Source organism: Methylobacterium ajmalii, from assembly GCF_036448855.1.
Lineage (GTDB): Bacteria > Pseudomonadota > Alphaproteobacteria > Rhizobiales > Beijerinckiaceae > Methylobacterium > Methylobacterium ajmalii.
Genome location: NZ_JAZFXT010000057.1, coordinates 1 through 110,545 on the forward strand (window position 1 = coordinate 1; position 110,545 = coordinate 110,545).

Annotated in this window: 102 protein-coding genes (1 of these 102 cut by a window edge); 45 read left to right on the plus strand and 57 right to left on the minus strand. The window is 72.2% G+C overall.

All coding sequences use genetic code 11. The features are described 5' to 3' along the window. Nucleotides 1-282 precede the first annotated feature (282 nt). The 9 genes from V3T34_RS22905 to V3T34_RS22945 all read right to left on the minus strand — a co-directional run bounded on the left by V3T34_RS22905 (nt 283) and on the right by V3T34_RS22945 (nt 10,272). Entirely contained in the window at nt 283-2,508 is a 2,226-nt protein-coding gene (locus V3T34_RS22905; RefSeq protein WP_091883559.1) for a xanthine dehydrogenase family protein molybdopterin-binding subunit, read from the minus strand. Between the two features lie 22 nt (nt 2,509-2,530). Next, nucleotides 2,531-3,499 (minus strand): FAD binding domain-containing protein, encoded by a 969-nt coding sequence (locus tag V3T34_RS22910; protein ID WP_305079209.1) that lies wholly within the window; start codon nt 3,497-3,499, stop codon nt 2,531-2,533. Between the two features lie 12 nt (nt 3,500-3,511). Next, a complete protein-coding gene (paoA, locus tag V3T34_RS22915; protein WP_060846740.1) occupies nt 3,512-4,183 on the minus strand; it encodes an aldehyde dehydrogenase iron-sulfur subunit PaoA in 672 nt (223 codons plus the stop codon). A 559-nt stretch (nt 4,184-4,742) separates the two neighbouring features. Further along, the gene (locus tag V3T34_RS22920) at nt 4,743-5,429 is read right to left on the minus strand and encodes an urease accessory protein UreF (RefSeq protein WP_305079210.1); all 687 of its coding nucleotides are present in this window, start codon (nt 5,427-5,429) and stop codon (nt 4,743-4,745) included. Next, nucleotides 5,422-5,928 (minus strand): urease accessory protein UreE, encoded by a 507-nt coding sequence (locus V3T34_RS22925; RefSeq protein WP_305079211.1) that lies wholly within the window; start codon nt 5,926-5,928, stop codon nt 5,422-5,424. Before V3T34_RS22925 ends, V3T34_RS22920 begins: the two co-directional genes overlap by 8 nt. Before the next feature lie 29 nt (nt 5,929-5,957). Continuing rightward, nucleotides 5,958-6,443, minus strand: a complete 486-nt coding sequence (locus V3T34_RS22930; RefSeq protein WP_305079212.1) for a DUF29 domain-containing protein — start codon at nt 6,441-6,443, stop codon at nt 5,958-5,960. Between the two features lie 30 nt (nt 6,444-6,473). Then, complete coding sequence (gene ureC / locus V3T34_RS22935; RefSeq protein WP_305079213.1) at nt 6,474-8,201, minus strand: urease subunit alpha; 1,728 nt, start codon at nt 8,199-8,201, stop codon at nt 6,474-6,476. Nucleotides 8,202-8,651: 450 nt separating this feature from the next. Next, nucleotides 8,652-9,272, minus strand: coding sequence for an urease subunit gamma (locus V3T34_RS22940; protein ID WP_305079214.1), 621 nt, complete (start codon nt 9,270-9,272; stop codon nt 8,652-8,654). A 115-nt stretch (nt 9,273-9,387) separates the two neighbouring features. Further along, on the minus strand, nt 9,388-10,272 hold the full coding sequence (locus V3T34_RS22945) for an urease accessory protein UreD (protein WP_305079215.1): 885 nt from the start codon (nt 10,270-10,272) through the stop codon (nt 9,388-9,390). A 196-nt stretch (nt 10,273-10,468) separates the two neighbouring features. Between V3T34_RS22945 and V3T34_RS22950 the strand changes: the two genes are divergently transcribed. Continuing rightward, complete coding sequence (locus V3T34_RS22950; RefSeq protein ID WP_305079216.1) at nt 10,469-11,797, plus strand: NAD(P)/FAD-dependent oxidoreductase; 1,329 nt, start codon at nt 10,469-10,471, stop codon at nt 11,795-11,797. Between the two features lie 92 nt (nt 11,798-11,889). Then, a complete protein-coding gene (locus V3T34_RS22955; protein ID WP_060846732.1) occupies nt 11,890-12,327 on the plus strand; it encodes a cupin domain-containing protein in 438 nt (145 codons plus the stop codon). A 32-nt stretch (nt 12,328-12,359) separates the two neighbouring features. Here the strand turns inward: V3T34_RS22955 and V3T34_RS22960 are convergent, their stop codons facing one another. The 5 genes from V3T34_RS22960 to ileS all read right to left on the minus strand — a co-directional run bounded on the left by V3T34_RS22960 (nt 12,360) and on the right by ileS (nt 19,841). Then, entirely contained in the window at nt 12,360-13,661 is a 1,302-nt protein-coding gene (locus tag V3T34_RS22960) for a M16 family metallopeptidase (protein ID WP_060846731.1), read from the minus strand. A gap of 81 nt (nt 13,662-13,742) precedes the next feature. Further along, entirely contained in the window at nt 13,743-15,122 is a 1,380-nt protein-coding gene (locus V3T34_RS22965; protein WP_244533503.1) for a M16 family metallopeptidase, read from the minus strand. 421 nt (nt 15,123-15,543) lie between these two features. Continuing rightward, nucleotides 15,544-16,212, minus strand: a complete 669-nt coding sequence (locus tag V3T34_RS22970; protein WP_060846729.1) for a hypothetical protein — start codon at nt 16,210-16,212, stop codon at nt 15,544-15,546. A 131-nt stretch (nt 16,213-16,343) separates the two neighbouring features. Continuing rightward, entirely contained in the window at nt 16,344-16,841 is a 498-nt protein-coding gene (lspA, locus tag V3T34_RS22975) for a signal peptidase II (RefSeq protein ID WP_305079217.1), read from the minus strand. Nucleotides 16,842-16,868: 27 nt separating this feature from the next. Next, the gene (ileS, locus tag V3T34_RS22980; protein WP_305079218.1) at nt 16,869-19,841 is read right to left on the minus strand and encodes an isoleucine--tRNA ligase; all 2,973 of its coding nucleotides are present in this window, start codon (nt 19,839-19,841) and stop codon (nt 16,869-16,871) included. A 238-nt stretch (nt 19,842-20,079) separates the two neighbouring features. Here ileS and V3T34_RS22985 point away from each other — a divergent pair, with 238 nt between their 5' ends. Continuing rightward, nucleotides 20,080-20,823 carry a GNAT family N-acetyltransferase gene (locus tag V3T34_RS22985; RefSeq protein WP_305079219.1) on the plus strand — a complete coding sequence of 248 codons (744 nt, stop codon included), beginning with the start codon at nt 20,080-20,082 and terminating at the stop codon, nt 20,821-20,823. Further along, nucleotides 20,810-21,292, plus strand: coding sequence for a GNAT family N-acetyltransferase (locus tag V3T34_RS22990; protein WP_305079220.1), 483 nt, complete (start codon nt 20,810-20,812; stop codon nt 21,290-21,292). The genes V3T34_RS22985 and V3T34_RS22990 overlap by 14 nt, the downstream gene beginning before the upstream one ends. Here V3T34_RS22990 and V3T34_RS22995 read toward each other — a convergent pair. Together V3T34_RS22995 and V3T34_RS23000 are read right to left on the minus strand one after the other, a co-directional pair. After that, nucleotides 21,267-21,875, minus strand: coding sequence for a cadmium resistance transporter (locus V3T34_RS22995; RefSeq protein WP_305079221.1), 609 nt, complete (start codon nt 21,873-21,875; stop codon nt 21,267-21,269). The genes V3T34_RS22990 and V3T34_RS22995 overlap by 26 nt on opposite strands. 38 nt (nt 21,876-21,913) lie before the next feature. Continuing rightward, nucleotides 21,914-22,909: a bifunctional riboflavin kinase/FAD synthetase gene (locus V3T34_RS23000; RefSeq protein WP_060846723.1), complete on the minus strand. Its 996-nt coding sequence runs from the start codon at nt 22,907-22,909 to the stop codon at nt 21,914-21,916. 245 nt (nt 22,910-23,154) lie between these two features. Between V3T34_RS23000 and V3T34_RS23005 the strand changes: the two genes are divergently transcribed. Continuing rightward, the gene (locus V3T34_RS23005) at nt 23,155-23,538 is read left to right on the plus strand and encodes a response regulator (RefSeq protein WP_048427618.1); all 384 of its coding nucleotides are present in this window, start codon (nt 23,155-23,157) and stop codon (nt 23,536-23,538) included. Nucleotides 23,539-23,737: 199 nt separating this feature from the next. After that, nucleotides 23,738-24,268 carry a protein phosphatase CheZ gene (locus tag V3T34_RS23010; RefSeq protein ID WP_060849314.1) on the plus strand — a complete coding sequence of 177 codons (531 nt, stop codon included), beginning with the start codon at nt 23,738-23,740 and terminating at the stop codon, nt 24,266-24,268. A gap of 60 nt (nt 24,269-24,328) precedes the next feature. Here V3T34_RS23010 and V3T34_RS23015 read toward each other — a convergent pair whose 3' ends face one another. The 3 genes from V3T34_RS23015 to V3T34_RS23025 form a co-directional block, all read right to left on the minus strand. Continuing rightward, nucleotides 24,329-25,234 carry a TIGR01459 family HAD-type hydrolase gene (locus tag V3T34_RS23015; RefSeq protein ID WP_305079222.1) on the minus strand — a complete coding sequence of 302 codons (906 nt, stop codon included), beginning with the start codon at nt 25,232-25,234 and terminating at the stop codon, nt 24,329-24,331. Nucleotides 25,235-25,353: 119 nt separating this feature from the next. Next, nucleotides 25,354-27,030: an adenine deaminase gene (gene ade / locus V3T34_RS23020; RefSeq protein ID WP_305079223.1), complete on the minus strand. Its 1,677-nt coding sequence runs from the start codon at nt 27,028-27,030 to the stop codon at nt 25,354-25,356. Between the two features lie 206 nt (nt 27,031-27,236). Next, nucleotides 27,237-28,934, minus strand: coding sequence for an EAL domain-containing protein (locus tag V3T34_RS23025; protein ID WP_305079224.1), 1,698 nt, complete (start codon nt 28,932-28,934; stop codon nt 27,237-27,239). Nucleotides 28,935-29,193: 259 nt separating this feature from the next. Between V3T34_RS23025 and V3T34_RS23030 the strand changes: the two genes are divergently transcribed. The 3 genes from V3T34_RS23030 to V3T34_RS23040 all read left to right on the plus strand — a co-directional run bounded on the left by V3T34_RS23030 (nt 29,194) and on the right by V3T34_RS23040 (nt 32,578). Beyond that, complete coding sequence (locus V3T34_RS23030; RefSeq protein WP_244533501.1) at nt 29,194-29,427, plus strand: heavy-metal-associated domain-containing protein; 234 nt, start codon at nt 29,194-29,196, stop codon at nt 29,425-29,427. 202 nt (nt 29,428-29,629) lie between these two features. Continuing rightward, the gene (locus V3T34_RS23035) at nt 29,630-31,519 is read left to right on the plus strand and encodes a sensor histidine kinase (protein WP_305079225.1); all 1,890 of its coding nucleotides are present in this window, start codon (nt 29,630-29,632) and stop codon (nt 31,517-31,519) included. A gap of 72 nt (nt 31,520-31,591) precedes the next feature. Then, a complete protein-coding gene (locus V3T34_RS23040; protein WP_305079226.1) occupies nt 31,592-32,578 on the plus strand; it encodes a peptidoglycan-binding domain-containing protein in 987 nt (328 codons plus the stop codon). Nucleotides 32,579-32,818: 240 nt separating this feature from the next. Here the strand turns inward: V3T34_RS23040 and V3T34_RS23045 are convergent, their stop codons facing one another. Together V3T34_RS23045 and V3T34_RS23050 are read right to left on the minus strand one after the other, a co-directional pair. After that, nucleotides 32,819-33,943, minus strand: coding sequence for a L,D-transpeptidase (locus tag V3T34_RS23045; protein ID WP_305079227.1), 1,125 nt, complete (start codon nt 33,941-33,943; stop codon nt 32,819-32,821). Nucleotides 33,944-34,035: 92 nt separating this feature from the next. Next, complete coding sequence (locus V3T34_RS23050) at nt 34,036-34,938, minus strand: extensin-like domain-containing protein (protein WP_305079228.1); 903 nt, start codon at nt 34,936-34,938, stop codon at nt 34,036-34,038. A 150-nt stretch (nt 34,939-35,088) separates the two neighbouring features. Here V3T34_RS23050 and V3T34_RS23055 point away from each other — a divergent pair, with 150 nt between their 5' ends. Then, entirely contained in the window at nt 35,089-37,146 is a 2,058-nt protein-coding gene (locus V3T34_RS23055) for a M3 family metallopeptidase (protein WP_305079229.1), read from the plus strand. Nucleotides 37,147-37,191: 45 nt separating this feature from the next. On the opposite strand, the gene V3T34_RS23060 is transcribed toward V3T34_RS23055, so the two are convergent. From V3T34_RS23060 to V3T34_RS23075, 4 genes are read right to left on the minus strand one after another with little or no spacing between them, the layout of a single operon-like run. Further along, entirely contained in the window at nt 37,192-38,112 is a 921-nt protein-coding gene (locus V3T34_RS23060) for a hypothetical protein (RefSeq protein ID WP_305079230.1), read from the minus strand. Nucleotides 38,113-38,146: 34 nt separating this feature from the next. Further along, on the minus strand, nt 38,147-38,881 hold the full coding sequence (locus tag V3T34_RS23065; protein ID WP_305079231.1) for an ABC transporter permease: 735 nt from the start codon (nt 38,879-38,881) through the stop codon (nt 38,147-38,149). A 20-nt stretch (nt 38,882-38,901) separates the two neighbouring features. Further along, nucleotides 38,902-40,029 (minus strand): ABC transporter permease subunit, encoded by a 1,128-nt coding sequence (locus tag V3T34_RS23070; protein WP_331369299.1) that lies wholly within the window; start codon nt 40,027-40,029, stop codon nt 38,902-38,904. Between the two features lie 56 nt (nt 40,030-40,085). Continuing rightward, the gene (locus V3T34_RS23075; RefSeq protein ID WP_407942757.1) at nt 40,086-41,030 is read right to left on the minus strand and encodes a glycine betaine ABC transporter substrate-binding protein; all 945 of its coding nucleotides are present in this window, start codon (nt 41,028-41,030) and stop codon (nt 40,086-40,088) included. Nucleotides 41,031-41,296: 266 nt separating this feature from the next. On the opposite strand from V3T34_RS23075, the gene V3T34_RS23080 reads away from it, so the two are divergent. Continuing rightward, nucleotides 41,297-41,608, plus strand: a complete 312-nt coding sequence (locus V3T34_RS23080) for a response regulator (protein WP_236012699.1) — start codon at nt 41,297-41,299, stop codon at nt 41,606-41,608. 219 nt (nt 41,609-41,827) lie between these two features. Here V3T34_RS23080 and V3T34_RS23085 read toward each other — a convergent pair whose 3' ends face one another. Continuing rightward, nucleotides 41,828-42,574, minus strand: a complete 747-nt coding sequence (locus V3T34_RS23085; RefSeq protein ID WP_060846712.1) for a glucose 1-dehydrogenase — start codon at nt 42,572-42,574, stop codon at nt 41,828-41,830. Nucleotides 42,575-42,680: 106 nt separating this feature from the next. On the opposite strand from V3T34_RS23085, the gene V3T34_RS23090 reads away from it, so the two are divergent. Further along, a complete protein-coding gene (locus tag V3T34_RS23090) occupies nt 42,681-43,046 on the plus strand; it encodes an ArsR/SmtB family transcription factor (protein ID WP_060846711.1) in 366 nt (121 codons plus the stop codon). Between the two features lie 121 nt (nt 43,047-43,167). On the opposite strand, the gene V3T34_RS23095 is transcribed toward V3T34_RS23090, so the two are convergent. From V3T34_RS23095 to rsmI, 3 genes are all read right to left on the minus strand, one after another. Then, entirely contained in the window at nt 43,168-43,386 is a 219-nt protein-coding gene (locus tag V3T34_RS23095) for a hypothetical protein (RefSeq protein ID WP_244533560.1), read from the minus strand. Nucleotides 43,387-43,471: 85 nt separating this feature from the next. After that, nucleotides 43,472-43,855: a YraN family protein gene (locus V3T34_RS23100; protein WP_082742761.1), complete on the minus strand. Its 384-nt coding sequence runs from the start codon at nt 43,853-43,855 to the stop codon at nt 43,472-43,474. Next, a complete protein-coding gene (rsmI, locus tag V3T34_RS23105) occupies nt 43,839-44,807 on the minus strand; it encodes a 16S rRNA (cytidine(1402)-2'-O)-methyltransferase (RefSeq protein ID WP_331369300.1) in 969 nt (322 codons plus the stop codon). Before rsmI ends, V3T34_RS23100 begins: the two co-directional genes overlap by 17 nt. Before the next feature lie 160 nt (nt 44,808-44,967). Here rsmI and V3T34_RS23110 point away from each other — a divergent pair, with 160 nt between their 5' ends. Further along, on the plus strand, nt 44,968-46,179 hold the full coding sequence (locus V3T34_RS23110) for a penicillin-binding protein activator (RefSeq protein ID WP_305077929.1): 1,212 nt from the start codon (nt 44,968-44,970) through the stop codon (nt 46,177-46,179). Between the two features lie 30 nt (nt 46,180-46,209). Here V3T34_RS23110 and hemW read toward each other — a convergent pair whose 3' ends face one another. The 3 genes from hemW to yciA all read right to left on the minus strand — a co-directional run bounded on the left by hemW (nt 46,210) and on the right by yciA (nt 48,195). Beyond that, entirely contained in the window at nt 46,210-47,373 is a 1,164-nt protein-coding gene (gene hemW / locus V3T34_RS23115) for a radical SAM family heme chaperone HemW (protein ID WP_305077928.1), read from the minus strand. A 64-nt stretch (nt 47,374-47,437) separates the two neighbouring features. Next, a complete protein-coding gene (locus tag V3T34_RS23120; protein ID WP_407942758.1) occupies nt 47,438-47,761 on the minus strand; it encodes a YkgJ family cysteine cluster protein in 324 nt (107 codons plus the stop codon). Next, nucleotides 47,752-48,195 carry an acyl-CoA thioester hydrolase YciA gene (gene yciA / locus V3T34_RS23125; protein WP_060846705.1) on the minus strand — a complete coding sequence of 148 codons (444 nt, stop codon included), beginning with the start codon at nt 48,193-48,195 and terminating at the stop codon, nt 47,752-47,754. The genes V3T34_RS23120 and yciA overlap by 10 nt, the downstream gene beginning before the upstream one ends. A gap of 148 nt (nt 48,196-48,343) precedes the next feature. Here yciA and V3T34_RS23130 point away from each other — a divergent pair, with 148 nt between their 5' ends. After that, nucleotides 48,344-48,712, plus strand: a complete 369-nt coding sequence (locus V3T34_RS23130; RefSeq protein ID WP_305077927.1) for a hypothetical protein — start codon at nt 48,344-48,346, stop codon at nt 48,710-48,712. Between the two features lie 81 nt (nt 48,713-48,793). Here V3T34_RS23130 and V3T34_RS23135 read toward each other — a convergent pair whose 3' ends face one another. From V3T34_RS23135 to uvrC, 4 genes are all read right to left on the minus strand, one after another. Next, nucleotides 48,794-49,840, minus strand: a complete 1,047-nt coding sequence (locus tag V3T34_RS23135) for a DUF3616 domain-containing protein (protein WP_305077926.1) — start codon at nt 49,838-49,840, stop codon at nt 48,794-48,796. Between the two features lie 122 nt (nt 49,841-49,962). After that, complete coding sequence (moaD, locus tag V3T34_RS23140; RefSeq protein ID WP_305077925.1) at nt 49,963-50,214, minus strand: molybdopterin converting factor subunit 1; 252 nt, start codon at nt 50,212-50,214, stop codon at nt 49,963-49,965. A 10-nt stretch (nt 50,215-50,224) separates the two neighbouring features. Further along, entirely contained in the window at nt 50,225-50,824 is a 600-nt protein-coding gene (gene pgsA, locus V3T34_RS23145; RefSeq protein ID WP_060846701.1) for a CDP-diacylglycerol--glycerol-3-phosphate 3-phosphatidyltransferase, read from the minus strand. Nucleotides 50,825-50,902: 78 nt separating this feature from the next. Then, nucleotides 50,903-52,951, minus strand: a complete 2,049-nt coding sequence (gene uvrC, locus V3T34_RS23150) for an excinuclease ABC subunit UvrC (protein ID WP_288582024.1) — start codon at nt 52,949-52,951, stop codon at nt 50,903-50,905. A 111-nt stretch (nt 52,952-53,062) separates the two neighbouring features. Here uvrC and V3T34_RS23155 point away from each other — a divergent pair, with 111 nt between their 5' ends. Then, nucleotides 53,063-54,193 carry a glycosyltransferase family 61 protein gene (locus V3T34_RS23155; protein WP_305077924.1) on the plus strand — a complete coding sequence of 377 codons (1,131 nt, stop codon included), beginning with the start codon at nt 53,063-53,065 and terminating at the stop codon, nt 54,191-54,193. A gap of 129 nt (nt 54,194-54,322) precedes the next feature. Here V3T34_RS23155 and V3T34_RS23160 read toward each other — a convergent pair whose 3' ends face one another. After that, entirely contained in the window at nt 54,323-55,042 is a 720-nt protein-coding gene (locus V3T34_RS23160; RefSeq protein ID WP_060846699.1) for a chemotaxis protein, read from the minus strand. 629 nt (nt 55,043-55,671) lie between these two features. On the opposite strand from V3T34_RS23160, the gene V3T34_RS23165 reads away from it, so the two are divergent. Continuing rightward, complete coding sequence (locus V3T34_RS23165; RefSeq protein WP_331369305.1) at nt 55,672-56,358, plus strand: L,D-transpeptidase; 687 nt, start codon at nt 55,672-55,674, stop codon at nt 56,356-56,358. A gap of 86 nt (nt 56,359-56,444) precedes the next feature. On the opposite strand, the gene V3T34_RS23170 is transcribed toward V3T34_RS23165, so the two are convergent. Next, nucleotides 56,445-57,200 (minus strand): DUF2076 domain-containing protein, encoded by a 756-nt coding sequence (locus V3T34_RS23170; RefSeq protein ID WP_305077923.1) that lies wholly within the window; start codon nt 57,198-57,200, stop codon nt 56,445-56,447. 293 nt (nt 57,201-57,493) lie between these two features. Between V3T34_RS23170 and V3T34_RS23175 the strand changes: the two genes are divergently transcribed. Continuing rightward, nucleotides 57,494-59,665 carry a malate synthase G gene (locus V3T34_RS23175; protein ID WP_305077934.1) on the plus strand — a complete coding sequence of 724 codons (2,172 nt, stop codon included), beginning with the start codon at nt 57,494-57,496 and terminating at the stop codon, nt 59,663-59,665. A 154-nt stretch (nt 59,666-59,819) separates the two neighbouring features. Here the strand turns inward: V3T34_RS23175 and V3T34_RS23180 are convergent, their stop codons facing one another. From V3T34_RS23180 to ssb, 4 genes are all read right to left on the minus strand, one after another. Beyond that, nucleotides 59,820-60,293 carry a hypothetical protein gene (locus tag V3T34_RS23180; protein WP_091883480.1) on the minus strand — a complete coding sequence of 158 codons (474 nt, stop codon included), beginning with the start codon at nt 60,291-60,293 and terminating at the stop codon, nt 59,820-59,822. Nucleotides 60,294-60,463: 170 nt separating this feature from the next. After that, nucleotides 60,464-60,913 (minus strand): TadE/TadG family type IV pilus assembly protein, encoded by a 450-nt coding sequence (locus V3T34_RS23185; protein WP_082742461.1) that lies wholly within the window; start codon nt 60,911-60,913, stop codon nt 60,464-60,466. 30 nt (nt 60,914-60,943) lie between these two features. Continuing rightward, nucleotides 60,944-62,194 carry a TadE/TadG family type IV pilus assembly protein gene (locus V3T34_RS23190; RefSeq protein ID WP_060846694.1) on the minus strand — a complete coding sequence of 417 codons (1,251 nt, stop codon included), beginning with the start codon at nt 62,192-62,194 and terminating at the stop codon, nt 60,944-60,946. A gap of 256 nt (nt 62,195-62,450) precedes the next feature. Then, complete coding sequence (gene ssb / locus V3T34_RS23195; RefSeq protein WP_305077922.1) at nt 62,451-63,026, minus strand: single-stranded DNA-binding protein; 576 nt, start codon at nt 63,024-63,026, stop codon at nt 62,451-62,453. 706 nt (nt 63,027-63,732) lie between these two features. Here ssb and V3T34_RS23200 point away from each other — a divergent pair. The 12 genes from V3T34_RS23200 to V3T34_RS23255 all read left to right on the plus strand — a co-directional run bounded on the left by V3T34_RS23200 (nt 63,733) and on the right by V3T34_RS23255 (nt 74,802). Further along, the gene (locus V3T34_RS23200) at nt 63,733-65,079 is read left to right on the plus strand and encodes a dicarboxylate/amino acid:cation symporter (RefSeq protein WP_060846692.1); all 1,347 of its coding nucleotides are present in this window, start codon (nt 63,733-63,735) and stop codon (nt 65,077-65,079) included. A 5-nt stretch (nt 65,080-65,084) separates the two neighbouring features. Then, nucleotides 65,085-66,008 (plus strand): ROK family protein, encoded by a 924-nt coding sequence (locus tag V3T34_RS23205; RefSeq protein WP_305077921.1) that lies wholly within the window; start codon nt 65,085-65,087, stop codon nt 66,006-66,008. 51 nt (nt 66,009-66,059) lie between these two features. Continuing rightward, nucleotides 66,060-66,548: an Lrp/AsnC family transcriptional regulator gene (locus V3T34_RS23210; RefSeq protein ID WP_060846690.1), complete on the plus strand. Its 489-nt coding sequence runs from the start codon at nt 66,060-66,062 to the stop codon at nt 66,546-66,548. 409 nt (nt 66,549-66,957) lie between these two features. Beyond that, nucleotides 66,958-67,866, plus strand: coding sequence for a thioredoxin (gene trxA, locus V3T34_RS23215; protein ID WP_305077920.1), 909 nt, complete (start codon nt 66,958-66,960; stop codon nt 67,864-67,866). Nucleotides 67,867-68,005: 139 nt separating this feature from the next. Further along, nucleotides 68,006-68,674 (plus strand): LON peptidase substrate-binding domain-containing protein, encoded by a 669-nt coding sequence (locus tag V3T34_RS23220; RefSeq protein WP_091752802.1) that lies wholly within the window; start codon nt 68,006-68,008, stop codon nt 68,672-68,674. A 71-nt stretch (nt 68,675-68,745) separates the two neighbouring features. Next, entirely contained in the window at nt 68,746-68,946 is a 201-nt protein-coding gene (locus V3T34_RS23225) for a Trm112 family protein (protein ID WP_060846687.1), read from the plus strand. Between the two features lie 139 nt (nt 68,947-69,085). Next, nucleotides 69,086-69,358: a hypothetical protein gene (locus V3T34_RS23230; RefSeq protein ID WP_060846686.1), complete on the plus strand. Its 273-nt coding sequence runs from the start codon at nt 69,086-69,088 to the stop codon at nt 69,356-69,358. Between the two features lie 77 nt (nt 69,359-69,435). Beyond that, complete coding sequence (locus tag V3T34_RS23235; protein WP_305077919.1) at nt 69,436-69,759, plus strand: GrpB family protein; 324 nt, start codon at nt 69,436-69,438, stop codon at nt 69,757-69,759. A 437-nt stretch (nt 69,760-70,196) separates the two neighbouring features. Further along, complete coding sequence (locus V3T34_RS23240; protein ID WP_060846685.1) at nt 70,197-71,474, plus strand: O-acetylhomoserine aminocarboxypropyltransferase; 1,278 nt, start codon at nt 70,197-70,199, stop codon at nt 71,472-71,474. Between the two features lie 167 nt (nt 71,475-71,641). Next, nucleotides 71,642-72,871, plus strand: coding sequence for a sensor histidine kinase (locus V3T34_RS23245; RefSeq protein WP_305077918.1), 1,230 nt, complete (start codon nt 71,642-71,644; stop codon nt 72,869-72,871). Between the two features lie 241 nt (nt 72,872-73,112). Further along, a complete protein-coding gene (locus V3T34_RS23250) occupies nt 73,113-73,472 on the plus strand; it encodes a response regulator (protein WP_280142894.1) in 360 nt (119 codons plus the stop codon). 25 nt (nt 73,473-73,497) lie between these two features. Continuing rightward, nucleotides 73,498-74,802: an O-acetylhomoserine aminocarboxypropyltransferase/cysteine synthase family protein gene (locus V3T34_RS23255; protein ID WP_060846683.1), complete on the plus strand. Its 1,305-nt coding sequence runs from the start codon at nt 73,498-73,500 to the stop codon at nt 74,800-74,802. Nucleotides 74,803-75,200: 398 nt separating this feature from the next. Here the strand turns inward: V3T34_RS23255 and V3T34_RS23260 are convergent, their stop codons facing one another. Together V3T34_RS23260 and V3T34_RS23265 are read right to left on the minus strand one after the other, a co-directional pair. Beyond that, entirely contained in the window at nt 75,201-76,103 is a 903-nt protein-coding gene (locus V3T34_RS23260) for a CYTH domain-containing protein (RefSeq protein WP_305077917.1), read from the minus strand. A gap of 151 nt (nt 76,104-76,254) precedes the next feature. Next, nucleotides 76,255-76,857 carry a TetR/AcrR family transcriptional regulator gene (locus V3T34_RS23265; protein WP_091883456.1) on the minus strand — a complete coding sequence of 201 codons (603 nt, stop codon included), beginning with the start codon at nt 76,855-76,857 and terminating at the stop codon, nt 76,255-76,257. Nucleotides 76,858-76,949: 92 nt separating this feature from the next. Here V3T34_RS23265 and V3T34_RS23270 point away from each other — a divergent pair, with 92 nt between their 5' ends. Continuing rightward, a complete protein-coding gene (locus tag V3T34_RS23270; RefSeq protein ID WP_305077916.1) occupies nt 76,950-78,251 on the plus strand; it encodes an MFS transporter in 1,302 nt (433 codons plus the stop codon). Between the two features lie 20 nt (nt 78,252-78,271). On the opposite strand, the gene V3T34_RS23275 is transcribed toward V3T34_RS23270, so the two are convergent. From V3T34_RS23275 to V3T34_RS23290, 4 genes are read right to left on the minus strand one after another with little or no spacing between them, the layout of a single operon-like run. Then, nucleotides 78,272-78,679, minus strand: coding sequence for a DUF2000 domain-containing protein (locus V3T34_RS23275; RefSeq protein ID WP_305077915.1), 408 nt, complete (start codon nt 78,677-78,679; stop codon nt 78,272-78,274). Nucleotides 78,680-78,714: 35 nt separating this feature from the next. Next, nucleotides 78,715-79,590 (minus strand): AraC family transcriptional regulator, encoded by an 876-nt coding sequence (locus V3T34_RS23280; RefSeq protein WP_305077914.1) that lies wholly within the window; start codon nt 79,588-79,590, stop codon nt 78,715-78,717. Then, complete coding sequence (locus V3T34_RS23285) at nt 79,587-80,240, minus strand: YoaK family protein (RefSeq protein ID WP_305077913.1); 654 nt, start codon at nt 80,238-80,240, stop codon at nt 79,587-79,589. Before V3T34_RS23285 ends, V3T34_RS23280 begins: the two co-directional genes overlap by 4 nt. Before the next feature lie 12 nt (nt 80,241-80,252). Beyond that, nucleotides 80,253-83,021 (minus strand): bifunctional acetate--CoA ligase family protein/GNAT family N-acetyltransferase, encoded by a 2,769-nt coding sequence (locus V3T34_RS23290; RefSeq protein WP_305077912.1) that lies wholly within the window; start codon nt 83,019-83,021, stop codon nt 80,253-80,255. 273 nt (nt 83,022-83,294) lie between these two features. Here V3T34_RS23290 and V3T34_RS23295 point away from each other — a divergent pair, with 273 nt between their 5' ends. Both V3T34_RS23295 and V3T34_RS23300 read left to right on the plus strand, forming a co-directional pair. Continuing rightward, nucleotides 83,295-83,621, plus strand: coding sequence for a hypothetical protein (locus V3T34_RS23295; protein ID WP_048429779.1), 327 nt, complete (start codon nt 83,295-83,297; stop codon nt 83,619-83,621). A 152-nt stretch (nt 83,622-83,773) separates the two neighbouring features. Then, entirely contained in the window at nt 83,774-84,682 is a 909-nt protein-coding gene (locus V3T34_RS23300; protein ID WP_091883439.1) for a peptidylprolyl isomerase, read from the plus strand. Nucleotides 84,683-85,097: 415 nt separating this feature from the next. Here V3T34_RS23300 and V3T34_RS23305 read toward each other — a convergent pair whose 3' ends face one another. Then, the gene (locus tag V3T34_RS23305; protein WP_305077911.1) at nt 85,098-87,017 is read right to left on the minus strand and encodes a bifunctional sugar phosphate isomerase/epimerase/4-hydroxyphenylpyruvate dioxygenase family protein; all 1,920 of its coding nucleotides are present in this window, start codon (nt 87,015-87,017) and stop codon (nt 85,098-85,100) included. Between the two features lie 187 nt (nt 87,018-87,204). On the opposite strand from V3T34_RS23305, the gene V3T34_RS23310 reads away from it, so the two are divergent. Together V3T34_RS23310 and V3T34_RS23315 are read left to right on the plus strand one after the other, a co-directional pair. Continuing rightward, nucleotides 87,205-88,068: a shikimate dehydrogenase gene (locus V3T34_RS23310; protein ID WP_305077910.1), complete on the plus strand. Its 864-nt coding sequence runs from the start codon at nt 87,205-87,207 to the stop codon at nt 88,066-88,068. Nucleotides 88,069-88,167: 99 nt separating this feature from the next. Continuing rightward, the gene (locus V3T34_RS23315; RefSeq protein ID WP_060846672.1) at nt 88,168-89,505 is read left to right on the plus strand and encodes an MFS transporter; all 1,338 of its coding nucleotides are present in this window, start codon (nt 88,168-88,170) and stop codon (nt 89,503-89,505) included. 79 nt (nt 89,506-89,584) lie between these two features. Here the strand turns inward: V3T34_RS23315 and V3T34_RS23320 are convergent, their stop codons facing one another. Continuing rightward, nucleotides 89,585-92,671 carry an autotransporter domain-containing protein gene (locus V3T34_RS23320; RefSeq protein ID WP_331369301.1) on the minus strand — a complete coding sequence of 1,029 codons (3,087 nt, stop codon included), beginning with the start codon at nt 92,669-92,671 and terminating at the stop codon, nt 89,585-89,587. Between the two features lie 326 nt (nt 92,672-92,997). Here V3T34_RS23320 and V3T34_RS23325 point away from each other — a divergent pair, with 326 nt between their 5' ends. The 3 genes from V3T34_RS23325 to V3T34_RS23335 all read left to right on the plus strand — a co-directional run bounded on the left by V3T34_RS23325 (nt 92,998) and on the right by V3T34_RS23335 (nt 94,605). After that, nucleotides 92,998-93,885: an MBL fold metallo-hydrolase gene (locus tag V3T34_RS23325; RefSeq protein WP_305077908.1), complete on the plus strand. Its 888-nt coding sequence runs from the start codon at nt 92,998-93,000 to the stop codon at nt 93,883-93,885. 141 nt (nt 93,886-94,026) lie between these two features. Continuing rightward, nucleotides 94,027-94,260, plus strand: a complete 234-nt coding sequence (locus V3T34_RS23330) for a hypothetical protein (protein ID WP_305077907.1) — start codon at nt 94,027-94,029, stop codon at nt 94,258-94,260. Between the two features lie 117 nt (nt 94,261-94,377). Beyond that, entirely contained in the window at nt 94,378-94,605 is a 228-nt protein-coding gene (locus V3T34_RS23335; protein ID WP_060846668.1) for a hypothetical protein, read from the plus strand. 1 nt (nt 94,606) lies between these two features. Here the strand turns inward: V3T34_RS23335 and V3T34_RS23340 are convergent, their stop codons facing one another. Both V3T34_RS23340 and V3T34_RS23345 read right to left on the minus strand, forming a co-directional pair. Next, nucleotides 94,607-95,362, minus strand: a complete 756-nt coding sequence (locus tag V3T34_RS23340; protein ID WP_060846667.1) for a glycerophosphodiester phosphodiesterase family protein — start codon at nt 95,360-95,362, stop codon at nt 94,607-94,609. 121 nt (nt 95,363-95,483) lie between these two features. Next, nucleotides 95,484-95,957, minus strand: a complete 474-nt coding sequence (locus V3T34_RS23345; protein WP_060846666.1) for a RidA family protein — start codon at nt 95,955-95,957, stop codon at nt 95,484-95,486. 301 nt (nt 95,958-96,258) lie between these two features. Between V3T34_RS23345 and V3T34_RS23350 the strand changes: the two genes are divergently transcribed. The 5 genes from V3T34_RS23350 to V3T34_RS23370 all read left to right on the plus strand — a co-directional run bounded on the left by V3T34_RS23350 (nt 96,259) and on the right by V3T34_RS23370 (nt 100,953). Beyond that, complete coding sequence (locus V3T34_RS23350; RefSeq protein WP_091883428.1) at nt 96,259-97,452, plus strand: aspartate aminotransferase family protein; 1,194 nt, start codon at nt 96,259-96,261, stop codon at nt 97,450-97,452. Continuing rightward, nucleotides 97,452-98,399, plus strand: a complete 948-nt coding sequence (argF, locus tag V3T34_RS23355) for an ornithine carbamoyltransferase (RefSeq protein ID WP_060846664.1) — start codon at nt 97,452-97,454, stop codon at nt 98,397-98,399. Before V3T34_RS23350 ends, argF begins: the two co-directional genes overlap by 1 nt. Before the next feature lie 224 nt (nt 98,400-98,623). Beyond that, nucleotides 98,624-99,625, plus strand: a complete 1,002-nt coding sequence (locus tag V3T34_RS23360; RefSeq protein WP_060846663.1) for an Hsp33 family molecular chaperone — start codon at nt 98,624-98,626, stop codon at nt 99,623-99,625. A gap of 94 nt (nt 99,626-99,719) precedes the next feature. Continuing rightward, nucleotides 99,720-100,268: a PRC-barrel domain-containing protein gene (locus V3T34_RS23365; RefSeq protein WP_060846662.1), complete on the plus strand. Its 549-nt coding sequence runs from the start codon at nt 99,720-99,722 to the stop codon at nt 100,266-100,268. 73 nt (nt 100,269-100,341) lie between these two features. Beyond that, nucleotides 100,342-100,953 carry a LysE family translocator gene (locus V3T34_RS23370; RefSeq protein ID WP_305077906.1) on the plus strand — a complete coding sequence of 204 codons (612 nt, stop codon included), beginning with the start codon at nt 100,342-100,344 and terminating at the stop codon, nt 100,951-100,953. A 274-nt stretch (nt 100,954-101,227) separates the two neighbouring features. Here V3T34_RS23370 and argE read toward each other — a convergent pair whose 3' ends face one another. Next, nucleotides 101,228-102,412, minus strand: a complete 1,185-nt coding sequence (argE, locus tag V3T34_RS23375) for an acetylornithine deacetylase (protein ID WP_060846660.1) — start codon at nt 102,410-102,412, stop codon at nt 101,228-101,230. Between the two features lie 110 nt (nt 102,413-102,522). Then, nucleotides 102,523-102,915 (minus strand): Co2+/Mg2+ efflux protein ApaG, encoded by a 393-nt coding sequence (gene apaG / locus V3T34_RS23380; RefSeq protein ID WP_048430246.1) that lies wholly within the window; start codon nt 102,913-102,915, stop codon nt 102,523-102,525. A gap of 131 nt (nt 102,916-103,046) precedes the next feature. Here apaG and V3T34_RS23385 point away from each other — a divergent pair, with 131 nt between their 5' ends. The 3 genes from V3T34_RS23385 (at nt 103,047) to V3T34_RS23395 (ending at nt 107,398) form a co-directional block, all read left to right on the plus strand. Then, complete coding sequence (locus V3T34_RS23385) at nt 103,047-103,541, plus strand: hypothetical protein (RefSeq protein WP_305077905.1); 495 nt, start codon at nt 103,047-103,049, stop codon at nt 103,539-103,541. 63 nt (nt 103,542-103,604) lie between these two features. Then, nucleotides 103,605-104,690, plus strand: a complete 1,086-nt coding sequence (locus V3T34_RS23390; RefSeq protein WP_060846657.1) for a 2'-deoxycytidine 5'-triphosphate deaminase — start codon at nt 103,605-103,607, stop codon at nt 104,688-104,690. 485 nt (nt 104,691-105,175) lie between these two features. Next, nucleotides 105,176-107,398 carry a methyl-accepting chemotaxis protein gene (locus V3T34_RS23395; RefSeq protein ID WP_305077904.1) on the plus strand — a complete coding sequence of 741 codons (2,223 nt, stop codon included), beginning with the start codon at nt 105,176-105,178 and terminating at the stop codon, nt 107,396-107,398. Nucleotides 107,399-107,413: 15 nt separating this feature from the next. Here the strand turns inward: V3T34_RS23395 and pgl are convergent, their stop codons facing one another. The 3 genes in view from pgl to gnd are tightly spaced (each overlapping or abutting the next) and all read right to left on the minus strand, a layout consistent with a single transcriptional unit that may run on beyond the window. Beyond that, nucleotides 107,414-108,133 (minus strand): 6-phosphogluconolactonase, encoded by a 720-nt coding sequence (gene pgl / locus V3T34_RS23400; RefSeq protein ID WP_305077903.1) that lies wholly within the window; start codon nt 108,131-108,133, stop codon nt 107,414-107,416. After that, a complete protein-coding gene (zwf, locus tag V3T34_RS23405) occupies nt 108,130-109,662 on the minus strand; it encodes a glucose-6-phosphate dehydrogenase (protein ID WP_305077902.1) in 1,533 nt (510 codons plus the stop codon). The genes pgl and zwf overlap by 4 nt, the downstream gene beginning before the upstream one ends. Further along, on the minus strand, nt 109,659-110,545 hold the 3' portion of the coding sequence (gnd, locus tag V3T34_RS23410; protein ID WP_305077901.1) for a phosphogluconate dehydrogenase (NAD(+)-dependent, decarboxylating). 88 nt of this gene lie beyond the right edge of the window; only the last 887 of its 975 coding nucleotides appear in the window; its start codon lies beyond the right edge, outside the window — the gene reads right to left on this strand; its stop codon occupies nt 109,659-109,661. Before gnd ends, zwf begins: the two co-directional genes overlap by 4 nt.

The following is a 110,545-nucleotide window of genomic DNA, read 5'->3' on the forward strand; positions in this document are numbered from 1 at the left end:
GCGAGGCGGGTGCGGCGGCAGAAGCGGGGCGATTGTAGCCCAGAGATCGTCGGGAAGAAGCGGGCGAGCCATACCGGCCCAACGCCCAAACGCCACGATCGTGCCGTTCTGTTAGGCGCTCTAAGCCCCCGATTCCCGCGTAGCCGGACGGAGCGGCGCCGCGCCGGTGATCGCCACGGCCGCCGTGCCGGGCCTGCCGGCGGTCCGACGATCGACGCGTTTGCCGGTGCGTCCGCCGGTATCGGGGGCGCGGCCCCTCCCGAGGCCCCGTCCCCGCCGCCGTCAGGCCCGCCGCTGTCCGGTCTCCTTCGCCGTGAACCCCTCGAGGATCTTGTCGAGCGTCAGCGGGTAGTCCCGGATCCGGATCCCGGTCGCGTTGTAGACCGCGTTCGCCACCGCCGCCCCGGCGCCGCAGATGCCGAGCTCGCCCAGCCCCTTGCTCTTCAGCGGGTTCGTCTTGTCGTCGAGCTCGGGGAGGAAGACCGCGTCGATCTCCGGCAGGTCGGCGTGGACCGGGACGTGGTATTCGGCGAGGTCGTGGTTGACGAAGGTGCCGAAGCGCGGATCGACCTCGACCGCCTCCATCAGGGCCGTGCCGACGCCGAACACCATGCCGCCGATCGCCTGCGAGCGGGCGGTCTTGGGGTTGAGGATGCGCCCGCCGGTAAACACGCCGAGCATCCGCCGCAGCCGGATCTCGCCGGTATCGGCATCGACGCCGACCTCGGCGAAATGCGCGCCGTAGGAGTATTGCGAGAATTTCTTCTCGTTCTCGCCTGGCTTGATCTCGCCCTCGGCCTCGAGCCCCGACCCGATCACGTCGCGCAGGGCCGCCGAGCGGTTGCCGGAGGTGATCCGCCCGCCCGTGAAGACCGCGTTCTGCGGGTTCAGGTCGGTCTTGGCGAGGAGCTGCCCGCGCAGCGCCTCGCAGGCCATGTACAGCGCCGAGCCCGACGAGGCGGCGCCGAACGAGCCCCCGGAGCCCGACGACATCGGGTCGGCGGTGTCGCCCAGCACCATCCGCACCTGCGCAACCTCCAGGCCCAGCATCTCGGCGGCGATCTGGCTCAGGATCGTGTAGGTGCCGGTGCCGATGTCGGTCATCGCCATCCGGGCGGTGAGCGTGCCGTCGGGATCGAGGCGCACCCGCGCCTTGGCGGGCTGGAGCGGGTTGAGCCGGGCCGCCGAGGCGACGCCGTGGCCGACCATCCACTGGCCGTCCCGCACCGAGCCGGGCTTCGGGTTGCGCTTGTCCCAGCCGAACAGGCGCGCGCCCTCGCGCAGGCACGGCACGAGCTGGCGGGTCGAGAACGGGACCTTCTTCTCCGGGTCCTCTGCCGGCTCGTTGCGGATGCGCAACTCGATCGGGTCGAGGTTCAGCGCCTCGGCGAGCTCGTCCATGGCGCCTTCGAGCGCCAGCATGCCGACCGCCTCGCCGGGCGCCCGCATCGAGGAGGCGGGCAGCAGGTTCAGCGAGGCGAGCCGGTGCGCCGTCAGGCGGTTGGGCGCGGCGTAGAGCGAGCGGGTGACATTGGCCGAGGTCTCGAAGAAGCTGTCGCCGGGCGTCGTGTCGGACCAGGATTCGTGCCCGATCGCCGTGAGCTTGCCGTCCCGGTCGGCGCCCAGGCGCACCCGCTGCACGGTGTCCGAGCGGCGCGTCGTCGATGTGAAGACCTGCTGGCGGGTGAGCGCGACCTTCACCGGCCGGCCGTTCAGGTTCTTCGAGGCGAGCGCCGCCAGGATCGCGTCGGCCTGCGGCTGGAGCTTGCCGCCGAACCCGCCGCCGACGAAGCGGCTGATCAGGCGCACGTTGTCCTTCGGTAGCTTGAAGACCGAGGCCAGCGCGTCCTGGCCGCGATTCGGCATCTGGTTGGCGGTGATCAGCGTGACCCGGTCGCCCTCCCAGGCCGCGATGGTCGCATGCGGCTCCATCATGGCGTGGCTCTGCACCGGCGTGGTGTAGCGCGCGTCGATCGTGACGGCCGCCGCCGCGAAGCCGGCCTCGAAGTCGCCGAGGCTCGAATCCGGCGGCGTGCGCGCCTTCTCGGGCTTCTTGGCCTCGGCCAGCGCGTCGGCCAGCACGTAGGCGCCCTTGTCCTGGTCGTAGGTGACCCGGATCGCGGCGGCGGCGGCGCGGGCCTCCTCGAAGCTCTCGGCCACCACCAGGGCGACCGGCTGGCCGGCGTGCCGGATCTCGGTACCGGTCAGGAGCGGGCCGACCTGCTCCTTCTTCTCGCCCTGGGGCGGCACGTTGCGGTGGGTGAGCACGTGCACGACGCCCGGCATCCGCTCGGCGGACGCCGTGTCGATGTCGCGGATGCGGCCCTTGGCGACCGTCGCCGTGACGACGAAGCCGTAGCCGGGATTCTTCATCTCCCGGCTCTCGTAGGCGTAGGTGGCGCGGCCCGTGACCTTGAGGGGACCGTCGACCCGGTCGATCGGCCGGCCCACCGGGCCGCCGGTCTGCGTGTCGAGGGGCGTGACGCCGATCGGCTGGCTCATGTCCATGGCTGTTCTCCGATGTCGGCGATCAGGCGCGCAGGGCGTCGGCGACGGTGGCCGCGAGGGTGCGCTTGGCGAGCGGGATCTTGAAGTCGTTGGCGCCGTAGCCGCGGGCGCCCTTGAGCGCCGCCTCGCCGGCAGCCGCGACGCCCTCGCGCACGAGCGCGGCTTCCGCCTCGGCCACCCGCCAGGGCTTGGGGGCGAGCCCGCCGAAGGCGAGGCGGGCCGAGCGGATCGTGTCGCCCTCCGCCTCGATCACCGCCGCCACCGACACGAGGGCGAAGGCGTAGGAGGCCCGGTCGCGCACCTTGCGGTAGACGTGCCGGCCCTTCACCGGCGTGGGCAGCGTCACGGCGGTGACGATCTCGCCGGGCGCGAGCGCGGTCTCGACCTGCGGCGTGTTGCCCGGCAGGCGGTGGAAGTCGGCGATCGGGATCTGCCGCTCGGCCCCGTCGGGCGCCACCGTCTCGACCGTGGCGTCGAGCGCCCGCATGGCGACCGCCATGTCGGAGGGGTGGGTGGCGATGCACTGGTCCGACGTGCCGACCACCGCCAGGATGCGGTTGAACCCCTGAATCGCCGAGCAGCCGGAGCCGGGCTGGCGTTTGTTGCAGGGCATCGCCGTGTCGTAGAAATACGGGCAGCGGGTGCGCTGGAGCAGGTTGCCGGCGGTGGTCGCCTTGTTGCGCAACTGGCCCGAGGCGCCGGCGAGCAACGCGCACGAGAGCACGCCGTAATCGCGCCGCACCCGCTCGTCGGCGGCGAGATCGGAGTTGCGCACCATCGCGCCGATGCGCAGGCCGCCGTCGGACGTCGCCTCGATCCGGTCGAGCGGCAGGCGGTTGACGTCGACGAGGTGGGTCGGCGTCTCGATCTGCAGCTTCATCAGGTCGAGGAGGTTGGTGCCCCCGGCGATGAAGCGGGCATTGGGCTGTCCGGCGACAGCCCTGGCGGCGTCGGCCACGGTGGCGGGCCGCTCGTAGGTGAAAGCTTTCATCGGTCGCTCCCCTCAGAGCCGGGTCGCAGGGCCGCCGGCATCCCGGATCGCCGCGACGATGTTGGGATAGGCGGCGCAGCGGCAGATGTTGCCGCTCATCCGCTCGCGGATCTCCGCGTCGGTGAGCGCGACCGTCTCGGTCAGGTCCTTGGTCACGGTGCTGGGCCAGCCGGCCTTGGCCTCGTCGAGCATGCCGGCGGCCGAGCAGATCTGGCCGGGCGTGCAGTAGCCGCACTGGAACCCGTCATGCTTCACGAACGCGGCCTGGAGCGGGTGCAGGTGGTCGCCGTCGGCCAGCCCCTCGATCGTCTTGATCTCGTCGCCCTCGTGCATCACCGCGAGCGTCAGGCAGGCATTGATCCGACGTCCGTTGACCAGCACCGTGCAGGCCCCGCACTGGCCGTGGTCGCAGCCCTTCTTCGAGCCGGTGAGGCCGATGCGCTCGCGCAGGGCATCGAGGAGCGTGGTGCGCGGGTCGATCTCGAGGGGCCGGGCCTGGCCGTTGACCCGGAGGGTCACCGGCATCCGGGGCGTCGCCGGCTCGGCGGCGAGGGCCGGCGGCGTCGCGGCGGGCGGGGTCGCCGCCTGGGCACGCCCGGCAAAGCCCAGCACGGCCGCCGCGGCGACGCCGCTCTCCAGAACGCTCCGGCGCGTGAGCCGCGGCGCAGAATCCGAGTTGTCCATGGTGCCTCCCGGCCTGGGGCGAGGTGACGGCGCACGGGCGCCGATGCCGCCTCGGCCGTTGGGCCGCGACGTGATTGCTCACCAAACGTTCCGGGGGCTGGACGGGTCCCGACCTGGCCTCGGGTGCGGCATCGCGTGCGGGAGGGGATCGATCACCGATCGCTCGCGATCGGCCCTTCCGCGCAGAGGCAGGGCTGTCCGGGAAAAGAATGGCGCAGGAAATCCCCTCTCCCCGCGGGCGGGGAGAGGCTTTCGCCCCCTTGCCGGGGGCGAAAGGAGCGCAGGCGCAGCCGGAGCGAGGGTGAGGGGGTGATGCCGGATTTGTCTTCTCCGGAAACACCCCCTCACCCTCGCCCGGTGGGCTCCCCGATGACCCGACAAGGGGTCATCGGGCCTCTCCCCGCCCGCGGGGAGAGGGGAAGTCCGCGCCTTCTCCGCTCACCTGGCAGTCATGCCGCAGGGTGGGGAATAATTGTCACAAACGATCGACAGACATTGAATGTCGACGAATGCATCTAATAAATTATTTGTTATATATTGTTCATGTAGTTTGACGGTGTTATGACCGAAAGATCCGCGTGTACTGCGTCTCGTGCCGGAACGAGCCGAGGTCGAGCCGCACCGTCGCGGTGCCGGCCTCGTCGAGGGGCAGATCCCCTACGGCGCGCGCCAAGGCCGCGGCCCGCGGCATCAAGGCGGCGACCACGCGCGTGCCGGCGGTCTGGCCGACGGGAGCGAGGCGCAGCGAGGCCGAGACGAGGTTCTGCAGGAAGGCCGCGAGATAGGCCGCCAGCACCGTGCCGCGATCGAGCCCGTGGGCGCCGGCAGCCGCGCCGACCGCGACCGGATAGGCCACCGGCCCATCGAGCCGGCCTGCGAGGTTGGCGAGGCCCGGCACGTCCCAGGCGGCCCGGGTGGCATCGAGGAACGAGCGGCCCTGCTGGCTGGTCTCGAGGTGCAACTCGCGCGAGGGGCTGAGCGCGAGGGCGAGGTCGTTCACCGCCACCAGCGCATCGGCGTCGCCTACTGCGGCGGCCCGGTGGGCGTGGGCGGCCAGGATCCCGTCGCTGCGGCCGGCGCCGTGGTCCAGCACGTCGGCGAGCCAGTCGCGCAAGGACGCCTCGTCGCGCACGTCGCCGGCCTCCACCGCCCATTCGAGGCCGTGCGAGTAGGCGTAGGCCCCCACCGGATAGCCCGGCGAGAGCCAGGCGAGCAGCACCAGGGCGTCCGGAACGCGCTCAGCCATGGGAATGGACGTGCGAATGGCCGTGGTGGTGGTGGTCGTGGTCGTGGTCGTGACCTTGGGCATGCCCACCCGCATAGGCCCCTCCTTCGGGCCGGAACGGCCGCTCGACCGGGGTCGCGGTGCCCCCCAAGCCCTCCACCATCGCGGCGAGCACGTGGTCGTGGGCGATCCAGAGCGCGTCGGTGCCGATCTCGGCCGGGATGTGCCGGTTGCCGATGTGCCAGATCAGCCGCTTGAGGGCGTGGTCGGTAGCGGCGCGGATCTCCAGCAGTCTTTCCGGCGCCGCCTCGACCCAGACCAGGCGTCCGTCATCGAGACGGAGCGCGTCGCCGTCGTCGAGGACGACCGGCTCGGGGAGGTCGAGCAGGAAGGCGAGGCCGCCGACGCCCCGCATCGCCATGCGGCGGCGGTGGCGGTCGCCGGAATCGAGCACGATGCGGTCGACGATCTCGCCGGAGCCTAGGGCGTCGCGGCGGATGACGCGGGTGGCGCGGATCATGGGGAGGGCCGGGTTCCGTTCAGTGAGGGTCAGACGACGTCCGGCTCGTCCGGACCCGGATAGAACCGCTCGTCGAGGATCTGCGACAGCGTGTAGGGGCAATCCGGCGGAAAGCTCCGCTCCGGCAGGCCGGTCTCGTCCGCCGCCCGCACCCGGGCGAGGCGATAGGCCTTGGCCACAACCTCCGCCGGCCAGGCCCGCAGGCTCGGGCTCATCGTCACCACGTCGTCCAGGCTCACGCGCTGCTCGACGATGGTGGCGCGCCAGCCATACTTCCGCTGCTGCGGCTGGAATTCCCATTTCAGCAGGTGATGCAGCAGGACGGTCAGGCGGGAGCGGATCTCGGATTTCTGCGACCCGCCCAAATCGGCAATCTCCTCGGCCAGAGCCTCGCGATCGAGCGCGGCCCAGCGGCCGGCCCGGATCAGCGCCGCCTGTCCTTGCGTCCAGAGAAAATAGTCGGTCTCGGGCGAGACGCCGGCCTCCGGCGCCTGCCGCTCGGCGAGCTTGGGCATGGCGGATCCCTCCTGCCCGGTCATTCTACCTCAGAACAGGAAGTAGCGCTGCGCCATCGGCAGCACCTCGGCGGGCTCGCAGACCAGCAATTCGCCGTCGGCGCGCACGTCGTAGGTCTCGGGGTCGACCTCGATCACCGGGGTGGCGTCGTTGTGGATCATGCTCTTCTTCGAGATCCCGCCGCGCACGTTCTCGACCGCGACGAGCTGCTTCGACACGCCGAGTTTTTCGCGAAGCCCCGCCTCGATCGCGGCCTTCGACACGAAGGTGAGCGCCGTCGAGGCCGGCACCCGGCCGAACGCGCCGAACATCGGGCGGTAATGCACCGGCTGCGGCGTCGGGATCGAGGCGTTGGGGTCGCCCATCGGGGCGGCCGCGATGGCCCCGCCCTTGACGATCAGGTCCGGCTTCACCCCGAAGAAGGCCGGCGACCACAGCACCAGGTCGGCGAGCTTGCCGACCTCGACCGAGCCGACGTGCCGCGAGATGCCGTGGGCGATGGCCGGGTTGATCGTGTACTTGGCGACGTAGCGCTTGGCCCGGGCGTTGTCGTTGCCGGACGCATCGCCCGGCAGCGCACCGCGCTGGCGCTTCATCTTGTCGGCGGTCTGCCAGGTGCGGATGATCACCTCACCGACCCGGCCCATCGCCTGGCTGTCCGACGACATCATCGAGAGCGCGCCGATGTCGTGCAGGATGTCCTCGGCGGCGATCGTCTCCTTGCGGATCCGGCTCTCGGCGAAGGCGAGGTCCTCGGGAATCGACGGGTCGAGGTGGTGGCACACCATCAGCATGTCGAGATGCTCGTCGATGGTGTTGCGGGTGAACGGCCGCGTCGGGTTGGTGGAGGAGGGCAGCACGTTCGCCAGCCCCGCCACCTTGATGATGTCCGGCGCGTGGCCGCCGCCCGCTCCTTCCGTGTGGAAGGCGTGGATGGTGCGGCCCTTGAGCGCCGCGATCGTGTCCTCGACGAAGCCCGATTCGTTGAGCGTGTCGGTGTGGATCATCACCTGGATGTCGTGGGCGTCGGCCACCGACAGGCAGCAATCGATCGCCGCGGGGGTGGTGCCCCAATCCTCGTGCAGCTTGAGCGCGCAGGCGCCGGCCCGGATCATTTCCTCCAGGCTGTCGGGCTTCGAGGCGTTGCCCTTGCCGGCAAAGGCCAGGTTCATCGGGAAGGCGTCCGCCGCCTCGATCATCCGGGCGATGTGCCAGGGGCCGGGCGTGCAGGTGGTGGCGAAGGTGCCGTGGGCCGGCCCCGTGCCGCCGCCGAGCATCGTGGTGATGCCGGAATTCAGCGCCTCGTCGATCTGCTGCGGGCAGATGAAGTGGATGTGGCTGTCGAACCCGCCGGCGGTGAGGATCTTGCCCTCGCCCGCGATCACCTCGGTGCCGGGCCCGACCACGATGGTGACGCCGTCCTGGATGTCCGGGTTGCCGGCCTTGCCCAAAGCCGCGATCCGCCCGCCCTTGAGCCCGACATCGCATTTCACGATGCCCCAATGGTCCAGCACCACCGCGTTGGTGATGACCGTGTCGACGGCGCCGCCGGCATTGCTCGCCTGGCTCTGCCCCATTCCGTCGCGGATCACCTTGCCGCCGCCGAACTTCACCTCCTCGCCGTAGCGGGTGTGGTCCTGCTCGACCTCGATGACGAGCGAGGTGTCGGCGAGGCGGATGCGGTCGCCCTTGGTCGGCCCGAACATCGCCGCGTAGGCGGCGCGGGGGAGGCTGGCGGGCTTGGGGGTGTTGGACATGGGCGGCGGGTCCGGTCAGGCGGGCGTCGAGGAGTCGGATTTCGTGCGCGCGTCCTCGGCCAGGAGATAATCCCCGATCGGGTCGGCGCTGGGTGCCGGCGGGCCAGTCCTGGCGCGGGCGCGGCGGGCGATGTCTCGAAGGGAGAAAAGCGTGTCGGGCCTCGTCGAATGCGCGTGTCCCTCGCCTCCCGAAATGGGGGAGCCTTGGTCACCCGGCGCACGATCGGGCATCTGATGGGCGTCGGATGGCAGGGTCACTGGTCCTCCATACCTCGATCTCTCACCCTCGACCTCATCCTGAGGCGTCAGCCCATCGAAGATGGACTGACCTCGAAGGAGGACTCCATAGATCGCTGTGACTTCTGGAGCCCTCCTTCGAGGTCAGTCGATTTGCAATCGACCGACATCTCAGGATGAGGTGGAAGGTTGGGAAAAGCAGGTTCGCGTCGCCTACAGCGCCCCCATCACGTCACCCCGGAACCCGTACACCGCCCGCCCACCCCTCATCGGGATCAGCACCACCTCCCGGGTCGAGCCCGGCTCGAAGCGCACGGCCGTGCCCGGGGCGATGTCGAGGCGCTGGCCCCGGGCCTTGTCGCGGTCGAAGCGGAGCGCCGGGTTGACCTCGAAGAAGTGGTAGTGCGAACCGACCTGGATCGGCCGGTCGCCGGTATTGGCGACCTCGATCACCGTGCGGGGCGCGCCTTCGTTGAACACGATCTCGCCGTCCGGAGTCGTGACCTCGCCCGGCACGTCGGTCGCGGGGGTGCCGCGGATCGGGTGGTGGACGGTGACGAGCTTGGTGCCGTCCGGGAAGGTCGCCTCGACCTGGATGTCGTGGATCATCTCGGGCACGCCCTCCATCACCTGATCGGCGGTGAGGACCTGGGCGCCGAGCCGCATCAGCTCGGCCACGGTGCGGCCGTCGCGGGCGCCCTCGACCACGAAGTCGGTGATCAGCGCCACCGCCTCCGGGTGGTTGAGCTTCACGCCCCGGGCCAGGCGGTTGCGGGCCACCATCGCCGCCATGGCGACGAGGAGCTTGTCCTTCTCGCGGGGGGTCAGCAGCACGGGGGCGTCTCTCCGGTCGGTGGGGCCCCATCCTTCGCCGAGGCGGGGGCGCGAGGCAAGATTTCCGGGTACGGGCGGCCCCGGCGACGAGGCCGGGCACGCAAGAATCGAGCCGTCAGGTCTGCCAGACCCGCGGCAGCGGCCGCCCGCGAAACCCTTCGAGGATCCGGGCGGCGGCGGCCCGCAAGGGGCCGATCTCGGGCCCGAGCAGCCGCAGCACCAGCATGCCGTTCCAGGCGCTCGCCCCGGCCTCGACGGACAGCGCCTCGCAACCGGCCGCCTGGATCAGGTCGCGGACCTGGTCGAGCCGGCTCTCGGCGTCGGGGGCGAGATGGAGGAGCGTCGCCGTCGCCCGGGCGCCGCCGGCCACCGCCCGCCGGGCGAGGGTGGCGGCGATGTCGCCGTCGAGCCGGAAGGTGTCGGCGTAGACGAGCCGCCCGGCCCGGCGGATGCGCCAGGAATCGGTCAGCGCGCCGTCCCGCACCACCTCGCCCTTGGCGGCGCGGCCGAAGACCAGGGCCTCGAACAGGGTGAGCCGCGCCGTCGCGTCGATCGCGGCGGAGAAGCTCCGGGCGAGCCGGGCACCGTCGAACAGGATCGTCTCCTGCGGCAGCCAGGCCAGGGCGGCCTCCGGTTCGAGCGCGAGGTCGACGTCGAGCCGGGTCACCGGCCCGTCCGAGCGGTAGATCTTCTCCGCCGCCGTGGTGGTCAGCACGAGGTCGGCCCCCGGGCCGAGCCGCGCCTCGACGGTGAAGCGGTCGCCGCAGGCGATGCCGCCGGCGCTGTTGAGGAGCACCGCCTCCATCGGGCCGATCCCGCCGGGCCCGCGCTCCGGCCGCGGCAGGCGCAGCCGCAAGGGGCCGGCTTCGCCGAGGTCGGTGGTCCGCGTGGCGCCGCCCGGCATCCGGGCGACGGCGAGCGCGACGTGGCCGATCGAGCGCTGGCGGCGAAGAGGATCGGAAACGGGGTCGGGACGGGGAGCGGTGGTGGATGGCGGCATCGGGAGCCCGGCGGGCCGGACGGCCCTCATCGAGCCACGCTTAGACAGCGCCGGCGGCCCCGCAGGCAAGCCCCGAACGCGCGATGATGCCGGCAGGCCGCCCGGTGCGCGGCAGAATCTGCCGTCGGCCCCGGGCTCTCCGGCGTCCGCGCGCCGGCACTCCTGCTAGGCTGCCCGGGTCATCGGGAGCCCACGGATGCCAGCACCTCTCCTCCGGATCGAGACGACGCCGGACCTGCCGGCCGCCGCCGACGTCGTGGTGATCGGCGGCGGGGTCGTGGGCACGTTCACGGCCTACTACCTCGCGCGCCGGGGTCTCAGCGTCGCCCTCGTCGAGAAGGGCCGCGTCGGGGCCGAGCAGTCGAGCCGCAACTGGGGCTGGTGCCGCCAGCAGAACCGCGACGTCCGCGAGCTGCCGATGGCGACGAAGAGCCTCGATTTGTGGGACCGGCTCGCGGGCGAGATCGGTGAGGATCCGGGCTTCCGGCGCTGCGGCCTCCTCTACCTCAGCAACGACGAGGCCGAGATCGCCCGCTGGGCCAAGTGGCGCGACTTCGCGGTGACCGAAGGCGTCACCACCCACATGCTGAGCGAGAGCGAGGCGAAGGCGCGGGCGAGCGCCACCGGGCGGAGCTGGAAGGGCGGGGTGTTCTCGCCCTCCGACGGCGTCGCCGACCCGTCCCGCGCCGTGCCGGTCGTCGCCCGCGGGGTGATGAAGGCGGGGGGCAGCGTGCACCAGGCCTGCGCCGCCCGCGGCCTCGAGCTCGCGGGCGGCCGCGTCAGCGCCGTCGTGACCGAGAAGGGCACCATCCGCACGAAGACCGTGGTGATGGCCGGCGGCGCCTGGGCGTCGTCGTTCGTGCGCCAGCTCGGCATCCGCTTCCCGCAATCGGCGGTGCGCTCCTCGATCCTGGCGGTCGGCCCCAGCGTCGCCGGCCTGCCGGACGCGCTCCACACCGCCGAGATCTCGGTGACCCGTCGCGGCGAGACCGGCGGCCACACGCTCGCGATCAGCGGGCGGGCCAGCGTCGATCCCACGCCCCAGCAGATCCTGTTCGCCCGCGAGTTCGTGCCGATGTTCGCCCGGCGCTGGCGCGCCCTGCGGCCGGGCGGCCTCGGCGGCTGGCGCAGCGGGCACGAGACCGCCGCGCGCTGGCGCCTCGACGAGGAGACGCCGATGGAGCGGATGCGGGTCCTCGATCCGAAGCCCGACGCGCGCCTCGTCGCCGAGACGCATCGGCGCGCCCTCGACCTGCTGCCGGCCCTGCGCGGCACGACGATCACCGCCTCCTGGGCCGGATACATCGATTCGACCCCCGACGGCGTGCCGGCGATCGGTGAGGTGACCGGCGTGCCGGGCCTCGTCCTGGCGGCGGGTTTCTCCGGCCACGGCTTCGGCATCGGCCCGGGCGCCGGCCACCTCATCGCCGACATCGTCACCGGTGCCGACCCGATCGTCGACCCGCGCCCCTACCACCCGGACCGGTTCGAGGCCTCGGCCTGGGGCAAGGTGGCGGAGTTCTGAGGAGCGGATCTCCGTTCGGGTCCGCGACGATCCCGCGCGCCGGCCCGGGCGAAACGCCGTAAGCTCGCCTCCGCTCGAACGGAGGACGCACCATGGAATCTTCGTCACCCGAAACGACCTGCCGGGTCGTGCGACCCGGCCCCGCCATCGTCGGCAAGCAGGCGCTGACCTATGCGCCCGCGGTCTCCGCCGAGACGGTCGGATCGACGGGACTGCACATGCAGCTCGTCACCCTGCCGCCGGGGGCCCGCGCCAGGGCCCACCTGCACGAGGCGCACGAGACGGCGCTCCACGTGCTCTCGGGCGTCGCCGGCACCTGGTACGGCGAGCGCCTGGAGCACCACCTGTGGAGCCGGGCGGGCGATTTCGTCTACATCCCGGCCGGGGTGCCGCACCTGCCCTACAACGCCAGCCGCACCGAGACCTGCACGGCGGTGATCGCCCGCACCGATCCGAACGAGCAGGAGAGCGTGGTGCTGCTGCCGGAGCTCGACGCGTTGCGCCCGCCGGAGGGGGACGTGATGGCGTAGGGCCGGCGCCGCGAGCGCCGGCCCCCTCGGCCTCACATCGCGGTGGGACGTCCCGCGGCGACCACCAGCAGCTTGCCGTCGCCGAGGGTCCGGGCGGCGGCGCGGCGGATGTCGGCCTGCGTCACCGCGCCGATCAGGCCGTTGCGACGGGCGATGTAGTCGATGCCGAGGCCCTCGAAGGCGATCTGGACCAGCTGGTGGGCGATCTTGGTCGAGGTGTCGAAGCCGAGCGCGTAGGAGCCGGTGAGGTAGTCCTTGGCCTTCTGCAACTCGTCGTCGTCGGGGCCGTCGCCGGTCAGGCGGGCGATCTCGTCGGAGATCACCGCCAGGCATTCGGCGACGCGCTCGTTCTTGGTCGCGGTGTAGCCCCAGGTCATCGAGGCGGCGCGGTGGCTCACCAGCGACGTGCCGACCGAGTAGGCGAGCCCGCGCTTCTCGCGCACCTCCTGAAACAGCCGAGACGTGAAGGCGCCGCCGCCCAGGATGTGGTTGAGCACGTAGGCCGGGATGAAGTCGGGGTCGCGCCACGGCACGCCGTCGGTGCCGAAGCGCAGGACCGATTGCGGCACGTCGAGGTCGACGACGATGCGGCGGCCGAGGCCGGTGATCGTGGTCGCCGGCACCGCCGTCAGGGCGCCGCCCTCCGGCAGGTCGCCGAAGGCGGCGTCGAGGGCGCGCAGCAGCGCCTCCTCGTCGATGGCACCCACCGCCGCGACCTTGACCCGGCCGCGGGCGAGGAGCCGGCGGTGCATCGCCACGAGGTCGTCGCGGGTGATCGCCGACACGCTCTCGATCGTGCCCGAGGAGGGCCGGCCGTAGGGGTGGCCGGGATAGGCCTCGGCGAAGAAGCGACGCGAGGCCATCACGCCGGGATCGTTCTGCTGGTAGCGCAGCCCGGCGAGCATCTGGGCCCGCACCCGCTCGATCGCCGGCGGGTCGAAGCGCGGCTGGGCCAGCGCCAGGGCGAGCAGCGCGATCGCCTCGTCGGCGTGCTTGACCAGCATCTTGAGCGAGCCGCCGATGGCGTCCGGCCCGGCATGGAAGCTCAGCTCGATGGCGCGGGCGGCGAGCCGCTCCTGGAAGGCGTCGGAATCGTGCGGGCCGGCACCCTCGTCGAGGAGGCGCGCCAGCATCTGGGCGGTGCCGGACTTGCCCTCGGGGTCCTGGGCGGCCCCGCCCTCGAAGGTGAAGGCGAGCGCGATCAGCGGGACGATCGGCGATTCGACGTGCCAGGCCTCGATGCCGCGGGCCGAGAGGACGGGACGCGCCTGGGTCGGCGACGAGGAGGACGCCGGGGCGGCGGTGCTGCGGGAGACGGCGTCGGCCGGGGTCATGAGGACCTCTTGTTGTCGTGACGTGCGAAGACGGATCCGCCCGGCGGCGCGCACGCCCCGGGCGGTGTCAGGATGCGGGATTCAGGCCGCCGCGGCCGAAGACGCCTTCGAGGCACCCTCGCCCTTGACCAGGTAGCCGGTGACCGAGCGGGCCGGCACCAGGTAGCGCTCGGCCACCGCGGCGAGGCGCGAGGCCTGGACCGCCTCGATCTCGGAGGGCCAGCGCCGCACCTCCTCGATGCTCTCGCCGATGGCGAGCGCCGAGCCGAAGATGCGGGCGAGCGAGGACTGGCTGTCGGAGGAATAGACGGTCTCGGCGACGAGCCGGGTCTTGGCCCGCTCGATCGCGGTGGCGGTCAGGGCCTCGGAGGGGGCGCGGGCGAGCGCCCGGTCGAGGGCCTCCTCCAGCTTCTCCAGGCTCACGCCCTCGGCCGGCACGGCGTAGACCGAGAAGCGGGTGTCGTCGATCGCCGAGCCCATGTACCAGGCGCCGGCATTCACCGCGACGCCCTGGTCGAGCACCAGGCTGCGGTAGAGGTAGGAGGTCGGCCCGCCGCCCAGAACCTCGGCGAACAGTTCGAGCGCGTGGCTCTCGCCGTCGCGGGCGGTCATGCAGGAGGGGGTGAGATAGAGCCGCTGCAGGGTCGGCTGCTCGACCTTCGGGTCGGCGACGCTCAGGCGGCGCGCGGCGCGAGGCTCCGGCTCCCGCGGCCGCACCCGCTGCGGCCGGGCCCCGCGCGGCGTCACCACGCCGTAGGTGTCGTCGGCCAGCCGCCGGACCTCGTCGGCGGTGACGTCGCCGGCGACCACCAGGATGGCGTTCTCCGGGGTGTAGAAGCGGCGGTAATAGTCGAGGGCGTGGGTGCGGTTCAGATCCTCGATCTCGTGCATCCAGCCGATGATCGGGATGCCGTAGGGGTGATGGACGAAGAGCGAGGCCGCCATCGCCTCGGAGAGCTGGGCCGACGGGTCGGTCTCGACCCGCATCCGGCGCTCCTCCAGCACCACGTCGCGCTCGGGCGCCACCACGGCGTCGTCGAGGATCAGGCCGGTCATCCGGTCCGCCTCGAAGCTCATCATGGTCTTCAGGTTCTCGCGGGCGACCCGCTGGAAGTAGGCCGTGTAGTCGAACGACGTGAAGGCGTTCTCCTGGCCCCCTAAACTCGACACCGCCTTCGAGAAGGCGCCGACCGGATGGGTCTCGGTGCCCTTGAACATCAGGTGCTCGAGGAAGTGGGCGATGCCGGACTGGCCGAGCGGATCATCCGCCGAGCCGTTGCGGTACCAGACCATGTGGGTGACGACGGGCGCGCGGTGGTCGGGGACCACCACCACGTCGAGGCCGTTGTCGAGCACGAAGGACGCCACCTCGGGACCGCCCGCCTCCGCTCGGCCGAAGGGCGCCGCGTCGGTGCGCAGGGTCGCGCTGACGGGGCTGGCGAGGCCGGGGGCGGGGCGCATCCTGACTGGGGACATCCTGATCTACCTTAGCCGGGCGACCGGAAGGGCCCCCCGTGTTGGATCGTGAACCGGCTCACTTAAGCGAGGCTTGCGGCTCTTCGCGAGTCGGAGGCCGGGAGAGGCGGAGCCGGGGCGAGCCGGTCCCCGGGGTCGCCGGCCGTTAGAGACCCTGTTCTAGAGCATTTTGTGGCAGGGGGGACCCGAAGACTGCGGAGAAATGCATCCCGTGCAGGTCGCACCCGACCTCGTCCAGTCGAAGCGTGGCCGGAGTTTTGGGTGAAGCTTTGGGTGCATTCCGCAGGATCGCCCCCGGAGGCGGAGAGACGTGCAACCCTGCGCCGGAGGCAGGGCTTTCACGCACGAAAAACCCCGGGCCGCTGCTGCGGCCCGGGGTGGGAGACCCGATCGGATCTCGGAAACGTTACTGGCGCGAGCGCAGATAGGCGCCGGGATCGGCTTCCTCGCGGTCCGACTTCATGCCGTTCGGCCCGCGCTCGGTCCGGGCGAGCTTGCCGTTCGGCGGCTTGCGGTAGCCGGTCGGCGGCTCGGTCAGGGTGTCGCGGGAGGGCTCGACGTCGGGCAGGTTGGCGTCGTCGTCCTTCTTGCCGGCGAAGAGCTGCATCGGGTTGAGCCAGAACGACTCCTTGACGTTGTCGCCGGGCTTGTAGGTCGGCTCGGTCTGCACGCCCGCCCCCTCGCGGCGGCCGGCCTGCATCTCGCGGATCGGCAGGGTCGCGTTGTTGTCGCTCATCCGGCCGCCGTAGCCGCGGGTGATCGGCTTGCGGTCCTCGGCGGCGCGGCGGTCGCGGGCGGCGGTCTCGGGATCGGTCGGCCATTGCGGGTTGGCCTCGCGCAGGGCGCGGCGGTCGACCGGCGGCGGCAGGGCGGCCTTGTCCATCTTCGGCGGCAGCACCAGGGGCGCGCGCTCGCGGTAGGTGATGGTCGGCCGCTCGGGCTCGATCAGGCCGATCGACGACAGGGCGTTCTTCATCGCGACGCCTTCCTGGGCGTGCGCGCCCGGGGAAGCCGTCAGGCCGGCGGCCAGGACCGCGGCCGTCGCCGCGGCGAGTATCGTGCGCTTGTCGAGCATGCGGGCCCCTTGCCTGTTCCGCCCCCTGAGTTGGTTCCCGAGGTGGTGGCGGTTTCGGGCGAAGGTATGGCGTGGCCGTGGGCGGGCGCAACGGCGATCCTCGTCGTTGCGCCCGCGACACACACGCGTTTTCAGGTCGGACCGCCCGTTGCCGCCGCGCGGCGGCGCTCCAGCACCAGCCCGTCGTAGAGGAGGCCGACCACCCCGAAGACGATGCCGGCATCCGCCACGTTGAACACGTACCAGGACCAGGCGCCGGCATGCAGGTGGACGAAGTCGAACACCGCCCCGTAGGCCGCCCGGTCGATGGCGTTGCCGATCGCTCCGCCGACGATCATGCCGAGCGCGCCTGCGAGCCATCGGCTGCCGGCCCGCGCCATCCAGACCGAGAGCGCGACCGAGGCCGCCAGCGACACGCCCACCAGGAGCCAGCGCCCGAGCGCCGAATCCTGCTGGAACATCCCGTAGGAGACGCCGCGGTTCCACACCACGATCAGCTGCGCGAAGGGGGCGAGCACCACCGGCTCGCGCACCGGCAGGTCGGCGACGAACAGGAGGCCGAGCTTCGTCGCCTGGTCGAGGACCAGGGTGACGAGCGCGACGAGCAGGCCGAAGGGGAGGGGACGCATGACTTTTCCTCGCCCTGTCCCTGCCCGCTACTCGGCGGCCTGGGCGTGGAGGGCGTCCCACTCGCGCAGGGCCTGCGCGTCGCGGGGCGTCACGTCCGGGTAGTCCGGGTCGCTGCCGACGCTGTCCAGCACCTTCCACGAGCGGGCGCATTTGCGCCCCTCGGCGAGGGCCGGCACCACCGCGACCCCCTTGACCTCGTCGAGCCGGAAGGCCTCGGCCGGGCCCTCGCCGGCCGCGACCTGGATGCCGGAGGTGATGCAGACCTCCGCGAAGTCGATGCCCTCCAAGCTCGCCAGCAGGTCGGCATCGGCGACGAAGACCGTCGGGGCCGCCTCCAGGCTCGCGCCGATGCGCTTGCCCGCCCGCTCGATCTCGAGCGCGCCCGTCACCACCCGGCGCACCCGGCGGATCTTGGCCCAGCGCTTCGCCAGCGCCTCGTCGCGCCAAGCGGCCGGCGTCTCCGGCAGGGTCTCGGTATGGACCGACGCCGTCTCGGAGGGGTAGCGCGCGAGCCAGGCCTCTTCCGCCGTGAAGGCCAGCACCGGAGCGAGCCAGACCGTGACGCGCTTGAAGACCTCGTCGACGACGGTGAGCGCGGCGCGCCGGGTCTGCGACGAGATCGGATCGCAGTAGAGCGCGTCCTTGCGCACGTCGAAGTAGAACGACGACAGGTCGCCGGTCATGAAGCCGTTGAGCAGCGCCACGACCCGCTTGGTGTCGAAGGTGCGGAAGGCGTCGCGGATCTCGGTATCGAGCTCGGCCAGCCGATGCAGGATGAACCGCTCCAGCTCGGGCATGTCTTGCGGGGCGACCCGGTCCTCGGGCCGGTGATGGGCGAGCGTGCCCAGCATCCAGCGCAGCGAGTTGCGCAGCTTGCGGTAGGTCTCCGAGAAGGTCTTGATGATCTCCGGGCCGATGCGCAGGTCGTCGGTATAGTCCGAGGCCGCCACCCACAGGCGCAGGATGTCGGCGCCCGAGCCCTTGATCACGTCCTGGGGCGCGACGACGTTGCCCTTCGACTTCGACATCTTCTCGCCCTTGGGGTCGAGGACGAAGCCGTGGGTCAGCACCACGTCGTAGGGCGCGCGGTCGCGGGTGCCGCAGGATTCGAGCAGCGACGAGTGGAACCAGCCGCGATGCTGGTCCGAGCCCTCGAGGTACATCACCGTGTCGCCGCCGCCGTCGCGGCGCCGCCGGATGCCGGACAAACCCGGAAACTCCTGCGGGTCGCCGAGCGTGAAGGCGTGGGTCGAGCCGGAATCGAACCACACGTCGAGGACGTCGGTCACCTTCTCGTAGGCGGCCGGGTCGTGCTCGGGGGCGAGGAAGCGGGCGCCGTCGGCATCGGTGAACCAGGCATCCGCTCCCTCCGCCGCGAAGGCGGCGTGGATGCGGGCGTTCACCGTCTCGTCGCGCAGGATCTCGCCGGTCTCGCGGTGGACGAAGACCGTGATCGGCACGCCCCAGGCGCGCTGGCGCGACACCACCCAGTCCGGGCGGTTGGCGATCATGCCGGTGATGCGGTTCTGGCCTTGCGGCGGCACCCATTGGGTGACGGCGATCTCGCGGAGCGCCACGTCGCGCAACGTCGCGTCGTTCAGGCTCGCCACCGGCTTGTCGAGGGCGATGAACCATTGCGGCGTGTTGCGGAAGATGACCGGCTTCTTCGAGCGCCAGGAATGCGGGTAGCTGTGCTTGAGCGTGCCGCGGCCGACGAGCGTGCCGGCGGCGGTGAGCGCGGCGATCACCGCCTTGTTGGCGTTGCCCTTCTGGCCCTTCTCGTCCAGCACGCGGGTGCCGGTGAGGCCCGGTGCCGACTCGGTCAGCACGCCGTCGGCATCGACCGTGTAGGGGATCGCGGTCTCGATGCCGCGCTCGCGGAGCTGACGGCCGTTCGCCATCCAGACCTCGAAATCCTCGCGGCCGTGGCTGGGTGCGGTGTGGACGAAGCCGGTGCCGGCGTCGTCGGTGACGTGCTCGCCGTCCAGCATCGGCACCGCGTAGGCGTAGCCGTCGTTCCAGGACGCCAGCGGATGCGCCAGCGTCACGCCGGCCAGCTCTTCCGCCGAGACGTCGCTCAGTCGCTCGAAGGACTCGACGCGCGCTGCCTTGAAGACGTCGCCCGCCAGTTTGTCAGCAACAACGTAACGAACACCAGGTTGAGACCAGTTCTCTTGAGGCGCAGCAACGACACGATACAATCCGTAGGAGACTTTTTTGGAATAGGCGACGGCCCGGTTGGCCGGGATCGTCCACGGGGTGGTGGTCCAGATGACGACGCGGGCGTCCTGCAAGTCCGGGGCCGTCTTCGAGGAGACGACCGGGAAGGCGGCCCAGATGGTGTCGCTGACGTGGTCCTCGTACTCGACCTCGGCCTCGGCGAGCGCGGTCTTCTCGACCACCGACCACATCACCGGCTTCGAGCCGCGATAGAGCTGGCCGGTGGTGGCGAAGGTCATCAGCTCGCGGGCGATCGCGGCCTCGGCCGGATAGGCCATGGTCAGGTAAGGATGGTCCCAGTCGCCGGTGACGCCGAGGCGCTTGAACTCCTCGCGCTGCACCGACAGCCAGTGCTCGGCGAAGGACCGGCACTCGCGCCGGAACTCGACCACCGGCACGTCGTCCTTGTTGCGGCCGGCGGCGCGGTACTGCTCCTCGATCTTCCACTCGATCGGCAGGCCGTGGCAGTCCCAGCCCGGGACGTAGTTGGCGTCGTGCCCGAGCGCGCCTTGCGTGCGGACGACGATGTCCTTCAGGATCTTGTTGAGCGCGGTGCCGATGTGGATGTGGCCGTTGGCGTAGGGCGGGCCGTCGTGCAGCACGAATTTCGGCCGCCCGGCCGCCGCCTCGCGGATGCGGGCGTAGAGGTTGGTCCTCGCCCAGCGCTCCAGGATCTCCGGCTCGCGCTGCGGCAGCCCGGCCCGCATCGGAAAATCGGTGACCGGCAGGAAGAGGGTCTCGGAATAGTCGCGCCCGGTGGCGGTTTTCGGCTCGGTCATGGTGGTCAAGGCTCGTCTGGGGCGCGGACGCGCAGCCCTTGAGAGGGAATCGCCCGTGAGGGAATCGCAAGCGGCGAAACGGCGGCAACCCGGCCTTCCGCGCGGCCGCGCGATGGCGGCCCTCAGGCGGAAGCCGGGCTCGTAATTCGCAGGATGGCGGCGCGGCGCGGGTGCGATTCGGTCATCCGGCGCTTCTAGCAGCGGCGGGCGGGCGGGGGAAGCGGGGTGATGGTGTGGAGTGGCGGCCACGCTCAACACCCGGCGGCGGCCATGCTATCGTTGCGTCACCGTCGCCATCTTGCCCGCGATCCTCCCGTCATGCCGATCCCCGCGCGCGATCACGACCGAGAGGCTTGTTCTTCGGCCCGTGCGGATCACCGATGCGGCGCGCGCCGTCGACATCCTCTCGGCGTGGGGTGTGTCGCGCAACTTGCGCCGGGCCGCGTTCCCGCCCGATCCGTGCGAGATCGAGCGATGGTTCGCCGATCATGCCCGCGAATGGCAGATGGGGGCGGCCTACCGTTTCGCGATCATGTGCAACGGCATGATGATCGGCGTTGTCGATATCGACGGGGTTGCGCGCGCCGAGGCCCAACTCGGGTACTGGCTCGATCGGGCCGCCTGGGGGCGCGGCTACGCATCGGAGGCCGGGGCTGCTCTGGTCCGGTTCGCCTTCTCGGTCGCTCGCCTGACGGTGCTGCGTGCTGGTCATGCGGGCGACAACCCGGCCTCGGGACGGGTGCTCACGAAGCTCGGCTTCATCCGATCAAGTGCTGCGCCTGTTTTCTCGCGGCCGCGCGGTGAGACGATCATGCAGTGGCGATACGTGCTGCGACACGGATCAGCCGACCCGGAAGCACCGGATCTCGACGGACAGGACCAAGGCCGGCCGGTCTCACTCGGCCGGTTGCTCATGTCCGCGCCCCTGACCGACGAGGACCTACCTCCGCGAGCCTACAAGGCGCGAGATGTCGAATTTTGAAAGAGAGGTCGCGGCTCCTATCGGTCCGGCGGTTGCCGTGCTCGCTGCACTCGACTCTGCTGCCGGACCGATCCTTGCGGAGGCCGAGCGGCAGGGAATCGCCTTCGTGCGGCGCCTGTTCGAGGAGTGGCATTCGGGGTCCAATCGCTTCGACCGTCCCGGCGAGATCATCCTGGGAGCCTGGCAGGGCGACCGCCTCCTCGGTCTCGGAGGTCTGAATCGCGATCCCTCTACGGCGGAGGAGGGAGTCGGCCGCTTGCGGCACCTCTACGTGCTCGGATCGCAGCGGCATCTCGGTGTCGGCACCCTGCTGGTGGGACACCTTCTGCGGAGGGCCGAGAGCCATTTCCGGACCGTGCGCCTGCGCGCGGCCTCGCCGGACGCGGCAGCGTTCTACCGGCGCCTCGGCTTCGCGGAGTGCGACGACCCGGCCGCGACGCACCTCATCCGCGTGCCGCCCATCGCGTGAACGACGACACCGTTCCGGCCTCGACCAGCACCATCACGCCGATCCCGATCAGCACGAACGGCGTCGCCACCCGGCCGATCCGGCGGATCGGGGTGCCGAGGGCCGGATGGTGGACGAGCCGGTGCGCGAGGGCGAGCCAGAGCCCGGTCATGAGCGCGAAGACCGCGACGAACAGGAGGAGCCGCGGGCCCGGGCTGGTGGCGAAGACCGGCGTGTAGATGCCGAGGTTGTCGCCGCCATTGGCGATCGTCACCCCGGCCACCGCCAGCGCGTGGCCGACCGGGGCTTTCCCGCCCGCCGCCTCGGCTTCCTCGTCCCTCGCGGGCAGGAGGCGGCGCAGCCCGAGCGCGATCGGGACGAGGCCCATGAGCCCGAGCCAGGCCGGCGCCACGACGAGGGAGAGGAGCGCGCCGGCGAGCGAGGCGAGGACCAGGGCGGCGATGCCGAGGAACTGGCCGGCCACGATCTGGCGCGGGCGGTAGCGCGGATCGGAGAAGAACCCGATCAGCACGAGCACGTCGTCGACGTTGGTCGAGGCGAAGAGCGCGACCGCGACGCCGGTATCCCTCAGAGCGTCGATCATCGGTCCGGGACCGGGCGGGCCAAGGCCTTACCCCCGCCTCACCCCAGCATTGAGGGCGTGCGATCGGCGGCGAGCAGGCGGCGCGCCCGCGCGGAATCGTCGTGCATCTGCACGACCAGGGCCTCGGCGCTGTCGAAGCGCTCTTCCCCGCGGATGAAGCCGACGAGCTCGACCGCGATCGCCTGGCCGTAGAGGTCGCCGGAGAAATCGAACAGGTAGGTCTCGAGGAGCGGCGCGCCGTCGTCGAAGGTCGGGCGGCGGCCGTAGCTCGCCACGCCGTCGCGTAGGCTGCCGTCGGCGAGCCGGACGCGCACCGCGTAGATGCCGTGGGCGAGCGCGCAGGCGTCGAGCGCCACGTTGGCGGTCGGGAAGCCGAGGGTGCGGCCGCGCTTGTCGCCGTGGCGCACCGCGCCCTCGACGAACCAGCGGTAGCCGAGGAGGTGGTTGGCGGTTCCGACGTCGCCGGCCTCCAGCGCCGCCCGGATCGCGCTCGAGGAGACCGGCGCCTCGCCGCCGCCCGCCGCCACCGCCGGCACGATCCGGCAGGCGAGCCCGTTCTCGGCGCAGAGCGCCTCCAGCATCGCCGGCGTACCCTCGCGGCCGCGGCCGAAATGGAAATCGTGCCCGATCACGACGCCCGACAGGCCGAGCTCGCCCTTCAGGGTCTCGGCCACGAAGGCCGACGCCCCGGTGCCGGCGAGCCTCGCGTCGAAACGGCGCACGAAGGCGCCGTCGATGCCCAGGCGCTGCAGCACCGCGAGCTTGCCCGCCTCGCCGGTCAGGCGGAACATCGCCGTGCCGGGGGAGAAGAACGCGCGCGGATGCGGCTCGAAGGTGACGACCGCGCTCGGCCGGCCGAGGGCGGCGGCCATCTCCCGCACCGCCGCGATCAGGGCGCGGTGGCCCTGGTGGATGCCGTCGAAGTTGCCGAGCGCCGCGACCGCGCCCCGCAGGCCCTCCGGCACCGGTTCGCCGTCGCGGTGGACGGGGAAGGACGGGGCGACGGGGCGCGGGGCAGTCTCGTCGCGCGGCATACGGGTCCTTGGCTTGCCGGGGGAAGGGTCTTCGGAAGGCGGCCGGACCCTGTCGAAATCCACCGATCGGGTCAAGACGCCGGGGCGCATGCCGGGGGCGGACCGGTCTGCCCGCGGGTTAACCGCTTCTCAAGGGCCCGGAACTACAAGCTGAGAACAGAGGAGCCGACCGGCGCCTCGACTCATCATCCAAGCGGGAACCGGCGCGCGGGGATGCGTCGCGCCCGCGAACGGAGCCGTAAGCCATGGCCCTTGACCTCGGCATGCCGATCCTCGTGGTGGACGATTACCAGACGATGGTCCGCATCATTCGCAACCTGCTCAAGCAGCTCGGCTTCGAGGATGTCGACGACGCCTCGGACGGCACCGGCGCGCTGGCGAAGCTGAAGCAGAAGAAGTACGGCCTCGTGATCTCCGACTGGAACATGGAGCCGATGACCGGTTACGAGCTGCTGCGCCACGTCCGGGCCGACGACGCCCTGCGCACCACGCCGTTCATCATGGTCACCGCCGAGTCGAAGACCGAGAACGTCATCGCCGCCAAGAAGGCCGGCGTGAACAACTACATCGTGAAGCCCTTCAACGCCCAGACGCTGAAGACCAAGATCGAGGCCGTCTGCGGCGCCTGACGCCGCCGACGCGACGAGGCGGTGCCTCTCGGGCGCGGGAGCGTGCGGCTGGGCCGAGAGGCCGGCCGCACCCGCGCCGGATCCCCGAGCCCGCAACGGGCCGGGAAGCAACCTAGCCGCGGGGATCGATCACGTGCTCAGGCAGATGACGGAAGGGCCGCGGTCCGCCCTCAACCGGCTGCTGGGAGGCAAGACGCCCATGGCCGGCACGACGGCGGCCCAGGCCGCGACCCCGGCGATCCCGGTCACGGAACTCCTGGAGATCGCCGACTACATCACCAAGCTGAAGGGCGGCATCGCGGCGCTGCGGGCCCAGGAACTGACCCGCGACCGCATCCCGATGGCGCATGACGAGCTCGGGAGCGTCGTCGCCGCCACCGCCAGCGCCACCAACCGGATCATGGAATCGGCCGAGTCGATTCTCGCGCTCGAGGCCAAGTCCCTCGACGATTACCGCCGGAAGGTCGAGGCCCATATCGGCGACATCTTCGAGGCCTGCACCTTCCAGGACATCACCGGCCAGCGCATCTCCAAGGTGGTGGAGGCCCTGGGCCAGCTCGAGAAGCGCCTGTCGCAGTTCTCGACCGTGGTGAACGTGCGCGACGGCGAGGCCGAGCTTGATCCCGAGGAGGCCCGCCGCAAGGCCCGGGCCGAGAAGCTGCTGCTCAACGGCCCGCAGCCGAAGGGCCCGGCGACGCCGCAGGACGCGATCGACGCCCTGTTCTCCTGACCGGATTTTGTCGAGTCTCCAACCGGGGTGCGCCGGCCGCACCCCGGTCTCGCCGCGTTCCTACCAGCGCAGCAGGTCGATCACGGCGTCCGGATGGACGGTCTGGGCCTCGAGCCAGTGGGCGATGTCGCCGATCGGCGCCCCCGCCGCGACGCCGAGCTCCTCCGCGTGGATGCCGCGCGCCACCAGCAGGGACGCGATCCCGAAGGCCCGCGCGCCGGCGACGTCGGTGCGGATCGCGTCGCCGATGGCGAGCAACCGGTCGCGGGGGAGGGGGGCGCCGCCGTCGAGCGCCTCCGCGGCGGCGAGCGCCGCCTCGTAGACCGGGACGTGCGGCTTGCCGGCGTAGACGACGGCGCCACCCAGTTCCTCGTAGAGCGCCGCGAGGGCGCCGGCGCAGGGGATCAGCCGCTCGCCGCGCTCGACCACGAGGTCGGGATTGGCGCAGATCATCGTCACGCCGCGGGCGGCCCAGGGGGCGAGCCGGTCGCGGTAATCCTCCGCCGTCTCGACCTCGTCGTCGAGGAGGCCCGTCACCACGACATGGGCGGCATCGTCCGGCCCCCCGCGGGCGAGATCGAGGCCGTCGAAGATCGGCAGGTCGCGATCGGGGCCGAGATGGTAGACCGGCGCCGCCGCCCGCTCGGCCAGCAGCCGGCAGGTGAGGTCGCCCGAGGTGACGATGGTGTCGTAGGCGCTGCGCGGCACGCCGAACCCGTCGAGCTGCGCCAGGACGCCCGCGCCCGGGCGCGGGGCGTTCGAGACCAGCACCACCCGGCGCGGCCGCTCGCCCGGCAGGGCGCGGAACCGCGTCAGCGCGTCCGAGGCGCCGCGATGGGCGTGCACGCCGTCGTGCAGCACGCCCCAGACGTCGCACAGGATCAGGTCGAAGCCGCCCGCGACGTCGGCGATCCCGTCAAGGATCGCGACCTCGCCCGGATGCGCCGCGCGAACCATCTCGGCCATGCCGTCCCTCCTGGCGCTGCATCGCAGCAGAACGCCTGCCGGACTTAAAGAGGGTCCGGCTCGAACGCAACGCCTGTTGAAATCGTTTACAGTCTTTCGGTGCGAAAATCCGGCCCGCGTCAGAGGAACGCCATCCGGTCGACGTCGACGAGACCGCGATCGGTGATCTTGAGGTGCGGGATCACCGGCAGCGGCAGGAAGGCGACCTGGAGGAACGGCTCCGGCAGGGTGCAGCCGAGGCCCCGGGCGGCCTCGCGCAGGGGCGGCAGGGCGTCGCGCACCGCCTCGAACGGCCGGTCGCTCATCAGCCCGGCGATCGGCAGCGCCAGCTCGGCCAGGATCCCGGTCTCGTCCGCCACCACGAACCCGCCCTGCAAGTCGATCAGCCGGTTGACCGCCCGGGCCATGGCCTCCGTGTCGGCGCCGACGACGCAGAGGTTGTGGCTGTCGTGACCGACCGAGGAGGCGATGGCGCCCCGCTTCAGCCCGAAGCCCCGCACCAGGCCGCGCCCGATGCTGCGGGTGCCGTGGCGCGCCACCACGGCCACCATCGCGATGTCCTGGGCAAGGTCCGGCACGGCCGCCGGGGTCAGGCGCAGGTGCTCGGTGATGATGCGCCCCGGCACCACGCCGATGACCGGGGTCTCGCCCGCGGGCGCCGGCACGGCGAGGTCGGCGGCGCCGACCGGCTCGGCCCGCACGCTGCGACGGCCCGGCGCGGGCGTCGCGGTCCGCGTCGCTGCCAGCGCCTCGTCCGCCGGGCGGCCCGCCGCGAAGACGGCCGAGACGGAACAAGTTTCCAGGTCGTCGAGCAGCACGATGTCGGCGCGCTTGCCCGGGGCGATCATGCCGCGGTCGGTGAGCCCGAAGGCGGTGGCGGCGGTGAGCGAGGCGGCCCGGTAGGCGGCGAGCGGCGGCACGCCGAGCCCGATCGCGGTGCGGATCAGGTGGTCGAGATGGCCTTCCTCCGCGATGTCGAGGGGGTTGCGGTCGTCGGTGCAGAAGGCGAGGAACGGCGCCGTCCGCTCGGTGAGGAGGGGGGCGAGCGCGTGCAGGTCCTTCGAGACCGAGCCCTCGCGGATCAGCACCGTCATGCCCTTGCGGATCTTCTCCAGCGCCTCCGCGGCGCTCGTCGCCTCGTGGTCGGTGCGGATGCCGGCGGCCGCGTAGGCGTTGAGGGCGAGGCCCGACAGGAGCGGGGCGTGGCCGTCGACGTGGCGCCCGGCGAAGGCCGCGAGCTTCGACAGGCAGGCCGGATCGGCCGCGACAACGCCCGGGAAGTTCATGAACTCGGCGAGCCCCAGGGCCCGGGGATGGTTGCGGTAGGCCGCGAGGTCGTCGGCCTCGATCCGGGCGCCGGCGCTCTCGAGGTCGGTCGCCGGCACGCAGGAGGAGAGCTGGACCCGGATGTCCATCACGGTCTCGCTCGCCGCCGCCAGCGCGTAGTCGAAGGCGGCGGTGCCGAGCACGTTGGCGAGCTCGTGCGGGTCCCAGATCGCCGTGGTGACGCCGTGGGGCAGGACGCAGCGGTCGAACTCGTGCGGGGTGATGAGGGAGGATTCGATGTGCAGGTGGGTGTCGATGAAGCCCGGGACGGCGATCCGCCCCCGCGCCTCGATCACCCGGGCGCCCTCGTAGGTGCCGTAGGTCCCCACCACCGTGTCGCCGCACACCGCGATGTCGGTCTCCACCAGGTCGCCGGTGACGAGGTCGAGGAGGCGGGCGCCGCGGATCACCAGGTCGGCGGGCGCGCGCCCGGCCCCTTGCGCGATCCGGCGGGCGATGGGGTCCGACATCGGGGATCCTTCTGGCTGCGAGGTCCCCGGATTCTAAGCAGGCCTGCATCGGCAGGCCACCGCGTCGTGCGCCGAGACTCTTGCTTCGTCGGCGTTTTTTTCTGCGATGCCGGAGGCCGCCTTCGCGACATCGGCTCGGGACGTCTCGCGCCGAGGGCGACGAAGCTTCCTCGGCGGCCGGCCCGCGGCGGCGGGTCGGCCGATCCTCACACCGCGCGGCGCAACACGTCCCGGAAGGCGCGGCGCACCGGCGGGGGCTCGTCGGCCGGCGGCGGGGGCGGCGGGGGCGGCGGCTCGGGTGCCGGCTCGGGAGCGGGAGGCGAGAGAACCTCGGGCCGCACCACCCGCGGGGGCGAGAACACCGTGCCCTGCGCCAGCGGCAGGTCGAGGTCGATCAGGTCGGGCACGTCGGCCTCCTGCTCGACGCCCTCGGCGACCAGCCGGATCCCGGCCCGGGCCAGGGTGGTGGCGATCGCCGCGCCGTGCTCGCTCAGGAGCAGGTCGACCCCGATCTTGGCGTAGCTCGCGCCGCGGGCGGCCAGCGCCGGGGCGTCGAGGCGCGGCTCGGCAACCCGGTCGACCGCGAGCCCGATCCGCTCGCGCAGGGCCGCCAGCGCCCCGGCCTGCTCGGCATCGAGGCTGCGCCAGCTCTGCTGCGGCAGGGCCAGGATCAGCCGCCCGGCGAGTTCGGGGTGCAGGTCGATCAGGCGGCTGACCGCCCGCAGGAAGCCGGGCTCGAACAGCGATCCCGGCGACAGGGCGTAGGCCACCGGGGTCTCGCTGCCGCGGCCGGCGAGGTGCTGGCCGATCGCCGTCACCCGGGCGAGCATCAGCCGGTCGAGCTCGGTGGTGCGGCCGTGACGTTCCAGCACCCGCAGGAACTCCGCCGGCGCCAGGAGCGCGTCGCCGACGCGCAGGCGCGCCAGGGCCTCGTAGAACGCCACCTTGCGCTGCGGCAGGCTGACGATCGGCTGGAGGTGGACCTCGAGCCCCTCGCCGAGGGCGGCCAGGATCTCGGATTCGGGCCGCGGCGCCGCGGCGGGCTCCGGCACGAAGGGCCGGCGCGGTGCGGGGGCGGCGTCGCGCGGCAGGATCGGGTCGGCCTGCGGGGCCGGCGCGGCGGCAGCCTCGGGCCGGGCCGCCGCGGCGGGGTCGGCCATGGCGGCCAAGGGCCAGGCCTGGGCCGCCTGCGCGGAGGCGCCCGGATAGGGAGCCGACGACGCGAAGGACTGCGGCGCGGCCTGCGCCATGGCCGGGGCGGCCGCCGGCACGGGTGCCGACGCCATCGGGGCCTGCGCCACGGGCGCTTGCACCAAGGGGGGCTGCGCCAAGGGGTGCTGCACCATGGGGGCCGTCGTCGCGTGAGCCGCGGCCATCAGGGGCGGCGCCGTCACGGGGGCGGGCATCGCCGTCGGCATCGGGGCCGGCTGGGCGGGGGGCGCCGCATAAGCCTGGGTCGGGGCCGGGACGGCGGGCGCGGTCCCGGCCTTGAGGTGGATCAGGTCCTCGTCCTGGGCCGCTACCGCCACCGCCAGCTCGCGCACGATGCCGCCGAGGAGGCCGATCTCGGCCGTGACCTCGGACAGGCCGTTCTCGAGCGCGGCGACCGGAGCGGCGGGGGCGCTCCGCTGCTCGACCGCGAGAAGGCGGCGCGACAGCAGATCGATCTCGCCCGACATCCGCTCGACCTGCCTGGCCAGGCGCACGGCCCGCCGGTAGGCGAGCGCCGTGGCGACGCCCGCGAGGGCGGCGACCACCAGGGCGGTCCCGGCCACGGCACCGAGGAGGGGCGCCGACAGGAAAGCGACCGCCAGGCAGGCCGCGCCCGCCAGGAGGCAGGAGAGGCTGAGGGCGATCCGACCCGCCGACGACCGATCGGCGCGCCGGCCGATCATGAGGGCCATGGCGATTCCTCTTAACGTATCGAGGACGTGCCGGGCCTCGCGGGATCCCGGCGCGTCGACGGTTGTCGCCGAGGCGCCCGATGCCTGCAAGACACGGCTGCGGGCTTCCCACGCTTTTCGCCCGACCTTGTCCGAGTTGCCGCAGTACCCGACATGGCTTGTGCGGCCCTGGCGTGCCGCGGGACGGTGCCGCCGCTGCCGGCGGGCCGTCGTGACTGATGGCGGCACTGACGGGCCGCGGCAAGGGAGAGTTGTAGCGATGACGATCGACCGGGCCGATGGCCGGATGGACCTGACGATGAAGGTCGAGGGCATGACCTGCCAGGGATGCGTCGCGGCGGTGACGAAGGCGATCCACCGCCTCGACCCGGCGGCTGAGGTGTCGGTGGACCTGGAGCGCGGCTGGGTCGCGGTCGTCACCGCCGCCCAGGCGCTCGAGCTGGCCCAGGCCCTCGGCCGCGCCGGCTACGACGCCGAGGCCATCACCGGCTGAGGGCATGACCGGCCGGTCCCGGGGCGGGCCGGTCCGAGGGGGGAAAACGCCGGCGGGAGGGCGGCCCGTGCGGTGATCCGTGGACAGGTTTTCCCCCCGCCCCGCGCTCTAACGTTCGTTTAAGCCGCCTCTGCGAGGGTTTCCGGGAGTTCGCAGAGTAGGGGCGCCGGGGCCGCAGGGTTCCTCGCGCTGGCGTGGCGGTGTGCATATCAACGGTGCCTTTGCGTCCCTGATCGATGCCCGTCTGACGGGTCTCGTCCACGAATCCACCGCCGGCGACCCGGCCGAGAGGGCCCGCCACGAGCGGTTCCTGATCTCCCGGCTCGCCACGGGCGCCGTGCTGATGGCGATGCTGCCGCCCTACCTGCTGTGGCGCGGCGTGCCGACCCTCGTCGAGGCGGCGGCGGCGGCCTGCCTGATCCTGCCGGTCTTCGCGGCCCTGCTGCTGGCGCGCACCGGCAACCTGACCCTCGCGCACGGGGTGTCCTCGGCGGCGCTGACCGGCCTCGTCGTGTGCCTGGCGAGCCTAACCGGCGGGCCGACCTCGGCGGTCACGATCTGGCTCGTGATGATCCCGGTCGAGGCGCTGCTCGCCGGCTCGCACCGCGCCGCCCTGGTGGCGGCCGTGCTGGCGATGCTGGGGGCGGTGGCGGTCGCGCTCGTCGAGCCGGCGACCGGCTTCGGCTTCTTCGCCTGGCCCTCGGCGCTGGCGATGCCGGTCTTCGCCATCACGGCGATCTGCCACGTCCTGGCGCTGTCCCTGGAGCATCGCCGCCGGGAGGGGCGCTGGAGCGCGCGGCTCACCGCCGCCTCGATGCGCGACGCCCTGCTGCTCGATGCCATCGACGACCTCGTGACCTGGCACGACCGCAACGGCAGCGTGCTGCAGGCCAGCCCCGCCGCCCGCTCGCTCGCCGGAACGACCCCCGACGCGCTGGAGGGCCGCGGCCTGTTCAACCGCGTCCACGTCTCGGACCGGCCGGCCTTCCTGACCGCGCTCAGCGACGCGGCCGCCCAGTCGCAGCCGGTGACGGTGCAGTTCCGCCTTCACGCCGCGGGCGAGGCCGGCGAGACCGGCCGGGTGATCTGGGCCGAGATGCGCGCCCACCGGGTGCCGGGCGCGATGGGGCCGGCAGCCGCCGGCGAGGCCGCCGTGGTGGCGGTGACCCGCGACGTGTCGGAGCACCGGCGGCGGTCCGAGGAGATCGAGGAGGCCCGGGCCGCGGCCGAGCGCGCCGACGAGGTCAAGAGCCGCTTCCTCGCCACCGTCAGCCACGAGCTGCGCACGCCGCTCAACGCCATCATCGGCTTCTCGGAGATGCTGGAGGCCGAATCGACCCTGGCGCTCGGGCCCGAGCGGCGGCGCGAATATGCCGGCATCATCCATTCCTCGGGCCGGCACCTGCTCGAGGTGGTCAACACCCTCCTCGACATGTCGCGGATCCAGAGCGGCAACTTCGATTACGCGCCCGAGCCGTTCGACCTCGCCGGCCTCGCCCGCGGCGTCTGCGACCTGATGCAGATCCGGGCCGACCAGGGCGGCGTGCGCCTGCGGCGCGAGGTCGCCGCCGACCTGCCGGAGGTCACCGCCGACCCGCGCGCCTGCCGGCAGATGCTGATCAACCTTCTGTCGAACGCAGTGAAGTTCACGCCCCGCGGCGGCGACGTGGTGGTCTCGGTGCGCCGGGTGTTCGACCGGGTCGAGATGGCGGTGACGGATACCGGCATCGGCATCGCCGAGGCCGACCTGCCGCGCCTCGGCGACCCGTTCTTCCAGGCCGGCCTCGGCACCGGCTCGAACTACGGCCGCCCGCACGAGGGCACCGGCCTCGGGCTCTCGGTGGTGCGCGGCCTCGTCGGCCTGCATCACGGCGAGCTGACCGTCGAGAGCGGCCCGTCCCGCGGCACCCGGGTGGTGGTCACCCTGCCGCTCGACTGCCGCGTCGGCCGCGGCGATCCGGGCTGCCCGGTGCCGATCCGCACCGCCGCCCTCGTCGCGCAGGCCGGGGGACCGGTTTCGGCCGGGGCGCTTCCTCCCCCGGCCGCGCCCGCCCCGGGCGAGCGTCCCGCCGCGATGCGGCTCACCGGGTGAGGGCGCCGGCCGGCCCGCGCCGGCTCCCCTGACCCCCGTCAAGCCGCCGATCGAATCCGGAAAGGAGATGCGATGTCCGAGGCGCCAGCCCGGAGACGCGACGGGGCCCTCGACCGTCGCCGCGACGCGGCACCGCCCCGTCGCCCCGCCGACGCACCGGCCCGCCGGCCCGACCCCGACGTCGCTCCGGCCGGCGAGGCCGCCGACGCGCCGGCCCTGACCGCCGACGCCCGGCCGGCGCCGCGCGTGCGGACGACGCCCCGTGCCCCGCGCCCGGCCCGGCCCGCGCCGCGCCCGGCCGGCGCCCTCGACCGGATCCGCGGACGGGCGGACCGGATCCTGCGGCATCCGGCCGGCATCGTCGGCGGCCTCCTCGCCCTCGGAGCGGTGGCGGCGGTGGCGGCGAACGCCCTCAGCTTCCAGACCGGGCGCCACCCCGCGCCGCTCTTCGCCAAGGCGTCGCCCGACAAGGCGCCCTCGGACGGCAAGGGCTCGGCTGGCAAGGACCCCGGCGGCAAGGACACCGCGGGCAAGATTCCGGCCGACCGGCTGGCGCCGGACACCCGCGCGGCGCAGGCGGCTGGCGAGTTGCCGCCGCGCGCCGCCAAGCCCGATGTCTCGAAGCCGGACGGCATCGGCGCCCTGTTGCGCGACGATCGCACCACCGCCTCCCTCGGCCCGAAGGCCGAACCGGCCAGGGCCGCGAAGGCGGCGCCCGGACGGGAGACCGCCGGGCGCGAGATACAGGGCCGCGAGGCCCCCGCCAAGGCCGCCTCCCACGCGCCGGTCCGGGAGGCGCGGGCATCGGAGCCGAAGGCATCGGCCCTGCACGCGGCGGCGCCCGCGACGGGGCTCGTCAAGCCCGACCGGTCGGTCGCCTATGCCCAGCGCGCCCTGATCAAGCTCGGCTACGGCCCGCTCACCGTCGACGGCATCGCCGGCCCGACCACCCGGGCGGCGCTCGCCCGCTTCGAGCGCGAACGCCGCCTGCCCGGCGCCAGCGTGGCGCGCCGGACCCTGCAGGAGCTCGAGGCGCGTTCGGGCCTCAAGCCGGAGTGAGGCAATCGGGCCGCTTCGGGCGGCCCGGTCTGCGACGGTGCCTTCGGCGGCATCCCCTTAAGCTGAGGGGTCGGTCCCGCCGAGGCTTCAGGGAGCCTGCGCGATCCGTGCGATCGTGGTCGCGCGGGAGGCCGGCATTCCACCCTCGTCCCGTCGGAGCGTCGATCGATTGGTGCCCCGGGACGAGGTCGACCGCGTCGCCGGGAACGACCGGGAGGGAGCCCGGTCGGACGGTCGGCCCTACTTCCCGAAATCCACCTTCGCGCCCCGCTCGACGTGCTTGGCCAGATCCCGCGCGTCCCAGTTGGTCAGCCGGACGCAGCCATGCGACTCGGTCTTGCCGACCTTCTCCGGCTCGGGCGTGCCGTGGATGCCGTAGCCGTCGTTGCCCGAGAGGTCGATCCAGACCACGCCGACCGGGTTGTTCGGGCCCGGCTTGATGGTGAACTTGCGCTTCGTCTCGACGCCCTTGAACTCGTATTTCGGGTTGTAGGTGTAGGTCGGGTCGAACGCGACGCCCTCGACCTTCAGGACGCCGCTCGGCGCCGGCTTCTCCTCGCTGCCGATCGAGGCCGGGTAGGTGTGCACCAGGGCGCCGTCCTCGGCATAGGCGCGGACCTGGAGCGCGTCCTTGTCGACCTCGATCCGGCTGACCTTCGGCATCTCGGGCAGCTCCTTGGCGGGAATGCGTCCGGTCTCGAGCGCCGGCACCGCCGCCACCGTGATCACCGTGCCGGCCTTGGCCAGCGCCGCGTCGGGGTTGAGGTCCGTCAGCAGCCCCCGGCTCATGTGGAATCGCTCGGCCAGCATCTCGGCCGGCGAGCCGTAGGAGAGCGCCTTGAGGTCGGCCTGCTCCTCCATCTTGGGCGGGATCTCCTCCGCGAAGGGGCCGTCGACGTCCTTCTCGGTCAGGGTGTACTGCGTCACCGCCGGGTCGGGGCTGGTGCCGGAGAGGGCCTGCCACAGCGGCGCGTCGAGGCGGCCGGCGAAGGCCTGTCCCTTCGCCTTGGCGAAGGCCGCCAGCGCGCCGCGCAGGTTGTCGCCGTCGCGCCCGTCGATGGCGCCGGGGGAGAACCCGGCCCGGTCGAGGAGCACCTGCGTCCGGATCGTCAGCGGATCGGGGCGCTTCTCGGCGGCGGCCTTCTCCTTGCCCTTCTCCTTCGCGGTCTCGCGGCCGGTCTCCGCCTTGTCGGAGGCAGGTTTGTCGGGTGCGGATTTGCCGGGCTCCGCGGCGCCCTCCGCCGGCCCGGCGCCGAATTGCGCCTGGTTGATCGCCTCCGCGGTCAGAGGGGTCTCCGCGGCGCCGGCCGCACCCGCGCATCCCATCACCAGCAGAACCGCACCGAGCCTCGCCGCCGACCGCATCCGACCCTCTCCCGACTTACGAAGAACCGCAGAGCCTTAGAAGCGCCGGACGCGGGCGGACGTTCCCGCGCGGCATGGTCGACGGCCTGTCCCTATTGGCACAGGCGATGGCCGGCGGGCCGCTCGCGCTCGTCGAGATGGAGGTGGTTGGCGTGGGCCGGGTCCGCGCCCGGCCCGAGCACGGTGCGGAAGAAGCCGCAGGCGCGCGCCCGGACCGCCGCCTCGAACGCCGCTTCCGGCGTCCCCTCGCGGCTCGCGCCGACGGCGATCGGGGCCCGTCCCTCGACGACGAAGCCCATCACGTCGACCCCGTTGGCGTAGGCGTGCTCGCTGAGCTTGGCGCTCGGGTCGTGGTTCTGGCCGCGGCACTCGTAGGATCCGCCGATCTGGAGCTTCTGCGGGGCCTTGCCGAGGAGGCGCTCGCCGGTCACCCGCACCTCGGTGCTCCAGCGGGCGAGCGCCTCGGCGGCGGTGCAGGTGAGGGTGGCGGCGGGCGCGAGCGCGACGCCGTCCGGCAGCACCGTCACCCGCAGGGGTCTGGCGGCCCCGCACATCCCGTCGAGGAGGGGCGCGACGGGCTCGGCCTTGACGCCGAGGCGCTCCAGCCGGCCCAGGCAGGCGGTGTCGTCGGGCACGATCGTGGCGGGCCCCGGCGCCGGGCCGGACGGCAGGTCGGCCGGCCGCTCGGGCGGCAGGGGGGCGGTCTCGGCGCCGGGGGCGGCCGGCGCATCCTTGCCGGGCTCCTTGCCCGTATCCTTCGCGGCGTCCTTCGCTGCATCCTTGGCGGAGGGTTCGGCGGGCCCGGATTCCTTGACCTCGGGGTGCCGGGCCGTCGGCTCCTTGATGTCCTCGGGCCGGGGCGGCGGCAGGGGAACCTGCTCGGCCGGGGTCCGGATCAGCGGCGTCCCGGTCGGTGCCTGGGCGACCGCCGGCCCCGCCAGCAGGGCGCACCCCATCAGTACGGCGAGGCTCCGCCCCATAATCGTCCCCGGCATCGCGCGTCCCCCCGTTCGCGCTCTCCAACGGCCGGCCAAGCGTGACCGTTCCGGCGGGTGGGCGTCCACGGACAATCGGCGCGTCCCGCCGCGCTTGCGCCCCGCGCCCGAGGGTCTATCGTCGCCCGCCACACGAGCGAGAGGACCAGCATGCGCGGCGTCACGGCGGAGCACGAGCCCAACCCCTTCTCCGAGCCGGTCTGGACCACGCCCCACGGGCTGCCGCCCTTCGAGCGCATCGCTCCCGCGCATTACGAGCCGGCCTTCGAGCGGGCGCTCGCCCAGCACGTCGCCGAGATCGAGGCGATCGCCGGCAATCCCGAGCCGGCGGCCTTCGCCAACACCATCGGGGCGCTGGAGCGCTCCGGCGAGGCCCTGCGGCGGGTCTCCGCGACCTTCTTCAACCTGGCCGGCAGCCACACCAACCCGGACCTCCAGGCGGTCGAGCGGGCGGTGGCGCCGCGGCTGGCGCGCCACGGCAGCGCGATCTACCTCAACCCGGACCTGTGGGCGCGGGTCTCGGCGGTGGGCGAGGACGGCCTGACCGACGAGGAGAAGCGGGTGCGCGAGCGCTACCGCCTGCGCTTCCGCCGCGCCGGCGCCGAGCTCGGCGCCGAGGCCAAGGAGCGGATGGCCGCCATCGCCTCGCGGCTCGCCGAGCTCGGCACGCAGTTCAGCCAGAACCTGCTCGCCGACGAGAGCGGCTTCATGCTCGAACTGTCGGGCGAGGACGACGTCGCCGGCTTGCCGCCCTTCCTGCGCGCCGCGGCCAGCCGGGCCGCCGAGGAGCGCGGGCTTCCCGGCTCGCACGCCGTCACCCTGTCGCGCTCGCTGATCGAGCCGTTCCTGGTCTTCTCGACCCGGCGCGACCTGCGCGAGCGCGCCTACGGCGCCTGGATCCGCCGCGGCGAGAACGGCGGCGAGACCGACAACCGGGCGATCATCACCGAGACCCTGCGGCTACGGGCCGAGCGGGCGCGCCTGCTGGGCTACCCGAGCTACGCCGCCTTCCGCCTCGACGACACCATGGCGGGCAGCGCCGAGGCGGCGGTCGGGCTCCTGGAGGAGGTCTGGGCCCCGGCCCGCCGCCGGGCCGAGGCCGAGCGCGACCGCCTCCAGGCCCTCGCGCACGAGGACGGCCAGACCGCCGACTTGGCGCCCTGGGACTGGCGCCACTACGCCGAGCGCCTGCGCCGGCGCGAGCACGCCCTCGACGAGGGCGAGATCAAGCCGTACCTGCCCCTCGAGGGCATGATCCAGGCCGCCTTCGACACCGCCCACCGCCTGTTCGGCCTCTCCTTCACCGAGCTGACGGAGGCGCCGCGCTATCACCCGGAGGTGCGGGCCTGGGAGGTCGCCGACCGGGACGGCACGGTGATCGGCCTCTTCCTCGGCGACTACTTCGCGAGGCCCAGCAAGCGCTCGGGCGCCTGGATGAGCGGCTTCCGCTCGCAGGAGCGGCTCTCGGGTCCGGTCACGCCGATCATCGTCAACGTGATGAACTTCGCCAAGGGCGGCGAGGACGAGCCGGCGCTCCTGTCCTTCGACGACGCCCGCACGCTCTTCCACGAATTCGGCCACGCCCTGCACGGGCTCCTGTCGAACGTGACCTACCCGATCCTCGCCGGCACCGCGGTGGCGGGCGATTTCGTCGAGCTGCCCTCGCAGCTCTACGAGCACTGGCTGGAACAGCCCGAGGTGCTGCGGACCCATGCCCGCCACTACCGCACGGGCGAGCCGATGCCCGAGGACCTGCTGGCCCGGCTGCTGGCCGCCCGCACCTTCAACCAGGGCTTCGCCACGGTGGAGTACACGGCGTCCGCCATCGTCGACCTCGACCTGCACCTGTCTCCGGAGGCCGAGAGCGGCATCGATCCGCTCGCCTTCGAAGCGCAGTCGCTGCGCCGCATCGGCATGCCGGCCGAGATCGCGATGCGCCACCGCACGCCGCACTTCCAGCACGTCTTCGCGGGTGAGGGCTACGCGTCCGGCTACTACAGCTACCTGTGGTCCGAGGTGCTGGACGCCGACGCCTTCGACGCCTTCCGGGAGGCCGGCGACATCTTCGACCCCGCCACCGCCGAGCGCCTGCGCACCTACGTGTACGGCGCCGGCAACCTGCGCGACGCCCGCAGCGCCTACACGGCGTTCCGCGGCCGGCTGCCGAGCACCGGGCCGCTGCTGCGCAAGCGCGGGCTGGCAGCCTGAGGCGATCGGCGGGAGCGGCGCGCAGGCGCGCGCCGCTCCCGCCCGTCACCCGCAGGCCCACTCCAGCTTGAAATTGAGAAAGTCGAACTGCGCGTTGCCACCGCCAAAATTGAATCCACCCAGTTCCTCGTCGAATTCCACGTAGTAGGGACTGAAGTCGGGGGTCTGTTGCAAGGATCGCATCGTCCCGCCGATATGGTTCAGCGCGTGTCCCTCTGTCCAGGAATGAGACTCGTAGGATTCTTCCCCGTTCGAGTCGTGGCGAACGAAGAAGGGTTGGATGTAATCCGTGGGTTCATGCAAGAACTCATCGTAGGGTTTGCGCCCCGCATTCGGGTCGTGCGCCCGCGGTGTCCAGCTCAGCGCACGGTTCTCGATGAGATCCTGGGCCGGCTCGGTGCCGAACATATCCTGCACGACACGCATGTCGCCCATGAAATTCCAATATGCGGCGGCCGAACCTTTCGCCATCCATTCGGGCGGAGGCAGGAGCGCGCGGTAGGGGTTGGGCATCATCTCCGGCGGCCGGCAGAGCTCGCCGTCGAACTCGGCCCGCGTGAGAAGGATCGCCGCATGGGTGATGCGCAGCGGGTCCGTCATGCGGTGCAGGCGTGGATGCGCCGTGCGCTCCGCCCGCCAGAACGGCAGGAGATCGGGATCGTTCGGGGCGTCCGCCGCGGCCATCGCTTCGCCGATCTCGGGCGCTTCGGTGTTGGGGCCGCCGTCATTATGGTCCATCGCCGAGGTGAAGAGGGAGACGGCCACCAAATCCGGTCCGTGGCACCGGTAATCCTCCGGCAGGAGCAGGGTGAAGGCGTGCTGGAGCGGGTAGCCGCTGGTGGGGTCGAGCGGCCATTGCTCGGGAGCGATGCCGGGCGGCAGCCCGAAGCACCAGCCCTGGCAGTCGGAAGCGGTCCGGGCGGCCGGGACGGGCAGGATCGTCAGATCGTAGGCTTGCATCGTCATGGTCGGGCCTCGCATGTCGGGGCTGCGGCCGCCGTCAGCGATGCCGCCGGCCGAACACTGACGTTACGGTAAGCCAGGCCGCATCGGCCAGGAAGGCGAGCGAGGCGGCCGCCGCCGCGCCCTGGACCAGCGCCAGGGTGTTCTGGGTCTGGAGACCGACGACGATCGGGGTGCCGAGGGTCTGGGCGCCGGCGAGCGCTCCCACCGCCGCTGTGGCGACCGCCAGCACCAGCACCACCCGCAGGGCCTCGAGGATCGGCCCCGCGGCGAGGGGCAGCTCGACCCGCAGGAGCGTCTGCGCCGGGGTGAGCCCCATCGCGGTCGCGGCGGCGCGCACCTCCTCCGGCACGGTGGCGAGCGCCCCGGCGGTGCCGCGCATCACCGGCATCAGCCCGTAGGCGGCGAGCGCCAGCAGGATCGGCGGTGCGCCGAAGCCGAGGACGGGAAGCGCGAGCGCCACCACCACCACCGGCGGCGCGGCCTGGGCCGCGGCCGCGAGGGTATCGAGCGAGGTGCGCAACGAGGCGCCCGCCGCCCGGGTCGCCAGGATGCCGAGGGCGAGGCCGGCTCCGCCCGCCAGGAGAAAGCCGCCGAGCGCCAGGACGAGATGATGGCGGGCGAGCCAGGCGAGGCGCTCGGCCGGCACCGGCGCGCCGGCCTGCAGCCCGAGCGCGCGCACGAGGGGACCGGCGACCTCGGGCAGGCTCAACCCGGCCAGGACGAGGCCGAGCGCCAGCGGTGCGGCGAAGCGGGGCAGGGCGCGTGTCATCGGGTGGGTCATCGGGCCTGTCATGCGGCCTCCCGCGTCGTCAGGAGCGCGAGCCCGGCATCGAGCGCGAGCGCCAGCCCGATCACCGGCAGCGCGCCGAGCAGGATCAGGTCCTGGGCGAACTGCGCCATGCCCTCGAACACCACCGCCCCGAGCCCGCCGGCCCCGACGAGGCCGCCGAGGGTGGCGAGCCCGACGCTCTGCACCGCCGCGACCCGCAGCGCCCCGGCGATCACCGGAGCGCCGAGGGGCAGGCGCACCCGCACCAGCGTCGCCCCGGGGGTGAGGCCCATCGCCCGGGCGGCGTGGAGCACCGCCGGGTCCGCCGCGGCGAGGCCGGCGGCGAGCCCCCGCAACAGCGGCAGGCACAGATAGGCGGCGGTGCCGATCACCGCCGGCACCGGCCCGATGGCCGACAGGCCGAGCCCCCGCAGGGCCGGCACGAGGGCGAGCAGGCCCGACAGGCCCGCCACCAGGCCGGCGAAGAGCGCCAGCGCGGGGACGACCTGCACGCCGTTGAGGAGCCCGTCGACGAGACGCGAGGCCGATCCGTCGCGCAGGCGCAGGAGCGCGAGCGGCCCCGAGATCGCGAGCGCGAGCGCGAGCGCGGCCCCGGCGAGCCCGAGATGCTGGAGGAACGCCGCGTTCACCGCGCCCGCCCGCGCCCGGTACTCGACCATGAGCGAGAGCGAATCGAGGAGCCCGCCCCCCGCGGCGAGCGCCAGGAACCCGAGGAGGAGCGCCGCGGCGACGAGGCCGCCCCATCGCGAAAAGACCGCCCGGGCCGCCTGCCCGGCGAGCCACGCCAGGGCGAGGCCCGCGAGCCAGGCGCCCGGGCCGAGGGCGGCGCGGGCCGCCGCCGGCTTGCCGACGAGAAGCCCCGCGGCGCCCTGGCCGGCGGCGAGCACCAGCCCGCACCAGGCCGCGAGCGCCGCCGCGAGGGCGAGGCGGCTTCCCTTGGCGGAGGCGGGGGCGGCGAGCAGCAGGCCCGCGGCGAGCGTCAGGAGGCCGAGCCCGAGGCCGGGCAGGCCGATCCCGACGGGCGCGCCGGGCACGAGGCGGTTCGGCGCGAGCGTGAGGACCGGCAGGCCCGCGAGCGCCGCGACGGCCAGGCCGGCCGCCGCGAGGGGCAGCCCGCGGGACGGCATCGAAGGCGGCAAGGTCCGGGGCGGCATCGTGCCGGGAGGCGTCATCTCGGAGGGCCTCATGGTGCGACCGATTCGAGGTAGCGGCGGGCGACGGCCTCCGGCGTGTCGCCGTCCACCGCCACCTGCGCGTTGAGCCGGCGCAGCGTCGCGAGGTCGAGGCCGGAGAAGAGCCGGTCGAGTGCGGGCGCCATCGCGGGGTGGCGCGCCAGCGCCTCGGCGCGGACGAGCGGCGCCGGCTCGTAGACGATCTGCGCGCCCAGGGGATCGCTCATCACCACCACGTCGAGGGCCGCGATCGCCCCGTCGGTGCCGTAGACCATGCCGGCGTTGACCCCGCTGATCCCTTGCGCTGCGGCCCGCAGGGTGACGGCGGTGTCGCCGCCGGGCAGCATCACGATCCGCTCCCGCGGCAGGGCGAAATCGTAGGCCCGCTCGAAGGACGGCAGGGCGGCCGGGCTCTCGACGAATTCCGCCGAGGCGCAGAGCTCGATCAGGCCGCGACGGACCGCGCCGGCGAAATCCGCCATCGTGCGCAGGCTCTCGGCCCTGGCGAGCTTGCCCGCGACGGCGATCTGCCAGGTGTTGTTGGCGGGCGCAGGCGTGAGCCAGGTCAGGCCGTTCGCCTGATCGAAGCGGCGTGCCGCGGCGAGCGCGGTCTCGGCCCGGCGCCAGGCCGGGTCGGCATCGGTGCCAGAGAAGAAGGCGGCGTTGCCGGTATATTCGGGGTAGGCGTCGATCTCGCCGGCCTGGAGCGCGGCGCGCACGATGCGGGTCGGGCCGAGCTGCAGCTGCGGGGTCACCGGCACGCCGAGGCGCCGAAGACTCAGGACGATCATGTGCCCGAGGAGCGCGCCCTCGCCATCGATCTTCGAGGCGACGACGACCGGGCGCCCCGTCGAACCCAGCGCCGGACCCGCCGCGCCCCAGACGAGACCGGCGAGCGCACCCGATACTACGCGGCGTCGATTCAAGGGGGCACGCGGCCCCGATCCCCGCTGCATCGCGTCCCAGCCCGCTACGCTTGACATGACTGCCTTTCCGGGCGACGGCTCACCGGCGCTGGTGACGCGTGTCGCCGCGGACTCGCACGGGCTGCGGGCGATGGGAACCCCCGACGGCGCAACGGCTCCCGCCGCCTCGGGGACGGTTCGGTCGGTCCCCGATTCGGGGCGATGAGGGAAAGACATCCGGCGTGGGCACGGAAACAAACGAAGAGCTCCTGAACGGTGCCCGCGTCCTCGTCGTCGAGGACGAAGCGGCGATCTCGATGCTCCTGGAGGACATGCTGCTCGATTTCGGCTGCGAGGTCGTGGGTCCGGCGGCTCGGCTCAGCAAGGCGCTCGAGATGGCCGAGAGCGAGAGCTTCGTGGTCGCGATCCTCGACGTCAACGTCGCCGGCGAGCCGATCTACCCCGTCGCCGAGGCGATCGTGCGCCGTGGGCTGCCCCTGGTCTTCTCCACCGGCTACGGCGGCGCGGGCATCCGCGAGCCGTTCCGCGACCGGCCGGTGGTGCAGAAGCCGTTCAGCCAGCAGGACCTCAAGCGCACCCTGATCGCCGCGATCGCCGCGGCGAACTGACCGATACGCGCCCGGTCGCCGGCGCGATCGTCCGATTTCAGACAGTATAGATTCCATCGACCGCCAGTCGAGGCAAGTCGATCCGTCCCTCGGTCGCGACATCTCGCCGCGCCGGACCGGGCCGCATGGAACGGTTGCGCCCGCGGGCCCGGCGACGGACCTCGCCCTCGCCGGCCGCCCGCGCCGTCATGCGGCGCGCGCGGCCTTGAGCGTCCCGCCTCAGCGGATGCCGCCGCTGGCGGTGATGACCTCGCCCGTCAGCCAGCCGGCCTCGTCGGAGGCCAGGAACGCCACCACCCCGGCGATGTCCTCCGGGCGGCCGGCGCGACCCAGAGGCGTCTGCGCGACGAGGCCGGCCTCCATGTCGGAGCCGACGACCCCGGCGGCGTGCGTGCCCTCGGTCACGACGAAGCCCGGGCTGACCACGTTCACCCGAATCTTGCGCGGCGCCAGCTCGTTGGCGAGCACCCCCGAGATGGCGTTCACCGCACCCTTGGTCCCGGCATAGACCGCCGCCATCGGCGTGTGCACGTGGGTGATGGCCGAGGAGATGTTCACGATGCTGCCGCCCTCGCCGAGATGCCTCGCGGCGGCCTGCGTCGTCAGCAGGAGCCCGAGCACGTTGACGTCGAACTGACGCCGGTAATGGGCTTCGGTCAGGTCCTCGATCGCGGCAAATTCGTAGATGCCCGAATTGTTGACCAGCACGTCGAGCCGGCCGAACTCCCCGACGGCGGCCTCGATCAGCGCCTGCGCCTCCGGCGCCCTGGTCACGTCGCCCCGGACCGCGACCGCCCTGCCGCCGGCCCCGACGATGGCCGCGACGACCGCGTCGGCTCCCGCCCGGCTGGAGGCGTAGTTCACCACCACGGCCGCGCCCTCGCGCGCCAGAGCCTTGGCGATCCCGGCACCGATGCCCTTCGACGCGCCGGTCACGACGGCGACCTTGCCCTCAAGCTTCGACATGCGTGCTACTCTCCGATCCGGGCCCGCTCCGTCGGCGGAGCGATAGTCCCATAGTTCGGAATTTCGGAACTATGGTGACGGAGTTCAAGACCCCTACGGACGGTTGATGAGACCCTTGTTCCACCCCGCCATCGAGGACGTGCGGCCCGAGGCGATCCTGCACGCCCTCGCCGATCCCGACCGGGCCGCCATCTTCGCCGGAATCATGCGGGCCGGCTGCGTCGAGGCGTGCTCCGCCCTGTCGGCGATCGGCGACCGCGTGATCCCGAAATCCTCGCTGTCCAACCACGTCAAGGTGCTGCGCGAGGCCGGATTGATCCGCAGCGAGCGCCATGGCGTCGAGATGCGCAACCAGTCCCGCTGGGCCGAGGTGGAGGCCCGCTTCCCCGGCCTGCTGGCGGCGATCATCAACGCCTATGCGTCCGGCCTCGGCACGACGCCACGCGCCGACGAGACGATTGCGTCATCCTGAGTCGGCTCGCATCGGCGGGCCGACGCTTCGCCCGTTCAGGTTCTCGGTTCGTCGCGGATGTCTGTCGTAAAAACTGGATGCCGCTTCTTGCGAAATCTGCTCGTGGGCGGCGAGCCGGCCCTCACGCGCTCCGCGCGTCGGGCTGCGCCCCGCCCGCGCGCCGCTCCGCGGGGCCGCGCAGGTCGGCGGCCTCCTGCGCCTCGACCCGGCGCTTGAACGCGCCCCAGGCCATCAGCGTGCAGCCGCAGCGGTCGCACTGGATCATCGCCTCGTCGGTCAGGGCGGCCGGCAGGCGGACCGCCGGCGAACCGCACGACTCGCATCCGAACCCGCTGCGCATCTCGCTCACCCCGTTCTCGTTCAGGCCGCACTGCAAGCTTAGGCATGGTGCGCTGCACGCAAGATGAACGGAACAGGGCTAACCGCTACGAATCCAGCTCGAAGGCGGAGACGACGTGGCGGGGCCAGCGGCCGGGCGCGACGAGGACCGCGTCGGCCCGGAGCGTCAGGCCGGCGCACCAGGGCGCGCGGGCGATCCAGGCCCGGGCCGCGCGGGACACGAGGCGGCGCTTGCGCGCGTCGATCGCGACCTGGGCCGCCTCCAGGGTCGGACGGGCCTTGACCTCGACGAAGGCGACGACGCTGCCGCGGCGCACGATCAGGTCGATTTCGCCGCCGCCGAGCGACACCCGCCAGGCGAGCGGCCGGTAGCCCTTCAGCAGCAGGGCGAGCGCCGCCAGGATCTCGGCCCGCCGGCCCCGGGCGAGGTGGAGCCGGCGCCGGGCCGCGCCGTCAGGCCTCGCCGGCATCGCCGCCGCGGCGGGCCAGCACCAGGGCGCGGGCATAGACCTCGCGCCGCTTCAGGCCGGTCTCGTCGGCGACGAGGCTGGCCGCGTCCTTGATCGAGTGGCGGGCGAGCGCCGCCTCGATCCGGGCGTCGAGGTCGGCGTCGTGCTCCGGGCCGGGCGCATCCTCGGGCGCGGTGCCGATCACCACCACCACCTCGCCCTTCGGCGGACCGGCGGCGGCGTACTCGGCGGCGAGCGAGGCGAGGTCGCCCCGGCGCACGGTCTCGAACAGCTTGGTCAGCTCGCGCGCCACCGCGGCCGGGCGGGTGCCGCCCAGCACCTCGGCGGCGTCCGCCAGCATCTCCGGCAGGCGGTGGGGTGCCTCGAACAGAACCAGCGTGCCCGGCACGCCGCCGAGCATCGCCAGGCGGTTGCGCCGGGCGCCGCTCTTCTGCGGCAGGAACCCCTCGAAGAAGAACCGGTCGGTCGGCAGGCCGGCCGCGACCAGCGCCGTGATCGCGGCCGAGGGCCCGGGAATCGGGGTCACGGCCAGCCCTGCCGCGATCGCCGCCTGGACCAGCTTGAAGCCGGGATCGGAGACCAGCGGCGTGCCGGCATCCGAGACCAGCGCCAGGGCCTCGCCGCCCTGCATCCGGGCGATCATCCGGTCGCGCACCCCCTCGCCCGAATGCTCGTGATAGGCCACGAGCGGCGTGGTGATGCCGTAATGGGCGAGCAGCGTACGGGTGACGCGGGTATCCTCGGCCAGCACGGCGTCGGCGGCGGCCAGCGTCGCGAGGGCCCGGAAGCTCACGTCCTTGAGGTTGCCGATCGGCGTCGCCACGACGTGCAGGCCGGGGGGCAGGGGATCGGCCTCGGCGGCGAGGCCGAAGGCGGTGTAGACGGCCGGACCCCGGCCGGTGGCGGACCGGTCCAGAGACCGGCGGCGGGAATCGTCGCTGCGCTGGGTCATCGCGCGCGACACTGCCACGGCTTCCCGCCCCAGCGCCATCGCGGCGTGGCCGGGAGCGGTCGTTTACTTTTCCCCGGCAGACTTTATGCACCGGGCACGTTCGTTGCCGATTCGTTGCGCGCGGGGCGCGGCGGAGCGGCCGGACCGGGGGGAGCGGGCGATGGGGGGCATCGGCCTCGACACTCTGAAGCGTTTGGGATGGGGCGGCGCGCTGCTCGCCGGCCTGCTGGCGCTCGGCGCCTGCGGCGGGGTCGACAGCCCGGTCGTCGCCACCCGCGCGCCCGCGCCGGAGGCTCCCGCCGCGCCGCCGCCGGGCGAGACGGCGACGCTCGGCACCGGCAGCGTCAAGGTGGCGCTGATCCTGCCGCTCTCCGGCCCCGGGGCCGCGGTGGGCGCCAGCCTGCGCAACGCCGCCGAGCTGGCGCTGCAGGAATCCCAGAGCCCCGACCTGAAGCTCCTGGTGAAGGACGACCGCGGCACGCCGGACGGCGCCCGCGAGGCGGCGGCGTCGGCGATCGCCGAGGGCGCGGAGCTGGTCATCGGGCCGCTCTTCTCCGCCACGGTGCAATCCGCCGCCGCCACGGCGCGGCCGGCCGGCAAGCCGGTGATCGCCTTCTCGACCGATGTCAGCGTGGCGGCCCGCGGCGTCTACCTGCTCAGCTTCCTGCCGCAGACCGAGGTCGACCGCATCATCGACGCGACCACGGAAGGGGGCCGGCGCTCCTTCGTGGCCCTGATCCCGGAAACGACCTACGGCAACGCCGTCGAGGCGCAGTTCCGCGAGGCGGTGGCGCGCCGCGGCGGCCGCGTCGTCGCGATCGAGCGCTACCCGGCCGGCAACCCGGCGGCGGCGATCGGGCGGCTCGCCCCGCTGATGACCGGCCCGGCGCCGCAGGCCGACGCCCTGTTCCTGCCCGACACGCCCGACGGGCTCGCCGCCGCCGGGGCGGCGCTCACCCGCGCCGGCTTCAACCCGGCCCGGGTCCGCCCGGTCGGCACCGCGGTGTGGAACGACCCGCGGGTCTTCGCCCTGCCGGCCTTCCAGGGCGCCTGGTTCGCCGCCGCCGACCCGGTGGGCTTTGCCGGCTTCGGCCAGCGCTACCGGGCCCGGTTCGGCACCGACCCGGTGCGGGTCGCGACGCTGTCCTACGACGCGGTGTCGCTCGCCGCGGCGCTCAACCGGCAATACGGGTCGCAGCGCTTCGCCGACACCACGCTCACCAACCCGTCGGGCTTCGCCGGGATCGACGGGACCTTCCGGTTCCGCCCGGAGGGCACCAGCGACCGGACGCTCGCGGTGTTCGAGATCCGGGGCGGCGGCACCACGATCGTCAGCCCGGCGCCGCGGGCGCTGGGACCCTCGGGGACGTAAGGCCCCCGGCGGGCGCGAGGGGGCGGGCCGTCAGGCCGCCAGCTCGGCCACCACGGCGTTGAGCACCGGCGCGCCCTTCGGGGTCGCCGCGAGGCGGCCGTCGGGCGCCCGCGCGACGAGCCCCGCACCGACGAGGCCCGCGATGCGCTCCGGGTCGAGGGGCCGGCCGGCGAGCGCGGCGTAGCGGGCGGGATCGATCCCCTCGCGCAGGCGCAGGCCCATCATCAGGAACTCGTCGGCCTGGTCGCCGGGACTCAGCGCCTCGGTCTCGAGGAGGCCGTGCCCCTCGCCCTCGGCCCGGGCGAGCCAGGCCTCCGGGTTGCGCTCGGTCGAGGTGCCGGTGCGGCCCGCCGGCAGGACGAGGCGGCCATGGGCGCCCGGGCCGATGCCGGCATACTCGCCGTAGCGCCAGTAGAGCAGGTTGTGGCGCGATTCGGCGCCGGGCCGGGCGTGGTTCGAGATCTCGTAGGCCGGGAGGCCCGCACCCGCGCAGACCTCCTGGGTCACGTCGTAGAGGATGCGTGCCGTGTCGTCGTCCGGCACAGTGAGCTTGCCGGCGGCGGCCAGGCCGTAGAACGGCGTCCCCTCCTCGATGGTGAGCTGGTAGAGCGAGAGATGCTCGGCCGCCCGGGCGATCGCCCCGCGCAGCTCGGCGGCCCAGGCCTGCGGCGTCTGGCCCGGCCGGGCGTAGATCAGGTCGAAGGAATAGCGCTCGAAATGCGCGGCGGCGGTCTCGACCGCCCGCATCGCCTCCGCCGTGCTGTGCAGGCGCCCGAGCGTCTTCAGCGAGGCGTCGTCGAGGGCCTGGACGCCGAGCGAGACCCGGTTGACCCCCGCCGCCCGGTAGCCGCGGAAGCGCTCCGCCTCGACGCTGGTCGGGTTGGCCTCGAGCGTCACCTCGACGTCGGGCGACACGCTCCAGGCGCCCGCCACCGCGTCGAGGAGCGCCCCCACGGTCTCCGACTCCATCAGCGAGGGCGTGCCGCCGCCGAGGAAGATGCTGGTGACGGTGCGCCCCGGCGCGAGGGCGGCCGCGTGGGCGATCTCGCGCGCGAAGGCGGCGCGCCAGCGTGCCTGGTCGAGGCGGGTGTGGCGGACGTGGCTGTTGAAGTCGCAATACGGGCACTTCGCGGCACAGAAGGGCCAGTGCAGGTAGACCCCGAAGCCGACGTCCCGGGTCGGATGTTCGATCATCCGGGGGATGTGCCGGCCTTGGCGCCGCGGCGCAAGGGGCGGAATGCCCGCAGGAACCTCCCGCTTACGCCGGCAGGCCGTGATGCCGGCGGGCGATCAGGCATTCCGGGTCGCCGGGCTCGCAGGTGCGGCAGACCTCCGGCCGCACCGCGTAGACCTTGCAGGCGACGGATTCGCCGATCCGGCCCTCCAGCGCGCTGCACCGGTCGCCGTCGCAGCGCATCCGCCCGGCCGGGTCGTCGACATAGGCCTCCGGGATGCGCGCGAGGTCGGCGTCGTCCTCGATGCTGAAGCGCGGCCACTCCGCCGAGTAGGCGCAGCAGGCGCCGCAGGACTGGCAGGCGAAGCCCGCCGGATCGGTCGGATCCGCAGCGAGGCTCACGGGGATAGGCCCGGGGAGACGGGCGGGATCGGGCGCGGGCGGCCCTCGTCGTCGATCGCCACGAAGGTGAACACGCCGACCGTCACCTTCTCGCGGGTCTGCGTGCGGAAGCGCCGGGCCCAGGCCTCGATCTGGATCCGCATCGAGGTGCGGCCGGTGCCGACGACCTGGGTGTAGACGCACAGCACGTCGCCGACCCGGACCGGGCGCAGGAAGGTCATGCCGTCGACCGCCACCGTGACGACGCGGCCCTGCGCCCGCTCGACCCCGGCGATGCCGCCGGCCTGGTCCATCTGCGACATGACCCAGCCGCCGAAGATGTCGCCGTTGGCGTTGGTGTCGGCCGGCATCGCGATGGTCCGCACGGTGAGCTCGCCCTGCGGCCGCGCCGCCGCCGCGTCGGCGGTGCCGTCCGTCGTCCCCTCGTCCATCTTGGCCATGCTGCCCCCCTGGTCTCCCGGGCGAGCATAGGGCATCGAGACGCCGGAGCGCGAGCGCCGCGAATCGCCGATTGCACCCCGCGGTTTCATCCCCGGGCGAACGGACCTAGATTCGCCGTCACGCCATCGATCAGCCGGAGGACGCATCATGATCCAGGGCCACCCCACCAGCGGCGCCGAAGCCGACCGCGACTGCCCTGTCCCGCTCGCGACCCTCGGGGAGATCTACCGGGCCGAGCCGGAGGACCTGCCGGACCTCCTCGACGCCCTGCCGGTCGAGACCCGCGCCAAGCTCGCGGGCTACCTCTACGCCAAGAGCCATACCCATAAGCTCGGCCTCGTCGTCGCCCGCACCTGCGGCAAGGACGAACTGGTAAAGGCGCTGGGCGAGATCGGCGCCGTGGTCCACGGCCAGGCCCACCTGCCGCCGCCCAAGCCGGTCCAGGCCGCTCCGGCGCAGCCCCAGGCGCGCAAGATCAGCCTGGGCGGCTCGGGCTCGAAGCGCAGCTTCGACTGAGGGGCAGGTCGGCCGTCCCGCGATGGGGGCGGCCGACCGCCGGCGCCCGTCGCCGTCGAAGCACCCGGCGGGGTGAACGCGTCACCGCAGCTCCAGCGTCAGGCTCCGGAAGCGCTTGCCGTCCCGCGACTCCCCGCACGGCTTGCCGTCGGAGCCCAGCGCCTCGCCGTCGTCGCTCAGCACCTGCACCCGGTCGCCGGCCGGGTCGACCAGCAGGCCCTCGGGCTGGAAATCGGGAATCGCCGCGAAGGCCGCAGCGACGCCCTCGATCCGGACCGGCTTGTCCGCGGGCGTGCCCGACCAGCGATAGAGGTCGAACGGCTCGCCCCCGCCGCCCGCTCCCCCCGCCAGCACGAGATAGGCCTTGGCCTGCGACGCGTAGGCGATGTCGCGGATGCCGCGGCCCTTGAGGTCGAGGGCGACCGGGGGGCCGAGCCGCGGGGCGGCGCCGGTAATCGCCTCGGCCGGGTTCTCCAGCGGCACCAGCTGGGCGTTCGCGTCGGTGTCGAGGGGGTTGCGCAGGCCGAGCCAGAGGGACTTTTCGTCCGGGCGCGGCGCCATGCCCTCGATGTTGAAGCCCTTGCGCTTGGGGTCGAGGTCGTCGCGCGCCGGCACGTCGAGGCCGATCCGCGCCGCCAGGAGCGGCGACAGCGCCGCCAAGGCCTGGGGCAGGGACCGGATCGCGGCGCCCTTCGGGGCGAGCGTCGGCGTACCGGCCGGGTCCGTCACCGCCATGGCGGCGAGGCGACCGCGGCCCGGGCTCTGCTTGCCGCCGTGACGGCGGCTGTGCGAGCCGAGGACGAAGAGATCGGGGCCGAGCCAGGTCGCGGATTCGAGGTCGGCCTTGCCGTCCTTCTCGCCCAGGCCGAGATGTGCCGCGAGATCGGCGCCGTCGAGGGGCAGGGCCTCGCCGCTCGCGCCCGCCCGGTAGAGCCGCACCATGGTCGACTCGTCGTCGACCACCAGGAACTGGTCGCCGAAGCTGCCGCGCGGATACGGCACGGCACCCGACGCCTCGCACATCCCGCGATGCTCCAGCAGCGGACCGACCCTCACCGGCTCGGCGGCAGCGGCGAAGGCCGTGACGGACGAGACGAGGGAGGCGAGGAGCGGCAGGGGGCGAGGCATCACGGGTCTCCCGGATTCCTGTTGCAGGCGGGTGCCGATCGGGCGGCCCGAGCGGCCTCCACGGGATGGCCCGCAGGTGGCGAAGGCGACCGTCGAACGGGGATTCGCGAGAGAGCCCGGTCTCAGCCGCCGGTCATCGGCGGGAAGAACGCGACCTCGGCCGCGCCCGCGAGCGGCGTCTCCGGCTTGGCGTGGACCCGGTCGACGGCGGCGCGGACCACGCCATCGGTCTCGAAGGCGTAGGCGTATTCCTCGCCGCGGCCTTTCAGGAAGGCGACGAGGTCGGCGACGGTCGCGACGTCGGGCGGCAGGTCGAGGATTTCCTCGGGACGGCCGATCCGCTCGCGGACCCAGGCGAAGTAGACGAGCTTCATGGGGTGGTGCTCATCTCTCGTCGTCGATCACGTGGCGGATGCCGGAGCGCATGTAGTCGTAGCCGGTGTAGAGCGTCAGCGCGGCGGCGAGCCACAGCAGCACGAGGCCGAGCGTGCCGTTGCCCGGCAGCACCCGCTCGCCGGCCGGGCCCGCGATCAGCACGCCCAGCGCCACGAGCTGCACCGCGGTCTTCCACTTGGCGACCCGGCTCACCGGCACGCCGACCTTCAGCTCGGCGAGGTATTCGCGCAGGCCCGAGACCAGGATCTCCCGGCACAAGATGACGATGGCGGCCCAGAGCGACCAGCCGCGGATCGTGCCGTCGGCGCAGAGCATCAGGAGGCTCGCGGCGACGAGCAGCTTGTCGGCGATCGGGTCGAGCATCCGCCCGAGCGCCGAACTCTGCGAGTAGGTGCGGGCGACGTAGCCGTCGAGATAGTCGGTGATCGCGGCCGCCACGAAGACCGCGACGGCGATCCACCGCGCGGTGTCGTCCTGGGGCCAGAACAGCAGCGCCACCACCACCGGAACCGCGACCAGGCGGCCGTAGGTCAGCATGTTGGCGAGGTTGAGGGCCGTCGAGCGGCGCCGGGGCACGACCACGTTCATCGCCTTCGGTGAAACCACGCGGGGGGAGGGGGCGTCAACACGGCTGAACCCGCACAGGGCCTCACGGATCCCCCCGCCTCACGCATCGGCGTGGAAAAAGTCGTAGACCGCCCGGGCGGTCGCGGCATTCACGCCGGGCGTCCTCGCCAGATCCTCGAGGGCGGCCCGCTCGATCGCCTTCACGGTCCCGAAATGGTGCAGGAGCGCGCGCTTGCGCGTCGGCCCGATCCCCGGGATCTCGTCGAGGGGGTTCTTCACCATCTCGCGCTTGCGCTTGGCCCGGTGCGCCCCGATGGCGAAGCGGTGGGCCTCGTCGCGCAGGCGCTGCACGAAGTACAGGGTCGGGTCGCGCGGCGGCAGGCGGAACGGCGCCTGGCCGGGCACGAAGAAGGTCTCGCGCCCCGCATCCCGGTCGCGCCCCTTGGCGATGCCGACGAGCGGCACGTCGGTGACCCCGACCTCGTCGAGGGCCTTGCGGGCCGCCTCGAGCTGGCCGCGGCCGCCGTCGATCAGCACGAGGTCGGGCCAGGCCGGAAACGCCTCGGTGTCGTTCGGGTCCGGTGCGGGCTCGGGCTCCGACGGGCCGCCGGCGGCGGCCGCCACGCTCGCCTCGGCCTTGGTGCGCGGGTGCTCCTTGACGAGGCGGGCGAAGCGGCGCTGCAGCACCTCGCGCATCATGCCGTAATCGTCGCCGGGCTTCACCTCCTCGGACTTGATGGTGAAGGTCCGGTAGTGGGTCTTCATGAAGCCGGTGGGACCCGCGACGATCATCGCGCCGACCGCGTTCGTCCCCATGATGTGCGAGTTGTCGTAGACCTCGATGCGGCGGGGCGCCGCCGCGAGATTGAACGAGGTGCCGAGCGCGGCGAGAAGCTTGCCCTGCGAGGCGGTGTCGGCGAGGCGCCGGGCCAGCGCCTCGCGGGCGTTGCGGGCGGCGTACTCGACGAGGTTCTTGCGCTCGGCGCGTTTCGGGCAGTGGATCTCGACCCGGTTCTCGCTCTTGGTCGAGAGGGCGGCGGCGAGGAGTTCGGCATCCTCGATCTCGTGCGAGACCAGCACCAGCCGGGGCGCCGGCTTGTCGTCGTAGAACTGGGCCAGGAACGAGGCCAGCACCTCGTCCGGCGTCATGCTGCGGTCGGCCTTCGGGAAGTAGGCCCGGTTGCCCCAGTTCTGCCAGTTGCGGAAGAAGAACACCTCGATGCAGAACTGCCCGGCCTGCTCGTCGAGGGCGAAGACGTCGGCCTCCTCGATCCCTTGCGTGTTCACGCCCTGCACGCCCTGGATGGCGGCGAGCGCGGCGATGCGGTCGCGGTAGCGCGCCGCCTTCTCGAACTCCCAGGCATCCGACGCCGCCTGCATCTCGGCGGCCATCCGCTCCTTGATGGCGTTGGACTTGCCCGACAGGAAGCCCCGCGCCTCCGCCGCCAGCCCGGCATAGTCCTCGACCGAGATCTCGTTCGTGCAGGGGCCCGAGCAGCGCTTGATCTGGTAGAGCAGGCAGGGCCGCGAGCGGTTCTCGAAATAGCTGTCGGAGCAGGAGCGCAGCAGGAAGGCGCGCTGGAGCGCGTTGACCGTGCGGTTGACCGCCCAGACGCTGGCGAAGGGGCCGTAGTAATGCCCGGCCCGGCGCCGCGCCCCGCGATGCTTGACGAGCTGCGGCGCGTCGGAATCCGCCGTGAGCAGGATGTAGGGCAGGGACTTGTCGTCCCGCATCAGCACGTTGAAGCGGGGCTTCAGCTGCTTGATGAGGTTGGCCTCCAGCAGCAGCGCCTCGGTCTCGGTCGCCGTGGTGACGAACTCCATCGAGGCCGTCTCGGCGATCATCCGGGCGATGCGGTTGGTGTGCGCCTGGCCGCGCGCGTAGGAGCCGACCCGGTTCTTCAGGTTCTTGGCCTTGCCGACGTAGAGCACGTCGCCCTTGGCGTCGAACATCCGGTAGACGCCCGGCGAGGACGGCAGCGTGGTCCAGAACCGGCGGATCACCGCGGTGCCGGCCTGGATCGCCCCGGCCCCGGCATCGAGGTCGAAGTCGATCTCCGGCGAGGTGTCGAGGGCGTCCACCGTCTCGTCGTCCTCGATCGCGTCGAGGGCGTCGGGCGGCACGTCGTTCCCAGGCTGTCGGCTCATCCCCGCGATGTAGGCGCCGCCGCCGCCGCTGGAAAGACCGCGCACGGGCGCTAAAAGGCCACCGGCGGCCGATGCCCCCGAAGACCGACGGACGAAGGAACCCCCGCCCGCATGAGCCTGCGCGACTGCCGCGTGCCCCGCATCCCGCCGATCCGGCGCGACCGGCCGGCGGTGCGCACGATCGAGAACGCCCTCTACCTGCCGCACAGCGAGGCGCGGGGCCGGCCCTCGGCCCTGTTCGACGCGGCAGGGCGCTTCGTGCCCGAGAGCGTGGATTACCGCGGCACCGTGCCGTCCTGGCAGCGCATCGACTGGCCGCAGGACTGGTCCTCGGGCCTGCCGGCGGAGATCCCGGCGGCGCCGGAAGAGACCTACCTCTTCCTCGGCGGCGCCCACCTGCATTACGGGCACTTCCTCGTCACCACCCTGCCGCGGTTCTGGCCGCTCCTCTCGGGACGGCCGGGAGCGCCGATCCTCTGCTACGCGCCGACCGACCCGGCCCTGTGGCAGCCCTACCTTTTCGCCCTCGACATCCTCGCTCGCCTCGGCCTCGACGTGCGCGACATCCACGCCTTCGAGGGGCCGCGGCGGCTGCGGCGCGTCGTCGTGCCGGCTCCGGCCTTCCAGGAGGAGGCCTACGGCCACGCGGTCTTTCGCGACCTGTGCCTCGCGATCGGAGCCGGCTGCCACGCCCCCGACGAGGTCGATGCCGACGACCGGCCCGCCTACCTCGCCAAGACCCGGCTCGCCGGCGGCGTGCGGCGCTTCGCCAACGAGGACGAGGTGACGGAGATCCTCGCCCGCGCGGGCGTCGAGATCCTGCACCCGGAGACGATGGGCTTCGCCGAGCAGGTCCGGCTCTTCGCCCGGCGCCGGGTGGTGGCGGGTTCCCTCGGCTCGGCCCTGCACACGGCCCTGTTCGCGCCGCCCGGCCGGCGCGTGGTGGCGCTCAGCCCCGGGCGCACGATCAACCCGACCTTCCGGCTCGTCGACGTCCTGTGCGGCAACGCCGTGTCCTACCTCCACCAGCCCGGCACGGCGGAGGCGGCCCCCGGCGCCTTCGGCAGCCAGCACCACCTCGCCGATCCGCGGGCGGCGGCCGAGGACCTGCTGCGACGCATGGAGCGGATGGCGGCGGCGCCGGTGCGGGGAGGCCTCGAGGGGGCGGGATCGCGCCTCGCGGGGACAAGATCGCGACTCGCAAGGGCGTGGTCGCGCCTCACCGGCCGCGGCGTCCCGTAAGCCGCGGGGCCGGGCGGCGGAGACGCGACGAAACCCACCGCGTCGTCCCGCGGCTGTCCGGGGACCGGGAGCCGGGCGACACAGTGGGTTTTCGGGTCCGTCCCGTTCCGGCCTGCGCGGCCGCGTCTCTCAATCGAACAGGGCGTCGATGTCGGTCTGGTCGACGTGGCCCGGATCCTCGTCGAGCTTCGGCCCGTTGAGGAGGCTGCTCTCGTCGTCGATGCTGACGCCGCCGGCGCTCTCGCCGATCAGGTCCTTGAACGCGTCCAGGCCGCCCCAGGCGTCGATCATCCGGTCGATGTGGTCCTCGACGAACTTGAGGACGTTGACGATCTTGCTGATCCGCTGGCCTGTCAGGTCCTGGAAGTTGCAGGCCTCGTAGAGCACGACGGTGCGGTCGAGGATGGCGTCGACGCTGGAGCTGTCCTTGAGCCCGCCGGTCGAGCGCAGCACCGAGGCGTGGGTCTCGATCTCCTCGACGGCGGCCAGGATGGTGGTGGTCGCCCGCTCGGTCGCGTCGACCACGGCGTCGAGCTCGCCGGCAGCCCGGCGCACGCCCTTGCCGTCGAAGTCCTGCCGGTGCAGCACCGCGATCTCGTGCTTGGTCCGGCCGATGGCGGCCTTCATCACGTCGAGCTCGGTGCGCATCCCGTAGACTTCGGCCATCTCGCGACGGCAGGCGTCGATCACGTCGCCGGTCGTGGTCTGGGTCAGCCGCTTCAGCTCGTTGACCGTCGCCAGGATCTCGGAGATCCGGTCGTCATTGGCCGGGTTCGGCTGAGGCGACGCCTCGACCGGAGCATGGGAAACGCCGAGACTTTCCTCGATGCGGAAGCGCTTGTTCTTCATGGATCCGAGAGAGCCTGCAACCGCGGCCGCATCGTACGGCCCACGCGGTGCAGTCTCGCCAGGATTGATTGCGAATTGCTGAATGCCGGCGACGTCGCGGCAGGCGGTGACGAAGGATTCACGATGCCGGCGGATTAACGATTCGACGCAAGGGTTTAGCGAAACGCTCACCACGTTCCTTCACCGCCCGGTCCCCGCCGATCCGCTCTCCTGTCGCCAGTGACGGCGATCGGTCGGACGGATCTTTGAGGCGGGTTGCGATGGTGATGCGCGGGATGGTGCTGGCCGGGACGGTCGCGGCGGGGCTGGGCGTGGTGGCGCTCGGGACCGGCCCGGCCCTGGCGCAGGGGACGACCGGCTACGGCGGCGGCTTCATCGAGTACCTGATGACCGGCCAGGACCCGGGCACCGTGGCCCGCCCGCTGCGCCCCGCCCCGGTCGCGCCCGACGGCACGCTGCTCCCCGGGCGCGGCTACGGCTACGGCCAGGCCGCCTACGCCACCCGGCCGGGCGCCTATGCCGGCGAGGCCTACGGTCAGCGGCCGGCCTATTCCCGCACGGCGGGCTACGCCGCCGCCGGCACCTCGGGTGCGCAGGTCAGTTACGCGCCGGCCGAGTACGGGGGCGTCCTGCATTCGGGCGATCCTGTGCCGGTCCGGGCCCAGGCACCGCAGCAGGCTTATGAGCCGCAGCAGGCTTATGCGCCGCAGCAGGCCTACGCGCCGCAGCAGGCCTACGCGCCGCAGCAGGCCTACGCGCCGCAGCAGTCTTACGCTCCGCAGCAGGCCTACGCGCCCGATCCGTTCGAGGCGCCCGGCGCCCGCCGGGCCGCGCTGCCGGAGGTCCGCGAGGAGGGGATCGGCCGGGCGATGGATCCGCGCTTCCAGCGCCAGGAGGTCGCCTATGACGGCGGCCAGCGCCCCGGCACGATCGTGATCGATACGCCCTCGCGCTTCCTCTACCTGGTCCAGCCCGGCGGCCGGGCCCTGCGCTACGGCATCGGCGTCGGCCGGCCGGGCTTCACCTGGTCGGGCATGAAGACCGTGAGCGCCAAGCGCGAATGGCCGGACTGGACGCCGCCGGCCGAGATGCTGCGCCGCCGCCCCGACCTGCCGCGCCACATGGCCGGCGGCCCCGCCAACCCGCTGGGCGCCCGCGCGCTCTATCTCGGCTCGTCGCTCTACCGCATCCACGGCACCAACGAGCCCCACACGATCGGCCAGTCGGTCTCGTCCGGCTGCATCCGGATGATGAACGAGGACGTGACCGACCTCTACGAGCGGGTGCCGGTCGGCGCCCGCGTGATGGTGATCTGACGCCGCGGGGATAGTCTCACGGCACGAAAAAAGGCCCCCGCCGCGGCGACGCGGCGGGGGCCTTCTCGTTCGACGCGGCGGCCCGATCAGACCCAGTCGTCGCTGCCGCCGTCGCCCATGTCGCCGTCGAACGAGGCGTCCTGGAAGCCGGCATCGTCACCGCCGAGCGGGGAACCGAAATCCTCGCTGCCGCCCTGGTTGCCGAAATAGTTGTTCTCGATCGTGGTGCCGCCCGCCGCGCCGGCGCCGCCGAGGCCCGCCATGCTGCCGAGCGACGAGTGGCCGCCCGCGAAGGCGTTGCTCAGCGCGCTGCCGAGCAGCATGCCGCCGGCCGCGCCCGCCGCCATCGGCAGGGCGGTGGCGAGGAAGCCGCCGCCGGCCCGCTGCGGTGCCGCCTGCTGGCCGGCCCAGGGGCCGCCCTGCTGGGGCGCGTAGCCGGGCGGGGGACCGCCGTAGCCCGGCTGCTGCTGGCCATAGCCGGGCTGTTGCTGGCCGTAGCCGCCGCCCTGGTTGCCCCAGGCGCCGCCGCGCGGGGGCTGCTGCTGCGGCTCGGGCCGCGAGCCGCCGCCGAAGATGCTCGAGAAGAAGCCGCCGCCCCCGCCCTGGCTCGCGCCCTGGCCGCCGCGCTGGGCCTCGGCCCGGGCCTGCTCGAGCTGCTGGTTGAGGCTCTTGATCGCCTCCTCCTGCACGTAGACGAGCTGCGCCATCGCGTAGGGGGCGTAGGGCTGGGCGCGGATCTTGTCGGCGATGAAGCGCTCCGCGTCGGCATCGCGGGGCTGCTGCGCGGCCTGCTCCAGTCGCTGGAATATGCCGTTGATGACGTCGCGTTCTTCGCTGTTCATGGAGCCGTACTCCTTCGGTTGCCGTTGGGCGGACCCGGCCCGGCGCCCACGAGATGGGAGGGGGACGGGCGTTTGTCACGGGGAGACAACGCCCGAGCGGGGCGTTTTCGCTCACCTCCTGCATTACGTTTTCGTCACCCCGTCTCATCCCGTCGCGGCCCGTCCGTTTCGCCGCTCCCATTCGCCGCTCCTGCTGTGAGGCCCTCATGCGGGCCCCCGACTTTCTGCCATCCCCATCGCCTGTTAAGGGGGACCGGGACGCGGCACGTGCGGTTGCCCGCGGGAGGAACATGATGGATCGCAAGACGATCGGTGGCCTATCGGTCGCCCGGGTGCTGCACGACTTCGTGGTCGAGGAGGCCCTGCCGGGCACGGGGGTCGCCCCCGACGCGTTCTGGAACGGGCTCGCGGCCCTCGTGCGCGACCTCGCGCCCCGCAACCGCGCCCTGCTCGCGACCCGCGACGCCCTGCAGGAGAAGATCGACGCCTGGCACCGCGACCGCGCCGGCAAGCCGGTGGACGAGGCGGCCTACAAGGCCTTCCTCGCCGAGATCGGCTACCTCCTGCCCGATCCCGGCCCGGTCCAGGTGCGCACCGACGACGTCGACGACGAGATCGCCGCGATCGCCGGCCCGCAGCTCGTGGTGCCGACCTCGAACGCCCGCTACGCGCTGAACGCCGCCAATGCCCGCTGGGGCTCGCTCTACGACGCGTTCTACGGCACCGACGCGGTGTCGGAGGAGGGCGGCGCGACCCGGGGCGGGGGCTACAACCGCACCCGCGGCGCCCGCGTCGTGGCCCGCGCCCGCGCCTTCCTCGACCGCACCGTGCCGCTCGCCGGCGGCCGCCACGCCGACGTGGTGACCTACGCGGTCGAGGGCGGCCAGCTCGTCGGCAACATGAACACCGGCGACACCATCCCGCTCGCCCGGCCCGACGCCTTCGCGGGCTATCGCGGCAGGGCCAGCTCGCCCAACGCGCTGCTCCTGCGCCACAACGGCCTGCACGTCGAGATCGTGCTGGACCGCACCCACCGGATCGGCCGCTTCGACGCCTCGGGCGTCGCCGACATCCTGGTCGAGTCCGCGGTCTCGACGATCATGGACCTCGAGGATTCGGTCGCGGCGGTCGATGCCGACGACAAGGTCGTGGTCTACCGCAACTGGCTCGGCCTGATGAACGGTACCCTCGCGGCGCCGGTCGAGAAGGACGGCAAGCGCTTCGAGCGCAAGCTCAACCCCGACCGGACCTACACCGCGCCCGACGGCGCGGGCGAGGTCAGCGTGCCGGGCCGCTCCCTGATGCTGGTGCGCAACGTCGGCCACCACATGTTCACCGACGCGGTGCTCGACGAGTCCGGCGCCGAGGTGCCGGAGGGGATGCTCGACGCCGCCGTGACCGCCCTGATCGCGATCCACGACCTCAAGAGCACGGGCCTGCGCAACAGCCGCCGCGGCTCGGTCTACATCGTCAAGCCGAAGATGCACGGGCCCGAAGAGGTCGCCTTCGCGGTCGAGCTGTTCACCCGCGTCGAGGCGATGCTGGGCCTGAAGCCCAACACGCTCAAGATGGGCATCATGGACGAGGAGCGCCGCACCACGGTCAACCTCGCCGCCTGCATCAAGGCGGCCTCCGAGCGGGTGGTGTTCATCAACACCGGCTTCCTCGACCGCACCGGCGACGAGATCCACACCTCGATGGAGGCCGGCCCGGTCATCCGCAAGAACGACATGAAGGGCACGCCCTGGATCAAGGGCTACGAGGAGAACAACGTCGATGTCGGCCTCGCCTGCGGCCTGCTCGGCCGGGCGCAGATCGGCAAGGGCATGTGGGCGGCGCCCGACGCGATGGCCGACATGCTGATGCAGAAGGGCGCCCACCCGAAGGCCGGCGCCTCGACCGCCTGGGTGCCCTCGCCGACCGCCGCCACGCTCCACGCGCTGCACTACCACGAGACCGACGTGAAGGCCCGCCAGCAGGAGCTGGCGCGCCGGCCGCGCTCGGCGATCGACGAGATCCTGCAGGTCCCGCTCGCCCGCTCGAACTTCGCCCCCGACGACGTGCAGCAGGAGATCGACAACAACGTGCAGAGCATCCTGGGGTATGTCGTGCGCTGGATCGACCAGGGCGTCGGCTGCTCCAAGGTGCCGGACATCCACGACGTGGCCCTCATGGAAGACCGCGCCACCCTGCGGATCTCGTCCCAGCACATCGCCAACTGGCTGCACCACGGCGTGGTGTCGCAAGAGCAGGTGATGGAGACGATGAAGCGCATGGCCAAGGTCGTGGACCGCCAGAACGCCGGCGATCCGCTCTATCGTCCGATGGCGCCGGGCTTCGACGGTCCCGCCTTCCAGGCCGCCTGCGACCTGGTGTTCAAGGGCCGTATCCAGCCCAACGGCTACACCGAGTACGTGCTGCACGCCCGGCGCCGCGAGGCCAAGGCCGCGGGCGCGCCGGCCTGAAGGCGCGAGAGGGGAGGGCGCCCGCCGCGGCAGGCGGGGGCGCCCGATCGCGGGTTCCGGGCCGGCGGGCGTTTCCGCCGTCCCGTTCCCGGGGACTCGTCGGCGACACCTTTCCCGGGCGACGTCCGGCAGGGCCCCGGGTCCGGAGGGCCCGTCAGCAGACCGCGTTCGCGTTCGTCATCACGTCGATGGCGTAGCCGCGGTAGGAGACGCCCGACGGGCTGATGTAGGTCTTCACGAATCCCGGCAGCACGGAATTGTAGGTGCTGCTGATGATGACGGCGGCGCCGATGTCGCCGTCCCGCATGATATTGCCGGCGGAGGCGAGTACGTCGGCATCCGTCAGGGCGGTGCGCGTGCCCGAGCAGACCTTGACGGACCCGGCGCTCTTCTGGAGCATGAACATGTCGATCGTCGCGCTCGGATAGCGCACGAAGGTGTTGGCCCGGCGCTTGATGTAGGCGTCGATCATGTCCGACATGCAGCTCGAGTTCTGGCAGGTGGACATCGCCCGCGCGATCACCACCGAGGCCCGGTCGACGTCCCGCTTCGTGTTGACCATGAAGACGATGTCGTGCGTTCCCATGAACATCAGCAGCGCCAGGCTGCTGATGACGGCGAACTCCACCGACGCCGTCCCACGGCTGCCCCGCACGAACCCGCACAGGCCGATCGCCAGTCCGTGTAGCCTAACTCCCCGGGCCGCGCCCCATCGCGTTGCGATCGGGCGCGGCTCCGGGTGATCGACATCGCTGCACGATCCGAGACGAACCGGGATCCGCTTCGCCGGACGATGCTCTAGCGCCGAAAGACCACCGATTCCCGTGCGACCAGCTGCGGGACGAGCGGCACGAGGCGCGGGGCCGCCATCGCCGCGCGCAGCACGATGACGTCCTGGCTCGCGCCGGTGTCGAAGCTGGTCCCGGTGATCGCGGTCGACGCCGTCGGAACGTCGGGAAGCTTCATCGCCTCGATCGTGATGCCGCTGGTCTGGTTCAGGCAGCTCTGGGTGAAGGCGATCCTGGCGCAGATCTTGGCCTTGTAGCCCGGCTTGTCCCGGGCCAGGAGCTCCGCCTCCGGCTCCGAGGCCGACTGATACAGCGCGTCGCTGATCGTCTGCTGGAGGTAGCAGTAGATCACGAATTGCAGCAAGCCGAGCACGAGCATCAGCAGCGGAAAGGCGATCAGGGCGAACTCGACCGCCGTCGCGCCCGACCGGCATCTCAGCATCCTGGCTGTGTGGGGCATCGCAGGCTCGGGAGAAGCGGGGTGGCCACGTCAAGGGCATGAGTTCTGGCAAAAGCGCAGATAGTCGATCAGCCCGCCGAAGCTGTCGTCGAGCCCGGCCGCACGCCAGGAGATCCGATAATCCTGCTGCTTGGTGACGCTGAACTTGTAGCTCCTCTCGATCCAGGTCTTCGACCAGATGCAGACGTCGGCCATGTATTGCTTGACATAGGCCGGATCGGTGGTGGCGGTCAGGGCTTGATCGTCCGACTTGTAGCCGCTCGCTTTCGGCTCGACCCAGAGCTCGATGCGCCGCGTCTGCCCGTCGAGGGCGACCGTGCTCGTGCCGGCCGCGTTCCTGGCCACGTCGCCGTCGCGCGTCAGGCCGTCGGTGTCCTTCGGGTTCGAGCAGATGATCGCGTCGTTCGGGTACTGGTACGCCCCGACGTTCTTGCGCGCCGTGTAGACGTAGCGGACCTCGTAGGTGCCGACCGCGAGGTTGAAGATCATGTTGATCGACGAGTTCGTCGTGTTGTTGCCGCGCGTACAGGCATTCTGCTGGGCCGTGGTGCGGGTGCCGACCTGGTTGCTGCAGTCGCTGTCGAGCTCGGCGAAGGACTTGCCGTACTGGACGCCGTCGCCGGTCGTGATCGCCGAGAGCTGGTCGACCTCGACGCCGGCATTCGTCGTTCCCCAGGACTTCCCCTGGCAGATCGAGCTGGCGCAGTTCGCCTGCGACATCGTGCCGAACACCGCCCAGCCGCCGACCAGCTGCGAGGCATAGCCCTCGAAAGACTCGGACATCATCATCGTCGGCGGGCCGGACGAGGATGCCGCCTGGACGTTGCAGTCGCGCGTCACCGAGAAGTCGACGCTGTCCTTGTTGAGGAACTTCTTGAAGAACAGCCCGACGCTGCCGGTCGCCACGACGTGGATGTTGCCCGGGCGGACGCTCAGCGGCGGCGTGGTGAGCACCGCGGAGGATACCGTCGGTGTCGCGGTGATCCGGGCGGTCGCGGCCAGGCCCCGCTCCGACCGGTTCTTGTCGGCGTAGGACTGGACCGTCGCGTCGTAGCCGCTCGGCATGCTCAGGCCGCTCAAGCTCTCGACGTAGACCTCGGCCTGCCGGCAACTCAGGTCGGTCGCGGAGATCAGCCTCTGCTTGTACTCGACCGCGCGCGAGATCTCGATGCTGCCGCCGATGCCCACCATGAGGATCGGCAGCAGGATGCCGAACAGGACGGTGGTGATGCCCCTCCGGTCGCCGATGAATGCATGGCGTCTCGTGGACTCGAAACGCATCCTTGTCTCCGCGGGTCGTTCGATCAAGACGCCGCAGGACTGTCTTCCCAAATTATTTAACAAGTATTAATTCGGTATTAGAGCTTGCGCTTGTACCGAGATTATTGATTCTCGGTTGTTTCAGCGGACGTCGTCCTGTCGAGCCTTGCCCGGAACGGCGCAGCGCCCGGCCATGTCGTGGCCGGGCGCTGCTCCAGGTTCTCGATCGTGCGGTGATTTTTTCGACGAGCCTGGATCCGCCTCGTCGAAAAGTGCTCTAGAACGGGATGTCGTCGTCCAGGTCGTCGTAGCGCTTCTGGTTGCCGCCGCCGGATGCGGGGGCGGGGCGCCGCTCTCCGCCGCCGGACGACGAGCGCCCGCCGGAGCTGCGGCCGCCGCCACTGCCGCCACCGCCGCCGCCGTAGTCGCCGCCGCGGCTGATCTGGCCGCCGCCCATGTCGTCGGCGCCCATCTCGCCCATGCCGCCCTCGGCCCCGCCGCCGCGGCCGTCCAGGATGGTCAGCTCGCCGCGGAAGCGCTGCAGCACGATCTCGGTCGTGTACTTCTCGACGCCGGACTGGTCCTGCCACTTGCGGGTCTGGAGCTGGCCTTCGACGTAGACCTTCGAGCCCTTGCGCAGGTACTGCTCGGCGACGCGGGCCAGGTTCTCGTTGTAGATCACGACCGAGTGCCACTCGGTCTTTTCCTTGCGCTCGCCGCTCGCCTTGTCCTTCCAGGACTCGGACGTGGCCAGGCGCAGGTTCACCACCGGATCGCCGGAGGCCAGCCGGCGGGTCTCGGGGTCGCGCCCGAGATTGCCCACCAGGATCACCTTGTTCACGCTGCCCGCCATTCCGCTCTCCTCTCGTTCCATCTCACTCGGGCGTTCGCTTCGGCGCAGGCCCGCCCGACGCCGCGGACCACCGCATCGGTCCTGCGAGTTGGGCCGAACCTGCCGGGCCCGGCAAGGGGAGGGGGCGCCTTGTGCCCGAAACACACATCGCCGAGGCCGGATCGTGTTCTACATTTGTTCGTAGGATGAGGCAAGCGCCGCCGGTGCGGCCCGATGGGCGGCCTGCACGACGAGAGCGCGGTCGGGACAATCATCCGTCCTGTCCGGTCGGTGCCGTGAAGTCGTTCATGCGCGCACGCGGTGCGTCGCCCGCCCGCAGGCTTTGCTGCCGCAAGGTTCCGCCTCGTCGCGAGCAAGCCGCGTCCCGGCTCCGATCCCGCTACGGCCGGCTGCCAGTGTGTCGGGCAAGTCTCGGCTGACGTAAATTTTAGCCGGGTCGGGATTGCCAGCACGCTGAACTCGTGGCGGAGTGCCGAAACATGCCGCGAGGGCGTTGACGTCGCTACTCCCACGCTGCATGCCGCGCCACCGGTCCCAGGGCCGGCAGGACGACCGCCGGAGACGTCCGCGGGTGTCCGTCGATGAACGAGCGGGCCGGACCGTCGGTGGGTTCCGGCCGTCGAACGTATCCCGGTTGAATATGCGGCGAAGGTCGCACCGCGACGGCCGACCTGAAGGCGGCCGGCACCGTGGGGAGAGAACGAACATGCAGCACGCCACGCCGTCCGCGACGGCTCCGGGCTCGTCGCAGCCCTGGTACAAGGTCCTCTACATCCAGGTTCTGATCGCCATCGCGCTCGGCGTCCTGCTCGGCTACGTCGCCCCCGACGCCGCCAAGGCGATGAAGTGGCTCGGCGACGCCTTCATCGCGCTCATCAAGATGATGATCGCGCCGATCATCTTCTGCACCATCGTGCACGGCATCGCGTCGATCGGCGACCTCAAGAAGGTCGGCCGCGTCGGCCTCAAGGCGCTGATCTACTTCGAGGTGGTGTCCTCGCTCGCCCTCGTCATCGGCGTGATCGTCGGCGAGATCGTGCAGCCGGGCGCCGGCTTCGGCGCCACGGCCGAGCAGCTCGACGCCAAGGCGGTGGCCGGCTACGTCAGCAAGGCGCAGGCCGATTCCACGGTCGCCCACATCATGGCGATCATCCCCAAGAGCTACTTCGACGCCTTCGCGGGCGGCGACCTCCTGCAGATCCTGCTGATCTCGGTGCTGACCGGCGTCGTCATCACGGGCCTGGGCGAGCGCGGCAAGCCGGCGATCCACGCCATCGAGGCGGCGGGCGAGATCTTCTTCCGCATCATCGGCATGATCGTGAAGCTCGCGCCGATCGGCGCCTTCGGCGCCATGGCCTACACGATCGGCCAGTACGGCATCGGCAAGCTCGGCAACCTCGCCGGCCTCGTGGCCACCTTCTACCTGACGAGCCTGCTGTTCGTGCTCGTGGTGCTCGGGCTGATCGCCCGCTTCTCCGGCTTCTCGATCCTCAAGTTCCTGGCCTACATCAAGGACGAGCTCCTGATCGTGCTCGGCACCTCGTCGTCCGAGACGGTGCTGCCGCACATGATGCAGAAGATGAAGCGGCTCGGCGCCTCGGATTCGGTCGTCGGCCTCGTCATCCCGACCGGCTACTCGTTCAACCTCGACGGCACCAACATCTACATGACGCTGGCGACGCTGTTCCTGGCCCAGGCCGTGGGGGCGGATCTCAGCTTCGGGCAGTACGCCACCATCATCGCGGTCGCGATGCTGACCTCGAAGGGGGCGTCGGGCGTCACCGGCGCCGGCTTCATCACGCTCGCCGCCACGCTCGCGGCCATCCCCGGCAACCCGGTCCCGGTCGCCGCGATGGCGCTGATCCTCGGCATCGACAAGTTCATGTCGGAGTGCCGCGCGCTCACCAACCTCGTCGGCAACGGCGTCGCCTGCGTGGTGGTCAGCCGCTGGGAGGGCGAGCTCGATCCGGTCAAGCTGCGCGAGGTGATGGCCAATCCCCTCGCCATCGGCACGGAGATCGCCGACGAGAAGCCGGTCCCGGTCGCGCCGTAGGCGGGATGGCACAGCTGCGCATCGGCATCGATCTCGGCGGCACCAAGATCGCCGGGATCGCCCTCGACGAATCCGGCCGGGTCCTGGCCGGGCGGCGCGTCGCGACCCCGCGGGGCGACTACGACGCCTCGCTCCGGGCCATCGCGGCCCTGGTCGGCGCGCTTGAGCACGCGGCCGGCGGGTCCGGCACCGTCGGGATCGGTATCCCAGGCGCGCTCGTGCCGGAGACCGGCCGCGTCAAGAACGCGAACTCGACCTGGCTCAACGGGCGGCCGCTGGGCGACGACCTCTCGCACGTCCTCGGCCGGCCGGTGCGGCTCGAGAACGACGCCAACTGCCTGGCGGTGTCCGAGGCCGTCGACGGGGCGGGCGAAGGCCTCGCGGTCGTCTGGGCGGTGATCCTCGGCACCGGCGTCGGGTCCGGCATCGCGCTCGCCGGCCGGGCCCTCTCCGGGCGCCAGCGCATTGCCGGGGAGTGGGGCCACAACCCGCTGCCCTCTCCCGGCGACGACGAGCGCCCGGGCCCGGCCTGCTATTGCGGCCGCCACGGCTGCCTCGAGACCTGGCTCTCCGGGCCGGGTCTCGCCGCCGACCACGCCCGGCGCACCGACCGGGCGATGAGCGGCGAGGCGATCGTCGCGGCGATGCGGGCCGGCGACGCGGCGGCCGCGGCGACCTTCGGGCGCTGGCTCGACCGGCTCGGGCGCGGCCTTGCCGGCGTCGTCAACGTGCTCGACCCGGACGCGATCGTGCTCGGCGGCGGCCTCTCGACGATTCCCGAGATCTACGACGCGCTGCCGGAGCGCGTCGCCCCCCACATCTTCGGCGGCGGCTTCGCCACGCCGATCCGGCAGAGCCGCCACGGCGACGCCTCGGGCGTGCGCGGGGCGGCATGGCTGTGGAACGGCGAGGATGCGCCTGCCGGCTGAGGCGTGCTAATCGGTATCCTCGACCGCCTTTCGCGCCTCGGGAGATCGCCTGTGCCGGCCCGCCCCGTCGACCTCGATCCGGCCTCGATCCGCATCCTCGAGCACCTGCAGCAGGACAGCGAGGTCGGCATCGGCGACCTCGCCGAGGCGGTCGGCCTCTCGACCTCGCCGTGCTGGCGCCGGGTCGCCGACCTCAAGGCGCGGGGCATCATCCGGCGCTGCGTCGCGGTGGCCGACCCGCAGGCGCTCGGCCTGCACGTCAACGTCTTCGTCCACGTCTCGCTGGAGAAGCAGACCCAGGCCGCCCTCCAGGCCTTCTCCGACGCCATCCGCCACCGGCCGGAGGTGATGGAATGCTACCTGATGAGCGGCGAGGCCGACTACATGCTGCGTGTGGTGGTCGAGGACCTGGCCGAGTACCAGCGCCTCATCGTCGATCATCTCACCCGCATCCCCGGCGTCGCCAAGATCCGGTCGAGCTTCGCGCTCGACCAGGTGAAGTACACGACGGCGTTGCCGCTGGATCACCTGAAGGGGTGACGCGGCAAGGACCCTTCCCGGGTCTCCCATCGGTGCCCTCGTGCCGGGCCGCGGATGGAAACGGACGATGCTGAGAGCGTTGGTCGCGCGCTCCACGCCGGGCTCTCCCTCGTGGAGGAGGCCGGGCGCTCCCCTCCGACCGCCCGAACGCGGCACGCCGTCCGCCCGGCTGGGCCACGTCCCGTCCGTCCGCAGGCTCGCCCGGGTTCTCGTGCATCTTCTTCGTGCGTGCATGTCCTTCGTGCGTGCATGTCCTTCGTGCGTGCATGTCCTTCGTGCGTGCATGTCCTTGGTGCAAGTTCCCGCGCACGTCCTTGCGCCTTGCCCTGGCCGGGGCGGACGGTCTACCCCATCTGTCCGGCGGGCCCTCCGGGCTCGCGACGTGAAGGCCGTTCTCCCGAGGTCATCGATGCTCACCGACACTCCCGCGGCCGGCCAGACCCCTGCGGGCGCCCTGATCAAGGACACCACCACCGCGACCTTCCGGCAGGACGTGATGCAGGAATCCCTGCAGCAGCCGGTGCTGGTGGATTTCTGGGCGCCGTGGTGCGGGCCGTGCAAGCAGCTCACGCCGATCATCGAGAAGGCCGTCAAGGATGCCGGCGGCAAGGTGAAGCTCGTCAAGATGAACATCGACGAGCATCCCCAGATCGCCGGCCAGCTCGGCATCCAGTCGATCCCGGCGGTGATCGCGTTCCAGCGCGGCCAGCCGGTCGACGGCTTCATGGGCGCCCTGCCCGAGGGCCAGATCAAGGCCTTCATCGAGCGCCTGGTCGGCCCCCTCGGCCCCACCGCGGTCGAGGACCTGATGGCGGAGGCGCAGGCCGCCGCCGAGGCTGGCGACACGGAGGCCGCCGCCGAGATCTACGCCGCCGTGCTCGGCCAGGAGCCGGGCCATGCCGGCGCCATCGCGGCGCTCGCCCGCCTGATCCTCGACCGCGACGACGTCGAGGGCGCACGCCAGTTCCTCGATGCGGCACCGCCCGAGGCCGCCAAGGACCCGGCCATCGCCGCGGTGCGGGCGGCGATCGAGCTCGCCGAGCAGGCGGCCTCCCTCGGCGACCTCGCCGGCTTCCAGCGCCGGATCGAGGCCGACCCGGCCGACTACCAGGCCCGGTTCGACCTGGCGCTGGGCCTCAACGCCAAGGGCCAGCAGCAGGAGGCGGTCGACCAGCTGATCGAGATCGTCCGCCGCGACCGGACCTGGAACGAGGACGGCGCCCGCAAGCAGCTCCTCCAGCTCTTCGAGGCCTGGGGCCCGATGGACCCGATGACCATCCGCGGCCGGCGCAAGCTCTCGACCCTGATGTTCTCCTGATCCGGCGGCGGGGCCCTCCGGCGCGGCATTTGCGCCGGACAGGTATCCTCGCCGGAGGGCGGCGCCCTAGAACAAGGGGTGCGATCCCGGGCCCGCCGTCGCGGGCCCGGATCCCCTTCGTTTCGCGGGAGCGACGCCGATGAGCATGAACGTCGCCTACAAGGGACCGGCCGACTGCCCGGTCGTGATCCCGGTCTTTCCGCTCCCCGGCGCCCTGCTGCTGCCGCGGGGCCAGATGCCGCTCAACATCTTCGAGCCGCGCTACCTCGCGATGATCGACGACGCGCTGCGCACCGACCGGGTGATCGGCATGATCCAGCCGGATTCGGAATCCGGCGAGACGCCGCTCTCGCCGAAGCTCTTCCGCGTCGGCTGCGCCGGCCGGGTGACCCAGTTCGCCGAGACCGGCGACGGCCGCTACCTGATCTCGCTCACCGGCATCGCCCGCTTCCGGGTCGAGGAGGAACTCTCCACGACGACCGGCTACCGCCGCTGCAAGGTGACCTTCGCCCCCTTCGAGAGCGACTTCCACGCCCGGGCCGGCGAGGAGGCGGTGGACCGCGCCGGCGTGCTGAAGGCTCTGCGCGACTTCGTCGACGCCAACGACCTCAAGGTCGACTGGGCGGGAATCGAGGAGGCGCCGAACGAGGCGCTGGTCAACGCGCTGTGCATGATGAGCCCGTTCGGCGCGCGCGAGAAGCAGGCGATGCTGGAGGCCCCCGACCTCAAGACCCGGGCCGAGGTGCTGATCGCCGTCACCGAGATGGAGCTGGTGCGCGGAGCGGGCGGCGAGCCGACGCTGCAATAGGACGGGCTTTGGGCTAAGGCGTCCCGGCACACGCCCCGCCGGACCACCCGGACGCACCTTCGAGGATCCCCATGACCGATTCCCCCGCCGCCGAGGCCGCCCGCATCGACCCCAAGCTGCTCGAGCTCCTGGTCTGCCCCCTGACCAAGGAGCGGCTCGACTACGATGCCGCCCGCCAGGAGCTGATCAGCCGCTCGGCCAAGCTCGCCTATCCGATCCGCGACGGCATCCCGATCATGCTGCCGGAAGAGGCGCGCCAGCTGGCCGACTGACGGCCGGCCGCCGGGGCCGGCCCGTGACGTTTCGGTAACGACCCCGGCCGATCGCGGGATCCGCCCGCGACCTTCCGGGCGGTTCGGCCGTTGGTCCCCCGCCGGGCCGGCACCGTGCCGGCCCCTCGGAGAGACGATCATGAAGCTCAGGCTCATCGCCGCCCTCGCATTCTCGACCCTGGCGCTCGCCGGCGCCGCCGAGGCGCAGGGCATTCCAGGCGGCATGGAGCGGGGCGCCCGCGAGGGCAACCGCGTCGCCGGCCCGGTCGGCGGCATCGTCGGAGGTGCGGTCGGCGGCGCCGTCGGCGGCGTCAACGGCGTGCTGGGAATCGATCCCGGCCGTCGCGCCTACCGCACCAATCTGCGCGGCCGCCACGACCGCTCCCATCGCCGGCACCGCCACTATCGCTGAGGCGGGTCGCGGGCCGGCGGGAGTGACGCGTCGCGAACCGCCGGACCGCGGTATCGGCTGGGCAGCGACGAGGCATCATGGCACCCGACGACATCCTCCTGCTCATGCCCGACGCCGGGGTCGCGCAGCTCGAAGCCGAGCGGGCGTTCTCGGCTCTCTTGACGGTCCTGACGCCGATCCTTCCCGCCACGGCGGACGTCAGTCATGTCGGCGCGACATCCATCCCGGGCTGCGTGACCAAAGGCGACCTCGATGTCGTCACAGGGTTCAGGCGGCAGATTTCGCAGCCGCCGAGGCCGCTCTGGCCCGGCGCTTTCGCCGCAATGCCGGCTCCATCCGCACCGGCGACTTTTCGGCTTTCGAGGCCCCCGACCGTGTCCCGCAACTCGGGATCCAGCTGACCACGATCGGCGGGACATTCGACATCTTCCACCTGTTCGCGGAGGCCTTGCGGACCGATCCCGATCGACTGCACCGCTACAACGATCTGAAGAGGGCTTTCCAAGGCAGGCCCATGGATTCGTACCGATCCGCCAAGGCCGCCTTCATCGACGAAACGCTTCGAGCCCTCTCCGACGATCGGAGCGGCCGAACTCCTAGGTAAGCATCCAGTCATTCGACGCGGGGGAAGATTGCACCCTTTGAAGCGCCGTCATCGAAAAATATCGAGCGGCGCCGGCACGCTGCAAAGAATATCACTCCCGTTTGCCGCGACGCATGATGCAAAGCACGATCTACACCGGCGTGACGCTCACGCTTTACTGGGCCGCGGACCGCTTGACCCACGGCCGCCACGGGTCCTAAGCACGTCGGCCAGAGACCGACGCCCGAGGACGCCATGACCGACCGCCTGCCCGGCTTCAACACCCTCGCGATCCATGCCGGCGCGGCGCCGGACGCCGCCACCGGCGCACGGGCGACGCCGATCTACCAGACCACCTCGTTCGTGTTCGACGACGTGGACCACGCCGCCTCGCTGTTCGGGCTGCAGGCCTTCGGCAACATCTACACCCGCATCACCAACCCGACCAACGCGGTGCTGGAGGAGCGGATCGCCGCGCTCGAAGGCGGCACCGCCGCCGTGGCGGTGGCCTCGGGCCACGCCGCCGAGTTCCTGGTGATGCACGCCCTGATGCAGCCGGGCGACGAGTTCGTCGCCGCCAACAAGCTGTACGGCGGCTCGATCAACCAGTTCAACCACTCCTACAAGAACTTCGGCTGGAACGTCGTCTGGGCCGACACCGACGACCCGGCCTCGTTCGAGGCGGCGATCACGCCGCGCACCAAGGCGATCTTCATCGAGTCGATCGCCAATCCGGGCGGCGTCATCACCGACATCGCGGCGATTTCCGCCGTCGCCAAGCGCCACAACATCCCGCTCATCGTCGACAACACGATGGCGACGCCGTACCTGATCCGCCCCTTCGAGCACGGCGCCGACATCGTGGTCCACTCGGCCACCAAGTTCCTCGGTGGCCACGGCAACTCGATCGGCGGCCTGATCGTCGACGGCGGCTCGTTCACCTGGGCGGGTGACGCCCGCTACCCGATGCTGTCGCAGCCGCGGCCGGAATATGCCGGCATGGTCCTGTCCGAGACTTTCGGGAATTTCGGCTTCGCCATCGCCGTGCGGGTGCTGGGCCTGCGCGACCTCGGCCCGGCCTTGTCGCCGTTCAACGCCTTCCTGATCATCAACGGCATCGAGACCCTGCCGCTTCGCATGCAGCGCCACTCCGACAACGCCAAGACCGTGGCCGAGCACCTGAGCCGCCACCCCGCCGTGGCGTGGGTCAGCTATCCGGGCCTCGAGGCGGACCGCTACCACCAGCTGCACAAGCGCTACTGCCCGCACGGCGCCGGCGCGGTGTTCACCTTCGGCCTCAAGGGCGGCTACGAGGCGGGCGTGGCCCTGGTCTCGAACCTCAAGCTCTTCTCGCACCTCGCCAATATCGGCGACACCCGCTCGCTGGTGATCCACCCGGCCTCGACCACCCATCGCCAGCTCACCGACGAGCAGAAGACCCGGGCCGGTGCCGGGCCGGAGGTGGTGCGCCTCTCCGTCGGCATCGAGGATGCGGGCGACCTGATCGCCGACCTCGACCAGGCCCTCGCGTAGGACGCCCGCGCGCGGCGACCCCGCGGGGCCGCCGCGGCGACGCATCGCCATTGCCGCCAGGCCCGGCCCCGTGATCTATTAGGGCATGTCCGGGTTCGGCGCGGGTGTGCCGGAACGCGGGGCCGCCCGGGTGGGCCAGGAGTCCGGCGGGCCTGGAGGCTGGTGCGATGGTCGTCCACGACACCGACGCCTGTCCCCCGGCCGGCGACGGGCCCGCGCGGCAACGCGAGATCCGCGAGGAGATCCTCCGCCTGCGCGCCCTGCTGCGCGAGGCCCGGCGGCCGCGGCGGACCGCCCCGGCGGCCGAGCTCTCCGTCCTCCCGCCACCAGTTCCCGCGCCCGACTGGGAGACCCGGCTCGCCACCGCCGAGGAGCTGAACGCGCAGCTGCGGGCGAGCGAGGCCTTCACCGCGCGGCTCCTCGCCGCCAGCCGCGACGACATCCAGGTGCTCGCCCTCGACGGCACGGTCCAGTGGCGCAGCGAGGGCGGTCGGGCGAACGCCGCAGATGCGGTGGCCGGCACCCGGTGGGCGGACGCTTGCACCCTGTGGGCGGAAGCCTGGCCGGAGCCCGCCGACCGGCGGGCCGCGGACGTCGCATTGGCCGCCGCCCGGGCCGGGCGCACGGGACGCTTCCGTGCGCCCTCCGGCCCGCCCGAGTCTCCGCGCTGGTGGGACGTCGTGGTCTCGCCGATCCAGGGCGCGGACGGCGCGCCCGAGCGTCTGCTGACGGTGGCCCGCGACGTGACCGAGGCGCACCGGGCCGAGGAGCAGCAGGCGCTCCTGATGCAGGAGATGGCCCATCGGGTGAAGAACACCCTGGCCCTCGTCCAGGCGGTCGCCGCCCAGACGCTGCGCAGCGCCACCAGCCTCGAGGCCGCGACCGACGCCTTCAACGGCCGCCTGATGGCGCTGGCGGACGCCCACGACGTGCTGATCCGGGGCGCCTGGGCGGAGGCCGACCTCGCGGCCGTCGTGGCGGGCGCGATGGCGCCGCATATCGACGCGGTGCAGGACCGCTGCGCCGCCGCCGGGCCTCCCGTGGCGCTCGGGCCGCGGGCGGTCCTCACCCTGTCGCTGATGCTGCACGAACTCGCCACCAACGCGGCCAAGTACGGCGCCCTGTTGAGCCCGGCCGGGCGCGTCGCGATCGCCTGGACGATCCGCGATGCCGCCCCGCCGCCCGCGGGCGACGGACGGGCGATGCTGCGCCTGCACTGGCGGGAGAGCGGCGGGCCCCCGGTCGTGCCGCCCACCCGCTGCGGCTTCGGCTCGCGGCTGATCGAGCGCAGCCTGGTGCACAGCTTCGGCGGGCGCGTCGCCCTGCGGTTTCCGCCCGAGGGCGCGGAGATGGAGCTGGAGGCGCCGCTCGCTGCGCTCCAGGACGGCGCGGCCTGAGGCCGCTGGGGGCTGACGCCCCTGGAAACCGAGGCCGCTCGGTGCCGCGGATCCCTCTCCCGGCCGCGCTTGACCCGGGGGATGCGGACCCATAGGCACCATCCCTTCGTCCGCAACCATCCGCCCCCGCTCCGCATTGCCCGCGATGACATCTGATCCGGACCGACCGCCCCAGGAGCTTCTCCATGGAGAAACCCGCCAGGGGGAAGACCTGCGTCGGGAGGAGACCGACGCCCCGCCGGTGGTGCTCCTCGTCGAGGATGACGGCCTTCTGCTGATGGAGGCCGCCGACACCCTGGCGGAAGCCGGCTTCACCGTGCTGGAGGCGCCCCACGCCGACCAGGCGCTCGCCGTGCTGGAGAGCCGCGCGGACGTCGAGGTGCTGATGACCGACGTCGACATGCCCCTCGGCTCGATGAACGGCTTTGCCCTCGCCCGCCTCGTCTCGCGGCGCTGGCCGCGGATCCCGGTGCTGGTGGTCTCCGGCATGGGCAGCCCCGGCCCCCACGACATGCCCCCCGGCGCCCGCTTCATCCCCAAGCCCTACGCGCCCTCGGCCCTGGTGCGGACGTTGCACGCCACCGTGCGCCGCGCCGCCTGAGACGCCCCTTCCACGGACGACCCCGATGACCGACCCGACCAAGCCGCGCCCCGCCGAGCTGCATTTCGCGACCCGGGCGGTCCATGCCGGCACCGCCCCCGACCCGGCCACCGGCGCCCGGGCGCAGCCGATCTACTTCACCAACGGCTTCGTGTTCGAATCGAACGAGCAGGCCGCCGACATCTTCGCCATGCGGGCGACCGGGTTCTCCTATTCCCGCGGCTCGAACCCGACCGTGGCGGCCCTGGAGCGCCGGGTCGCCTCGCTGGAGAGCGCCAAGGCGGCGGTCGCGGTGGCCTCGGGCCAGTCGGCGATGCTGCTCGTGCTGATGACGCTGATGCGATCGGGCGACGCCTACGTCGCCTCCTCGCGGCTGTTCGGCGGCTCGCTCGGCCTGATGCGCCGGCTGGAGGGCCGCTACGACCTCGTGCCGCAATTCACCCGGGGGCTGACGCCGGAGGACTTCGAGGCGGCGATCACGGACAAGACCCGGGCGGTCGTCTGCGAGTCGATCGTGAACCCCTGCGGCACGGTGATCGACCTCGAAGGCGTCGCCGCGGTGGCGCACAAGCACGGCCTGCCACTCATCGTCGACAACACGCTGGCCTCCCCGGCCCTGATCCGGCCGATCGAGCACGGCGCCGACATCGTGGTCCACTCGACCTCGAAGTTCCTGTCGGGCTCCGGCACGGTGATCGGCGGCATCGTCTGCGACGGCGGCCGCTTCGACTGGAAGGGCACCGGCCGCTACAACCTGATCAACGAGCCCTGGCCGGACTACGACGGGCTCGTCGTCTCCGAGCGCTTTCCCGAGACCGCCTTCGCGGTCGCCTGCCGCCTGTTCGGCCTGCGCGATCTCGGCCCGGGCCTGTCGCCGATGAACGCCTTCCTGACGCTCACCGGCACCGAGACCCTGCCGCTGCGCATGGAGCGCCACTGCGCCAACGCGCGCGCCGTCGCGGCCTTCCTGAAGGACCATCCGAAGGTCGCCTGGGTGAGCTACCCGTCCCTGCCGGGCCAGCCCGGCGAGGCGATGGCGAACCGCTATTCGCCGATGGGCGCCGGCTCGATCTTCACCGTGGGCTTCAAGGGCGGCGAGGCGGCCGCGCAGAAGTTCATCACCGGGCTCAACCTGATCTCGCACCTCGTCAATATCGGCGAGATCAAGTCCCTGGCGATCCACCCGGCGACCACGACCCACCGCCAGCTCCCCGCCGCCGACAAGGAGGCCGCTCGCGTCGGCCCCGACACGGTACGGCTGTCGATCGGGCTCGAATCGGTCGAGGATCTGATCGCCGACGTGGCGCAGTCGCTGGACGCGCTCGCCTGATCCCGGGCGCCTGTACCGAGATCAGTGGGTGTTCAACCGAGCAGGAGCCTGTTTGAGTGATGGAGCCGATGTTGCGAGAAGGGCTTTGCCCCAATTCGCGACCTCATCCTGAGGTGTCAGTCGATTGGAAATCGACTGACCTCGAAGGAGGCCTCCAGCCAGCGGAGAGATTTCTGGAGCTCTCCTTCGAGGTCAGTCCATCATCGATGGACTGAAACCTCGGGATGAGGTCGAGAACGGGATACGAAAGCGATCGAAGGATTTTCGTTCGGACGCCGAATAGCGTCTCGAGGTCGAGCCAAACGGGCTACGGTGCCCTGGTCCGGATTAGGGCCGAGCTTCCCGAGACCGTCCCGTCCCCGCCGCGCGGCGCGCACGGGACGGTCTCGGGATTCCGCTCAGGGCGTCGGCTGGGTCCGGCGCGGGCGCACGGTCCAGCGCTCGAAGGCCGGGGCGCCGTCGTCGCGGGCGGCGTCTCCGCCCGGGACCGCGGCGCCGAGGGCCTGCGACAGGCTCTCGATCACGTCGTCGATGCGGGTGTCCTGCGGCGGCTCCGGCGGGGGCGGCGCGGGCTCGTGGGCGGGCTCGGCCTCGGCCTGGGGCGGCGGAGGCGCCGGCTCGTGGGCCGGTTCCGGCACCGGCTCGTGGACCGGCTCAGGCTCCGGCGGCGGGGGCGGGGCCGGCTCGGGCGCCGGGGGCGTCGCGATGCGGCGCAGCGCGCTCGCCATGCCGGCCTCCTCGCCGCCGCTTCGCGGCGCGGCGTAGCGGCCGAAGCCGTAGCGCGGCTCGATCAGGTCGAGCACCGCGTCGAGGGCGGCGTTCGACAGGCCGATCTCGCCGGGCTGCGGCACGCCCTGGAGCGCGATGCTGCGGCCCTCGTAGGCCGGATCGGCGGTGACCTCGGGGCCGAACCACGGCGGCGCCGGGAAGCCGTTGGCCTCGTCGGGGTTGTCGAACGTCACCGTCACCACGTCGACGGTGCCGGGGGCGACGTAGCGGTCGATCAGGGCGTCGCGGCCGTTGCCGAGCGCCACCTGGGTGCGGTCGTAGGCGGCGCGGCCGGCGCAGACGTCGAGGAGCGCGTCGCCGTGGGCACGGGGCACCTCGGTGCGCTCCTCGGTGGCGGTTGCGCCGTCGGAGGTGACGAGGACGAGGTGGCACTGGCCGCCGTCGACGCGCACGAACGAGGTGCGGCCCGACTGGGACGGGAAGTAGCCTTCGGTGATGCGGGAGGAGCCGCGCTCCTTGCGGATCAGGCGGACCAGCGCCGGCGCGACCTGGAAACGTCGTACGAGGGTCATACGCTCAACTCCACGGGGGTCGCGGCCTCAACGACCGCGATCGGCGTCAACTCTCGCGTATCGGCTCAACGGGACGACGGAATCAAGGCCGGGACGGTGATGTTGCGGAATTATTGACCGTTTTCGCGTCACGGAGCGCCGATGCGGGGCATCATTCCAGGCTCGCGGCGATCAGGGCCTCGGCGGCGGCGGCGAGCGAGCGGTTCGGCCCCTCGGCCCCGAAGATCTGGCCGCAGGCGAAGGCGCCCTCGATCAGCAGCAGCAGCGCGTCGGCGAGGGGCTCCGGCGTCCGGGCGCCGATCGTGCGGGCGACCTCGGCGAGGCGCGCGTGCAGGGCGCGTTTGCTGGCGAGAACCGCTGCGCGGGCCGGATGGTCGGCCTCCGGGTACTCGACGAGGGCGTTGGTAAGGCCGCAGCCGCGAAAGCCCGGCCGGGCGCTGCGCCCGGCGATGCCGGACAGGAACGCCACCAGCCCCGCCCGCGGGTCGCCCGGATGGGCCGCCAGCGCCTCGTCGAGGCGCCGGCGCAGCCCGGCGTCGTAATCCTCCAGGCAGGCGACCACGAGGGCGTCCTTCGAGGCGAAGCCCCGGTAGAGGCTCGGTTTGGTCACCCCGGCCCGGGCCACGATCTCGTCGACCCCGACGCCGCGGATGCCGCGGCTGTAGAAGAGTTCGCGGGCGGCCGCCCGGATCCGGTCGCCGGCCCGGGCCGGCCCGCTCCCGTCGCGCCCGTCCCCCGAGGTCCCGTCCGCCATCCCCGTCGCTCCCATCCTGCGCCCGATGCCCTTGACGATGTTACTGACCGGTACGTACCGTGTTACCACGATTCGGGGAGGGGTGTCCCAGCATGAGTTCGACCGTGTCGCCGCGAGGCATCGCCCCGCCGAGGCCCCGGCCCTTCGGCCGCAACTACGCCTTCGTGGTGGTGGGGGTGATCTTCCTCTGCCTGCTCGCGGCCGCAGGCCTGCGGGCTTCGCCCGGCGTGCTGATCCTGCCGCTCGAGCAGGCCTTCGGCTGGAGCCGCTCCACCACCTCGTTCTCGGCCGGCCTCGGCATCTTCCTGTACGGCCTCGTCGGGCCGTTCGCGGCGGCCCTGATGCAGAGCTTCGGCATCCGCCGCACGCTGCTCTGCGCGCTCGCCCTGATGTCGGCCTCGACGGCGCTGAGCGCGCTGATGACCGAACCCTGGCACCTGATCGCGACCTGGGGCGTGCTGTCGGGCCTCGGCAGCGGCTGCGTCGCCATCGTGCTCGGCGCGACCGTGGTGAACCGCTGGTTCGCCGTGCGCCGCGGCCTGTTCATGGGGCTTCTGACCGCCAGCACCGCCACCGGCACGCTGATCTTCCTGCCGGGCCTCGCGGCGATCGCGCAAGCCGGGGGCTGGCGCCCGGTGGTGCTCACGGTGGCCTGCGCCGTCGCGGCCCTGATCCCGCTCGTCGCCTGGCTCTTGCCGGAGCGCCCCTCCGATATCGGCCTCACCCCCTACGGCGCCGCCCCCGGCACCGTCGCCGAGCCGCCGCGCCGCGCCAATCCGTTCCGGGCCGCGATCGACGGGCTGGTGCGGGCGAGCGCCAAGGGCGACTTCTGGCTCCTGTTCGGCACCTTCTTCATCTGCGGGCTCACCACCAACGGGCTGGTCGGCACCCACCTGATCTCGTTCTGCGCCGACCAGGGCATTCCCGAGGTGCGGGCCGCCGGGCTCCTGGCGATGATGGGGATCTTCGACCTCATCGGCACCACCGGCTCGGGCTGGCTCACCGACCGCTACGACCCGAGGAAGCTCCTGTTCGTCTATTACGGCCTGCGCGGGCTCTCGCTGATGGCGCTGCCCTTCACCGATTTCTCGTTCTACAGCCTGTCGATCTTCGCGGTGTTCTACGGCCTCGACTGGATCGCCACGGTGCCGCCGACGGTGCGGCTCGCCAACGAGACCTTCGGCGAGCGCGACGCGCCGATCGTGTTCGGCTGGATCGCCGCCGGCCACCAGCTCGGCGCGGCGACCGCGGCCTTCGGCGCCGGCCTGGTGCGGGCCTCGGAGGGCCGCTACCTCGAGGCGTTCCTGGCCGCCGGCCTCACGGCTCTCATGGCCGCGCTGATGTCGCTGATGATCGGCCGGATGCGCCGGGCGGCGCCGGTGGCGGCGGCCTAACGGAAGGGGCGGCTCGCCCGTCACGGGTGCAGCGCCGCCCCCTTCGTCGCCTTGTCGACGTCCTTCTTCGGGCCGTGGAGGGCGAGGCCGACGAGGTCGGGCGCGTCGGCGGGCTCGGCGCGGAAGACCTCGCGGTTGGCGCTATCGTGCCCGGTCTCGAACATCGCCCGGACATAGGCGCTGCGGGTGAGGTCGCGCTGGATCGCCTGCTGCCAGGCCCGCTGCAGCACCTTGGCCGAGGCGGAAAAGATCAGGATCGGCTGGCCGAGGAGCCGGGCGTGGATGCGCCCGGCGGCGTCGCGGTAGGGCTCGCCCATCGCCTCGGGCACCGCCCCGGCGATGCCGGTCGCCAGGAAGGCGGTGACGTTCAGCTTCTGCCACACGGCGAGGTCGTCGCAGACCAGGATGGCCACCTTGGTGTCGAACATCGGAACGCTCCCTGCGAGGGTGATCGACCGCAGGGCTAGTCGAGCGCGGCTCCGCCGTCTGGAACGTCCGTGCGCCCGCGCCGGTAGGCGGCGGGGGTGAGGCCGTAGGCGCGGCGGAACCAGCGGCCGAGATGGCTCTGGTCGGAGAAGCCCGCCATCAGCGCGGCCTCCGCCGGCGGCACCCGCTCGCGCAGCAGGGCGCGGGCCCGGACGAGGCGCAGCTCGACCAGGCAGGCATGGGGCGAGGTGCCGAAGCGCCGCCGGAAGGCCCGGGCGAGCTGGAACCGGTCGGCGGCGCCGACCGCCCGGGCGAGCGCGTCGAGGCCGAACGGCGTGGCGGCGTGAGCGTGCAGGTAGTCGAGCGCCCGCTCGGCCAGGGCGGGATCGCCGTCGGGCACCAGGCGCGGCGCCGCGGCGCCGAGATGGCCGCGCAACCCCTCCGCCAGGTCGTCGAGCGCCGCGTCGGTCGCGAGCGGCGAGGCGGCACCGAACACGGCGCGGCAGGCCCGGTCGATCGCCGCGCCGAGATGCCGGTCGTCGGCCAGCGTGGCGCGAAAGCCGAGAGGCCCGTCGCGGCCGCCCATCCGGTCGCACAGCCAGTCCTGCGGCAGGTAGAGCATGCTGTAGCGAAAGCCCGCCGCGCGCAGGGCCTGCCCGTCGTGACGCTCGCCGGGCTCGATCAGGATCACCCGCCCCACCGTGCTCTGGCGCCGGGCTCCGCGGCAGAAGAAATCCTGGACGCCGTCATGGGTGACGCCGACCAGCCACTCGTCGTGGTGGTGCATGTCGTAGGCGTGGCCGTGGAAACGCGCCGTCACCGCCTCGACGCCGCTCGCCGCATCGCGCCGCAGGTGGACGACGTCGCGGCGCGGGGCGGGCTTCTCGGCCACGGCGTCGCCTGCCATGCTCATGCCGCCACCCGCACGGCCCGGCCGACGGCGAGCGCCAGCACCAGCCCGACGCCCAGCATCGGCACTGCCAGCGCCTCGAGCCCGTAAGCCCGATAGGCCAGTCCTCCCGCCACCGCGCCCGCGACCAGCGCCAGCCAGGTGCAGGCATCCGGTACCCAGCCGAGGGCGGGGCCGATCCGGGTGGCGGCCTGGGCCAGCGTGTGGCTGAGGCTGAACAGGGTGCCGGTGACGAAGGTCACGCCGGGCCGGAAGCCGGCGCTCCGGCGCAACGCCGCGTTCTGCGCCCCCATGGCGGCGGCGAGCAGCGGGGCCACCGGCCCCTGCGCGGGGCCGAAGGCGAGAGACAGGGCCGCGGCAAGGAGCGCCGCCTCGACCGCCAGCACGGCGGCCGGCCCCCAGCGGCCGGGGGTGCGCAGCGACACCACGCTGCCGCAGAAGCCGCCGCCGAGGAACGACGCGAACAGGAGGCCGATCTCCCAGGCGACCGGGTGGCCGGCTTGCGCCAGCGAGACCGCGAACTGGGTCGAGTTGCCGCTCATGAACGAGGTGTAGAGCCCGTCGAGCCGCAGGAAGCCGACGGCGTCGACGTAGCCGGCGGCGGCGGTGAGCAGCAGGCCGCCGGCGATGTCGAGGGGAGGGGTGTCGCGCATGGGAGGAGGGCGTCAGGTTGCGGGCGCGCCACTTTCCTCCGCCAGCGCGCGCCGCACCAGCTTCAGGTCGGGGTCGGAGGGGTCGGTCCTCACCGTAAAGCCGAGCTTGCGGCACATCGCCAGCATGGTGGTGTTCTCGCGCAGCACCTGTCCCTCGACGTGGCGCAGGCCCTCGGCCCGGGCCCAGTCGAGCATCAGCCCCATCAGCGACCAGCCGAGCCCGAGGCCCTTGAGGTCGGAGCGGACCAGGATCGCGTACTCGCCGGTCTCGTGGTTGGCGTCGGCGTGCAGGCGCACCGCCCCCATCATCGTGCCGGTCGCCTCCTCGATCGCCACGAAGGCGATGGCGCGGGCGTAGTCGAGCTGGGTCAGGCGGGCGAGGAAGGCGTGGCTGAAGTCGCGCACCGGCGCGAAGAAGCGCAGGCGCAGGTCCTCGGCGCTGACCTGCTTGAAGAAGACCTCGAACAGCCCCTCGTCCTCGGCCCGCACCGGGCGGACCAGGATCGCCTGCCCGTCGAGTACGATGCGGCGCTCCCAGGCGCGGGGATAGGGCCGCACGGCGAAGCGCGCGTGGCTCGGGCCGGTGCCGGCGTCGCGCCGGCGCTCCGGCGGCAGGGGCGCCACCGCCGCGCGGGCGTCGAGGGCGATGACGCCGTCCCGGTCGGCGAGGAGCGGGTTGATGTCGAGCTCGCGCAATTCCGGCAGGTCGGCGGCGAGCTGGCCGAGCTTGACCAGCACCAGGGCGACCGCCGCCTCGTCGGCCGCGGCCACGTCGCGATAGGCCTTGAGCCGGCGCGCCACCCGGGTCCGCCCGATCAGGTCGGCGGCGAGACGCCGGTCGAGGGGCGGGAGCGCCAAAGCCCGGTCGTCGATCACCTCGACGGCGGTGCCGCCGCGGCCGAACACCACGACGGGGCCGAAGACCGGATCGTCGACGAGGCCGGCGATCAGCTCGCGCGCCTGGGTCCGGCGCAGCATCGCCTGGACGACGAAGCCGGTGATCCGGGCCTCGGGCCGCTCCTGCGCCACCCGGGCCAGCATCTCGGCGGCGGCCTCGCGCACCGCCGCCTCGCTGGTCAGCCCCAGGCGCACGCCGCCGACGTCGGACTTGTGCACCACGTCCGGCGAGGCGAGCTTGAGCGCCACCGTGCCGCCCGCCGCGATGATCGGCCAGGCGGCCTCCGCGGCCGCACCGGCGTCGGCGGCGAGCGTCACCGGCTGGGCCGGGATGCCGTAGGCCGCGAGCAGGTCCGCCATCTCGCGGGGATCGAGCCAGGTGCGGCCGTCCGCCAGCACCCGGTCGACGATCGCCCGGGCGGCGCCGGCATCCGGCACGAGGTCGTCGGGCAGCACCGCCGGGGTGGTGGTGAGGTCGTCCTGCGCCTCGCGGTAGCGCACGAGGTGGGTGAAGCCCTCGACCGCGTCGGCATCGGTGGCGAAGCGCGGGATGCCGGCCTGGCTCAGGATCTCGCCGGCGGCCTCGTCGCCCACCGTGACGGCGAAGACCGGGCGGGCCCGGAAGGCGCCCTTGCGCCCCCGCTTTACCGCCTCGACGATCTCGCTCGCGACCGCGCTGCCGCCCGAGAGCGCGGTCGGCACGTTGATGACCAGCACCGCATCGTTGTCGCGGTCGGCCATCAGGGCCTCCAGCGCCGCGGCGTAGCGCGGCCCGTCGGCGTCGGCGCCGATATCGACCGGGTTGCGCCAATCCTGCGGGCCGGTGCCCGGCACCGCGGCGGCGAGCCGCGCCCTCGTCTCCTCCGAGAGGCCGGCGAGGGAGCCGCCGAGATCGATCAGCCGGTCGACCGCGATGGCGCCGACGCCGCGGCCGTTGGCCAGGATGGCGAGGCGCCGGCCCGGGAAGGGTCGCTGGCGACCCAGCGTCTCGACCGCCGAGAACATCTCGTCGAGGTCCTGGACCCGCAACAGGCCCGCCCGGCGGAAGGCCGCGTCGTAGACCGCGTCGGTGCGCGCCAGGATGCCGGTGTGGGTGATCCCGGTGTGCGTGAGGACCGGAGGAGCGGCGCGGCCGTCGGCGATCCGGGCGGCGTCGTGGCGGCCGGAGCGGATCACCACCACGGGCTTCGCCCGGGCGGCGGCCCGGGCCGCCGACATGAACTTCGGCGCGTCGGTCACGGTGGCGATCGACAAGAGGATCGCCCGGGTGCGGATGTCGGCGGCGAAGTGGTCGAGGCAGTCGGCGATGTCGACGTCGAGGGCGTTGCCGAGGGAGACGATGCCGGAGAATCCGGTGCCGCGCCCCTGGGCCCAGGCGACGATGCCGGCCGCCACGGTGCGCGACTGCGAGATCAGCGCCAGGTCGCCGGGCAGCGGCGCCCGGGCGAGCAGGCTGGCATTGAGCGCGCTCCCCGGCACGGCGAGCCCCATGCTGTCGGGCCCGACGAGCCGCAACGAGTGGCGCCGTGCCGCCGCCCGCGCGGCTTCCGCCAGCGAATCCGGCCCGCTGCCGAGGCCGGTGGTGATGACGACCGCCGCCCCGCAGCCCTTGCGGCCGGCCGCCGCCACCACCTCCGGCACGGTCTCGGGCGGGGTCACGATCACCACGAGGTCGGCGGGCTCGGGCAGGTCGGCGAGGTCGGCGAAGGCCTGGACGCCGTCGACGCTGTCGTGGCGCGGGTTCACCGGCCAGATCGGGCCGGCAAAGCCCGCCTCGCGCAGGTTGCGCAGGATCGCGGCGCCGAACGCATTCGGCCGCGCGCTCGCGCCCACCAGCGCCACGGAGCGCGGGCTGAGGAGCCTGTCGAAGCGGTAGGTGCTCATGCGAGTCCAGCAATCCGGGTCGGCGGGGGCGGCCACGTCGGCGGGGTCGCCCTGGCAGGTAGGGCGGGGCGGGCCGCAGGTCACGGGAGACGGTACGAGCGACCCGCGCGGCGGAATGAGCAGGAATGCCGGCGAACCGGTGCGGCTGCATCATGATGCATTGCAATATGTTTCTATTGCGTCGCACAATAGTGAATGCTTTATTGACGTCTCCCGGCAGATCCCGGCTTTCCGGATGCGCATCTCGCGCCGGACAGAACTCCTGGACCACCGATGCGTCTCATCGCCCTCTCCGCCCTCGGTCTCGTTCTCGCCACCGCGGCGGGCGCCTCAGAGCTGACCCCGCGCCAGTCGCACAGCCTCGATCTCGGCCCGGTGCGCGGCTCGGCCTACTACACCGTCGAGAAGGACGGCCTGCGCGTCGTCGCCACCCTGGCGCCGACCGACGCGACCGCCGCCACCCCGCTGCGCGTCATCACCACGCTGGCCTCCGACCAGGTCGTCAGCTTCTCGGTGCCCGGCACCCAGGACGGCGCGGCCGCCTCGGTCGCCTTCGCGCGCCGCGGCAACCGTGTCGAGGTCGCCTCGACCGGCTACTGAACCGATCCGCACCCGCGGGCCGGAGAGGTCCGCGGGTGCGCGGCTGCTCCCTTGCCGCTGCGGCGCCGTGCGCCGCTTGTCTTGTCGGCCGATCTTTGCCACCTGTCCGCCGTCTGAAAACGACCTCGCGCACGGGCCCCAAGGATCACGCCATGCCGACCCTCTCCCCCTTCTGGCGCAACGGCGCGCTCGCCCTCGGGCTCCTCCTGCCGGGCGCCGCGCTCGCCCAGGCGCCGGCCCCCGCCGCTCCTGCCGCTGCTCCGTCCGCCGCCCCGGCCCAGTCCCCCGATACCGTCGTGGCCAAGGTGAACGGCGCGACCATCACCGCCGGCGATCTCGCCGTGGCGGCCGACGACCCGGCCCTGTCGCTGCCCGGCGTCGACGAGGCGCAGAAGCGCAACCTGCTCGTCGACTACATGGTCGACCTGAAGATCGGCGCCCAGGCCGCCGAGAAGGACAAGGTGGCCGAGAGCCCCGACTTCACCCGCAAGCTCGCCTATTTCCGCGACAAGCTCCTCCTCGACGAGTACCTCGAGCGCGAGGCCAAGAAGGCCGTCACGCCGCAGGCCGCCAAGGCGCTCTACGACGAGACCGTCAAGGCGATGAAGCCCGAGGAGGAGGTCCACGCCCGCCACATCCTCGTCGACAACGAGGCCGAGGCCAAGAAGATCGCCGCGCGCCTGAAGGCCGGCGAGGACTTCGCCAAGGTGGCGGCCGAGACCTCGAAGGATCCCGGATCCAAGGCCGAGGGCGGCGATCTCGGCTGGTTCACCAAGGAGCGGATGGTCGCGCCCTTCGCCGACGCGGCCTTCAAGCTCGAGGCCGGCAAGATCTCCGACCCGATCAAGACCCAGTTCGGCTGGCACGTCATCAAGGTCGAGGAGAAGCGCAGCAAGCCGGTGCCGAGCTTCGACGAGATGAAGGAGCAGGTCGAGGCCTACCTCACCCGCAAGACCCAGCAGGACATCATCACCAAGCTGCGCGAGGGGGCCAAGATCGAGCGCGTCGGGACTGCCCCCGCGGCTCCGGCGCCCGCTCCGAAGGCGGACGAGAAGAAGTAAGACGCGACTTCGGTTGAAGGAAAACCCCCGGACGCATGGCGTCCGGGGGTTTTTTGCTGAGGAACCCTGCCGATCCCCAGCACGCGACGGAAATCTTACCCCATGCGTCATTCGGTCGAGCAGAGTTGTGTTGGCTCGGTCGATGGTACACGACAGGGCCGTTCACACGTGACGTCGGCCTGTCCCATCTCGAACCTCATCCTGAGGTGTTAGTCGATCTTTGATCGACTGACCTCGAAGGAGGGCTCCAGAAATCTCGGAGACTTCTGGAGCCCTCCTTCGAGGCTCCCTGCGGTCGCACCTCAGGATGAGGTCGCGGTTGGGAAAGCCACGTACCGCCAGGCTTCACGCCATTGTCGTGCACTGCCCCTGCGATCCGGCCGGGAGGGGCGGGGTGCCCGCCCCTCCGAAAAACCTACCGCAGCACCTGCGACAGGTTCGGGCCCCGCAACGCCGCCAAGGCCGCCATCCGCACCGGGGCGTTCGGCGCCCCATACAAGTCGTAGCCGCCCTTGCGCTGCACGATCTCGAAGTAGAACCGCTCCTCGAACGGCGTCGTGTAGAATTGCAGGAACTCGCCCTCGCCGACCCGGTCGTAGAGGATGCTCAGGCTCTGCATGCGGGCGATGAGCGCGTCGTCGAGCCCGAAGCGGGCGGCCACGTCGTCGTAGTAGTTGGCCGGGATCGGCAGCAGCGTCGCGCCGGCGGCCTTGAGGCGCTCGGCCGCCGCGAAGATGTCGTCGGTGGCGAGCGCGATGTGGTGGACGCCGGCGCCCGCGAAGCTCGACACCAGGCGGGCGGTGGCGGTGTTGCGGCTCTCCGAGATGTTGAGCGGCAGCCGCATGGTGCGCTCGGCGTTCGACATCGCCTTGCTGCGCACGAGGCCATAGGGGTCGGGCAGCACCACCACGTCCTCCGGCTCGAGCCCGAGCACCGCGCGGTAGAACAGCACCCAGGAATCGAGCTGGCCCTCGGGCAGGGCCTGCGCCACGTGGTCGACCCGGGTGAGCAGGCCCGCCGGTTCGGCACCGTCCTCCATCACGAAGTCGTGCTCGAAGTCGCTCCCGGTCTGCGGGTCGGTGAGGATGATCAGGCTGCCGTCGGGCGCCCGGATCGACGGGAAGGAGTTCTCGTCCGGCCCGATGCGGCCGCCGAAGCGGGCCGCGCCGTAGGATTCGGCCCGGCCGAGCGCCGCGAGCGCGTCGTCGGTGATGATGGCCTGGGCGCAGACCGAGGGGCCGTGCATCAGGAAGTAGGACGAGGCGAAGGAATCCGGCTCGCGGTTGAGCACGATGCGGATGTCGCCCTGGCCGTAGAGCGTCACTGCCTTGCTGCGGTGGCGGCCGAGCCGCGTGAAGCCGAGCTGGCCGAGGAGACGCGCCAGCGCGCCCTCGCAGCGCTCGTCCACCGCCACCTCGATGAAGCGGTGCCCGGCGATGGCCGGCGGCAGCGGCGGGTCGAACAGCTCGACCCGGCGGCGGGGCCGCTTGGGCGCAGAGGGCGCGAGCGCGGCGGCCTCGTCGGTGCGCCGCACCCGCTCCTCGAGAAAGAGCAGCGAGCGGTGGCCGTCGGCCGCGGTCTGGCGCGGGGGCGCGGCCCGCATGTCGTCGTTGAAGATCTCGAGCGAGATCGTGCCGGTATAGCCGCAGGCGAGCACCGCCTGGAGGAAGCCCGGCACGTCGAGGTCGCCCTGGCCCGGCAGGCAGCGGAAGTGGCGGCTCAAGGTCAGCGGGTTCATGCCGATGCGCGGGGCATCGGCCAGCTGGACGAAGAACACCCGCTGGCCCGGGAGGTTCGCGATGCCCGACCAGTCGTCCGGGAGAGCGAGCGTGTGGAAGCTGTCGAGGATCAGGCCGAGATGCGGGTGGTTCGCCCGCTCGACGATGCCCCAGGCCCGGTCGAAGGTGCGGACCTTGGTGCCCCAGGACAGCGCCTCGAAGCCGATCTTGAGGCCGCGCTTCGCCGCCCGCTCGGCGAGCTGGTAGAGCTGGTCGGCCATCCGGGCGTCGTCGTCCGAGACCTCGTTCCCGACGTTGGAGCAGACCAGGATCAGCGGCGCGCCGAGCTCTTCCATCAGGTCGAACTTGCGCTCGGCCCGGTCGAGGTTGCGCTTCAGCTGCTCGTCCGACACGCCCTCGAAGTCGCGGAAGGGCTGAAACAGGTCGATCGACAGGCCGAGGTCGGAGGCGTAGCGGCGCACGTCGCGGGCCGGGCCGGTGTGGAACAGGAGGTCGTTCTCGAAGATCTCGACCCCGTCGAAGCGCGCCGCCGCGATCGCCTCCAGCTTCTCGATCAGCGTGCCGCTTACCGACACCGTGGCGATCGCCTTCCGCATTGCGTTCTCCCGTCTGCTTGTGCGCCGGTCCTCCATCGCAAACGGGGCCGGCTCCGTCGAGCCCGGAGCGGGGAGGGGGCGGCCCGCCGCCTTCCGCGCTTGACATGAACGTACTGGTTAGTACATTTGACCTCAAGCGCGTCGCAATCGCGTCATCCGAGGAACGTTCGAGAGAGGAGCCCGCATCATGGGCGCAGCCCCCAGATCCGTCCTGGCCGGCCTGATCGGCAACGGCATCCAGGCGTCCCGCACGCCTCCGATGCACGAGCACGAGGGCGACGCGCAGGGCCTGCGCCTCCTCTACCAGAAGATCGACCTGGAGAAGCTCGGCCTGGGTGCCGACGCGCTGCCCGAGCTTCTGACCGCCGCCGAGCGGATGGGCTTTTCCGGCCTCAACATCACCCATCCCTGCAAGCAGGCGGTGCTCGCCCATCTCGACGAGCTGTCGCCCGACGCGGCCGCCTTGGGCGCCGTCAACACGGTGGTCCTGCGCGACGGCAAGCGGATCGGCCACAACACCGACTGGTGGGGCTTCGCCGAGGCGTTCCGGCGCGGCCTGCCCGACGTGGCGCTGAGCCGCGTCGTGCAGCTCGGCGCGGGCGGTGCCGGCGCGGCGGTGGCCCACGCGCTCCTGACCCTCGGAGTCGAGGATCTCGTCCTCAACGACATCGACCCGGCCCGGGCGGCTGGCGTCGCGGCCTCGCTCTGCGCGCGCTTCGGCGCCGGCCGCGCGCGGGCCTGCACCGACCTGGCGGCGGAAGTCGCGGCGGCGGACGGCCTCGTCCACTGCACGCCGACCGGCATGGACAAGTATCCGGGCCTGCCGCTGCCGGGCGAGTACCTGCATCCTGGGCTTTTCGTCGCCGAGATCGTCTATTTCCCGCTCGAGACCGCGCTCCTGCGCGAGGCGCGCCGGATCGGCTGCCGCACCCTCGACGGCGGCGGCATGGCGGTGTTCCAGGCGGTCGAGGCCTTCCGCCTCATCACCGGCCTGACCCCGGACCCGGAGCGGATGCTCCGCCACTTCGCCGAGCTCGGCCGGACGGCCTGAACCGGTCCCGGTCGGCGGCTCGAGCCGCCACCCAAGCCTTTGAAGAATGCGGTCCGATCCAACGGGCCCGTCCGTCCCCAATCCCCAAGGAAACGCCCGATGACCTCCTCCGTCTATCCCGCGCCCGCCGCCGCGGTCGCCGAACCCGAGGCCGTGAAGACGCCGAAGAAGGCCGCGCTCGCGAGCTGGATCGGCAGCGCGGTCGAATACTACGACTTCTTTATCTACGGCACCGCCGCGGCGCTGATCTTCCCGAAACTGTTCTTTGCGCCGAACAACCCGCAGGCGGCCGCGATCGCCTCGTTCGCGACCTTCGGCGTCGCCTACATCACCCGGCCGCTCGGCGCCGTGGCGCTCGGCCATATCGGCGACCGCTTCGGCCGCAAGAAGGTGCTCACCTTCACGCTGCTCCTGATGGGCCTCTCGACCTTCATGATCGGCTGCCTGCCGACCTACGACCAGCTCGGCATCCTGTCGCCGATCCTGCTCGTCATCGCCCGCCTGCTCCAGGGCGTCTCGGCCGCCGGCGAGCAGGCCGGTGCCAACTCGATGACGCTGGAGCACGCCCCCGCCCACAAGCGCGCCTTCTTCACCAGCTTCACCCTGAGCGGCACCCAGGCGGGATTGATCCTCGCCACGCTGGTCTTCCTGCCGATCACCCAGATGCCCGAGGCGCAGATGCTGTCCTGGGGCTGGCGCATCCCGTTCTTCCTCAGCGCCCTCGTGGTCGCGGTCGGGTTCTGGGTCCGCCGCACCCTCCCGGAGACCCCGGTCTTCGAGAAGGAGCAGGAGACGCAGGCCCACGCCAAGGCCGACCTGCCGGTCGCGGTGCTGTTCCGCACCCAGTGGGCCGACGTGCTGCGGGTGATCTTCGCCGCGCTGGTCTCGGTGGTGAGCACGATCTTCAGCGTCTTCACCCTGTCCTACGCGGTCAACACGATGAAGATCGACCGCCCGACGATGCTGACCGTGCTGATCCTCGCCAACGTGGTGGCGCTCGGCGCGATCCCGGCCTTCGCGGCGCTCGCCGACCGGATCGGCCGCCGCCCGGTCTTCATCTTCGGCGCGCTCGGCTCCGCCGCGCTGATCTGGCCCTACATGTGGGCGATCAGCCAGGGCAACATCCCGCTGATCTTCACCTTCGGCATCCTGCTCTCGGGCGTGGTCTACAGCGCCGCCAACGGGGTGTGGCCGTCGCTCTACGGCGAGATGTTCGACACCAAGGTCCGGCTGTCGGGCATGGCGATCGGCACCCAGATCGGCTTCGCGCTCGGCGGCTTCGCCCCGGTGATCAGCGCCGCGCTCCTCGGCGACGGCCCGACCGGCTGGGTCCCGGTCGCGGCCTTCGTCACCGTCACGGCCGGCATCGCCGCGGTGTCGATCTTCACGGCGCGGGAGACCTACCGCACGCCGATGGAGTTGCTGGGCAAGCGCTGACCCGATCCTGCCCCACCCCATGACAGGAAAGGCCCGCCGCCTCGGCCGAGGCGGCGGGCCTTCCTTGTTCGTCAGCCGATCAGAACCGGTAGGTGAAGTTGCCCTTCACCGCGTGGTCCTGCGCCCGCTCGCCGGCCTGGCCGGTATAGGACACGCCGAGCGTCGTCGCCGGGGAGACCGCCCAGTCGAGGCCGGCCTGCGCCACCACCGCGTCGCGGTTGATCGGCACGCCGGCGACCAGGAAGCCGGTCTGGCCGGCCCCGAAGGCGAGGAGGGCCTTGGGCACCACGTCGCCGTAGGCCCGGCGCCAGCCGACGAGGCCGGTCAGGTACACAGGCAGGTCGGCGGTGAGCCGGGTCGAGCCGCGCACGCCGACCGTGGTGGCGGCCAGATCGTTGTCGCGGCCGAGGCCGGACAAGGCCGCCGGGCCGCCGCGCTCGGTGAAGGCGTCCTGGCCGATGCGGATCGCCGCCGCGCCGACGAAGGGCTCGATCACGGCCGCGCCGAACGCCACCCGGTAGCCGACCTCGCCGAAGACCTGCGCGGTGAAGCCGCTGGTGCGGGCGTTCAGCCCCTGGGCAAAGCCCGGTGCCAGGATGCTGCGCCGGAGCGACAGGCTGTTGCCCCCCGCGACGCCGCCGAAGCGCAGGGCCACCGGCCCGAGGGTGGTGCCGGCGTAGAGGCCGCCGAAGCCGCTCTCGATCACGCCCGAGGAGGCCCTGCCGGTCACGTCGAGGCTGGTGTTGGTGTAGCCGCCAGCGACGCCGACGCGCCAGGCGCCGGGGAGCCCGCCGAGATCGAGGCCGGTATCGGCACCGAGGACGAAGCCGCTGATCTGGCGCGACAGCGAGGCGGCGTTGCCGTCGCTCCGCGTCCGGCCGAAGGCGCCGAAGCCCTGGCCCCAGAGCCCGTAGGCCCGCGGCGCGGCGAGCTGCGCCGGCACCTGGGCGGGCGGCGCGACCCGGCCCGGCAGGTCGGCCGAGTAGGCCGCCGGCAGGCTGGCCGCCGAGAGGCCCCCGAAGACCGGCGCGCCCGCGACGTCGCCCCGGCGCAGGCGGTCGAGGATCGCCTCGCGCACGAAGAACGCGGTCTCGAACTGCGCCGTCACGGCGCTGGCATGGATCTCGCCCGAGAGGGACGCGAAGGCGGAGCGCGCCGCCGCCGGATCGGCGTTGACCAGCACCGTCTCGTAGAGCGCGTTGCCGGCGCCGAGCGCCTCGATCGCCCCGCCGGTCGCGGCCTGGTTGCGGGTGGCGCCGATGGACGCGAAGGTCGTGGCGTTGCGCGCCAGCGTCAGGCCGACGCTGTCGGTGCCGTAATCGAGGTTCGCCCCGATGAAGGTGTAGCCCGGCATCGCGGCGTCGAAGCGGCCGCTGATCCCCTGGGTCGCCGACAGGATCGTGGTGCGCTGGCCGAGCAGCCCGCGCAGGGCGCCGGGGCTCAAGACGCCGCCCGTCCCCTCCGCCGCGACCGTCACGGTGCCGCCGTCGATCCGCGCGGCGCCGGTGGCGCTGATGCGGTCGCTGCGGCCCGGGGCGACCTCGACGGCGTAGAGCGACCCCGGGGCGAAGCCGACGTTGCCGGCGACGTTGAGCGTGCCGATGCCGAGGCCTGGCGCCACGGTGCCGCCCGAGCGGACGGCGAGCCCGCCGAGGGTGCCGTTGCCGCCGAGCGTGCCGCCCGCATTCACGTTGGCGATCGAGGTGATCGACCCGTTCACGGCGAGCAGGCCGCCATTCACCTCGGTCGAGCCCGTATAGGTGTTGGCGCCGGTCAGGATCAGCGCGCCGTCCCCGGCCTTGGTCAGCCCGCCCTGGTAGGTGCGGGCGAGGAAGGCCTGATCGCGCGCCTCGCGCCAGGTGTATTCGATCTGCTGGTCGGCGGTCGCGCCCGCCGGCAGGCCGGCGCTCCAGCCGCGGGCGGCCTTCACCTGCAGCCAGGTCGCGTGCTCGGCGCCGTCCTCGACCTGGCGCTGGCGCAGCGCGGCGTCCGAGATGTCGTTCGACCAGATGTCGAGCGTGCCGCCCGGCAGGGTGGCGGTGAAGCGGCCGAGGAACTGGCCCGGGCCGTTCATGGCGCGGCCGAGATCGATCTTGCCCCAGCCGAAGGTCTCGTTCGGCACGTCGGCCGGGCCGCTGCCGAGATGGGTCGCGGTGGTGAGCAGCACGTCGCGCGCCTGCTCGTTGGTCATGTAGGGGAAGCGCTCCATCACCAGCGCCAGCGCGCCGGTGACGTGGGGCGCCGACATCGAGGTGCCGCTCTTGGTGCCGTAGCCCGCCACGCCCGCGGTCGAGGTCACGGTGCTCAGGATGCCGCGGCCGGGCGCGGCGATGCACCAGTACTTGGCGAGCCCGCAGCGGTTGAACGCCGTGCCGTCGTCGATGGTCAGGCCCGAGGCGGCGATCCATCGCGATTCGAGGTCGGGCTCGAAGTAGGGCAGGGCGGCGCGCACGGTCGGGTTGTTCACCCCGGCATTGCCGGCGGCGAAGACCATGATGGTGCCGTATTGCCGGGTGGTCTCGGCGACCGCGTCGAGCCAGTCGAGCCGGCCCTGGAACTTGGCGTAGCCGGCCGCGACCCCGGCGAGGGTGTTGTAGTTCTCGGAGGGCGGTGGGCTGCCCCAGGACGAGTTGATCACCCGCGCGCCGGCGGCCGCCAGGTTGCCGTAGGCGGCCTTGAAGTAGGCGTAGTCCTGGTTGGCGCCGTAGATCGCGGAATCGGTGGCGTTGGTGTTGGTGGCGAGCAGGGTCGCCCCGAAGGCGACGCCGTGCATGCCGGTGCCGTCGCGGCGCGCCACGATGGTGCCGTCGACATGGGTGCCGTGATCGTCGTTGACGCCGCGGATCCAGGTGCCCGGCACCGAGAAGGCGCTGCCCGCCGCGAACAGGTCGCTGCGCACGCCCGCGGCGGTCTCGTAGCGGTAGCCGTCCGCGAGGTAGTTGCCCTGCACGGTGAGGGACGTCACCTGGCCGGCGAATTCCGGATGGGTGGCGAGGAAGCCGGAATCGACCGAGCCGACCACGATGCCGCGCCCGGTGACGCCCCGGGCATAGGCCTGGTCGGCCCGCATCGAGGTCAGGCCCCAGTCGCCGAGATATTCCGGCGTGCGCCAGCTCGCGGCGTCGCCCGGGCGGCCCGGATCCTGGTACCCGGACGACTGGGCCAACGCTGCGTAAGAGATCGTCGAGCAGAGGAGCGAGATCAAGCCGCGGGCGGCCATCGTCTTGCGTCTCGACTGTCTATGGACTTGCATCAAATTGCCTCGATTGGGGCGTGGGCTTTGCAGCCTTCTTCTTTGCGGACGGCGCCTGTCAGCGCTCGTGGCGAAAGTAGCCGCGAAAAAGCCCGATTGGGGCCACGGATGTTTCGCAATCGTCTCTTTCCGGACGGTCGTTGCAGAAACGTCACGAGAGCGGGGAGGCGAGGGAGGGGCTGCGGGAACAGATACTCCTTGGGAGCATTGGTCGGGCATTCCCGTCGCGAGGTGCCGGCATGACCCAGCAGATCCCGATCGATCCCGACTCGGTCGACGACGCCCCCGCCGGCCCGGACGGCACCCACGCGCTGCGCTCGGACCTCGCCTACCAGCGCCACGCCATCGTCAACGTCGCGTATCTGGGCCCGCCCGGGGCGGGGGATCGGGGCTGGGTGCTGGTCGATGCCGGGATCATGGGCTCGCGGGCCGCCATCGAGGCGGCGGCCGCGTCCCGGTTCGGTCAGGGCGCCCGCCCGGCCGCGATCGTGCTCACCCACGGCCATTTCGACCATGTCGGCGTGCTCGAGGATCTGGCCGAGGCCTGGGACGCCCCGGTCTGGGCGCACCCGCTCGAGCGCCCCTATCTCGACGGCAGCGCCGCCTACCCGGCTCCGGATCCGGGCGTCGGCGGCGGCCTCGTCGCCCGGCTCTCGCCGCTCTTCCCCACGAGTCCGGTCGACGTCGGCGCCCGCCTGCACCTCCTGCCGGAGGACGGCAGCGTGCCGCCGCTGCCGGGCTGGCGCTGGCTCCACACACCCGGCCATTCCCCCGGCCACGTCTCGCTCTGGCGCGCTGCCGACCGGACGCTCATTGCCGGCGACGCCTTCGTGGCGACCGCGCAGGAATCGGTCTACGCCGTCGCGACGCAGGCGCCCGAGATGCATGGGCCGCCGCGCTACCTCACGGTCGACTGGGACGCCGCCGGGCGCTCGGTGGCGGCCCTCGCGCAGCTCGAGCCCGAACTGGCCCTTACCGGCCACGGCCGGCCGCTGCGCGGCCCCGGCCTGCGCCGGGCCCTGCACGACCTCCCCCGCGACTTCGCGTCGGTGGCGGTACCGGCCCGGGGCCGCTACGTCGAGGCGCCGGTGCGGGCCGGCGACCCGGCGGCGACCCGCGCGCCCTGAGGCACGCTCTCCCCGCTATCCACACCGGCCGCCGGCCACGCGAACGCAGCTTGACCGGACCGCCCTCGCCGTGGCTTGTTCACGTTATGTTCTAACGTGAGTCGGCGGGGCCGGCTTCGCGCAGCGGTGAGCCTGAAAGCCATGAACGGCGCCATCAACCACGAACCGGCGGAGCGACGCGACGGGCGGGCGCCCGGCGTCGAGACGATCGCGGCCGCCTACCTGACGGCGGCCGGGGGAGATGCCGGCCTGGCGCTCCGCCGGGCGATCGCCGATGCGCTCGCCGATCTCGGCGAGGCCGAGCGCCGGACGCGTCAGCGCGACCGGCTGATCTCCCGCGGCTACGTGCGGGCCGGGCCGATCGGGCGGGGCTGACGGGCGCGCGTCGTCCGCACCGTCCGCGCCTACCCACCCAGCCGTCGCGTGCGCGCCGGCACATCGACCCATGCCCCCACCGGACTACGCCATCCTCACCAGCCGGGACGCACATCCATGTCGATCCACGCCACCCGCTACGACATTCGCCGCGACCGCGACGGCTGGACCGTCTACGACGTGCGCTCGGGCGCCATCGCGGTGATCGACGACGTTCTGCAGGTCGGGCTCGCGATGGAGGAGGCCGACGCGGTGGCCGACGCCCTCAGCGCCGAATGCCCGTCGGCGGCGCTCGCCGGCCTGGTGCCCCGGTTCGCCTGGTTCCAGATGCCGGCCCGTCCCTGATTCAGGGCCGGAAGCCCTCGAACACCATCTGGTCGGCATGGGTCCGCGCGAGGCGCATCTGCACCTCGTTGCGCACGGTCCAGGCCATCACCGGCATCCGCCCGAGAAGGCGGCAGAGATGGGTGGCGGCGTTCGGCAGGTCGTCGACGCGCCAGGACAGGAAGTCCGGCCGGCTCTCCGAAAAATGCAGCAGCTGGCCCAGCCCGTGCCGCTGCGCCTCGGTGAGGCTCGCGTAGGACGGGTCGTCGTGGCGGCTCTCCGCCACGATGCCGCGCGGGATGCCGGGAACGAGGTCGGCGAGCGCGCCGACGATCACCGGATCGAACGACTTCACCGCCAGCGGACCGTCATAGGCGGCCACGATCTCGGCGGTCCGGCGGGCGAGCGCGAGGTCGCCGTCGAACCGGGTCTTCACCTCGACGATCAGCGGCGTGCGGCCGGCGATCGTCTCCAGGAACTCCGGCAGGGTGGGCACCCGCTCGGCGCTGCCGAGCACCGTCAGTTGCCCGAGATCGGCGGCGTCGCGCTCGCGCACCAGGCCGTCGGCCCCGGTCAGCCGGCCGAGGCCGGCATCGTGAAACACCATCGCCTCGCCGTCCCGGCTGAGCTGGACGTCGCACTCGATCGCGTAGCCGCCCGCGATCGCGGCCTTCGCCGCCGCGATCGTGTTCTCGGGGATGCCGGCGGTGCGGTCGTGCAGGCCGCGATGGGCGATCGGCCGGGCGTTCAGCCAGCCGGGGGCGAGGCGATCGGTCATGATGGCAAGGAACCTAGAGCATTTTCCGACAAAAGGGATGCCGGTTCGTCGCAGAAAATGCGGCAAAATCAAAGACCTAGGGCACCTCGTGATCGCCGCGCGATCGCGAGCTGCTCCAGGATCACCGGATCTCGAACATGCCCTCGACCTCGACCACCGCGTCGAGGGGCAATTCGGCGACGCCGATCGTCGAGCGGGCGTGACGGCCGCGCTCGCCCAGCACCTGCACCATCAGGTCGGAGGCGCCGTTCATCACGCCGGCCACCGCCGAGAAGCCCGGCGCCGCGTTGATGAAGCCGCCGAGCCGCAGGCAGGACACCACCGCGTCGTCGAGGTTGCCGGCCGCCGCCCGCAGCTGCGCCAGGATGTTGAGGGCGCAGTGCCGCGCCGCCTCGGCAGCGAGCTCCGGCGAGACCGCGGCGCCGACCTTGCCCTTGTGGGCCGGATCGATCTGGCCGTCGGCGCCGAAGGGCAGCTGGCCCGAGATGATCACCAGGTTGCCGCTGCGCTGGAAGCCGACGTAGTTCGCCACCGGGGCCGCGGCCGGCGGCAGGGTGAAGCCGAGCTCCTTCAGGCGGTCGAGGGTCGCGCTCATCTGTCAGATCTCCCACCAGGCCCGTCCGGGGCGTGACGCCCGCCGGAGCGATAAGCCGGTCCGTCGTCCCGCGGCGGTGCCGCCGCGGCGCGGCCGAGCCCGGCCGCTCCCCGGTCTGTGCCCCGAAGGAAGTCCGGCCGCAACCCCGGGCGAGGGCTCCTCTCGCCGTCGTCTCGGCGTCATCTTCACGGCCGGCGTTGACAGGGAGCGCTCGTTCCATAGTATCCGCGCGCGCCGCCCTTCGAGGCGGCGCTTTGTTTTCCGGTCGACCGACTCACTCGACCGCGACGGAGACGAGATCGTGACCTCCTCGCTGCTGCCGACCTACGCCCGGGCCAAGGTGTCCTTCGAGCGCGGTGAGGGCGCTTGGCTCATCGCCCGAGACGGCTCGCGATACCTCGACTTCGGCGCCGGCATCGCGGTCAACTCGGTCGGCCACGGCCACCCGCACCTCGTCGCCGCGCTGACCGAGCAGGCCCAGAAGGTCTGGCACGTCTCGAACCTGTTCGAGGTGCCGGAGGCCGAGCGGCTGGCCCGGCGGCTGACCGAGGCGAGCTTCGCCGACGTGGTGTTCTTCGCCAATTCCGGTGCCGAGGCCAACGAGGCCTGCATCAAGATGGCGCGCAAGTACCACGCCGCCGGCGGCCACCCGGAGCGCTACCGGATCGTCACCTTCGAGGGCGCCTTCCACGGCCGGACGCTCGCCACCATCGCGGCCGGCGGCCAGCAGAAGTACATCGACGGCTTCGGCCCGAAGGTCGACGGCTTCGACCAGGTGCCGTTCGGCGACCTCGATGCCCTCAAAAGCGCGATCACGCCCGAGACCGCCGCCCTGATGATCGAGCCGATCCAGGGCGAGGGCGGCCTGCGGGTGGTCTCGCCCGAGTGGCTGCGCACCCTGCGCGGCTTGTGCGACGAGCACGGCCTCCTCCTGATCATGGACGAGGTCCAGACCGGCATCGGCCGCACCGGCAAGCTCTTCGCCCACGAGTGGTCGGGCGTGACGCCCGACATCCTGTCCTCGGCCAAGGGCATCGGCGGCGGCTTCCCGATGGGCGCCTGCCTCGCCACCAGCGAGGCCGCCCGCGGCATGGTGGTGGGCAGCCACGGCACCACCTTCGGCGGCAACCCGCTCGCCATGGCGGTGGGCAACGCCGTGCTCGACATCGTGCTCGCCCCCGGCTTCCTGGAGCAGGTGCGCCAGACCGGCCTGCTCCTCAAGCAGCGGCTGGCCTCCCTCAAGGACCGCCACCCGGACATCGTCGACGAGATCCGCGGCGAGGGCCTGATGATGGGCCTGCGCCTCGTGGTGCCCAACACCGAATTCGCCGCCGCCGCCCGGGACGAGCACCTGCTGGTGATCCCGGCCGGCGACAACGTCGTGCGCCTGCTGCCGCCGCTGATCATCGGCGAGGCCGAGGTGAGCGCGGCCCTGGACAAGCTGGAGGCGGCCTGCGCCGCCATGGAACTGAGGGGCCGGAGGGCCGCCGAGTGATGAATGCGCCCGTGAAGATCGCGCCGGCCCCCCGGCACTTCCTCGACCTGACCGACTTCTCCAGCACCGAGCTGCGCACGGTCCTCGACGCCTGCGCCGACCTGAAGCGCCGCCGCCGCCGGGGCGAGCCGCCGGCGGAGCGTCCGCTCGCCGGCAAGTTCCTCGGCATGGTGTTCGACAAGCCCTCGACCCGCACCCGCGTCTCCTTCGACGTGGCGATGCGGGAGCTCGGCGGCGAGACCCTGATGCTCACCGGCCGGGAGATGCAGCTCGGCCGCGGCGAGACCGTCGCCGACACCGCCCGGGTGCTGTCGCGCTACATCGACGCGATCATGATCCGCATCCTCGATCACGGCATGATGCTGGAGCTGGCCGAATACGCCACCATTCCGGTCATCAACGGCCTGACGAAGGATTCGCACCCGTGCCAGATCATGGCCGACGTGCTGACCTTCGAGGAGCATCGCGGGCCGATCAAGGGCCGCACCGTCGCCTGGTCGGGCGATTCCAACAACGTGCTGGCCTCCTGGGCCCACGCCGCGGCCCGGTTCGACTTCACGCTCAACGTCGCCTGCCCGCCCGAGATGCCGGTGCCCGAGAGCCTGATCGCCCGCGCCAAGGCCGAGGGCGCCACGCTCAACGTCACCGCCGACCCGTTCGAGGCGGTGGCGGGCGCCGATTGCGTCGTGACCGATTGCTGGGTCTCGATGGGCGACGAGGACGAGGCGCACCGCCACAACCTGCTGATGCCCTATCAGGTCAACGGCCGGCTGATGGCGGCGGCTGCCAAGGACGCGGTGTTCATGCACTGCCTGCCGGCCCATCGCGGGGAGGAGGTCACCGCCGAGGTGATCGACGGGCCGCAATCGGTGGTGTTCGACGAGGCCGAGAACCGGCTCCACGCCCAGAAGGGCATCCTGGCCTGGTGCCTCGGCGCCGTCTCCTGACGATCTCCCCGGGCGGCGGACCCCTTCGAAACCACCGCCCGGACCACCATATGGCGCGATACGCCGGTCTCTCGCCGCGGCGCCTTTCCCCGCTCCTCGCTCCGCCTGCCCGCTCCCTCCCGAGCGCCTGCGCGGCGGCGGTCCGCGCGGAAGCCGCCCCGCCGGGAGACCTTTTCTTTCCTGCGCGAGAGCCGGCCTTCAGCCTTGCCGGCGGCGGTGAGAGCATGTCCGAGACCACTTCCTCCCAGAGCCCCGAGGGCCGCGACGACGCGATCCTGCCCTTTGCCGTCGAGCCTCTCGACGTGCGCGGCCGCGCCGTGCGCCTCGGCCCCTCCCTCGACACCATCCTACGCCGGCACGGCTACCCGGACACGGTCGCGCGGCTCCTCGGCGAGGCGACGGCGCTGACCGTGCTGCTCGGCTCGTCGCTGAAGTTCGAGGGCCGGTTCCAGCTCCAGACCAAGTCCGACGGCCCGGTCGACATGGTGGTGGTCGATTTCGAGGCGCCCGACCGGGTGCGCGCCACCGCGCGCTTCGATGCCGGCCGCGTCGCGGCGGCGGGGCCGCGCGCGGACACGGCTCAGCTCCTCGGCCACGGCCACCTCGCCATGACGATCGACCAGGGCTCGGTCCAGAGCCGCTACCAGGGCGTGGTGGCGCTCGAGGGCCAGGGCTTCGAGGAGGCGGCGCACCAGTATTTCCGCCAGTCGGAGCAGATCCCGACCCGGGTCCGCCTCGCCGTCGCCGAGCAGGTCGAGGGCAGCGGCGAGGCCTGGCGCGCCGGCGGCCTGCTGATGCAGTTCCTGCCGCACTCGCCCGAGCGCGCCCGCCTCGCCGACCTGCCGCCCGGCGACCTGCCGGAGGGACACACGTTCCTCGACGACAGCGCGAGCCGGGAGGACGACGCCTGGGTCGAGGCCAAGTCCCTGGTGGCGACGATCGAGGATCACGAGCTCGTCGACCCCACCGTGTCGAGCGAGCGCCTGCTCTATCGGCTCTTCCACGAGCGCGGCGTGCGGGTGTTCGAGGCGCAAGGGGTGCACGAGGCCTGCCGCTGCTCGCGGGAGCGGGTGATGGGCATGGTCCGCAACTTCTCGGCCGAGGAGCGCCGCGACATCGTCGGCGAGGACGGCCGCATCGGCATCACCTGCGAGTTCTGCTCGCGCCATTACGATCTCGATCCGGCCGAGGTCGAGGCCGAGATCGTCGGCGGCCAGCCCGCCTGACGTGACGAAAGGGGAGGGGCGAGGGAACCTTTCGCACCGCAACCGACTCTTCATGCGCCCGAGCGCGTCGGGCGAAAAGCAGTCGGAGCCGTCGATGTCCCGCCCCCTCCTCGCCGCCGCGTTCCTCCTCGTCGCCGGCGCCAGCGCCGGCCTGGCGCAGGATGCGAGCGGCCCCAAGAACGGCCTCACCCCCGTTCCCGGCACGCCCGCGACCCTGAACAACGACCTGCGGCCGACCTTCGTCGCCCAGGAGCCGAGCGACCTGATGGCCTCGAAGATGATCGGCCAGAGCATCGTCAACGGCGCCAACGAGACGATCGGCTCGGTCGCCGATATCGTGCTCGGTCCCGATCTGGCGGTGAAGTCCTACGTCGTCGGCGTCGGCGGCTTCCTGGGCCTCGGCACCAAGTACGTCTCGGTCGCGCGCGAGGCCCTGCAGGTCACCCGCGTCGACGACAAGACCCTGAAGGCGGTGATCAACACCGACAAGGATCAGCTCCGCGCCGCGCCGGAATACGTCTATCTCGGCCAGCAGCCCGCGAAGGCGGATGCGCCGAAGGCCGGCGCGCAGGCCACCGACACGTCGAAGCCCGACGTCCCCGCCGCGACCGGCACCACCACGACCCAGCCGGCGCAGCAGTAAGCGGCGCCCGAGCCTGGCGGGGCGGCGGCGTGCATGGCACGCTGCCATCCGGTTCCCACCGGACGGCCCCGCCATGCCCCTCGACCTCTATCTCGGCTTCGTCGCCGCCACGCTCGTCCTGATCCTGATCCCGGGACCCAACGTCGCCCTCATCGTCGCCAACAGCGTGGCCCACGGCACCCGGTACGGCCTCGTCACGGTGGCCGGCACCAGCGTCGCGCTGGCCTTCCAGCTCGCCCTCACGGTCGCCGGCCTCTCGGCGATGCTGGCCCTCATGGCGGCGTGGTTCGAGCTGCTGCGCTGGCTCGGCGTCGCCTACCTCGCCTGGCTGGCATTCCGCGCCTGGCGCGCGCCCGCGACCGACCTCGCGCAGACCGCGCCGGAGCCGCGCGCCGCCTGGGCGATGATCCTGCGCGGCTTCCTCGTGGCGCTGACCAACCCCAAGACGCTCCTGTTCTTCGGTGCCTTCCTGCCCCAGTTCGTCAGCCGCGACGCCGCACCCCTCGGACAGCTCGTGCTGCTGGCCGCGACCTTCCTGGTCCTGGCCATCGCCGGCGACACGGTCTGGGCGGCTTTGGCGGGCCGGGCCCGGGTCGTGCTGGCGCGGGGGCGCTGGCGCAACCGGGTGACGGGCGGGCTGCTGATGGGAGCGGGCGTGGGCTTGGCGCTGGCGCGGCGGCCCTGAAACGGAACTGCAAACTCACCGGCGATGAAAGCACAGCGCGTTCCCCTCCCGCTTGTGGGGTGGGGCTGGAGGTGGTTGCCGGAGAGGTCTCGCGCTTCACGCCGCCCACGCGGGATCTTCGATCCCCCATACCCCTCCCCACAAGGGGAGGAGCGCTACTTGCAAGGAGAGGATGGTCGGATCGCGTTGTTTGAATGCGATCATCTGCGCGGGTGAGGAGAGCCCGCGATCATTTCTTGCACCACGCATTCTTGAGGCAGCGGGCTGAGTCGACTCACACCGGGCTCCACCCCGCCGCGCAATCCCGCACCAGCTGGCGCAGGAACGCCTCGCCGGCCTCGAAGGCCGCCAGCGTGATGTACTCGTCCGGCTGGTGTGCCTGGTCGATCGAGCCCGGGCCGCAGACCACGGTCGGCAGGCCGGCGAGCTGGAAGCGGCCGGCCTCGGTGGCGTAGGGCACCGTGATGGTGTGGTTGCGGCCGGCGAGTCGGAGCGCCAGGCGCTCGGCCGGGGAGCCCGGCTCGGGCGCGAGCCCCGGCACCGCGGCGTCCTCCTCGGTCTCGATGTGCCCGTAATTGCCGAAGCGGTTCAGCCGCTCGCGGGTCACCCGCTCGACCTCCCCGGCGAACAGGCCCGGGATCTCGTCGCGCGGGAGGTCGGGCAGGCCGCGGAACTCCCACTGGAATTCGCACGCCTTGGGCAGGATGTTGCGGGCGGTGCCACCGCCGATCACCCCGACATGGACCGTGGTGTAGGCCGGATCGTACCGGCCGCTGGCATCGCCCTTCGCCGCCATCTGGTCGGCGATGCGGTTGAGGCCCGCCACCAGCTCGGCCGCCGCCATCACGGCGTTGGCGCCGAGCGCGGGCTTCGAGGAATGCGCCTCGTGGCCGTGGACGGTGGTGCGGTAGGTGTAGATGCTCTTGTGGGCGTCGGCGACTTCGAGGTCGGTCGGCTCGCCGACGATCACGGCGCCCGGCCGCGGCAGGTCCTTCCCGAAGCGGGCGATCACGTCGACCACGCCGAGGCAGGTCAGCTCCTCGTCGTAGGAGAGCAGGATATGGATCGGCGTCTTGAGGTCGGCCGCCAGCATCTCCGGCACCAGGGCGAGGCAGAGCGCGTCGAAGCCCTTCATGTCGACGGCGCCGCGTCCGTAGATCTTGCCGTCGGCGATGCGCAGGGTGAAGGGATCGCTGGTCCAGGATTGCCCCGCCACCGGCACCACGTCGGTATGGCCCGACAGCACCACGCCGCCGTCCTGCATCGGCCCGATCGTGGCGTAGAGCGCCGCCTTGTCGCCGGCCTCGTTCGGCGCGATCACGTAGGGAACGCCCCAGGCGTCGAGATACTCGGCCACCCAGCGGATCAGCGGCAGGTTCGACTTCTGGCTCTCGGTGTCGAAGGAGACCAGCCGGGCGAGGAGTTCGAGCGGGGTCAGGCGGGGGCCGGTCTTGGTCATCGGAGCGGGCTGTCTCGTGCCGGAGGTAAGCCCCGGTCTTAGCCCAAGCTCCGTCTCCTCGACACCCGCCCCGATGCAGGCGCCCCCAGACGCCCGAGCACGGGTCGGTGTTAGTGCATCACCCGGCGCACATGCGGCGAGTCGAGGGAGAAGGCGGGGATCGCGGCCTCGAAGCTGTCGCCGTCGGCGGTGGACATCGTGTAGGTGCCCTCCATCGTGCCGTCCGGCGTGGTGAGGGGGCAGCCGCTGGTGTAGCTGAACGATTCGCCGGGCCCGAGCACCGGCTGCTTGCCGACGACGCCGGCGCCGCGCACTTCCTGCATCTCGCCGCGCCCGTCGACGATGCGCCAGTGCCGGGAGCGCAGCTGCACCTGCTCGCTGCCGTTGTTGGTGATCTCCACCGTATAGGCAAAGAAGTAGCGGCCGCTGTCGGGCGAGGATTCTTCTTCCACGAAGCGCGGCTGCACCGACACGCTGATGCCGCGGGTCTCGGCCTTGTACATCGGGAAACCTCCGCTGGCGGCCCGCGCATCAAGCGCGACGGCCGGCGGGCGTCGTGGTACGTCCGGCCTCCCGGATCGTCAATTGCCGGCGAATGCGGTCGGTAATCCTGCACGAGGCGCCCCACCCCGTCATGCGGCTTCCTTCCTCGTCCACAGCCGTCGCGGGCCTCGGTGCCGCGCTGGCGCTGGCCCTGCGCGCCGATCCCGTCTGCCTCGTCTTCCTCGCCGCCTGGCGCGGGCTCGCGCATCGGCCCTCGGATCCGGGACGCGGGGAGGGGCCGTGGCTGCGCGTCGCCCTGGCGCTCGCGCTCGCCTGGCGGATGCCCGGCTGGCCGGCGGCCGCTTTGCTCGCCGCGCTCCTCCTGGAGATCGCGGCGGCGCGGCTCTCCGGCTGGCTCGCGGCCAGGCGCGGGCTTGCGGCGCCCGGCCTCGACCTCCACACCCTGATCCTGGCCGGGGGGCGGGTCGCCGATACCGTCGCGGCGCTCGCGCTCGCCGGCCTGATCCTGCTGCCCGAGCGGGCGGCCCCGATCGTCGCGGCGCTCGCCGGCCTCACCGCGATGGGGGCGATCGCCCGGGCGAGCCTCGCGCTTGCCCTCGACCGGGGCGTGCGCGACGAGGCGTGAGCGGCTCTTCACGTCGTGGAAACCCCGCTCCTGCGACAAAGGCCCGTTGAGGATGGACGTGTCATGGTGAAGCTCGAGGACGGAATTCAATCGGCGGAGGGCATCGCGGCACTCGCGAGCGCCGGGGTGATCCGGCCAGCCAGCCCCTTCGCGGACGACCAGATCCAGCCGGCGAGCCTCGACCTGCGCCTCGGCGGCCGGGCCTGGCGGGTCCGGGCGAGCTTCCTGCCGGGGCGCACCCGCGACGTCGCCGCCTGCCTCGACAAGCTCAAGCTGCACGAGATCGACCTGCGCCAGGGCGCGGTGCTGGAGACCGGCTGCGTCTACATCGCCGAGCTGCAGGAGGGCGTGGCCCTGCCGCCGGATCTGGCCGCCAGCGCCAACCCGAAGAGTTCGACCGGGCGCATCGACGTGTTCACCCGCGTCATCACCGACCAGGCGCGCGAATTCGACATGGTCGAGGCCGGCTATGCCGGGCCGCTCTTCGCCGAGATCTCGCCCCGCACCTTCCCGGTGCTGGTGCGCACCGGCTCGCGCCTGTCGCAGCTGCGCTTCCGCCGCGGCGCGGTGCGGCTCGACGACGCCGCGCTCGCCCGCCTGCATGCCACGACCCCGCTGGTCGATTGCGCCGACCCGTCGTTTCAGGGCGGCGTCGCCGTCTCGGTCGATCTCTCGGGCTTCGACGGGCTGATCGGCTACCGCGCCAAGCGCCATACCGGCCTCGTCGACGTCGACCGGCCGCGATCCTACCCGGCCGCCGAGTTCTGGGAGCCCCTGCGGGCCGACGGCTCGGGCACGCTCATCCTCGACCCGGGCCAGTTCTACATCCTGGCCTCGAAGGAGGCAGTGCAGGTGCCGCCGGACTTCGCCGCCGAGATGGTGCCGTTCGATCCTCTCGTTGGCGAGTTCCGGGTCCACTACGCCGGCTTCTTCGATCCCGGCTTCGGCCATGCCGAGGCCGGCGGCACCGGCGCCCGCGCGGTGCTGGAGGTGCGCTCGCGCGACGTGCCGTTCATGCTGGAGGACGGTCAGATCGTCGGCCGGCTCGTCTACGAGCGGATGGCCCAGCGCCCGGCCGCCCTCTACGGCAGCGCCGCCGGCTCGAACTACCAGGCGCAGGGGCTGAAGCTCTCGAAGCACTTCGTCTGAAAGGCTGCCTGCCCTGCAAACGGATTTTTGACGACTCTTGCGTCGGCGTCTCGACCTCGTTCTGAGGTGTCGGCGATCGCAGATCGCCACGACCTCAGGACGAGGTCGAGGGCGGGGCAAGACACTCACGCTCAAGTCGCGCGGGCTTCCGTGCGAGCGGATCTCCGGTCCGTGCGACGTCCACCTCGACGGCCCGGGACGCCTCCGCGTTCGGGGCCGTTCGCGTTTCGGGACGTACCGGCCGACGCATCACGCGTGACGGCCACGGCTGCCGATATCCCCGCCGCGGCGCTGCGCAACCCCGCCATGATCTGGATCAATCGCGGCGTCGACCTAACGGATGATCTAACTTAGACTATAGCAAGTTTTAAAATTTACCATTTGTTAGTGCGACTGCGGACAATCGAGGTCCGCAAGATCGTCGGACGTTGCTTGTGCAGACTGTCGATCGAAGCCAAGGCATCCACGCAACGGGGGCGATCGTCATGGTGTCCGGTCACGCGCAGAGTGACAAGGTCTCGTTCTTCCGGTCGGTCAAGTTCAAGATCATCGCCGCCTCCAGCACCTGCGGCCTCGTCGCCTCGATGCTGATCGTCGGGTTCGGCGCCTACTCGACGATCAGCAACAGCCAGTTCGTGACGAAGACCTTCGAGACGGTGCTCGACGAGAAGAGCCGCACCTATCTCCAGGCCATCGCGGCGAACCAGGCGACGACGATCCAGCACAAGCTCGACTTCGCCTTCGCGGCGGCGCGCAACACCTCCGGTATCCTCGAGGCGCTGACGACCGGCAAGGCGGGCGCGAAGCCGGCGCAGATGCGCACCGTCCTCAACGACTTCCTGCTCGGGGTGCTGAAGCGCAACCCGGATTTCAACGGCACCTACAGCGCCTGGGAGCCGAACGCCCTCGACGGGGCCGACGAGAGCTTCGCCAACCGGCGCGACGTCGGCGCGGATTCCACCGGCCGGGCGCTGCCCTACTGGACCCGCACCGCCGACGGCCGGATCGCCGTCCAGCCGCTGGTCGAGTACGACAGCCGCGACCTGCACCCGAACGGCGTGATGAAGGGCGGCTGGTATCTCGGTCCGAAGGAGACCGGGCGCGAGAGCCTGCTGGCGCCGCTGCCCTACGTCGTCCAGGGGCAGTCGGTCTACCTCGCCACCATCTCGGTGCCGCTCACCGTCGGCGGCCGGTTCGCGGGCGTCGCGGGCACCGATTTCGATTTGTCCTTCGTGCAGAAGGCGGCCGAGGCGGCGAGCACGTCGATGTACCAGGGCCAGGGCTCGGTCACGATCGTGTCCCAGTCCGGCCTGGTGATCGCCTCGAGCCGCGACGCGAGGCGCATCGGCCATCCCCTCGCCGAGGGTGATGCCGGCTGGACGGCCTACGACACGACGATCCGGGCGGCGCAGAGCTTCGTCGGCTACGACGCCACGCTCGACGAGTTCCGGGTCGTCGCCCCGGTCGGCCTCGGCCGCACCGGCACCGCCTGGTCGATCCTGATCGCGCTGCCGCGCGGGGCCGTGATGGCGGATGCGGCGGCCCTCGGCACGGCCCTGTCCGGCCGGGCCCGGACCGATCTGTCCTGGCAGCTCCTCGTCGGGCTCCTCGTCGCGATCGGGGCGGTCGGGGTGATGTACGGCCTGGCGAGCAACCTCGCGAACCCGCTCTCGCGGCTGGCGCTGGCGCTGCAGGCGATGGCGCGCGGCGACGAGATCGCGTCGATCCCGGGTTCGGACCGCAAGGACGAGATCGGCGCCGTCGGCCGCGCCGTCGAGGCGATCCGCGCCCTGGTCTCCCGCCGGGCCGAGGAGCAGGCGGAGATCCGGCGCGCCGCCGAGGCCGCGGCGGCGGCCGACCGCCACCACGCCATGGCGGCGCTCGCCGACACGTTCGAGCGCGCGGTCGGCAGCGTGGTCGGCCTCGTCTCGTCCTCGGCGACCGAGCTGCAGGCCACCGCGCACGGCATGACGACGAGCGCGGGCGAGACGGCGAACCGCTCGGCCTCGGTGGCGCAGGCCGCCCGGGAGGCGGCCTCGAATGTCGGCACGGTGGCAGCGGCGGCGGAAGAACTCGGCGCCTCGGTCCAGGAGATCGGCCGCCAGGTCCACGGCTCGGCCGAGCTCGCGCAGGCCGCCGTGCGGCAGGCCGACGAGACCGCGGGTCTCGTCAACGCCCTGACCCAGGCGGCCGCGCGCATCGGCGACGTGGTCAGCATGATCTCGACCATCGCCGGGCAGACCAACCTTCTCGCGCTCAACGCCACCATCGAGGCGGCGCGGGCCGGCGAGGCGGGTCGCGGCTTCGCGGTGGTCGCCGCCGAGGTCAAGGAACTGGCCAACCAGACCAGCCGGGCCACCGACGAGATCGCCCGCCAGATCGCCCAGGTCCAGGGCGTGACCGGGCAGGCGGTCGGCGCCATCGGGTCGATCACCGGGCGCATCCGCGAGATCGACGCGCTCGCCACCGCCATCGCGGCGGCGGTGGAGGAACAGTCGGCGGCGACGCAGGAGATCGTCCGCAACGTCGCCCAGGCGGCGACCCGCACCGGCGAGGTCACCGGCACCATCGCCGGGGTCGCGAGCGCCGCCGAGGGCGCGGGCGCCGCGGCCGCGCAGGTATTGTCCTCGGCCTCCGAGCTGTCGCGCCAGTCCGAGCACCTGAACGCCGAGGTCTCGCGGTTCCTGGTCTCGGTGCGGAGCGCCTGAGGAGCGCCGGGGGATCTAACCCGCCGCCGCCTCGTCGAGGAGCCAGACCGTCTCGCCGGCGGCCCGCACCTGGCCCGCCGGCAGGTCCTCGCCGGCGGCGAGGCGGGCGAGCGGCTCGCGCTTGCCCGCGCCGGTCACCAGAAAGAGGGCGAGCGGCGTCGCCTCGAGCGCCGGCCTTGCGAGGCTCACCCGCGGTACGAACGGGGCGAGGCCGGCCTCCGGCACCGCCACCACCCAGGCCGTCGCCTCCCGCGCCTCGGGCTTGCCCGGAAACAGCGAGGCGGTGTGCCCGTCCTCGCCGAGGCCGAGGAGCACGCAATCGAAGAGCGGCCGGGCCGGATCGAGCCGGTCGGCGCCGTACCAGGCCTTCAGCTCCGCCTCGTAGTCGGCCGCACAGGCCTCGGGCGCGCGATCGGTCGGGATCGGGTGGAGGTGGCCGCGCGGGACGAGGTCCCCGAACGCCTCCTCGGCCAGCCGCCGGTTGCTGCCGGCCTCCGGCCCGTCGCCGACTCGCTCGTCGCCGAAGAACCAGTGCAGGCGCTCCCAGGGCAGGCGCTCGCGGAATTCCGGCCCGGCGAGCAGCCGGTAGAGGAGCTTCGGGGTCGAGCCGCCCGACAGGCAGATCCCGATCCGGTCCGGCTTCTCCGCCGCGATCCCGACCAGCCGCCCGGCCGCCGCGCGGGCGACGGCGTCCGCGTCGGGCAGCATCCGATGGCCCGCGGGGAGTGTGCTCATGTCGGATGCTCCAGCGAGCGCCAGGCGCGCCCCTCGCTGGTCAACAGATCGTCGGCTTCCTTGGGTCCGGCGCTGCCGGCCTCGTAGGGGATCGTTTCCCGCTGTCCTTTCGCCGCGGCGTCGAGGATCGGCTGGACGATGCGCCACCCGGCCTCGATCATGTCGGCGCGCTGGAACAGCGTCGGGTCGCCGATCATCGCGTCGTAGATAAGCGTCTCGTAGCCGGTGCTGGGCTCGGTCTGGAAGTAGTCCTTGTAGCAGAACCGCATGTCGACGCTGCCGAGCCGCACCGCCGGGCCCGGGATCTTGGCGCCGAACTGCAGCGAGATGCCCTCGTCGGGCTGCAATTGCAGCACCAGCCAGTTCGGCACGTCCTCGCGGACGTTGGTGCCCTTGAACAGCGACAGCGGCGCCTGCTTGAAGCGGATCGCGATCTCGGTGTCGCGCCGGGTCATCGCCTTGCCGGTGCGCAGGTAGAACGGCACCCCGGCCCAGCGCCAGTTGTCGATGCCGAGCTTGAGCGCCACGAAGGTCTCGGTGTCGCTGTCGCCGGCGACGTCCGGCTCCTCGCGGTAGTCCTTCACCGCCTTGCCGTCGACGGTGCCCGCCGTGTAGCGGCCGCGCACCGCGTCCTCGGGGCGCGCCGAGGGGGTGGCGAGCAGCACCTCCTCCTTCTTGTCGCGCACGGCCTCGGCCTCGAACGAGATCGGCGGCTCCATCGCCACCAGGGTGTAGAGCTGGAAGAGGTGGTTCGGCACCATGTCGCGCAGCGCACCGGTGGCCTCGTAGAACTTGCCCCGGCCTTCCACCCCCACCGTCTCGGCGACGGTGATCTGGACGTGATCGATGTGGTCGCGGTTCCACAGCGGCTCGAACAGGCCGTTGCCGAACCGGAACGCCATGATGTTCTGCACCGTCTCCTTGCCGAGGAAGTGGTCGATGCGGAAGATCTGGTCCTCGGACAGGACCTTCAGGATGTCGGCGTCGAGCTTTTCCGCCGAGGGTAGGTCGTGGCCGAACGGCTTCTCGATGATGACCCGGCGCCAGCGGCCGTCCGCCTCCTCGGTCAGCCCGGCCTCGCCGAGCTTGGCGATGGTCTGGCCGAACAGGCCGGCGGCGACCGCGAGGTAGAACAGGACGTTGCCGCCATCCTCCGAGCCGGAGATTTCGGCGATCGCGCCCTTCAGCTCCCCGAAGAACGCCGAATTCGACAGGTCGCCCGAGCGGTAATGGACGCGCCCGACGAGGTCGCTCCACACGCCCTCGTCGAACGACCCGCCGCCGGCCTCGCCGCCCTTGGCGGTGATGAAGCCGCGCACGGTCTCGCTCAGCTCGGCGCGGAACTCCTCGGAGGACATCTCCGTGCGGCTGACGCCGATCATGGAAAACTCTTTCGGCAGCAGGCCCCAGCGGCCGAGATTGTAGAGCGCCGGCATCAGGAGCCGGTGGGTGAGGTCGCCGGTCGCCCCGAAGATCACCAGGGTGCAGGCGGGCGGGGGGGCTGCCCCCTCGGCCATGGCGGAGGTCATTTCGGCTCCTGGTGGCCGCCGAAGCCCTTGCGCATCGCCGAGAGCAGCTTGTCGGCGTAGGTCGCTTCCTGGCGCGAGCGGAAGCGGGCGTAGAGTGCGGCCGAGAGAACGTGAGCCGGGACCGCCTCCTCGATGGCGGCGTTCAGCGTCCAGCGGCCCTCGCCCGAATCGGCGACGTGGCCCGAGAAGGCGTCGAGGTTCTCGTCGCCGGCCAATGCCGTCGCCGTGAGGTCGAGGAGCCAGGACGAGACCACGCTGCCGCGCCGCCACACTTCCGCGATGTCGCCGATGTTGAGATCGAAGCGCTGCGCCTCCGGCAGCTCCGCCGAGTTGGCATGCTTGAGGATGTCGAAGCCCTCGGCATAGGCCTGCATGAGGCCGTACTCGATGCCGTTGTGGATCATCTTGACGAAGTGGCCGGCGCCGCTCGGGCCGGCATGGATGTAGCCGTGTTCGGCGCGCGGGTCGCGGCCGTCGCGGCCCGGCGTACGCGAGACCTCGCCGAGGCCGGGCGCGAGCGTCGAGAAGATCGGGTCGAGCCGGTCGACGGCCGCCTTGTGGCCGCCGATCATCATGCAGTAGCCGCGCTCCAGCCCCCAGACGCCGCCCGACGTGCCGACGTCGACGTAGTGCAGGCCCTTCTCGTTCAGCACCGCGGCGCGGCGGACGTCGTCCTTGTAGAACGAGTTGCCGCCGTCGATGATCACGTCGTCGGGCTGCATCAGGCCGGCGATCTTCATCACCGTGACCTCGGTCGGGTCGCCCGCCGGCAGCATCACCCAGGCGGTGCGCGGCACGTCGAGCTTGGCGACGAAGTCCTCGAGGCTGTCGGCGCCGACCGCGCCCTCCTGCACCAGGGCCGCCACGGCCTTGGGATCCTGGT

What these genes read in the sequence shown, in the direction of transcription:
- V3T34_RS23225 (WP_060846687.1), top strand. Translation starts at nt 68,746, where the DNA reads ATGACCGATTCCCCCGCCGCCGAGGCCGCCCGCATCGACCCCAAGCTG.
- paoA (WP_060846740.1), bottom strand. Translation starts at nt 4,183, where the DNA reads ATGGACAACTCGGATTCTGCGCCGCGGCTCACGCGCCGGAGCGTTCTG.
- apaG (WP_048430246.1), bottom strand. Translation starts at nt 102,915, where the DNA reads ATGTACAAGGCCGAGACCCGCGGCATCAGCGTGTCGGTGCAGCCGCGC.
- V3T34_RS22945 (WP_305079215.1), bottom strand. Translation starts at nt 10,272, where the DNA reads ATGCCGCCATCCACCACCGCTCCCCGTCCCGACCCCGTTTCCGATCCT.
- V3T34_RS23390 (WP_060846657.1), top strand. Translation starts at nt 103,605, where the DNA reads ATGGTGAAGCTCGAGGACGGAATTCAATCGGCGGAGGGCATCGCGGCA.
- V3T34_RS23305 (WP_305077911.1), bottom strand. Translation starts at nt 87,017, where the DNA reads ATGCGGAAGGCGATCGCCACGGTGTCGGTAAGCGGCACGCTGATCGAG.
- V3T34_RS23205 (WP_305077921.1), top strand. Translation starts at nt 65,085, where the DNA reads ATGGCACAGCTGCGCATCGGCATCGATCTCGGCGGCACCAAGATCGCC.
- V3T34_RS23075 (WP_407942757.1), bottom strand. Translation starts at nt 41,030, where the DNA reads ATGCAGCGGGGATCGGGGCCGCGTGCCCCCTTGAATCGACGCCGCGTA.
- V3T34_RS23240 (WP_060846685.1), top strand. Translation starts at nt 70,197, where the DNA reads ATGACCGACCGCCTGCCCGGCTTCAACACCCTCGCGATCCATGCCGGC.
- V3T34_RS23295 (WP_048429779.1), top strand. Translation starts at nt 83,295, where the DNA reads ATGCGTCTCATCGCCCTCTCCGCCCTCGGTCTCGTTCTCGCCACCGCG.
- V3T34_RS23130 (WP_305077927.1), top strand. Translation starts at nt 48,344, where the DNA reads ATGATCCAGGGCCACCCCACCAGCGGCGCCGAAGCCGACCGCGACTGC.
- V3T34_RS22925 (WP_305079211.1), bottom strand. Translation starts at nt 5,928, where the DNA reads ATGATCCGCGCCACCCGCGTCATCCGCCGCGACGCCCTAGGCTCCGGC.
- V3T34_RS23235 (WP_305077919.1), top strand. Translation starts at nt 69,436, where the DNA reads ATGGCACCCGACGACATCCTCCTGCTCATGCCCGACGCCGGGGTCGCG.
- V3T34_RS23255 (WP_060846683.1), top strand. Translation starts at nt 73,498, where the DNA reads ATGACCGACCCGACCAAGCCGCGCCCCGCCGAGCTGCATTTCGCGACC.
- V3T34_RS23290 (WP_305077912.1), bottom strand. Translation starts at nt 83,021, where the DNA reads ATGAGCACCTACCGCTTCGACAGGCTCCTCAGCCCGCGCTCCGTGGCG.
- V3T34_RS22950 (WP_305079216.1), top strand. Translation starts at nt 10,469, where the DNA reads ATGCCAGCACCTCTCCTCCGGATCGAGACGACGCCGGACCTGCCGGCC.
- V3T34_RS23065 (WP_305079231.1), bottom strand. Translation starts at nt 38,881, where the DNA reads ATGACACGCGCCCTGCCCCGCTTCGCCGCACCGCTGGCGCTCGGCCTC.
- V3T34_RS23200 (WP_060846692.1), top strand. Translation starts at nt 63,733, where the DNA reads ATGCAGCACGCCACGCCGTCCGCGACGGCTCCGGGCTCGTCGCAGCCC.
- V3T34_RS23045 (WP_305079227.1), bottom strand. Translation starts at nt 33,943, where the DNA reads ATGCGGTCGGCGGCGAGGCTCGGTGCGGTTCTGCTGGTGATGGGATGC.
- ade (WP_305079223.1), bottom strand. Translation starts at nt 27,030, where the DNA reads ATGTCGGACCCCATCGCCCGCCGGATCGCGCAAGGGGCCGGGCGCGCG.
- uvrC (WP_288582024.1), bottom strand. Translation starts at nt 52,951, where the DNA reads ATGAGCCGACAGCCTGGGAACGACGTGCCGCCCGACGCCCTCGACGCG.
- V3T34_RS23300 (WP_091883439.1), top strand. Translation starts at nt 83,774, where the DNA reads ATGCCGACCCTCTCCCCCTTCTGGCGCAACGGCGCGCTCGCCCTCGGG.
- V3T34_RS23395 (WP_305077904.1), top strand. Translation starts at nt 105,176, where the DNA reads ATGGTGTCCGGTCACGCGCAGAGTGACAAGGTCTCGTTCTTCCGGTCG.
- V3T34_RS23060 (WP_305079230.1), bottom strand. Translation starts at nt 38,112, where the DNA reads ATGACGATGCAAGCCTACGATCTGACGATCCTGCCCGTCCCGGCCGCC.
- V3T34_RS23335 (WP_060846668.1), top strand. Translation starts at nt 94,378, where the DNA reads ATGTCGATCCACGCCACCCGCTACGACATTCGCCGCGACCGCGACGGC.
- V3T34_RS23360 (WP_060846663.1), top strand. Translation starts at nt 98,624, where the DNA reads ATGTCCGAGACCACTTCCTCCCAGAGCCCCGAGGGCCGCGACGACGCG.
- V3T34_RS23080 (WP_236012699.1), top strand. Translation starts at nt 41,297, where the DNA reads ATGCTCCTGGAGGACATGCTGCTCGATTTCGGCTGCGAGGTCGTGGGT.
- V3T34_RS23025 (WP_305079224.1), bottom strand. Translation starts at nt 28,934, where the DNA reads ATGGCCCTCATGATCGGCCGGCGCGCCGATCGGTCGTCGGCGGGTCGG.
- V3T34_RS23345 (WP_060846666.1), bottom strand. Translation starts at nt 95,957, where the DNA reads ATGAGCGCGACCCTCGACCGCCTGAAGGAGCTCGGCTTCACCCTGCCG.
- V3T34_RS22995 (WP_305079221.1), bottom strand. Translation starts at nt 21,875, where the DNA reads ATGATCGACGCTCTGAGGGATACCGGCGTCGCGGTCGCGCTCTTCGCC.
- V3T34_RS23315 (WP_060846672.1), top strand. Translation starts at nt 88,168, where the DNA reads ATGACCTCCTCCGTCTATCCCGCGCCCGCCGCCGCGGTCGCCGAACCC.
- V3T34_RS23260 (WP_305077917.1), bottom strand. Translation starts at nt 76,103, where the DNA reads ATGACCCTCGTACGACGTTTCCAGGTCGCGCCGGCGCTGGTCCGCCTG.
- V3T34_RS23265 (WP_091883456.1), bottom strand. Translation starts at nt 76,857, where the DNA reads ATGGCGGACGGGACCTCGGGGGACGGGCGCGACGGGAGCGGGCCGGCC.
- V3T34_RS23040 (WP_305079226.1), top strand. Translation starts at nt 31,592, where the DNA reads ATGTCCGAGGCGCCAGCCCGGAGACGCGACGGGGCCCTCGACCGTCGC.
- V3T34_RS22905 (WP_091883559.1), bottom strand. Translation starts at nt 2,508, where the DNA reads ATGGACATGAGCCAGCCGATCGGCGTCACGCCCCTCGACACGCAGACC.
- V3T34_RS23095 (WP_244533560.1), bottom strand. Translation starts at nt 43,386, where the DNA reads ATGCGCAGCGGGTTCGGATGCGAGTCGTGCGGTTCGCCGGCGGTCCGC.
- V3T34_RS23005 (WP_048427618.1), top strand. Translation starts at nt 23,155, where the DNA reads ATGGCCCTTGACCTCGGCATGCCGATCCTCGTGGTGGACGATTACCAG.
- V3T34_RS23310 (WP_305077910.1), top strand. Translation starts at nt 87,205, where the DNA reads ATGGGCGCAGCCCCCAGATCCGTCCTGGCCGGCCTGATCGGCAACGGC.
- V3T34_RS23340 (WP_060846667.1), bottom strand. Translation starts at nt 95,362, where the DNA reads ATGACCGATCGCCTCGCCCCCGGCTGGCTGAACGCCCGGCCGATCGCC.
- pgl (WP_305077903.1), bottom strand. Translation starts at nt 108,133, where the DNA reads ATGAGCACACTCCCCGCGGGCCATCGGATGCTGCCCGACGCGGACGCC.
- hemW (WP_305077928.1), bottom strand. Translation starts at nt 47,373, where the DNA reads ATGATCGAACATCCGACCCGGGACGTCGGCTTCGGGGTCTACCTGCAC.
- argE (WP_060846660.1), bottom strand. Translation starts at nt 102,412, where the DNA reads ATGACCAAGACCGGCCCCCGCCTGACCCCGCTCGAACTCCTCGCCCGG.
- V3T34_RS23160 (WP_060846699.1), bottom strand. Translation starts at nt 55,042, where the DNA reads ATGAAGAACAAGCGCTTCCGCATCGAGGAAAGTCTCGGCGTTTCCCAT.
- trxA (WP_305077920.1), top strand. Translation starts at nt 66,958, where the DNA reads ATGCTCACCGACACTCCCGCGGCCGGCCAGACCCCTGCGGGCGCCCTG.
- V3T34_RS23325 (WP_305077908.1), top strand. Translation starts at nt 92,998, where the DNA reads ATGACCCAGCAGATCCCGATCGATCCCGACTCGGTCGACGACGCCCCC.
- V3T34_RS23155 (WP_305077924.1), top strand. Translation starts at nt 53,063, where the DNA reads ATGAGCCTGCGCGACTGCCGCGTGCCCCGCATCCCGCCGATCCGGCGC.
- V3T34_RS23175 (WP_305077934.1), top strand. Translation starts at nt 57,494, where the DNA reads ATGGATCGCAAGACGATCGGTGGCCTATCGGTCGCCCGGGTGCTGCAC.
- V3T34_RS23365 (WP_060846662.1), top strand. Translation starts at nt 99,720, where the DNA reads ATGTCCCGCCCCCTCCTCGCCGCCGCGTTCCTCCTCGTCGCCGGCGCC.
- V3T34_RS23270 (WP_305077916.1), top strand. Translation starts at nt 76,950, where the DNA reads ATGAGTTCGACCGTGTCGCCGCGAGGCATCGCCCCGCCGAGGCCCCGG.
- pgsA (WP_060846701.1), bottom strand. Translation starts at nt 50,824, where the DNA reads ATGAACGTGGTCGTGCCCCGGCGCCGCTCGACGGCCCTCAACCTCGCC.
- V3T34_RS23385 (WP_305077905.1), top strand. Translation starts at nt 103,047, where the DNA reads ATGCGGCTTCCTTCCTCGTCCACAGCCGTCGCGGGCCTCGGTGCCGCG.
- V3T34_RS22970 (WP_060846729.1), bottom strand. Translation starts at nt 16,212, where the DNA reads ATGCTCGACAAGCGCACGATACTCGCCGCGGCGACGGCCGCGGTCCTG.
- V3T34_RS23050 (WP_305079228.1), bottom strand. Translation starts at nt 34,938, where the DNA reads ATGCCGGGGACGATTATGGGGCGGAGCCTCGCCGTACTGATGGGGTGC.
- V3T34_RS23000 (WP_060846723.1), bottom strand. Translation starts at nt 22,909, where the DNA reads ATGCCGCGCGACGAGACTGCCCCGCGCCCCGTCGCCCCGTCCTTCCCC.
- V3T34_RS22920 (WP_305079210.1), bottom strand. Translation starts at nt 5,429, where the DNA reads ATGGCTGAGCGCGTTCCGGACGCCCTGGTGCTGCTCGCCTGGCTCTCG.
- lspA (WP_305079217.1), bottom strand. Translation starts at nt 16,841, where the DNA reads ATGCGTCCCCTCCCCTTCGGCCTGCTCGTCGCGCTCGTCACCCTGGTC.
- V3T34_RS23070 (WP_331369299.1), bottom strand. Translation starts at nt 40,029, where the DNA reads ATGCCGTCCCGCGGGCTGCCCCTCGCGGCGGCCGGCCTGGCCGTCGCG.
- V3T34_RS23010 (WP_060849314.1), top strand. Translation starts at nt 23,738, where the DNA reads ATGGCCGGCACGACGGCGGCCCAGGCCGCGACCCCGGCGATCCCGGTC.
- V3T34_RS23100 (WP_082742761.1), bottom strand. Translation starts at nt 43,855, where the DNA reads ATGCCGGCGAGGCCTGACGGCGCGGCCCGGCGCCGGCTCCACCTCGCC.
- V3T34_RS23190 (WP_060846694.1), bottom strand. Translation starts at nt 62,194, where the DNA reads ATGCGTTTCGAGTCCACGAGACGCCATGCATTCATCGGCGACCGGAGG.
- V3T34_RS23370 (WP_305077906.1), top strand. Translation starts at nt 100,342, where the DNA reads ATGCCCCTCGACCTCTATCTCGGCTTCGTCGCCGCCACGCTCGTCCTG.
- V3T34_RS22930 (WP_305079212.1), bottom strand. Translation starts at nt 6,443, where the DNA reads ATGCCCAAGCTCGCCGAGCGGCAGGCGCCGGAGGCCGGCGTCTCGCCC.
- V3T34_RS23085 (WP_060846712.1), bottom strand. Translation starts at nt 42,574, where the DNA reads ATGTCGAAGCTTGAGGGCAAGGTCGCCGTCGTGACCGGCGCGTCGAAG.
- V3T34_RS23055 (WP_305079229.1), top strand. Translation starts at nt 35,089, where the DNA reads ATGCGCGGCGTCACGGCGGAGCACGAGCCCAACCCCTTCTCCGAGCCG.
- V3T34_RS23090 (WP_060846711.1), top strand. Translation starts at nt 42,681, where the DNA reads ATGAGACCCTTGTTCCACCCCGCCATCGAGGACGTGCGGCCCGAGGCG.
- V3T34_RS23220 (WP_091752802.1), top strand. Translation starts at nt 68,006, where the DNA reads ATGAGCATGAACGTCGCCTACAAGGGACCGGCCGACTGCCCGGTCGTG.
- V3T34_RS23110 (WP_305077929.1), top strand. Translation starts at nt 44,968, where the DNA reads ATGGGGGGCATCGGCCTCGACACTCTGAAGCGTTTGGGATGGGGCGGC.
- V3T34_RS22965 (WP_244533503.1), bottom strand. Translation starts at nt 15,122, where the DNA reads ATGCGCCCCGCCCCCGGCCTCGCCAGCCCCGTCAGCGCGACCCTGCGC.
- ssb (WP_305077922.1), bottom strand. Translation starts at nt 63,026, where the DNA reads ATGGCGGGCAGCGTGAACAAGGTGATCCTGGTGGGCAATCTCGGGCGC.
- yciA (WP_060846705.1), bottom strand. Translation starts at nt 48,195, where the DNA reads ATGGCCAAGATGGACGAGGGGACGACGGACGGCACCGCCGACGCGGCG.
- V3T34_RS23275 (WP_305077915.1), bottom strand. Translation starts at nt 78,679, where the DNA reads ATGTTCGACACCAAGGTGGCCATCCTGGTCTGCGACGACCTCGCCGTG.
- V3T34_RS23030 (WP_244533501.1), top strand. Translation starts at nt 29,194, where the DNA reads ATGACGATCGACCGGGCCGATGGCCGGATGGACCTGACGATGAAGGTC.
- V3T34_RS22960 (WP_060846731.1), bottom strand. Translation starts at nt 13,661, where the DNA reads ATGACCCCGGCCGACGCCGTCTCCCGCAGCACCGCCGCCCCGGCGTCC.
- V3T34_RS22910 (WP_305079209.1), bottom strand. Translation starts at nt 3,499, where the DNA reads ATGAAAGCTTTCACCTACGAGCGGCCCGCCACCGTGGCCGACGCCGCC.
- V3T34_RS22990 (WP_305079220.1), top strand. Translation starts at nt 20,810, where the DNA reads ATGTCGAATTTTGAAAGAGAGGTCGCGGCTCCTATCGGTCCGGCGGTT.
- V3T34_RS23280 (WP_305077914.1), bottom strand. Translation starts at nt 79,590, where the DNA reads ATGAGCATGGCAGGCGACGCCGTGGCCGAGAAGCCCGCCCCGCGCCGC.
- V3T34_RS23135 (WP_305077926.1), bottom strand. Translation starts at nt 49,840, where the DNA reads ATGCCTCGCCCCCTGCCGCTCCTCGCCTCCCTCGTCTCGTCCGTCACG.
- rsmI (WP_331369300.1), bottom strand. Translation starts at nt 44,807, where the DNA reads ATGACCCAGCGCAGCGACGATTCCCGCCGCCGGTCTCTGGACCGGTCC.
- V3T34_RS23245 (WP_305077918.1), top strand. Translation starts at nt 71,642, where the DNA reads ATGGTCGTCCACGACACCGACGCCTGTCCCCCGGCCGGCGACGGGCCC.
- moaD (WP_305077925.1), bottom strand. Translation starts at nt 50,214, where the DNA reads ATGAAGCTCGTCTACTTCGCCTGGGTCCGCGAGCGGATCGGCCGTCCC.
- ureC (WP_305079213.1), bottom strand. Translation starts at nt 8,201, where the DNA reads ATGTCCAACACCCCCAAGCCCGCCAGCCTCCCCCGCGCCGCCTACGCG.
- ileS (WP_305079218.1), bottom strand. Translation starts at nt 19,841, where the DNA reads ATGACCGAGCCGAAAACCGCCACCGGGCGCGACTATTCCGAGACCCTC.
- V3T34_RS23285 (WP_305077913.1), bottom strand. Translation starts at nt 80,240, where the DNA reads ATGCGCGACACCCCTCCCCTCGACATCGCCGGCGGCCTGCTGCTCACC.
- V3T34_RS22955 (WP_060846732.1), top strand. Translation starts at nt 11,890, where the DNA reads ATGGAATCTTCGTCACCCGAAACGACCTGCCGGGTCGTGCGACCCGGC.
- V3T34_RS23330 (WP_305077907.1), top strand. Translation starts at nt 94,027, where the DNA reads ATGAACGGCGCCATCAACCACGAACCGGCGGAGCGACGCGACGGGCGG.
- argF (WP_060846664.1), top strand. Translation starts at nt 97,452, where the DNA reads ATGAATGCGCCCGTGAAGATCGCGCCGGCCCCCCGGCACTTCCTCGAC.
- zwf (WP_305077902.1), bottom strand. Translation starts at nt 109,662, where the DNA reads ATGACCTCCGCCATGGCCGAGGGGGCAGCCCCCCCGCCCGCCTGCACC.
- V3T34_RS23230 (WP_060846686.1), top strand. Translation starts at nt 69,086, where the DNA reads ATGAAGCTCAGGCTCATCGCCGCCCTCGCATTCTCGACCCTGGCGCTC.
- V3T34_RS23015 (WP_305079222.1), bottom strand. Translation starts at nt 25,234, where the DNA reads ATGGCCGAGATGGTTCGCGCGGCGCATCCGGGCGAGGTCGCGATCCTT.
- V3T34_RS23185 (WP_082742461.1), bottom strand. Translation starts at nt 60,913, where the DNA reads ATGCCCCACACAGCCAGGATGCTGAGATGCCGGTCGGGCGCGACGGCG.
- V3T34_RS23170 (WP_305077923.1), bottom strand. Translation starts at nt 57,200, where the DNA reads ATGAACAGCGAAGAACGCGACGTCATCAACGGCATATTCCAGCGACTG.